Source organism: Ideonella aquatica (genome assembly GCF_018069755.1).
GTDB lineage: Bacteria > Pseudomonadota > Gammaproteobacteria > Burkholderiales > Burkholderiaceae_C > Ideonella > Ideonella aquatica.
In genome coordinates this window covers 1-112,949 of record NZ_JAGQDE010000007.1, presented here as the reverse complement: position 1 = coordinate 112,949, position 112,949 = coordinate 1, and the positions used below count along the sequence as shown (strand labels likewise).

Sequence of the window (112,949 nt, the reverse complement as noted above, 5' to 3'; positions counted from 1 at the left end):
ATGCTGTCGCTGATCACCGCGGCCATCGCCACCGCCTGGGTCGAGACCGAGGAGCGGCGCCTGGAGCGCGAATTCCTGCGCGAGGTGCGCCAGGAGATGACGGCCATGCGCCAGGAGCTGCAGGCGCTGCGCGACGACTTGGCGCGCACCCGCCCGGGTGATCCACCCGGCTGAGTGCCGGCAGCGCTCAGAGCGCCAGGCGGTGCGACTGGATGTTCAGCAGGCCGTCGAAGATCAGGGACTCCAGCAGCTCGTGCGGCATGTCCAGGTAGGGCGCCACCTTCCAGCCGGCGCCGCCGGTGATCAGCACCAGCGGCTCCTCACCCTGGCTGCGTTCGCGCAGGTGGCGGCGCATGCGCTCGATCGCGCCGGTGATGGCGTAGGTGCCACCGCTGGTCAGCGCGTCGGAGGTGTTGGCCGGGAAGGGCATGACCTCGCCGGTGGGCACGCGCAAGCCGGCGGTGCCACTTTCCAGCGCGCGCAGCATGATGCCGTGGCCGGGCAGGATCAGGCCGCCCAGGAAATGGCCATCGCGGTCGATCGCGTCCACGGTCACCGCGGTGCCGATCATCACCACCAGCGCCGGTCGCGCCGGGCCGCGCGCCAGCACATGGCCGCGCGCGCCGATCATCGCCACCCAGCGGTCGGCGCCCAGCCGGGCGGGGTGGTCATAGCCGTTGACCACGCCAGCCTCGCGCGGCGAGGACACCACCCAGCGCGGCGTCAGGTCCCACAGCTCCAGCTGCTCTTCCACCCGCCGGCGCACCGCCTCGGTGGCCACCACGCAGCCCAGCATCGAGCGCGGCGCGGCCATGTCGCGCCATTCCTTCTCGGCCAGCTCGTCGATGGTCTCCAGGAAAACCGCGCCATGGGCCAGCACCGCCGCGCCCGGCTGGGGCGACGCGTACTGCGCCCACTTCAGGCGGGTGTTGCCGATGTCGATGGCCAGGAAGCTCATGGGGCGCAGGGTACCAGCGGCTCCGCATCGCAGGATTGACTACGGGTAAACCCCGGCAGCGCCGGCCACCCGACTGTCAGCCACGGCCAAAGCGACCATGGCATCATCGACAGATTGACGTTGACGTAAACGTCAACCAACGCGACGAGCCTGCCATGACCGACCTCTCCGCTGAATTCCAAGCCCTGGCCCAGTACCGCCCCACGCACAAGGTGCGCTTCGTCACCGCCGCCAGCCTGTTCGACGGCCACGACGCCGCCATCAACATCATGCGGCGCATCCTGCAGAACATGGGCGCCGAGGTGATCCACCTGGGCCACAACCGCTCGGTCGACGAGGTGGTCACCGCGGCGCTGCAGGAGGACGTGCAGGGCATCGCGGTCAGCAGCTACCAGGGCGGCCACAACGAGTACTTCACCTACATGGTCGAGCTGCTGCGGGCCCGCGGCGGCGAGCACATCCAGGTCTTCGGCGGCGGCGGCGGCGTCATCGTCCCGGAGGAGATCCGCCAGCTGTCGGCGCACGGCGTGCGCATCTTCAGCCCGGAAGACGGCCAGCGCATGGGCCTGCAGGGCATGATTGGCGAGATGGTGATGCGCTGCGACAAGAGCCTGTCGCCGCACGCGCCCACCACGCTGGCCGCGATCCAGGGCCAGACCGAGCCGGCCTGGCGGGCGCTGGCGCAGCTGATCACTGCGCTCGACAACGGCGACGCCGATGCGGCCATGCTGGCCGCCGTGCGCGAGGCCGCCGCGGCCTCCACCGCACCGGTGGTGGGCATCACCGGCACCGGCGGAGCCGGCAAGAGCAGCCTGACCGACGAGCTGATCCGCCGCTTCCGCCTGGACCAGGACGACCGCCTGCGCATCGCCGTCATCAGCATCGACCCGTCGCGCCGCAAGAGCGGTGGCGCGCTGCTGGGCGACCGCATCCGCATGAACGCGACGGGGCCGTGGCAACAGGGTCCGCGGGTCTTCATGCGCTCGCTGGCCACGCGTGACACCGGCAGCGAGGTCAGCGCCGCGCTGCCCGACACCATTGCCGCCTGCCGGGCCGCAGGCTTCGACCTGGTGATTGTCGAGACCTCGGGCATCGGCCAGGGCGACGCCGCCATCGTGCCGCTGGTCGATGTGCCGATGTATGTGATGACGCCCGAGTTCGGCGCCGCCAGCCAGCTCGAGAAGATCGACATGCTGGACTTTGCCGAGCTGGTGGCGATCAACAAGTTCGACCGCAAGGGCGCCGCCGACGCGCTGCGCGACGTGGCCAAGCAGGTGCAGCGCAACCGCGAGGCCTTCACCGTGTCGCCCGAGCAGATGCCGGTCTTCGGCACGCAGGCCGCGCGCTTCAACGACGACGGCGTCACCGCGCTGTACCAGGCGCTGAAAGAGCGGCTGCAGGCCAAGGGCCTGGCGCTGGCCGAGGGCCGGCTGCCCCGCGTGGCCACCCGCCACAGCACCCACCAGACCCCGATCGTGCCGCCGGCCCGCGTGCGCTATCTGGCCGAGATCTCCGACACCGTGCGTGGCTACAAGACCCGCGCCCGCGCCCAGGCCCGCTTGGCGCGCGAGGTGCAGCAGCTGCAGTGCTCGGCCGACATGCTGGACGCCACCGGCGCCGACCGCGCCGCCGGCCCGGCCGCGCTGCGCGCGCTGGCCGACGAGCGCCTGCAGCGCCTGGGCGCCGACGCCCGCCAGTTGCTGGCCCAGTGGCCCGACATGGTCAAGGCCTACGCCGGCAGCGAGTACGTGGTGAAGATCCGTGACAAGGAAATCCGCACCGCGCTGACCCACACCACGCTCAGCGGCAACACCATCCGCAAGGTGGCCCTGCCCCAGTACGAAGACCACGGCGAGATCCTCAAGTGGCTGATGCTGGACAACGTGCCCGGCAGCTACCCCTACACCGCCGGCACCTTCGCCTTCAAGCGCGAGGGCGAGGACCCGACCCGCATGTTCGCCGGCGAAGGCGACGCCTTCCGCACCAACCGCCGCTTCAAGCTGGTCTCCGAGGGCATGCCGGCCAAGCGCCTGTCCACCGCCTTCGACTCGGTCACGCTCTACGGCAACGACCCCGATGCCCGGCCCGACATCTACGGCAAGGTGGGCAACTCGGGCGTCAGCATCGCCACGCTGGACGACATGAAGGTGCTGTACTCGGGCTTCGACCTGTGCAGCCCCAGCACCTCGGTGAGCATGACGATCAACGGCCCGGCGCCGTCGATCCTGGCGATGTTCATGAACACCGCCATCGACCAGCAGCTTGACAAGTTCCGCAGCGACAACGGCCGCGAGCCCACCCCCACCGAAGCCGCCAAGATCCGCGAATGGGTGCTGGCCAATGTGCGCGGCACGGTGCAGGCCGACATCCTGAAGGAAGACCAGGGCCAGAACACCTGCATCTTCTCCACCGAGTTCAGCCTGAAGGTCATGGGCGACATCGCCGAGTACTTCGTGCACCACGACGTGCGCAATTTCTACTCGGTCAGCATCAGCGGCTACCACATCGCCGAAGCGGGGGCCAACCCGATCAGCCAGCTGGCCTTCACGCTCAGCAATGGCTTCACCTTTGTCGAGGCCTACCTGGCCCGCGGCATGCACATCGACGACTTCGCGCCCAACCTGAGCTTCTTCTTCAGCAACGGCATGGACCCCGAGTACACCGTGCTGGGCCGCGTGGCGCGGCGCATCTGGGCGGTGGCGATGAAGGAGAAGTACGGCGCCAACGAGCGCAGCCAGAAGCTGAAGTACCACATCCAGACCTCAGGCCGCAGCCTGCACGCGCAGGAGATCCAGTTCAACGACATCCGCACCACGCTGCAGGCGCTGATCGCGATCTACGACAACTGCAACTCGCTGCACACCAACGCGTTTGACGAGGCGATCACCACGCCCACCGAGGACAGCGTGCGCCGCGCGATGGCGATCCAGCTGATCATCAACCGCGAGTGGGGCCTGGCCAAGAACGAGAACCCCAACCAGGGCGCCTTCATCATCGACGAGCTCACCGAACTGGTCGAGGAGGCGGTGCTGGCCGAGTTCGAGAAGATCGCCGAGCGCGGCGGCGTGCTGGGCGCGATGGAGACCGGCTACCAGCGCAGCAAGATCCAGGAAGAGAGCATGCACTACGAGATGCTCAAGCACACCGGCGAGTACCCGATCATTGGCGTCAACACCTTCCGCAACCCCAAGGGCGACCCGGTGCCCGAGCACATCGAGCTGGCGCGTTCCACCGAAGAGGAAAAGCAAAGCCAGCTGCAGCGCCTGGCCGATTTCCACGCCCGCCATGCCGACGAGGCCCCGGTGCAGCTGGCCCGCCTGAAGCAGGCGGTGATCGAGAACGGCAACGTCTTCAACGTGCTGATGGACGCGGTGCGCTGCTGCTCGCTGGGCCAGATCACCAGCGCCCTCTTCGAGGTGGGCGGCCAGTACCGGCGCAGCATGTGAGGCGCTGCGATCTCAAGGCAACTGTCAGTTGCAGGTGCGCTGGCAACCCGAAATGCAGCTCTGTGCCATTCGATAATCTCGGCTCCACGAATTGGCGCAGTTGGCTTCACATGAGCGAACATTGGAAAAACACTGCGCCCGATTCGACGCATTTTGGTCGGCTTGTCGCTGCGCTTCGGCAGCGCGATAGGCAGCAGACTGTGCACGCTCAGATCGATCCATGGCATTCAACTGATCAGAGGCCCTGACGGCATATTCGCTCGACGGAAACTTATCGACAATCAATTCATACAACTCTATCGTACCGAAACTTCGCCCGTTAATTTCGATGGACTTCCCACGCTGTGATTGACCGGCAAGCAAGTACAACTGCTGCGGGCCTTTTCTCGCCGCCGCAGCAAACGCAGAGCGCTCTGCTTCTTCAGCCTCTCGCCGTTCCGCTTCCTTCTGAAGTCTCTCTTTGCGCTCTACCGCTTCCCGCTCAAGCGCCGCCGCCCGCGCTAAAGCCTGTCGTATGTTCGCCAAGTTTTGTGGAAACGCAAATTTGGCTTCATCCATTGACATCGAGGTAGCACGCACCAACCGACCCTGCACGTCATATAGGCGACCACCATCACCCACATAGCCGCTGCCGAAATCTATGCCCCAATTGGGGCCGCGGCCACCTTGAAACGCCGAAGATGACCAGAAGTAGCGTGAATCGGTTTCCGGGAACGCAAGAAGGTCAACGCTGGGAGAGCTCGAACCATCTGCGCATCGCTCTGGAACCAGCAGACCTCCATCCCCTATATCCTGCGCCTTTATTGACCACCCCTTATCGCACTCTCGAATAGACGCCAACTGCCGAATACTTGGCACCTGCCAGTCGGCCTGCCCGCCAAAACCTCCATTTGCATTTAGTTGCTTCACCGCGGACTGCAGGTCCACATAGATGTAGCCAACAGCATTGCCCACACAAGTCTTTGTATTCCAGCGCTGACCCATACTGCAACGCATCCACACCAACCGGGTAGCTTGATCCCACACCATACTGCCATCCTTGCTTGCAAAGAACGGCCCGGCCTGTGCAGCCCAACCGGTCAATACCAAAGCCATGGCGGCCAGCACCTTCAGCATCTTCATCGCGTCCTCCCTGTGTTCAACGCTTACCTTTATCTGACCTACGGAGACCAACGCCATCGCAGTCAGCTCTCGCTCCAATTATTGCTTGGCCGCCCATTCACACCGCCTCCGCAGTAACACGCGCCCCACCCAGCAAGCACCTGCGCCACAATCCACCCCATGCCCAGCCCCGACCAACTGAAGGCCCTGATCCAGTCGCACCTGCGACGGGACGATGGTCAGTTCCTGTCGGTGGCAATGCAAGTCGCCGCGCACGAAGCCAAGGCCGGCCGAGGCAAGCTGGCGCTGGAACTGCGTGAGCTGATCGACGCCGCCAAGGCCCGGCTGGAGCCCACTGGCGCGGGCAAGCTGGTGCCCATCGCCGCCGGTCTGCACAGCGCGGCGCGCAAGGGCGAACTGGACAGCCTGCTCAGCGTCAGTCACCCCGCCGCGCGGCTGGCCGACATGGTGCTGGACGACGGGGCCAGCCAGCAACTGGCCCGCGTGGTGAAGGAGCAGCTGCAACACACCCGCCTGCAGGCCCACGGCCTGCAGCCGCGCCGCAAGCTGCTGCTGGTGGGCCCGCCGGGCACCGGCAAGACAATGACGGCCGCCGCGCTGGCTGGCGAGCTGGGCGTGCCGCTGATGCGGGTGCGGCTGGACGCGTTGATCACCAAGTTCATGGGCGAAACGGCTGCCAAGCTGCGCCTGGTGTTCGACGCCATGGCCGATGTGCGCGGCGTGTACTTCTTTGACGAGTTCGACGCCATCGGCTCGCAGCGCGCGCTGGGGCAGGACGTGGGCGAGATCCGCCGCGTGCTGAACAGCTTCCTGCAGATGATCGAGCAGGACACCTCGCACAGCCTGATCCTGGCCGCCACCAATCATGTGGAAGTGCTGGACCAGGCGCTATTCCGCCGTTTTGACGATGTGGTGAGCTACCAGCTCCCCTCCCCTACCCAGGCCGTGGCGCTGCTACGCAGCCGCCTGGGCACCTTCTGCCCCAAACCCTGGCGCACCAGCGCCTGGGTGCGGCCGGTGGAAGGTCTGAGCCATGCCGAGATCTGCCGGGCAGTTGATGAGGCGATCAAGCACGCCATCATGAACGACCAGGCGCAGGTGCTGGGCGTTGACCTGTTGGCTGCGCTGCAAGAGCGGCGCGCCATCGGGGCACGCCTGGGCCCGCGCCCGCCAACGCCTGAGCATGCCGGACCCCAACGCTGATCGACGCCCCCACCTCCTGCTGACCGGCACTGGCCAGCCCCAGGCTTTCAAGGCCAAGGGCATGCCGGTCAAAACGGCGCCCATCCCCACACAAGACCGTGCTCGACATGGGCAGGCGCTGCAACGCGATCTGGTCGGCGTTCGTCCGCTGGCCCGACAGGCGGCCGAGGCACAACGCGCGCTGGATCTGCAGTCCGGCCTGGGCTTGCAGCTGGAGTTCGTCAGCCAGCCCGACGTGGCCCTGGCCTTTGCGAGCCTGGGCAACGAACGCGGCAAGAACGCGCTGAACCACATCGAAGTGCTCAGCGTGCAGACCGAGGCCGGCGTCACCCGCGCCAACGTGTTCGTGCCCGATGGCAAGCTGGCCCACTTCGAGCAGGTGGTGGCCGACTATCTGGCCGAGCGGCGCGGCGCCAAGGGCCAGCACCTGGACCACCATGCCCTGGTGGACACGATCGCCACCATCCGCGCCAGCAGCCTGCGCGCCTTGTGGACCGATGCGCCCGAGTTGTTCCCTGCGGATCCGGACGAGGCGCTGTGGTGGGAAGTGTGGCTACCCACGCGCGGGCGCCCCGCTGCGGTGGTGGCGGACTTTCGGCGCCTGGCCACGGCGGTCGGCTGCGAGGTGGCCGAAGCCGTGGCACGCTTCCCAGAACGTTCCGTGCTGCTGATGCGCGGCACGGTGCGCCAATTGGGGCGCTCCTCCCTGACGTTGAACTGCGTGGCCGAGTTGCGCCGCGCCAAGGACACTGCGGCGTTCTTTGACGCCATGCCAGTGGACCAGCAGCGCGATTGGGTGGTTGATGCCCTTGAACACTTGAGGGCACCCGCGGCCGAGGATGAAGCTGCGCCCCGCGTGTGCGTGCTGGATTCCGGCGTCACGCACGCACATCCCCTGATCGCCCCGCTGATGGAGTCCGGCGATGCACACACCATCCACCCGGCCTGGGGTGTTGGCGACAACGCGGACCACGGCACTGGCTTGGCCACGCTGGCCAGCTACGGGGACTTGACCGAGGCCTTGGGCTCCACCGATCCGATCGAGGTGCCACACCGTCTGGAGTCGGTGAAGCTGGTGGACCAGGCGGGCGGGAACCCTGGCGACAAGCCGCACCATGCCGCACTCTTTGCCGACGCGGTGTCGCAGCCGGAAGTCGCTGCTCCACAGCGGGCGCGGGTGTTCACCTCCGCCGTGAGCGCGGAGGACGGCCGCGAACAAGGCCGCCCAACAGCCTGGTCGGCCATGGTGGACCGGTTGGCGGCCGATTACGACGGCGATGGTCAGTTCCCGCGTCTGTTCGTGCTGGCCGCGGGCAACACCGAAGACCTGAACGTCATTGCCCGATACCCTGAATCACTGACGACGAGCGGTCTGCGTGATCCTGCGCAAGCATGGAACGCATTGACGGTGGGCGCCTTCACACGCAAGGTGGACATCACCGAGCCCGACGCCAACGGTTTGGCCCCGGTGGCTCCGGAGGGTGGCTTGAGCCCTTACTCCACAACATCCGCCACCTGGGACAGCGTCTGGCCGCTGAAGCCCGATGTCGTGTGCGAGGGAGGCAACGCAGCGCGCGACGACAGAGGCGCCACGGGCGTCAACAGCCTGCATTTGCTCGCCGCCCACCACCGCCCAGTCGATCGGTTGCTGACGCCTTTCAACGCCACCAGTGCCGCGTCTGCCCTGTGTGCAGGCATGGCCGCGCGGCTGATGGCCGACTACCCCGCGTTGCGGCCCGAGACGATTCGGGCGCTGCTGGTGCATTCCGCCGACTGGACGGACGCGATGAAGGCGCAGTTCCTGCCACCGGCCGCCACCAAGCGCGATCACGTGCACCTGATCCGGCACTGCGGCTGGGGCGCACCCGATCTGGAGCGCGCCCGTTGGAGCGCAGGGCACGCACTGACCCTGGTGGTGGAAGATCAGTTGCAGCCCTACCAACGACCACCGGGGCAGAGCGTGGCCACCCGCGATATGCACCTGCATTCGTTGCCCTGGCCCAAGGAGGTGCTGGAGTCACTGCCTCCTGAAGCCCAGCTGGAGCTGCGCATCACGCTGTCCTACTTCATCGAGCCGAACCCATCGGCGCGGGGCACGACCTCGAAGTTCCACTACGCCTCGCACCAACTTCGCTTTGATGTTCGGCGACCACTGGACGCCTCCAGCGAGCAGTTCGTCGCTCGCGTGAATGCCGCAGCACAGCGCGACGACGACGATGACCCCGTGGACAGCCGCGACCCACACTGGGTGTTGGGCGAACGCTATCGGCACCGCGGCTCCTTGCACCAAGACATCTGGCGCGGCAGCGCCGCCGAACTGGCGCAACGCCATCAGATCGCCATCTATCCCTCCAAGGGCTGGTGGCGCACCCGGCCTGCGCTGGAACGCTACAACCTGCCAGCGCGTTACAGCCTGGTGGTCTCGATCCGCTCGCCGCAGGAGGATGTAGATCTCTACACGCCGGTGGCGCAGCAGATCGCCGCCGCCGCGCCTGTGGCCGTGGCTGTGCCACGCGGGTAGGCGATCCAGCTGATCATCAACCGCCGAACGGGCCAGGGCCTGGCCAAGAACGAGAACCCCAACCAGGGCGCCTTCATCATCGACGAGCTGACCGAGCTGGTGGAAGAAGCCGTGCTGGCCGAGTTCGAGAAGATCGCCGAGCGCGGCGGCGTGCTGGGCGCGATGGAGACCGGCTACCAGCGCAGCAAGATCCAGGAAGAGAGCATGCACTACGAGATGCTCAAGCACACCGGCGAGTACCCGATCATCGGCGTCAACACCTTCCGCAACCCGAAGGGCGACCCGGTGCCCGAGCACATCGAGCTGGCGCGTTCCACCGAAGAGGAAAAGCAAAGCCAGCTGCAGCGCCTGGCCGATTTCCACGCCCGCCATGCCGACGAGGCCCCGGTGCAGCTGGCCCGCCTGAAGCAGGCGGTGATCGAGAACGGCAACGTCTTCAACGTGCTGATGGACGCGGTGCGCTGCTGCAGCCTGGGCCAGATCACCAGCGCCCTGTTCGAGGTGGGCGGGCAGTACCGGCGCAGCATGTGATCGCCCCCCAACGGGGATCCCGACAGGCAGTGTTTCGTCCGGGCGACACTCGACGGACACCCACCAGAAACTGCTTGGCAACACCCCGGGCTGCCCTCCGAGAATCAGCGGCTTGAGCCAGGCACCCGGTCGTGGGCCGGACACCTGGATGCCCGTACCGCCCTCGGAGGATCCATGTTCCATCGCACCCCTATGGCGGCCAGCCTGGTCCTGGCCATGGGCAGCGGTCTGCTCGGCAGCGCCGCGCTGGCCCAATCCGCCACCGACACCCAGCGTGTCGAGGTCACCGGCTCGTCGATCAAGCGCCTGGCCTCCGAGACCGCGCTGCCGGTCACGGTGATCAGCCGCGAGCAGATCGAGCAGTCCGGCGCGGTCAACGTGGAGGACGTGCTGCGCCGCGTCGCGGCGATCTCCGGTCTGGTGTCCGACAGCACCCAGGGTGCCGGCTACGCCACCTCCAATGCCAACATGCGCAGCCTGGGCCCGAACAGCACCTTGGTGCTGCTCAACGGCCGCCGCCTGGCGGGCCACCCGTTCGGCTCGATCGGCGGCTCGGTGGCGGTGGACCTGAACAGCATTCCGTTTGCCGCGCTGGAGCGCATCGAGGTGCTGCGCGACGGCGCCTCCGCGATCTACGGCACCGACGCCGTGGCTGGTGTGATCAACTTCATCACCCGCCGCGACTACACCCAGGGCGAGATCGCGCTGCGCTACGGTGACACCGAGGCCGGTGTCGGTGGCCGCGAGACCGGCGTCTCGCTGGCCTTGGGGCTGGGCGACCTGGGCACCGACAAGTTCAACCTGCTGGTCACCGGCAACGTCAAGAAGCAGACCCGCATCAAGGCGGTGGACCAGGGGCTGTACCTGCGCCACGCCACCGAGGTGGCCGGCTCATCGCCGCCCACCTCCTACCGGGGCTTCCCGGGCTCGGTGTTCATCCAGGGTGGCGATGTCCTGATCACCCCAGGCGCCTACACCAACCCCGGCGCGAACATGGCCGCCTGCAATCCGGTGAACAGCATCCCGGACAACCTGGGTCGTGCGCCCAACGGCACCGACGACATGCTGTACTGCCGCGCGATCTACGCGGCGCTGGTCGACAACCTGCCTGACAGCACCAAGTCCGACCTCTTCACCCGCGGCACCTGGGCGCTCGACAGCAGCACCACGCTGTTCGCCGAGGCCTCGTTCGCGCGCAACCACACGATCGGCCGCGTGGCCCCCACGCCGATCAGCGGCGACGCCATGAAGGTGCTGCCCAACGGCAACTACCCGAACGTGCTGATGCCCACCAGCAGCCGCTACTTCCCGCTGGCGCTGCTGACGCGCCTGGGCTTCACCGCGGCCGACTGGGACCCCGATGGCGACGGCTTCGCCGAGATCGCCACCCGCTCGCTGGACATGGGCAACCGGGTCAACGACAACACCAATGAGCAGCTGCGCCTGGTCACCGGCGTCTCGGGCCTGTGGAACCAGTGGGACTACGACGTCGGCCTGAGCGTGGCCCAGGCCCGCGGCACGCTGAACTACAGCGGCTACCTGCTGCAGGACCCCTACCTGGCCGCGCTGCGTACCGGCAACATCAACCCCTTCGGCCCGAACGACGCCACTGGCCAGCAGTTGCTGAAGGACGCCGGCCTGACCGGCGTGGTGCGCAAGTCCAAGAGCACGGTGATTGGCCTGGATGCCAAGATGAGCCGCGAGATCGGCCGCCTGGACGGCGGCGCGATGTCGCTGGCCGTGGGCACCGATGTCCGCCAGGAAAAGGCCGACGACCGGCCCACCAATGCCGACTACTCGGCCGGCGCCCACATCGGCGGTGAGGGCTCGGTGCCGCGCACCTCGGCCAGCCGCAAGGCGTACGCGCTGTTCAGCGAGCTGGCCATGCCCTTCAGCAAGATGGTCGAGCTGACCGCCGCCGCGCGCTACGACAAGTACAGCGACTTCGGCAGCAGCTTCAACCCCGCGCTGAAGCTGCGCATCCAGCCCGACCGCCGCTGGATGGTTCGCGCCAGCGCCGGCACGGGCTTCCGCGCGCCCACGCTGTGGGACGTCAACAGCCCGACGTCCAACACCAACACCGCCGACGTGCAGGTCGATCCGAACTGCCCGGCCGGCCATGCCGGCGATCCGCGCTGCAAGACCCAGTTCAACGTGCGCCTGACCAGCGACCCCACGCTGAAGCCCGAGAGGAGCCGCCAGTTCTCGGTGGGCGTGGTGCTGGAGCCGGTGCGTGACCTCAGCCTGGCGCTGGACTACTGGGCCATCCGCAAGAGCGACCAGATCGGCGTGATCTCGGGCGACCAGCTGATGAGCGACCCGGCGCTGTACGCCAAGTACGCCGCCACCCGCATCACCCGCACCACCGACGGCTTCATCTCGTCGATCGCCACCCCGGTGGAGAACCTCGGCGGCCTGCGCACCTCGGGCGTTGACCTGGATGTGCGCGCCGGCTTCGGGCTGGGCGAGTACGGCAAGCTGGGCGTGAGCTTCGCCGGCACCTACATCAGCGTGTGGGAGCAGCAGAACGGCAAGGGCTCGGCCTACAAGAGCTATGTGGGCGTGTCCACCGGGGGCGTGCAACCCATCCCGCGCTGGCAGCACACGCTGGGCTTCGACTGGAGCCTGGGTGTGTGGGGCGCCACGCTGGAGAACACCTTCGTCAAGGGCTGGACCGAGTCCGCGGCGGTGGTGGATGCCAACCTGGGTGTGGCCCAGCCCTACAACGTCAACGACACCACGCGCTGGAACCTGGCCGTCAGCTACAAGGGCTTCAAGAACACGCGCCTGGGCCTGGGCGTGCGCAACCTGCTGGACGCCGAGCCGCCGTTCGTCGCCTCGTCGAGCTACGGCTCGCACTCGGCGGGCTTTGCCGGCTCCTTCGCCGACCCGCGCGGCCGCTTCTGGTATCTGACCGCCGCTTACCAGTTCAAGTGATCGCCCGCGGGCCCGGCCCGCGCTGACACGTCCCAGGGGCTCTCGCCCGGGAGCCCCTTGTTCTTGGCGGGGCCAATCCCGATCTGAGCCACCCCGCGGACGGTGCAGAATCGGGAGCTTCGTGGCCCGCCCTCTTACCCGGGGGCGGGCGTGTGCCGCAGGCCCGATCCGGACTGCGGCGGCTTGGCCCAGGAACGATCCCGATGCTGAACTCCCCCTTGCGCACCCTGTCGCTGCTGCTGGCCCTGGCCGTGGCCAGCCCGGCGCTCACCGCCGCCTCCCGCTCCGGCCTGGACAGCGCCGCAGCCGATCCGGCCGTGCGCCCCCAGGATGACCTGTTCCGCGCCGCCAACGGCCAGTGGCTGCGGCGCACGCTGATCCCGGCCGACAAGCCCGAGTTCGGCACCTTTGTCGAGTTGGCCGAGTCCTCCGATCGGCAGGTACGCGCGATCATCGAGGAGATGGCCGCACGGCGTGACCAGGCCCAGGGCCTGGAAGCCCAGATCGGCCACACCTACGCCGCCTTCCTGGACACCGCCGCCATCGACCGCGCCGGTCTGGCACCGGTCAAGCCGCTGCTGGCCGAGATCGACGCGATCGACAGCCCGTCCGCACTGGCCGGCTTTCTGGGCCGCCAGGTGGGTGGCTCGGTCAGCCCGATCGGGCTGGGTGTGGAGGCTGATTTCAAGAACCCGCAGATCTACCGCCTGCTGACCTGGCAGGGCGGCCTGGGCCTGCCCGAGCGCGACTACTACCTGAACCAGCGCGACGCCCGCATGGCCCAGGCCCGCGCCGCCTATCTGCGCTACCTGGGCGTGCTGGCGCGTGCCGCGGGCGAGCGCCAGCCGGTCGCCGCGGCGCAGCGTGTCTATGCGCTGGAGCGCCGCCTGGCCGAGCTGCACTGGGAAAGCGCGGAGCTGCGCGACCCCGTCAAGATGTACAACCCGGCCACGCCGGCCGAGCTGTCCACCCAGGCGCCGGGCTTTGACTGGGCGGCCTTCCTGAAGGGGGCGGGCACGCCGGCCCCGGCTTCGGTGATGCTGTCGCAGCCCAGCTTCGTCACCGGCGCCGCCAAGCTGCTGGCCGAGCAGCCGCTGGCCGACTGGAAGCTCTACGCCAAGCTGCACCTGCTGGATGACCTGGCCCCGGCGCTGCCCAAGGCGCTGCGCGACGCCCACTTCGCCTTCCACGGCCAGGCCATCAACGGCACCAAGACCCCGCGCCCGCGCTGGCAGCAGGCGGTGCGCCAGGTCAACACCGCACTGGGCGAAGGCGTGGGCCAGCTCTATGTGGCGCGCCACTTCCCGCCCGAGCACAAGGCCCGGATGCTGACGCTGGTGAACCACCTGCTGGCCGCCTACAAGGAGTCGATCGACGGCCTGTCCTGGATGTCGCCCGAGACCCGCGTGCAAGCCCAGGCCAAGCTGGCCAAGTACGCGGTGAAGATCGGCTACCCCGAGCGCTGGCGCGACTACAGCGGCCTGGAGGTGCGCCCCGGCGATGCGCTGGGCAACCTGCTGCGCGCCTCCCAGTTCGAGTGGGCACGCCAGGCCCGCAAGGTGGACCAACCGGTGGACCGCACCGAGTGGGGCATGACGCCGCAGACCGTCAACGCCTACTACAACCCGATGGCCAACGAGATCGTCTTCCCGGCCGCCATCCTGCGTCCGCCCTTCTTCGACCCCGAGGCCGACGACGCGGTCAACTACGGCGCGATCGGCGCCATCATCGGCCACGAGATCAGCCACGGCTTCGACGACAGCGGCAGCCGGTTCGATGGCGATGGTGCGCTGCGCAACTGGTGGACCGACGCCGACCGCCAGGCCTTCGACGCGCTGGGCCAGCGCCTGGTCAACCAGTTCGGCGGCTACCAGCCGCTGCCGGGCCGCTCACTCGACGGCAAGCTGACGCTGGGCGAGAACATCGCCGACCTCTCCGGCCTGCAGATCGCCTACAAGGCCTACCGCCGCTCGCTGGGCAGCCAGGCGGCGCCGGTGATCGACGGCCGCAGCAGCTCGCAGCGCTTCTTCCTCGGCTGGGCCCAGGCCTGGCGCGAGAAGAGCCGCCCCGAGCGCACGCTGCAGCTGCTGGCCATGGACCCGCACTCGCCGCCCGAATACCGGGCCAACGGCACCGTGGTCAACCATGATGGCTTCCACGACGCCTTTGCCACCCGCTCGGGCGACAAGATGTGGAAGTCGCCCGACGAGCGGATCCGGATCTGGTGATCAGCGGCTGGCCGCCGACGCGGCCGGCAGCAGCGTGACATTGGCCTGACCACCAATGCAGCCCTGCGTCTGGCCAGCCTTGCAGGGGGCCGGCGTGACGCCTGGAATGGCGCGCGGATGGGCGCCCGGGCGCAGCAGCAGCAGGCTCCACAGCGCCACCACCACCGCCACCGTCAGGGCGATGATCTTCAGGCGCTGGCGGCGGTTGGTCGGTCGGAACTTGTCGACTTGCGGGACCGGCTGGGACGGCTGTTCTGGCGGCATGCCCCGATTGTCCGCCATGCCGGGCGGCGATAGCAGCTATCGGCCAGCCATGCCGCCCGCTGCGGGTGGACCCTAGGCCCGCCCCGCGCGGGCCCTGCCCACAATCGGCGCTCCCCTCGCCTGACAGGAGTGCCGTCATGACCCGCCGTCGCCATCTGATCGCCCTGGCCTGCGCCACCGCGCTGGCCGCCCCCCTGAGCGCCCAGGCCCAGGCCGACACCGTGAAGATCGGTGTCATCCTGCCGATGACCGGCCAGAGCGCCTCCACCGGCAAGCAGATCGCCGCCGCGATCGCGCTGTTCCAGGCGCAGAACGGCAAGAAGGCCGGCGGCAAGACGGTCGAGGTGCTGATCAAGGACGACGCCGGCGTGGCCGACAACACCCGGCGCCTGGCGCAGGAGCTGGTGGTCAACGACAAGGTGGTGGCGCTGGCCGGCTTCGGCCTGACGCCGCTGGCGCTGGCCACCGCACCGATCGCCACGCAGAGCAAGACCCCGATGGTGGTGATGGCCGCCGCCACCTCGGCCATCACCGAGGCCTCGCCGTACATCACCCGCACCAGCTTCACGCTGCCGCAGGCCGCGGTGGCGATGGGCGACTGGGCGCCCAAGAACGGCATCAAGAAGGTGGTGACCCTGGTCACCGACTACGGCCCCGGCAACGATGCCGAGCGCTATTTCGCCGACCGCATCCTGCTCAACAGCGGCCAGGTGCTTGAGAAGCTGCGCACCCCGCTGCGCAGCCCCGACTTCGCGCCGGTGCTGCAGAAGGTGCGCGACGCCAAGCCCGACGCGCTGTTCGTCTTCCTGCCCTCGGGCCAGGGGGCGCAGTTCATGAAGCAGTTCGGCGAGCGCGGCCTGGACAAGGCCGGCATCAAGCTGATCGGCACCGGCGACATCACCGACGACGACCAGCTCAATGACATGGGCGACGTGGCGCTGGGCGTGGTCACCACCCAGCACTACTCGGCCGCGCACCCCAGCGCGATGAACAAGAAGTTCGTCGCCGACTTCCAGGCCATGCACAAGTTCCGCCCCAACTTCATGGCGGTCGGCGGCTGGGACGGCATGCGCCTGCTCTACAACGGCCTGAACGCCAGCAAGGGCGCCGGCAACGACGCGCTGATGGCGGCGCTCAAGGGCCAGGTCTTCGAGAGCCCGCGCGGCCAGATCCTGATCGACGCGCAAACGCGCGAGATCGTGCAGGACATCTACACCCGCCGCGTCGAGAAGAAGGACGGCCAGCTCTGGAACATCGAATTCGACGTGCAGAAGTCCGTCAAGGACCCTGGGAAGCAGAAGTAAACCCGCACCCGGGCCTGCCCGATGTTGACCCTGCTGTTCGACGGCATCGCCTACGGCATGCTGCTGTTCGTGCTGGCGCTGGGGCTGGCCGTGACGATGGGGCTGATGAACTTCATCAACCTCGCGCACGGCGCCTTCGCGATGGCCGGCGGCTACCTGCTGGCCGTGCTGATGCAACAGCACGGCTGGCCCTTCCTGGCCTGCCTGCCCGCCGCCTTCGTGGCCACCGCGCTGGCCGGCGCGCTGGCCGAGCGCACGCTCTACCGTCATCTGTACGGCCGGCCGCACCTGGACCAGGTGCTGTTCTCGATCGGCCTGACCTTCATGGCCGTGGCCGCGGTGGACTATGCGGTGGGCTCGTCGCCGGTGACGATCCAGACCCCTGAATGGCTGCGCGGACGCTTCGAGTTCGGCGAAGGCGCCTGGCAGCTGGGCATGGGCCACTACCGGCTGTTCGTGATCGCGGTCTGCCTGGTGCTGGCGCTGGCGCTGCAGGCGGTGCTCAGCCGCACGCGTTTCGGCAGCCGGCTGCGCGCCGCGGTGGATGACCCCCGCGTGGCCGCCGGCCTGGGCATTCCGGTGGACCGCGTGTTCCTGCTGACCTTCGCGGTGGGCTCGGGTCTGGCCGGCCTGGGCGGCGCTCTGGGCGCCGACCTGCTGGGCCTGGAGCCCAGCTTCCCGCTGAAGTACATGGTCTATTTCCTGATCGTCTGCGCGGTGGGCGGCACCAGCTCGATCACCGGCCCGCTGCTGGCCGCGCTGCTGCTGGGCTGCGCCGACGTGCTGGGCAAGTACTACGTGCCCAAGCTGGGCGCCTTCATCGTCTATGTGCTGATGATCGCCATCCTGCTGTGGCGTCCGCAGGGCCTGTTCACGCGGGAGAAGCGCTGATGAGCGATCTGTCCGCCCGCCTGCTGGCACCGGCCCGCTGGAAGCCCTGGGAGTTGGCGCTGTGGGCGCTGATCTGGGCCGCGCCGATCGCGCTGCCGCAGCACGCCGCGCTGATCAACGACATCGCGATCACGGCCCTCTTCGCGCTGTCGCTGGACATCGTGCTGGGCTATGCCGGCATCGTCTCGCTGGGCCATGCCGCCTTCTTCGGCGTGGGCGCCTACGGCGCGGCGCTGTTCGCCAAGCACCTGCACCCCGACCCGCTGCTGGGCCTGGCGGTGGGCGGCGCACTGGCCGCGCTGCTGGGCGCGCTGACCAGCCCGATGATCGTGCGCGGCACCGACCTGACGCGCCTGATGGTGACCATGGGCGTGGCCGGCGTGCTGTACGAGCTGGCCAACAAGTTCGACGGCCTGACCGGCGGCGCCGACGGCCTGCAGGGCGTGGTGATGGGCCCGCTGCTGGGCCAGTTCGAGTTCGACCTGGGCGCGCGCGTGGCCTCGGTCTACTCGCTGGCGGTGCTGTTCATCGTCTTCGTGCTGGTGCGGCGGGTGCTGCAATCGCCCTTCGGCGTCTCGCTCGAGGCGCTGCGCGACAACCGCCTGCGCCTGGCCAGCGCCGGCATGAGCGTGCAAGGGCGGCTGGCCGTGGCCTACACGCTGGGCGCCGCGCTGGCGGGCCTGGCGGGCGCGCTGCTGGCGCAGACCACCGGCTTTGCGTCGCTGGACGTGCTCGACTTCCACCGCAGCGCCGACATCATGCTGGCACTGGTGATCGGCGGCGCCGGCTGGCTGTGGGGCGGCCTGGCTGGCGCGATCGCCTTCAAGGTGCTGCACGATGTGCTGAGCGCCTTCACCGCCCAGTACTGGACCTTCTGGATCGGCGCCTTCCTGGTGCTGCTGATGCTGGTGGGCCGCGATCGGCTGCTGCGGCCGTGGCGCTGGTTCAGGAAGGGCGGCGCATGAACGACATCGTGCTGCAGACCCACGGGCTGGTGAAGCGCTTCGGCGGCATCACCGCCACCAACAACGTCTCGATGACGCTGCGGCGCGGCGCCCGGCACGCGCTGATCGGCCCCAACGGCGCCGGCAAGACCACGCTGATCAACCAGCTCACCGGCGTGCTGCCGCCCACCGAGGGCCGGGTGGAGCTGGGCGGGCAGGACATCACGGCGCTGGCGGCGCACCGGCGCGTGGCGCTGGGCCTGGTGCGCACCTTCCAGATCAACCAGCTGTGGCCCTCGCTGACGCCGGCGCAGAGCCTGGCGCTGGTGGTGAGCCAGCGTCTGGGCCGCTCGCGCCGCTGGTGGCGGCCGCTGGGCGCCGATGACGCGGTGCTGGCCGAGGTGGCCACGCTGCTGACGCAGTTCCACCTGGACGAGCAGGCCCACCGCGCCACCCGCGAGCTGCCCTACGGCAAACGGCGGTTGCTGGAGATCGCACTGGCGGTGGCGCTACAGCCGCGCGTGCTGCTGCTCGACGAACCCGCCGCCGGCGTGCCCGCGGCCGAGCGTGGCGAGATCCTGGCCACCGTGGCCGCGTTGCCGGCCGATGTGAGCGTGCTGCTGATCGAACACGACATGGACCTGGTGTTCAGCTTTGCCACCACGATGACGGTGCTGGTCAACGGCACCGTGCTGACCGAAGGCACGCCCGAGGCCATCGCCGCCGACCCGCAGGTGCGCGCCGTCTACCTGGGCGATTCGATGGCCGGCATCCGGCCAGGGCACTGAGCATGGCAGACCTGCTGGACGTGCAACACCTGACCTGCGGCCACGGCGAGGCCGTGGTGCTGCAGGACGTGAGCTTCACCATCGCTGAGGGCCGCTCGCTGGCGCTGCTGGGCCGCAACGGCACCGGCAAGACCACGCTGATCGACACGCTGGCCGGCGCCGCGCGCCGCCACGCCGGCACGATCACGCTGGCCGGCCAGGCGCTGCACGCCCTGCCCTCGCACCGCCGCGCCGCCGCCGGCATCGGCTGGGTGCCGCAGGAGCGCAACATCTTCAAGTCGCTCACGGTGCACGAGAACCTGACCGCGGTGATGCGCCCCGGCCCCTGGTCGCCCGAGCGCGTCTACCAGCTCTTCCCGCGCCTGGCCGAGCGGCGCCAGAACCTGGGCACCCAGCTCAGCGGCGGCGAACAGCAGATGCTGGCCTTCGCCCGCGCGCTGGTGCTCAACCCCAAGCTGCTGCTGCTGGACGAACCGCTGGAGGGCCTGGCGCCGATCATTGTGGAAGAACTGCTGCGCGCCATCCGCCGTGTCGCCCGCGACGAGGGCCTGCCGTCCATCGTGGTCGAGCAGCACCCGCAGATGGTGCTGGGCGTCACCGATGACGCGATCGTGCTGGACCGCGGCGGCATCGCCTTCCGCGCCACCAGCGAGGCCCTGCTGGCGGACCCGACGCCATTGGATGCGTGGTTGGGGGTGGGTCAACACTGACCGATTGATCCGCCGCCCACGGCAGCCATTGCCCGCGGCGGTGGTTGAGGCGAGGTGGGGGAAAGGGGTCTCTCACATGCCAGGGCCAGAGGCCCTGGCCGTCGCCAGGCACAAACAGTCCTCAGGACTGTTTGAGTCCGGGCTCCGTCCCCCGGCCTGCGGCCTCCTCCTTGACTTCGTTCGACCCCTTTCCCCCACCTCGCAGGCCACCGTTTTGAGACTGCCCGCGCGAGCAGTCCCGCAACGGCTGCCCCAGACAAGGACAGAGCGGCCAGGGACTGGCGGCGCTGTCGGGGGCGCCGAGGAGCGCAGGACTGCAGGGCATTCCCTTCTGACTGGCCCACACTGTTTGAGCAAAGCGAGCCGCAGGCGAGCGGAGCGAGTTTGTGGGCCGCCCTGCAGTCCGAACACCGCAGGGGAGTCGGCGCAGCCGACCGCCACCGTCTGCGACGACAGGCCCTGGCCGCTCGGGCCTTGGCTGCGCCACCACCTCCGCAGTCAATCAGTTCGACAAGCTGCTCCGGCCAGCCTGAAGCCGCTCAATCGACCTTGGCCGGGTAGCTCACCTCAATCACCTCCAGCGTCTCTGTGCCACCCGGCGTCGGCAGCACCACCTCATCGCCCTCGCGCGCCTTCAGCAGCGCGCGGGCAATGGGTGAGATCCAGCTGACCTCGCCGGCCAGGTGGTCGACCTCGTCGATGCCCTTGATCGTGATCGTGCGCTCCTCGCCGCGGCGGTTGGCGTAGGTGACGGTGGCGCCGAAGAAGATCTGGTCGCTGCCGTGGTGGGCGCTGGGATCGGCCACTTCGGCGATGTCCAGGCGCTTGGTCAGGAAGCGGATGCGGCGGTCGATCTCGCGCAGGCGCTTCTTGCCATAGAGGTAGTCACCGTTTTCGCTGCGGTCGCCGTTGCTGGCGGCCCAGTGGACCACTTCCACCACCTTCGGACGCTCGACGTCGATCAGGTTCAGCAGTTCGGCACGCAGCCGCGCGTAGCCCTGCGGCGTGATGTAGTTCTTGCCGCCCGCGGGCAGCGGGGGCAGGCCGGCGCCGTCCTCGTCGTCGTCGGCGTCGCTTTCCTTGGTGAAGGCCTTGCTCATCGGCCGGCAGCGTACCTGAAAGACGCTGTGCTCAGCTGCGCGCCACGCGGTGCAGCAGCTCTTTCAGCAGCGCCTGCTCGGCGGCGCTGAGCACCTTCAGCGGCTCGACCTCCATCTGGTGCGAGACCTTCAGCGCCTTGCGGATCAGCGCCTGGCCCTCGGGGGTCAGGCGGATCAGCTGGGCGCGGCGGTCGCGCTCGCTGCGCTCGCGACGCACCCAGCCGCGCTCGACCATGCGGTCCAGCGTGACGGCCAGGTTGGGCGCCGAGACATCCAGCGCCTGGCCCAGCTGCTTCTGATTGACCTCGGCGTTGGTGTGCACCAGCGTGAGGATGGAGAACTCCACCGCCTTGAGCTTGAGCGGCCCCATGTGGCGGTGGAAGTGCTTCTTCAGCGTGACCGAGGCGCGCGTGGCGGCGTAGCCCATCAGGTGCATCAGCGCCGACTGGTCGAGCGCGGCACTGCGAGCGTTGGCCCGCGGCGCGGGGCCGTCGTCGTCGGTCGCGGGGACGTCGGCGAGCGCCATGTCAGGCCAGGAAGGGCAGCGGGGCGCGGGCGGCAGCCACGCCACGCAGACGGTGGGCGAGTTCGCCCGCCAGCCAGTCGAAGTGAAAGCGTGCCAGCTGCTGCTTGCGCTGGTAGAACGCAGCGTTGCCACGGCCGGCGGCCAGGGCGGCGGCGGCCACGGCGTCGGTGCGCGCCCAGGCGGCACCCAGCAGCGCCTCGCCCACGGCGAAGAGCAGGTCGTCGGCGGCACGGAAGGGCAGTTCGGGGTCGGCGGCAGCATCGGCCTGCAGCGCCGCCACGGCCTGGGCCACGGCCTGTAGCTGTGCGCGCGCGGCGGCGGCATGGGCCGAGCCCTCGCACTGCGCGGCAGCCCAGTCCAGCAGCTCACGCAGCTTGGCGCCACCATCGGGCATCAGCTTGCGCAGCACCAGATCGATCGCCTGGATCTCGTTGGTGCCCTCGTAGATCAGCGCGATGCGGCTGTCGCGCACCAGTTGCTCGATGCCGTACTCGTGGATGTAGCCATGGCCGCCCCAGATGCCCAGCGCACGGTCGGCGCCGTAGTGGCCGTAGTCGGTCATCATGGCCTTGAGCACCGGCGTCAGCAGCGTGGCGCGGGCGCCGGCGGCGGCGCGGGCGGCCGGGTCGGCATGGGCCTGCTCATCATCCAATGCCTGGGCGGTCCAGTAGCACAGCACGCGGGCGGCCTCGGTGCGGGCCTGCAGGGTCCACAGCTGACGGCGCAGGCTGGGGTGGTGGATGATGGCGTCGGCCGCGGCGGCGGGCGCACCGGCGGGCTTGCTGGGCGAGCGCGACTGCACCCGCTCGGCCGCGTAGTTCAGCGCGTTCTGCGTGGCCGCCTCCAGGTGGCCCAGGCCCTGCATCGCCACATGCAGGCGCGCGGCGTTCATCATCAGGAACATCGCCTGCAGGCCACGGTGCGGCTCGCCCAGCAGCCAGCCGGTGGCGCCATCAAAGCTCATCACGCTCGTGGCGCTGCCCTTGAGGCCCATCTTCTTCTCGATGCTGTCGCAGCGAGCGGCGTTGCGCCTGCCATCGGGCAGGAACTTCGGGCACAGGAACAGCGAGATGCCCTTGGTGCCGGGCGGTGCATCGGGCAGGCGCGCCAGCACCAGGTGCACGATGTTGGGCGTCATGTCCTGGTCGCCGCCCGAGATGAAGATCTTGTTGCCAGTGAGGGCGTAGGAACCATCGGCCTGGGGCACGGCACGGGTGCGCAGCAGGCCCAGGTCGGAGCCGGCATGCGATTCGGTCAGGCACATGGTGCTGAGCCATTCGCCGCTGGTGACCTTGGGCAGGTAGGTGTCACGCAACCAGCCGCTGGCGTGCTGGTGCAGCACCTCATACGCGCCATGCAGCAGGCCGGGGTACATCGTCCAGGCGTGGTTGGCCGAGACCAGCATCTCGAACAGCGCCGCGTTCAGCAGCTGCGGCAGGCCCTGGCCGCCGCAGGCGGGGTCGCAGGCCAGCGCCGGCCAGCCGCCGTCGACAAAGGCCTGGTAGGCGGCCTTGTAGCCGGCGGGGGTGCGCACCTCGCCGTCCTGCCAGGTGCAGCCTTCCAGGTCGCCCGGGCCATTGGTGGGCGCCAGAATCTCGGCGGCGAAGCGACCGGCCTCCTCCAGCACCGCGGCCGACATGTCGCTGTCGAGTTCCTCGAAGCCAGCCATGGCCGGCCAGGCGGCGGGCGCGTCCAGCACCTCGTCGATGACGAAGCGCATGTCGCGCAGCGGGGGGTCGTAACGCCACATGGCGAGCTCCTTGGTGCGGTGGGCCCACGCCGGGGGCGCTCCGGCGTGCACCGGAGGCCCGACGGGGCCGTCAATCTCAATGCTTCTTGGCGGCGCCGAGGTAGGTGTCGATGACGCGCGGGTCGGTGGCCAGGTCGGCGGCCGGCCCTTCCAATGCGATCGATCCGGTCTCCAGGACGTAGCCGTAGTCGGCCACCTCCAGCGCGGCGCGGGCGTTCTGCTCGATCAGCAGGATGCTCACGCCGGTGCTGCGCAACTGGGTGATGGTCTTGAAGATCTCGCGCACCACCAGCGGCGCCAGGCCCAGGCTGGGCTCGTCGAGCATCAGCACCTTGGGCCGGCTCATCAGCGCGCGAGCCACCGCCAGCATCTGGCGCTCGCCGCCGCTGAGCGTGCCGGCCAGCTGGGCGCGACGCTCCTTCAGGCGCGGGAAGATGGTGTAGACCTCGTCGAGCGTGCTCTTCCAGCCCGCCACACCCTGACGCATCGGCTTGAAACCGCCCAGCACCAGGTTGTCCTCCACGGCCATGGTGCCGAACAGCTCGCGCTTCTCGGGCACCAGGGCCAGGCCGGCCATCACGCGCTCTTCCAGCGTCAGGTCGACCACGTCCTGCCCGTCGAACACAATGTGACCCTTGCTGGGCAGCACGCCCATCAACGCGTTCAGCGTGGTGGATTTGCCAGCGCCGTTGGGGCCGATGACGGTGACCACGCTGCCCTGCGGCAGCGCCAGGTTCAGGCCCGACAGCACCTCGGCCTTGCCGTAGCCGGCGTGCAGGCCCTGGACGGAAAGAATGTTCTGTTGTGCCATGGTCAGTGTTCCGTGCCCAGGTAGGCGGCGCGGACCTCGGGGCTGGCCTGCACCTCGGCCGGCGTGCCCGACATCAGCTTGGTGCCGAACTCCATCACGGTGATGTGGTCGACCAGGCCCATGACGAAGTCCATGTCGTGCTCGACCAGCAGGATGGTCAGGCCCTCGGCCTTGAGCTGGCGCAGCACCTCGGCCAGCGCCTGCTTCTCCTTCAGGCGCAGGCCGGCGGCGGGCTCATCCAGCAGCAGCAGCGACGGGTCGGTGCACAGCGCGCGGGCGATCTCCATCAGGCGCTGCGGGCCCAGCGCCAGGTTGCCGGCCAGCTCGTGCATCTTGTCGGCCATGCCGATGCGGGCGAGCTGCTTCTCGGCCTCAGAGAAGAGGCGGCGCTCCTCGTCACGGTCCAGGCGCAGCATCGCGCCAAAGGGGCCGGCCTTGGAGCGCAGGTAGCCGCCCAGCGCGACGTTCTCCAGCACCGTCATGTCGGGCACCATCTTGACGTGCTGGAAGGTGCGGCTCACGCCCAGGCGGGCGATCTCGCGCGAGGGCAGACCGGCGATGTTGCGGCCGCGGAAGACCACTTCGCCACGGGTCAGGCCCAGCACGCCCGTGATCAGGTTGAAGGTGGTGGACTTGCCGGCACCATTGGGGCCCAGCAGGCCCATGATGTCGCCGCCGCGCAGCGTGAAGCTGACGTCGTTGACCGCCACCAGGCCGCCGAACTCCTTGCGCACCGCCTTCACGTCCAGCAGCAGCTCGCCGCGGGTGGGGTGCTCGCGCGCGGCCAGCGCCTGGGCGTCGCCCCAGTCGCGCACGCGCTGGCGGGTGGGCACCCAGCCCTTGACGAAGGTCCACAGGCCGTCGGGGGCGTACTTCAGCACCAGGATCAGCACGATGCCGAAGACGATGGTCTCGAAGTTGCCGCTGGTGCCGATCAGCTTGGGCAGCAGCACCTGCAGCTCGTCTTCCACCAGCTTGACCACCGCGGCCCCGGTGAAGGCGCCCCAGACATGGCCCACGCCGCCCAGCACTGCCATGAACAGGAACTCAATGCCCTTGCTCATGCTGAAGGGCGTAGGGCTGACGGTGCGCTGGAAGTGCGCGAACAGCCAGCCTGCCACCGAGGCCAGCATCGCCGCCAGCACGAAGGCCAGCAGCTTGTACTGGAAGGTGGAGATGCCCATGGCTTCAGGCATCGTGGCGCCGCTTTTGAGCGAGCGGATGGCACGGCCGGTGCGCGAATCCAGCAGGCGCAGCACGCCCACCGCCGACAGCAGCGCGATCACCCAGATCAGCACATACATCGCGCGACCACCGGCCAGGTTGATGCCGAAGAACTCCAGCGGCGGGATGCCCATGATGCCGTCGTACTTGCCGAGGAACTCCATGTTGGCCATGGTGTAGTTCAGCGACAGGCCCCAGGCGATGGTGGCCAGCGGCAGGTAGTGGCCCGACATGCGCAGCGTGATGAAGCCCAGCACCACCGCCACCACCACCGCCAGGCCCAGGCCGATGAACAGGGCGATCCACGGCGACACCGCCGCGGTGGTGGACAGATAGGCCGAGGTGTAGGCGCCCACGCCCACGAAGGCCGCCTGCCCAAAGCTGGTCAGGCCGGCCACGCCGGTCAGCAGCACCAGGCCCAGCGAGACCATCGCGTAGATGCCAATGTAGTTGAGCTGCGTGATCCAGAAATCGGACACCGGCAGGGCCGGAATCAGCAGCATCGCGGCGCAAAAGGCCGGAAAGAGAAAACGCGCGTTCATGTCAGTGCTCTTCCCCATGCGGGTCGCGCAGGGAGCGCCACAGCAGGACCGGCAGGATCGACGAGAAGACGATCACCTCCTTGAAGGCGCTGGCCCAGAAGGAGCCGAAGCTCTCGAGCAGGCCCACCAGCGTGGCGCCCACCAAGGCCAGCGGGTAGCTGGACAGGCCGGCGAACACCGCGGCGACGAAACCCTTGAGGCCGATCAGGAAGCCCGAGTCGTAGAAGATGGTGGTGGTCGGCCCGATCAGCAGGCCCGACAGCGCGCCGATGAACGCGGCCATAGTGAACGACAGCCGGCCGGCGCTGGTCGAGGAGATGCCCATCAGCCGCGCGCCCAGGCGGTTCACCGCGGTGGCGCGCAGCGCCTTGCCCCACAGCGAGCGCTCGAAGAACAGCCACAGCATCACGATCAGCGCGTTCGAGACCAGGAAGATGATCAGCGTCTGGCCGCTCAGGTTCAAGGGCCCCAGGCTGAAGCGCTCGTCCCAGAACGGCGGATTGCGGAAACCCTCCGCCCCGAAGAAATACAGCCCCAACCCGACCAGCGCGAAGTGCACGCCCACCGAGACGATCAGCAGCACCAGCACCGAGGCGTCGGCCAGCGACTCATAGGCCAGTCGGTAGATCAGGCCGCCGAAGGGCGTGACCACGGCCAGCGTCAGCGCGGCCTGGGCCAGCAGCGGCAGCTGGCGCGGCGCGGCCCACCACACCAGCAGCGAGATCGCCACCGGGTAGGCCAGGCCCTTGGCCGCCTGCAGCAGCAGCTTGCCCGCCGAGCGGCCATGACGCAGACCGGTGACGATGTCGCTGAGGGCCGCGGCACCGGCCAGGATCAGCAGAAACCAGACGGTGCCCGGCACCTGGCCGTTTTGCAGCATGGCCAGCGTCAGCGCGCCGAAGGCGACGAATTCGCCCTGCGGGATGAAGATCACGCGGGTGACGGCAAACAGCAGCACGGTGGCCAGCGCCAGCAGCGCGTACACCGCGCCGTTGGTCACGCCGTCGAGCGCCAGGATGCTCGCGATCGAGAAGTCCATGGGATGGGGTCCGGGTCAGGAGCCAGGAGGGCGGGTGCGGCACGTGCCACACCCGCATGGAGGTCTTACTCGACCTTCCAGTCGCCGTTGACGACCTTGAGGATCACGCCGGTCTCGGTGGTGAAGCCCCAGTGGTTGTCCTTGGTGTAGTTCAGCACGCCGTGGGCCACCACAGTGCGGCCCATCTGCTCGACGGCGTCACGCAGCGCAGTGCGGAACTCCTTGGTGCCGGGCTTGCCCTTCTTCAGCGCCACCGGCACCACCTTTTCCAGCACGATGATCGCGTCATAGGCGTGGCCAGCGAACTGGTTGCGCTGGCCCTTGCCGTAGGCGGCCTCGTACTGGTCAACGAACTTCTGCGCCACGGCCTTGGACGGATGGTCGGCCGGCAGCTGCTCGGGGATCACGGCCGGGCCGGACACCACGTAGGCGCCTTCGACGTCCTTGCCGCCCACGCGCATCAGGTCGCGGCTGGCCGCGGCGTGGGTTTGGTAGATCTTGCCTTTGTAGCCGCGCTCCACGATGGCCTTGTGCGGCATCGCGGCGCCCGAGCCCGAGGCGACGATCAGCATGGCATCCGGATTGGCCGAGGTCAGCTTCAGGGCCTGCGCGGTGACGCTGGTGTCGCTGCGCGCGAAGCGCTCGGTGGCGACGACCTTGGGGCCGCCCAGCGCCGCCGACTGGTCCTGGAAGTCCTTCAACCAGCTCTCGCCGTAGGCGTCGGTGTAGCCCAGGAAGCCCACGGTCTTGACGCCCAGCTTCTTCATGTGGGTGACGATGGCGTAGGCCATCACCGCGCCGCCCTGCGGCAGGCGGAAGGACCAGGCGTCATTGCCGGCTGCCAGCACGCCCGGCGAGAACATGAACTGCGGCGTTTGCGATTCCAGCGCCACCGAGGCCATCGGGATCACCACCGGCGTGGCGGCCGAGCCCATGATGATGTCGGCCTTGTCTTCGGTGACAAAGCGCTTGGCGTTGTTGACGCCCTTGGTCGGGTCGGTGGCATCGTCCAGCACGATGACATTGAGCTTCTCACCCGCGATGGTCTTGGGCCACAGCTTGATCTGGTTGCCCATCGGGATGCCCAGGCCCGAGGCCGGGCCGGTCAGCGGCAGGCTGACGCCGATCGTGATGTCGGCCAGCGCGGCGGTGGCGCTGAAGGCCAGCGCGGCAGCGGCCAGGACGGTACGAGAGAAGGTCTTCATGGCAGTGTGTCTCCAGGGGGCTGGTGGTGTGGCGAGCTTGTCGCGGGATTGCGTCAGCGCGGGGCCATCCGCAGGGCGCCGTCCAGGCGAATGACTTCGCCGTTCAGGTGCGTGTTGCCGACGATATGGGCGGCCAGGGCCGCGAACTCTTCGGGTTTTCCCAAGCGCTTCGGGAAGGGGATCGACGCGGCCAGGGAGTTCTGCACCTCTTCGGGCAGCTCCTTCATCAGCGGCGTGGCGAACAGGCCCGGCGCGATCGTGCAGCAACGGATGCCGAACTGCGCCAGATCACGCGCCATCGGCAGCGTCATGCCGACCACGCCGCCCTTGCTGGCCGAGTAGGCCTGCTGGCCGACCTGGCCATCAAACGCGGCCACCGACGCGGTGTTGACCACCACGCCGCGCTCGCCATCGGCCAGTGGCTCGGCCTTGGCGAGGCGCGCCGCGGCCAGGCGGGTGACGTTGTAGGTGCCGATCAGGTTGACTTTCACCACGCGCTCGAAGTCGGCCAGCGGTGCGGGCGAGCCGTCGCGCTGGATGACCCGCTTGGCGGTGCCGATGCCGGCGATGTTCATGACGATGCGCGCCGTGCCGTGCGCGGCCTCGGCGGCGTCCAGCGCGGCGCTGACGCTGGCCTCGTCGGTGATGTCGCACTTCACGCCCAGCCCGCCGATCTCGGCGGCCACGCGCTGCGCGCCAGCCTCGTTGACGTCGAGCACGGTGACCCGGGCGCCCAGACGCGCCAGCTCACGGGCGACGGCCTCGCCGAGGCCCGATCCGCCGCCGGTGACGACGGCTGCTTGTCCTTGGATGTCCATCTCAGGCCTTCTTGGGAAGAATCAGGAAGGGGTCGCTGTCGCGGCCCTCGTAGAGCGCCTCGACCAGCGCCGCACGGGCGGCCAGCACGGCGCGTTGGTTGATCGAGCCCTTGTCGGTGATCTCGCCCTTGTCGATCTGCGGCGGCTCGGCCAGCACGTGCATGCGCGCCGGCCGGTTGGCGCTGCCAGTGCCGGCGGCCCACAGGCGGTCGGCCACGCCCTGGAAGAAGGCGCGCACCGCCGGCTGGTGCAGCACATCAGGGAAAGGCACGCCCGCATGCACGCCGGCCATCTGCCGCACTTCATCGACGCGAGGGAAGACCAGCAGACCGATCTCGTCGCGGTTCAGGCCAGTGACCACCGCGTCCTGGATGCAGGGATGGCCCTCGGCCACCACCTTGGCGCGCAGCGGACCCACGCTGACGAAGGTGCCGGTGCTGAGCTTGAAGTCCTCGGCGGTGCGACCGTCGAACAGCAGGCCCTTGTTGTGGTCAGCCGGGTCAACGAACTTGACCGCGTCGCCGGTCTTGTAGAAGCCTTCCTCGTCGAAGGCTTCGCTGGTCTGGTCAGGGGCGCGCCAGTAGCCGGGCATGACGTTGGGGCCGCGGAAGCGGATCTCGGTCTTGCCGGCGACATCGTCAGCCGCTGGCGGCACCAGCTTGACCTCGACGCCAGGCACCGGCAGGCCGATGTAGCCCGAGCGCACATCGGTGCCCACGGCAAAGGTACACGAGGGCGCGGTCTCGGTCATGCCCAGACCGGTGATGATGCGGATGCGCTCGCCGATCTCGGCCTCGGCATGGGCTTCGAGCTTGTCCCACACCGCCTGGCTCAGGCCCGCACCGGCGAACATGAAGGCCTTGACGCGGGCGAACAGGCTCTTGCGCAGCACCGCGTCGGTGTCCATCGCGGTGGCAATCTCTTCAAAGCCCTTGGGCACGTTGAAGTAGACCGTGGGCGAGATCTCGCGCAGGTTGCGCAGCGTCTCGGCCATGCCCTTGGGCGTGGGCTTGCCGCCGTCGATGTAGAGCGTGCCGCCGTTGTAGACGACGATGCCCACGTTGTGGTTGCCGCCGAAGGTGTGGTTCCAGGGCAGCCAGTCGACCAGCACCGGCGGCTCGGTGGCCAGGAAGTTCAGGCACTGGTGGATCATCTGCTGGTTGGCGCAGAGCATCCGGTGGGTGTTGATGACGCCCTTGGGCGCCTTGGTCGAGCCCGAAGTGAACAGGAACTTGGCGATGGTGTCGGGGCCGACCTGCGCGTGGGCAGCGGCAGCCGCCTCGCCCGGCGCGGTGGCCAGCAGTTGCTCGACGCTGAGCGTCTCGCGGCCCTCCACCGCGCCTTCGGTCAGCACCACATGCACATCGGCCGGCACCACCGCCTGGATGGCCTTGGCGTAGGCGGCCGACGATGCGAACACCATGCCCGGCGTCACCGTGTCCAGGATGTGGCGCAGCTTGCCGTAGTCGGTGCTGATCAGCGAGTAGGCCGACGAGATCGGCACATAGGGCACGCCCACCCACATCGCGCCAAAGGCCAGCGTGAGGTACTCGATGTCGTTGTCGCTCAGGATGGCCAGCGGCCGTTCGGCCGACAGGCCGCGCTCGATCAGCGCCTGGCCGACGGCCTGGATGTTGCACAGGAACTCGGCGTAGCTGACGCGGCGCCAGTCGCCACTCCAGGGCGCTCGCGCATCGCGCTTGGCCACCAGCGTGCGGTCCGGCGCCTCGGCGGCCCATTGTTCCAGCGCGTCGGTCAGACGGTCAGGGAACCAGCGCAGCGCCTCGGTCGAGCGCAGCAGGCGGCAGCCGTCGGCGCGCGTCTCGAGGGTGGCCTCGACGCAGCCGCCGACATCGGCGTGGCGGTAGCGGGCCGGGGCGCTCATTCCTTGACCACCTTGCCTGCACGGCCTTCCAGGAAGGCGCGCAGGCGGCTCTGGGCTTCAACGGTGTTGCTGGCGGCCGAGGCCATCAGCGACTCGGCGAACAGGCCTTCAGACGGGCTCATCTCGGCGATGCGCGGCAGGGCGTGCATCACCGCGAAGGCGGTCATCGGCGCGTTGCCGGCGATCTTGCGGGCCAGCTCCACGCCCTTGGCCAGGCCGGCGCCATCGGGCACGCGGTAGTTGACGGCGCCGTAGCGCTCGCCCTGGTCGGCGTCAAACACGCGGCCGGTGAGCATCATGTCGGTCATGCGGGCGGTGCCGATCAGGCGCGGCACGCGCACCGAGCCGCCGCCGCCGACGAAGATGCCGCGCTGGCCCTCGGGCAGGCCGAAGTAGGCCGAGTCCTCGGCCACGCGGATGTGGCAGGCCGCGGCCAGCTCCAGGCCGCCGCCGACCACCGCACCATGCAGCACCGCGATCACCGGCACCTTGCCGAACTGGAAGGCGTCAAAGCAGGCGTGCCAGCCGCGCGAGTGCAGGATGGCGGCGTGGGTGTCGCGCTCGACCAGCTCGGACAGGTCCAGCCCGGCGCAGAAGTGGTCACCCTCGCCGCTGACCACCACCGCGCGGGTCTCGGCCGGCAGGTTGACGATGGCGGTGTGCAGCTGCGCGATCAGGCCGTCGTTGATGGCGTTGCGCTTGGACGGACGGTTCAGCCGGATGTGGGTGACCGGGCCGGATTGCTCAACGCGCAGCAGGCCCAGCGAGGCCAGCAGGCCGGTGGCAGGGGTGAACTCGGTGCTCATGGCGTGTCGTGGGTCGATTTCGTTATGGCATTTAACTAAATCGCAGCTTGCTGCGGCTTGGGTGTTTTCCCGGATGAGCGGACACTCACCTGGGAAATTCCCGAGTGCTCACCTTGCTTTACGCTGATTTAGTTCTGATAATTAACCAATTCGCCGACTCCCCAAGGCCTGCCATGAAGCACGAAGAACTGATTGCGATCGACATCCACACGCACGCCGAAGTCTCGTGCTGGAACCCCTTCGACAACTACGGTGAGGAGTACGACCGCGCCGCCGACAAGTACTTCGGCTCCAACCGCCGGCCCACCATCGAGGAGACGGTGGCCTACTACCGCGAGAAGAAGATCGGCCTGGTGATGTTCACGGTGGACAGCGAGAGCCAGCTGGGCCGCCGCCGCATCCCGAATGAGGAGATCTGCGAAGCCGCGCAGAAGAACAGCGACATGATGGTGGCCTTCGCCAGCATCGACCCGCACAAGGGCAAGATGGGTGCGCGCGAAGCCCGCCGGCTGATCGAGGAGCACGGCGTCAAGGGCTTCAAGTTCCACCCCACGGTGCAGGGCTTCCTGCCCTACGACAAGATGGCCTGGCCGCTCTACGAGGTGATCGCCGAGCACAAGCTGCCGGCCATCTTCCACAGCGGCCACAGCGGCATCGGCAGCGGCATGCGCTGCGGCGGCGGCCTGCGCCTGCAGAACAGCAACCCGATGCTGCTGGAGGACGTGGCGATCGACTTCCCCGACATCCAGATCGTCATCGCCCACCCCAGCTGGCCCTGGCAGGACGAGGCGCTGAGCCTGGCGCTGCACAAGCCCAATGTCTGGATCGACCTGTCGGGCTGGAGCCCCAAGTACTTCCCGGCGCAGTTGGTGCAATACGCCAACACGCTGCTGAAAGACCGCATGCTGTTCGGCAGCGACTACCCGCTGATCACGCCCGAGCGCTGGATGGCCGACTTCAAGGAAGCCGGCTTCAAGGAGAAGGTGCAGCCGCTGATCCTCAAGGAGAACGCCAAGCGGCTGCTCGGCTTCGTTTGAGCCCTCAGGCGGCCGGCGCCTTCACCAGCGCCGCCGCCGCAGGCAGCGGACACTGCAGCAGCGCTGCCAGGTCCAGGATGCCGCTGCCGAAGGCGCCGGCGTTCCACAGCGCCGGCACGCGGGTGCTGGCGCGAGCGCAGTGGCGGAAGGCCTCGACCCGCTGCCAGGGCTGCGGGTAGGCCGCGTCCAGCGCCGCGCCATGGCGCGCCAGCCACAGCGCTGCGGCCGCTGAGCTGATCGCCGCCGCGTACGAGGTGCCGTCGCCGCCCTCGGCATAGCCCAGACGGCCACCGCGCCGCACATCGGCGCGCCGCAGGCCGGCGGCCGGGGCCGACCAGTCGGTCTCGGGGCCGTAGGCGCTGCCGGACCAAGGCCGGTCCTCGCGCGTCACCCCGCCCGCCGCGATGCTGCGCGCCAGCGAGGCCGGCGGCACCACGTCGTTGACGATGTTGCCCGCCGCGCAGCACAGGATCACCCCAGCCTCGTAGGCCTGGTCCAGCGCTGTGCGCAGCGCCGGCCGCACCGCGCTGGCAAAGCAGCCCAGGCTGCAGTTGATGACCGACACGCGCGCCGTGCGCACCAGGTGGTCCACCGCCTCGGCAAAGGTCTCCTGCGCATGGTTGATCCAGACGCTGTCGGTGATGCGCACCGGCACCAGCGGCACCCGGGGCGCCACACCGAGAAAGCCGTCTTGCGGCGCATAGCCGGCGATGGTGGTGCCCACCCGCGTGCCATGGCTGGCCGAGATGCCGCTGAGCGGGTCGATGCCGCCGCCGGGCTCGTCCACCGGCACGCCGGTGTCGACCGTGGCGATCATCGTGCGCGCCTGGGCGGTATCGATCCAGGTTCCGCCGGGCTGGCCGAAGCCGAAGGCCGGGTGCTCGACGTAGCCGGTGTCGGGGTGGCCCACGCGGATGTCGCGCCAGTTGATCGCACCGGGGCCGCCCAGCAGCGCCCAGGCCTGCGGGGCACGCAGGGCGGCCAGATGCCAGTCCAGCGCGGCAGCGGCACGGGCGCGCGAGGCGGGCCGTGGCGGCAACTGCGAGGCATCGCGCAGCGCCACCAGGCGGGCCGCGGTCTCGTCATCCAGCTCGTCGGTGCGCACCACGCCCATCACCTGCAGCAGCGGGCCCACGCCGATCGCCGGGTACTCGATGGCCAGCGCCCGCCGCAGCGGCGCACGCAGCAGCGCCTGCGTCGGCCCGGTGGGCCACAGCGCGCAGTCCAGGCCGGGCAGGTAGTGCTGCAGCCGGGCCTCGACCTCGGTCCAAGGGCGGCCGTCGGTGGTGATCAGCAGGTGGTTCATCGGGTGAGTGTCCTCAAAGCAGGGGATGCATCAGCACCACACCAGGGTTTGCACTGATAAAAAAAGCTTGCGCAAGATAATCAAGTGTTTATCATGCCAACCCATCGACACACCCTGTGCTCGATCTCACCCCGGCACCCGCAGTACCGCCGGCCGACCCACCCGACCAAGGACTGACCATGATGACCAACCGAAACGCCCTGCGTTCCCCGGCTGCCCGTGCAGCCCTGTGCGTCGGCGTGCACCGCGCCTGCCTGAACCGTCCCGCGAGCTGAGGCCGCAGACGTTTCCCGCTGAATCCCAGCGGCCCGGGCAGGTGATGAACCTCCCGGGCCGCGGTGCTTTTGGCCGTCCGTTTTTCATGCGCACCGCACGCCCTCTTGATCCACCTCTGTCCAGGAGATGTCCATGTACACACGACCGATCACCCCGAAGCGACCGCGCAATCCCTTCGTGGCCCTGGCCCAGCGGCGGCAGGCCGGCGTGCATCGCCGATCTGCCTCCGGTCTGCGCCAGCAGGCCCGACAGCAACTGCGCCAGGAACTCGCCGCGCCGCCCGACTGGCGCAGCCCGTGAATCGACCCCCGCGCAACGCCCGCTGACTCCAGGGCGTCGCGCACCGAGGAGAGCACCATCATGCATCGCCCCGCTTTCTCAACGCCCGCCCCCGGCCCCTGGGCGCCCGCACCGGCTCCGGTGCCTGCCTTGCGCCGCGTCGCGGCCCGTGTCCTGCGTCGTGCCGGCGCCTGGATGCGCCACTCGGCCCACGCGCTGGCCCGGCCGCTCCCCGGCCGGCCGCCGCTGCCGCAAACCCTGCCTCAGGTGGAGTTCCACGCCGAGGCGGGTGCGCCCGAAGGGGCGTTGTACGTCGACGGCCAGTTCGTGGGCTGTCTTGGCGTGACCCGTCTGTGATCAGGCCTGCCCCGGCCCGGCTCAAGTCGGGCCGCGGTCGGGCCGATATCCCGGACAGCGCACCGGTCCTCTGACCGGTGCGCCCCTCTTGCCATGGATGCTCCCGTCAGCCCCGCCCCCCGCCGCCTGCCCCGCGATCTGCCGGGCTGGCTGCGCTACCTGCAGCTGGCCGAGATCCCGGTGATGCAGCGCACCGCCGACGCGCTCGAGACCCTGCGCGCGATCGAGGACGACGTCGACGGCCGCATGCTGGTCGAGGTGATCGGTGCCGACCCGCTGATGTCGCTGAAGGTGCTGGCGCACATTGCCGGCCACCACCGCAGCCGCCGGCTCACCGATGTCGAGACCGTCGGCCAGGCCCTGGTGCTGCTGGGCATCACGCCCTTCTTCAGCACCTTCGGCCCGCAGCCCACGATCGAGCAGCACCTGGCCGACCAGCCCGAGGCCCTGGCGGGTCTGCACGCAGTGATCGCGCGCGCCCACCGGGCCAGCCGCTTCGCGATCGGTTTTGCGGTGCACCGCATGGACCATGACGCGCAGGTGATCGAAGAGGCCGCGCTGCTGCACGACTTCGCCGAGATGCTGCTGTGGCTGCATGCGCCGAGCTTGGCGCTGGAGATGCGCCGTCGCCAGCGCGCCGACCCCACGCTGCGCAGCAGCGCCATCCAGCGCGAGCTGATGGGCACCACGCTGGTGGAGCTGCAGCAGGCCTTGATGCGCGCCTGGCGCCTGCCCGACTTGCTGGTGCACATCACCGACGACCGCCACGAGGAAGCCTCGCAGGTGCGCAATGTGATGCTGGCCATCCGCCTGGCACGCCACACCGCGGCCGGCTGGGACAACGCCGCCATCCCCGACGACGTGCGCGATATCGCGCAGCTGCTGAACATGGGCGTTGAGCCCACCGCCGCGCTGCTGCACGACATCGATCAGGACTGAATCAGCCGCCTCGCCAGCGCCCAGCTGGCCGGGTGCTCCACCAGATCCACATGCGCCGTGGCCGGCAGGTGCAGCACCTCGGCCGCGCCCGGCAGCACCGCGGTGCTGGCCGGAAAGACGATGTTGTCGCAGTGGCCGTAGATGCAGTGGAAACGCGCTGCGCGGTCAACCGGCTCGGCCTTCGACAAGGTGGCCAGCCAGCCGCCGCCGCGCTGCATCTGGCGCCCGTTCTCGCTCATCGCCAGCCGCGCCAGCGCGGTGCCGCCGTGCGGTGTGCCGATCGTCAGCACCGCGCGCACCCGGCCGTCGGCCTGCTGCTGCCGCAGCCAGGCGCGGGTGACCAGGCCACCCATGCTGTGGGCCACGATCAGCGGCGGCACGCCGGTGCTTTGCTCCAGCCGCTGCACGGCCGCCTCCAGCAGCGGCACCGCGTCATCGATCGAGCCGAACACCGGCGCCAGGCTGGGCGCGACAAAGGCAATGCGCTCGGCCCGCAGCCGTGCCATCCACAGGTTCCATAGCGCACGGTTGCAGAAGAAGCCGTGCAGCAGCACCACGCCGGGCTGGCCGGGTGCCCCGATGTCGGGGCCGTCGGGCTCGGCCTGGGTGCGCCAGGGCTGGCGCCAGAAGAACACGCGCGGCGCGGTCAGCACCTCGCCCCACCAGGCCTGCAGCCACTGGCGCAGGGAGGCGGGCGGCGACGCATCACCACGGTTGGCCGCCCAGGCCATCAGCATCGTCAGCGCCAGCCACAGCGCGTGCGCCACCAGCACCAGCGCGGCCCAGCCAGCCACCGCCAGTGGCGGCTCGCCACGCAGCGCCGCACGCAGCGGCAGGACCAGCAGCGCCGCCAGCCAGGCCAGCGACAGCACCCGCTGGATCCAGGCCAGCATCAGGCGTCCAGCCAGCGCACTGCTCGGCCGCCCAGGGCGGGCGCCAGCGCCGTGGCCAGGCGGTTGACCAGGCCGTAGATCGACAGCTGGGGGTTGGCGCCGATGCTGGTGGGAAAGATCGAGCCGTCGTGCACCGACAGATTGGCCAGCTGCCAGTGCCGGCCATCGGGCCGCAGCACGCCGCCGCTGGCATCGCCCGACAGCGCACAGCCGCCCATCACATGGGCGCTGACCACGCGCGTCAGCAAGGGCTCCATCGGCAGGCGCTCGATCAAGGCTTTCGCATCGGCCCAGCGGCCCACCAGGCCGGCCTGCTCGTGCACCGGCAGCACCTGGCGCGCACCGGCGGCGAACTGGATCTCGGCCATCGCCAGCAGCGCGCGGCGCGCGCCGTCCATCACGAAGGCGTTGAGCGGGTAGTCCAGCTCGGGCGTGCCGTCGCTCTTCAGACGCACCTGACCGCCGGGCGACTCGGGATGGAAGCCGTCGCGCAGCAGCGCCAGCAGCGTGTGGGTGTTGGGGAACTGGCGCAGCAGCTCGGCCTGCGGCTGGCCAAAGCCGCACAGCGTGCCGGTGAAGACCAGCGGGTGCAGCGGCGGCGCCTCGAGCTTGAAGCCGATCGGCCCGTCGATCGGCTGGGTGTGCAGGAAGTGGTCGGTGTAGATCGTCTGCGGCGCGCCCTGCCAGCCCTGCACCGGCGCATCGAACACCGCCGCCGACAGCACCACCGGGTGCAGGAAGGTGCGCTGTCCCAGGCGGCCATGCGGGTCGGGTGCGCCCGAGCGCAGCAGCAGCGCGGGCGAGTTGATCGCGCCGCCGCTGAGCACCACATGGCGGGCCTCCACCCGCAGCAGGCGATCGGCCGGCCGGCCGTCGGGCTGCATCGCGGCGCATTCCACCGCACTGACGCGACTGCCGTCGTGCACCAGACGCAGGGCGCGCGTCTGCACCAGCAGGCGCGCCCCGGCGTTCAGCGCGGCCGGCAGCGTGGTCACCAGCATCGACTGCTTGGCGTTGGTGGGGCAGCCCATGCCGCAGGAGCCCAGATTCCAGCAGCCGCGCACATTGCGGCGGATGCCGCGCGCCTCGATGCCCAGCTGGGCCGCGCCGGTGCGCAGCAGCTCGTTGTTGAGATTGGGCGGCGTCAGCCAGTCGCCGATGTGCAGGCGGCGCTCGGCCTCGTCGAACCAGGGCGCCAGGGCCTCCTCGGTCAGCTCGGTCAGCCCATGGTGATCCCGCCAGAAGGCCAGCGTGTCGGGCGGGGTGCGGAAGGAACTGGTCCAGTTCACCGTGGTCGAGCCACCGACGCAGCGGCCCTGCAGGATGTTGATCGCCTTGTCGGCGGTCTTGCGGCTGGCGCTTTCCTGGTAGAGCGCGGGGTAGGCCTCGGCCTCCAGCTGGTGGAAGTCGCTGCTGCTGCGCAGCGGGCCTTCCTCGACGATCACCACGTCCAGACCGGCGCGGGTGAGGATCTCGGCGGTGACGCCGCCGCCAGCACCGCTGCCGATCACCAGCACGTCGCAGCTCAGGCGCTCGGGCAGCGGCGCGTGGGGGCCGCCAAAGACGCGCCAGCCGCGGGCCAGACCCTCGCGCACCGGGTCAGGGATGCCCTGGCGCTGCTCGGGCAGCACGGCCTGGTTGCTGATGGGCGGCAAGGGCGTCACGGTCGCTTTCACAGACGCTTTCACAAACGATAGGGGCCGGGATAGCCCAGCACGGTCCAGGTGCCGGCATCGGCGAACCAGGCGCCGTTGCTGAGGTCGCGCAGCGCCTGGTAAACCTGCCGACGCACCGCACTGCCCGACACCCGCATGGCTTGCAACGCTGCCTGCAGATCGGCCGTGGAGGCCTCAGACCAGGCGCTGCCCAGACCGGCCAGCGCCCAGCGGCCGGGTGCGGTGCCCAGCAGCGCCAGCAGGTCCGACAGCTCGGCGCGGGTGGCCGGCGGCAGGCCGGCGATCAGGGTGTCCAGGCGGTCAAGGTGGGCTTTCAGCGCCACGGCCTGCACGGCCGCGTCCTGGGGCAGTACGCCATCCAGCACGGCGCGGGCCACGCCGGCGAAGAGTGCGCGCGCCGGCTCGCTCAGGCGGCCATCGCGCCAGCCGGGCGTCCACACGGCAGCGCCGGCCCCCGCCAGCGCCAAGGCGGTGCCGGACACCAGGCCCAGGGTCAGCAGGGTGCGACGTTGCATCCGGCCAGTGTGGCACCGCCGCCCGGCGCGGCGTAGAGCACGGCCACTAACGCGGACCTGGCATCAGGGTAAGCTCTGAGCATGGCAGCGGACCAGGACAGCATCCTGCGTGAACTCGGGCGGGTCGAGGCCGAGCGCCAGGCACGCCAGCAGGATCCGGTGCTGGGGCGCCGGGTGCTGGCGCTCAAGCGCTACCAGCAGGCCCGCTTCGCCCGCACCCACGCCGACCTGCTGGCCGACGCCCGCTTCGGTCCGGCCGCGCGCTTCTTCCTGGACGACCTGTACGGCCCGCAGGACTTTGCCGACCGCGACGCCCAGTTCGCACGCATCGTGCCCGCGCTGGTGCGGATGTTTCCGCAGGAGATCGTCGAGACCGTGCAGTCGCTGGTGGCCCTGCATGCGCTGACCGAGGCCCTGGACGGCCGCATGGCGCTGGCGCTGACCAGCGACGAACCCGACCGCGCCAGCTATGTGCGGGCCTGGCAGCAGGTGGGCTCTCGCGCCGACCGCGGGCGGCAACTGGCCGAGGTGCTGGATCTGGGCGCCCAACTCGATCGCTACACCCGCCGGCCCTGGCTGCGTCAGAGCCTCAAGCTGATGCGCGGGCCGGCACGGGCTGCGGGTCTGGGCGCGCTGCAGCAGTTCCTGGAACGCGGCTTCGACACCTTTGCCGCCATGCGCGGCGCCCAGGACTTTCTGGCGCGGGTGCAGCAGCGCGAAAGCGCGCTGATGGAGCGCCTGTTCGCGCCCGACGCTGTCGCGGTGGCGACAGCCGCCCAGGCCAGTGTCGCCGAGGTGATAGGACAACTACCGTAGCCCGGCACGCCCTCGGCATCGGACCATCGCCGGCTTGACCGGCTTGCTCTTGTGACCACCTTGCCCATGACCGCCCAGAGACCCGTTCCCCAACCCTGGCTGCAGCATTACGCCGAGGGCGTCCCGGCCACCGTCGACTGCAGCGGCTATGCCTCGCTGGTGGACCTGCTGGGCGAGGCCTGGCGCAAGCACGCCCGGCGTGATGCCGCGGCCTGCATGGGCGCTCGGCTGCGCTTCGAGCAGCTCGACGAGATGTCAGCCACGCTGGCCGCCTGGCTGCAGTCGCGCGGCCTGGCCAAGGGCGACCGCGTCGCGGTGATGATGCCCAACCTGCCGCAGTACATGGTGGCGATCGGCGCCATCCTGCGTGCCGGCTGCGTGGTGGTCAACGTCAACCCGCTCTACACCGCGCGCGAACTGGAGCATCAGCTCAAGGACTCGGGCGCCAGCGCGATCATCGTGCTGGAAAACTTCGCCCACACGCTGGAGGAGGTGATCGACGCCACGCCGGTGAAGACCGTGCTGCTGTGCGCGATGGGCGACCAGCTGGGCTTCTGGAAGGGCCAGTTCATCAACTTCGCGGTGCGCCACCTGAAGAAGATGGTGCCCGAGTTCCGCCTGCCGCTGGACGCCGGCCGCACGGTCACCCGCTTCAACATGGCGCTGGCCGAGGGCAGCCGAATGAGCCTGCGGCGCGTGGACGTGGGCCCCGACGACGTGGCCTTCCTGCAGTACACCGGCGGCACCACCGGCGTCAGCAAGGGCGCCACGCTGCTGCACCGCAATGTGGTGGCCAACATCCTGCAGACCGAGGCCTGGTTCAAGCCCATGCTCGACCAGCTCGGCAACAAGCCGCTGACCGTGGTGTGCGCGCTGCCGCTGTACCACATCTTCGCGCTGACGATCTGCTACATGATGGGCGCGCGGCTGGGCATGATGAACCTGCTGATCCCCAACCCGCGCGACATCCCCGGCCTGATCGCCACGCTGTCCGAGCACAAGGTGAACATGTTCCCGGCGGTCAACACGCTGTTCAACGCGCTGGCCAATGACCCCGCCTTCGCGCGGCTGGACTTCTCGGAGCTGAAGGTGTCCAACGGCGGCGGCATGGCGGTGCAGCAGGCCACCGCCGAGAAGTGGCTGAAGATCACCGGCTGCCCGGTGGTGGAAGGCTACGGGCTGTCCGAGACCTCGCCGGTGGCCACCAGCAACCGTCTGGACCTGACCGAGTTCACCGGCACCATCGGCCTGCCGATCCCGTCCACCGACATCGCCATCCGCGATGACGACGGCCACGACGTGCCGCTGGGCCAGCCCGGCGAGATCTGCATCCGCGGCCCGCAGGTGATGGCCGGCTACTGGAACCGCCCCGACGAGACCGCCAAGGTCATGACCGACGACGGCTTCTTCAAGAGCGGCGACGTGGGCATCATGGACGAGCGCGGCTATGTGCGCATCGTCGACCGCAAGAAGGACATGGTGCTGGTCTCGGGCTTCAACGTCTACCCCACCGAGATCGAGCAGGTGGTGAACCTGCACCCGGGCGTGCTGGAATGCGCCGCGGTGGGCGTGCCCGATGCCAAGTCGGGCGAAGCGGTCAAGCTGTTCGTCGTGCGCAAGGACGCGACGCTCGACGAGGACGACGTGGCGCGCTATTGCAATGAGAACTTCACCGCCTACAAGCGGCCCAAGTACATCGAGTTCCGCGACGAGCTGCCCAAGTCCAACGTCGGCAAGGTGCTGCGCCGCGAGCTGCGCAGCCCGGGCGCCTGACACCGCCCATGGGCTCGCTGCCGGCCGAGCTGGGCGCGCAGCTACTGCAGCGCGACTGGCTGTCGGCCAACCACACCGTGTTTGCCGGCTGCGATGGCGCGCCGGCCGCCGTGGTGGACACGGGCTACAGCCGCCACGGCGCGATGTCGCAGGCACTGATCGACCACGCGCTGGCCGGCGAATCCCTGGGCCGCATCGTCAACACCCACCTGCACTCCGACCACTGCGGCGGCAACGCGCTGCTGCAGGCGCGCGATCCGGCCGTGCAGGTGTGGGTGCCGCAGGGCAGCGTAGACATCGTCCGCGCCTGGGACGAAGCCCGCCTGAGCTACCGCTACACCGGTCAGCAGTGCCCGCCCTTCCGGGTGGACGGCGCGCTGGTGCCGGGGGCCACGCTGCGCCTGGGTCCGACCATGTGGCAGATCCACGCCGCGCCGGGCCACGACCCGGACGCGGTCATGCTCTTCGAGCCCCAGACCCGCACGCTGATCGCCGGCGACGCGCTGTGGGAGGACCGCCTGGCGATCATCTTTCCCGAGCTGGAAGGCCAGGACGGCTTCGGTCCCACCGAGGCCACGCTGGCGCTGATCGAGCGCCTGGCGCCGCGCGTGGTGGTGCCCGGCCATGGCCCGGCCTTCGAGGATGTCGGCGCCGCGCTGGCCGCCAGCCGCCGCCGCCTGGAGGCCTTCCGCCGCGACCCGCAGCGCCACCTGCGCCATGCCGCGCGTGCGCTGCTGATGTTCCACATGATGGAGCACCGCCACCGCCCGCGCGCCGAGCTGCTGGACTGGCTGCCGCGCACGCCGGTGTTCGTGGCCATGGCCCGGGGCAGCGGTGCCGAGCCGCCGGCCTGGGGCCGGGAGCTGGTGGACAGCCTGCTCGATGACGGCCTGCTCGCCGACCATGATGGCGTGCTGCATTGGGCGGTGGCGCCCTCGCGCTGAGGTGTCGACGGCCGTTGGCGCGGTGACAATCAGCGCATGACGTGGCGGCGCGAGGTGTTCTTCCTGGGGGGATTCGATCCCCGCGGGCCCGCGCGCGACCACCGCACCTGCGCGCAAGCCGTGGCCGATCACCCGGTGACCTCCGCCGGTGAGCAGGTGCGCATCGGCCCGCGCCAGCGCGTCTCGCCGCTGCTGGACGCCTGGGATGTGCACTGGACGCAGCCCGACGGCGTGTCGGTACACACCCGGCACCATGTGATGCGCTGGGACGACATCGTCCGCGCCGCCTGGCCGCGCGGCTGGGGCGCGGCGTGGCGCGACCGCTGGGTGGTCTACGCCCGCGCTTTTCACCACGGCGCCTTCTGGCCGATCTGGCGCTTCGCGCGGCCGGCCTTTTGGCTGGCGATGCTGCCGCTGCTGATCGGCCTGGGCCTGGGCGCGCTGTGGGCCACGCTGGCCGGCATGGCGGTGGCGGCAGGCGCACCACGGCTGGTGTGGGCGCTGGCGCTGCCCCTGTGGCTGTGGACCTGGCGCCAGCTGGAGGTGCGGCTGGACGCCGACTGGCTGCTGCGCCTGTACGGCTTCACCTGGCGCGTGGCACGCGACCAGGTGCCCGACATCCAGCAGCGCATCGACGCGCTGGCCGACGAGCTGGTGCAGCGCGCCACCGACGGCCAGGTCCGCGAGCTGCTGGTGGTGGGCCATTCCACCGGCACGCAGCTGGCGGCGATGGTGATGGCGCGCGCCCTGCGCAAGGCGCCCTGGCTGGGCCAGCGTGGCCCGCAGGTGGCGCTGCTGACACTGGGCCACTGCACGCCAGTGCTGGCCTGGGTGCGCGACGCCGGCTGGTTCCGCGACGATCTGGCGCGCCTGGCAGATCACCCCACACTGACCTGGCACGACATCGCCGCCCCAGCCGACTGGGCCGCCTTTGCGCGTGTCGAGCCTTGGCTGACGCCCGGGCGGGCGCGGCTGGCGCGCTATTCACCGCGCTTTCATCAGACCCTGGACGCGGCCACCTACCAGCGCCTTCGTTCACATCGGCATGAGATGCATCAGCAGTACCTGCGGGCGCCGCAGCGTGCCGGCGGCTACGATCCCGTGGTCTGGATGGCCGGCCCGTTGACACTGGCCGAGCGGTCCACTGACTCCGATCGCCCATGAGCCGCTTCTGCCCCCACTACCCGCCCCCCGCCGCACAGCGCCCGTCGGCCTGGTCGATGTTCTTCGGCAAGCGCCGCTCCTGGCTGGACAGCCTGTACGCGCGCAGCTACACGATGAAGATGGGCGAGGTCCATCTGCCCGGTGTGGACCTGTACATGGTCAACGAGCCGGCCCTGGTGCGCCGCGTGATGGTGGACGAGGCCGCCGCCTTTCCCAAGCACGAGATGCTGGGCGAAGCCTTGCGCCCGCTGCTGGGCGACAGCATCTTCACCACCAACGGCGACACCTGGCGCCGGCAGCGCGAACTGATGGACCCGTCCTTCGAGGGCGCGCGCGTGCAGCGCGTGTTCTCGCGCATGCAGGACGCGGCGGATGCGATGGTGCGGCGGCTGTCGGCGCTGCCCGACGGTGCCACGCACGACGTGGAGGTGGAGATGACCCACGTCGCCGCCGACATCATCCTGCGCACCATCCTCTCGCAGCCGCTGGACGGCGGTGACGCGCTGCGCATCTTCGAGGCCTTCGGCCGCTACCAGGCGCTGGCGCCGCGGCTGATGATGCCGGCCTTCTTCGGCCTGCGCTGGCTGCGGCCGTGGTGGCAGGTGCGGCGCAGCCGGCGCGCCGCCGAGGAGATCCGCACGCTGCTGGTGGCGCTGATCCAGCCGCGCTACCAGGCCTACCAGGCCGCACTGGCGCGCGGCGAGGCCGACGATCCCGAGGCGGGCGACGATTTGCTGGCCAGCCTGCTGCGCGTGCGTGATGAGCGCACCGGCCTGGGCTTCCATTTTGACGAACTGGTGGATCAGGTCGCCATGCTGTTCCTGGCGGGGCACGAGACCTCGGCCAGCGCGCTGTCGTGGTCGCTGCATCTGCTGGCCCACGATGCCCAGGTGCAGCAGCGCCTGCACGATGAGGCCGTGCCGCACCTGGCGGCGCTGCGCCAGGACCCGAGCGTGCTGAAGGACCTGCCGCTGGCGCGCAATGTGTTTCGCGAGACGCTGCGCCTCTTTCCACCGGTGGGTTTCCTGGCGCGCCAGTCGGCCGAGCGCTGCACGATGCGCGACAAGACGGTGGGCGCTGGTGCCTCGGTGGTCGTGTCGCCGTGGTTGATTCATCGCCACCGTGCGCTGTGGGCACGGCCGGATGAGTTCGACCCCGACCGTTTCAGCGAGCAGGCCGAGGGCGATGAGCCCTCCGCGCGTGAGTCGCAGCGCCGCGCCTACCTGCCCTTTGGCATGGGTCCGCGGGTGTGCATCGGCGCCACTTTCGCGCTGCAGGAGGCCACACTGGTGTTGGCCACGCTGGCGGCGCACTTCCGCTTCGAGCCCGCGCCCGGCCATGTGCCCGAGCCGGTGGGCCGGCTGACGATTCGCGCCGACAATGGCATCGTGCTGAAGGTCTTTCCAAGGAACCCGCCCGCATGAAGGAACGCGCTGCCGGCTTTCTGGTGATGACGGCGCTGGTGCCGATGGCCTTGCTGGGCTACCTGCTGCTGTGGTGGGTAGGGATCTTTGGCCCCAGTTCGCGCGGCCGCGCGGGCGTGCGCGCGCTGGACCATTTCGTCAACGCCACACTGTTCAACGGCTATGCCTGGGAGTCGGTGTCGTCGCACGCCTGGCGCGCGCGTGAGAGGCGCTGGGCGCGGGTGATCATCTGGGTCACCGACAAGATCCAGAAAGACCACTGCCAACGCGCCAACAAGCGCGAGCAGCCGCTGGTCGACCTGATGCTGGCCAAGGGTCTGCACAAGCAGACGATCGTGTGATGGCTGCGCCTGCCGTCCGTCGCCGGCTGGTCTGCTACCTGAGCGGTTTCGATCCCCAGGGGCCGGCACACTACCACCAGCTCTATGCCCAGGAGGCCGCCCGGCAGGCAGCAGTCAGCGGCCATACGCTGCAGGTGGGGCGCAGGCAGCGAACGGGCGAGCATGTGGCCGCCTGGGAGGTGGATGCCACGATCGAAGGCTCGGCCGTTCAGACCCGCTACGAGTTTCTGCGGTGGGATGACATCGTCCGCGCGCATTGGCCGCGCAGCCGCTGGGCGCTGCTGCGTACCACGCTGTGGGCCAGCTGGCAGTGCTGGCGCGACGGCGTCATGTGGTACAGCTGGCGGCGTTCCTGGCCGGCATTCCTGGCCTTGGCGGGTCCGGGATTGGCGATGCTGATCTGGGTGCTGTTGCTGGCCGTGGTGGGCGCCGCGGGGGCGATCTGGTGGCAGATCGGTGGTCCTGTTGCTTCAGGCGTCTGGCTGCTGCTGGCGCTGCCGGCCCTGGTGGCGCTGGGGGTGGAGGCCGAACGCCGCACGCAGATGGCCTGGTTGATGCGCAGCCTGGCCTGCCTGGTGCGGCAAGGTCGGGGTCAGACGCCCGATCTGGAGGCGCGCCTGGACCTGTTCGCCCAGCACTTGGCTGCAGCGCTCCAGCGCTCCGAGCATGACGAGGTGCTGCTGGTCGGCCACTCCTCTGGAGCGATGCTGGCGGTCAGCGTCGCGGCGCGGGCATTGGCGCGCTTGCCTGTGCACTGCGGGGCGCGGCTGTCGCTGTTGACGCTGGGCAATTGCGGCGCCACGCTGAGCCAGCAGCCGGCGGCCCAGTCCTACCGTGACGAGTTGGTGGCCGTGGGCTCCTCTTCGGCGGTCCACTGGCTGGATGTCAGCGCCCCGCCCGACGGCTGCTGCTACGCGCTGGTTGACCCCTGCGAAGGTCTGTCACTGCCGCCGAGCGCGCCTGGCGCGAAGCGGCTCAATCCACGCTTCGCGCAGCTATTCACCCCGGCCAGCTACGAGCGGATCCGGCATGACAAGTACCGCTGCCACTTCCAGTACCTGATGGCCAGCGAGGTGGTGGGCGAGTACGACTTCTTCGCCATCACCGCCGGGCCCCGGTCCTTGCAGGAGCGCTTTGCCCACCGCGAGGGCGTGGCGGATTTCCGGCAGTTCGAGTGCTTTGGCGGCATCCGGCGATGAGTCGCGTCCTGGTGGCCACGCTGGGTTCGGTGGGCGACCTGCAGCCCTTCCTGGCGCTGGCGCGGGCATTGCGGCAGCGGGGGCATTCGGTGCTGTTCCTGTCCTCGGAGCCGCACCGGGCATCCGTCGAGGCGGAAGGCCTGGCGTTTGAGCCGATCCTGAGTGCGCATGACCATGAGCGCGCCGCGTCGCATCCCGATCTTTGGCATCCGATACGTGGATTTGGCGTTCTATGGCGACATTTGGCGGTGCGTTCGGTGGACTCGACGGTCGCCATCCTGGAGCGCGAGTCCGCCTCGCATCCGCACACGCCGCGCGTGCTCGCCTCCCCCTTGGTGCTGGGCGCCCGCTTGGCGGTCGATCTGCTGCCGTATCGATTGATCACCGCGCACACTGCACCTAACGGGCTTCGGCATCTTGGCGACCCGTTGTTCCTGGGCGCCTGGCGGGTTCCCGGCTGGTGGCCACGCGCCTGGCGCCGTGCCGCGTGGCAGCTGCTCGATCGCTGGAAGCTGCAGCCGATGGCTGCGCCGTTCATCAACCGTTGGCGGATGCGGCGGGGCTTCGCCGCTTTGCAGGAGCCGGTTTTCGAGCGCTGGCTCCATTCGCCCCACCAGGTGATCGGGCTCTTCCCCGAAGCATTCAGTCCTGCGGCTGACGATCTGCCGGTGCCCATGCATTGCGTGGGCTTTCCGCTGTTCCGCCCTCAAGTCCCCATACTGGAGGACCCTGGCTTGCAACTATGGCTTGGCCAGCAGGTCACGCGTCCTCGATTGGTCATCTACGCCGGCTCCAGCCACCACCACCGCGCGTCCGCTTTTCAGGCCTGTGCCGAACGGCTGGACGCCCTGGGTTGGCCCACGCTGTTGTTGTTGCCCGGTTCCGCGCCCGCGAGGTTCGGTGAGTGGGGGCTGATTCGTCCCTGGGTGGATCTGCGCCATACGCTGCCACGGGTCGGCGGCTGGCTGCACCACGGTGGCATCGGTGCCTGTGCGGAAGGTTTGATGGCGGGCGTACGCCAGTGGACTTTCCCGAGCGCCTATGACCAGTTCGAGAACAGCTGGCATGTCGCACAACGCATGGCGCTGCCGTTGGACAAGGTGCAACTCGACGAAGCGCAGCTCCATGCTGGTCGCCTGCCCGGCCTGACATCCCTGGCCGACTGGCCCGTCACCCCCCGGCTGACGAGCAGCGAAGGCGGCGACAGCTCCATCGACCAGGCGGTTCAGCTCATCCTGCAGGGCTGAGCCCCCCACAGCGTCAAAACGAAAACCCAAAAGGAAAAGGCCCGGCTGCTACTGCAACCGGGCCTTTCGGATATTAGCCTGACGATGTCCTACTTTCACACGGGGATCCGCACTATCATCGGCGCTGAGTCGTTTCACGGTCCTGTTCGGGATGGGAAGGGGTGGGACCAACTCGCTATGGTCATCAGGCTTAACTTGTTGCCTGGCGCGCGCTCTGGGAAGAGTGGTGCGGCCAAGCCAATTCAAAGAGTCATGAATCAGATGATTGCGTCTACCGACTTGAACGGTATAACTTAAATACTCAACCGATCCTTTGATGACTGCGTTTGGCAGTGTACATCAAAGTTATAGGGTCAAGCCTCACGAGCAATTAGTACTGGTTAGCTTAACGCATTACTGCGCTTCCACACCCAGCCTATCAACGTCCTGGTCTCGAACGACTCTTCAGGGGGCTCAAGGCCCCGGCAAGACTCATCTTGAGACGAGTTTCCCGCTTAGATGCTTTCAGCGGTTATCTCTTCCGCACTTAGCTACTCGGCAATGCCATTGGCATGACAACCGATACACCAGCGGTGCGTCCACTCCGGTCCTCTCGTACTAGGAGCAGGCTCTCTCAATCTTGCAGCGCCCACGGAAGATAGGGACCAAACTGTCTCACGACGTTTTAAACCCAGCTCACGTACCTCTTTAAATGGCGAACAGCCATACCCTTGGGACCGGCTACAGCCCCAGGATGAGATGAGCCGACATCGAGGTGCCAAACACCGCCGTCGATATGAACTCTTGGGCGGTATCAGCCTGTTATCCCCAGAGTACCTTTTATCCGTTGAGCGATGGCCCTTCCATACAGAACCACCGGATCACTTTGTCCTACTTTCGTACCTGCTCGACTTGTCAGTCTCGCAGTCAAGCACGCTTATGCCAATGCACTATCAGCACGATTTCCGACCGTGCCTAGCGTACCTTCGAACTCCTCCGTTACGCTTTAGGAGGAGACCGCCCCAGTCAAACTGCCCACCATACACTGTCCCCAACCCGGATAACGGGTCAAGGTTAGAACCTCAAACACACCAGGGTGGTATTTCAACGTTGGCTCCACCTGATCTAGCGACCAGGTTTCAAAGCCTCCCACCTATCCTACACAGATCTGTTCAAAGTCCAATGTAAAGCTACAGTAAAGGTTCATGGGGTCTTTCCGTCTTTCCGCGGGGAGATTGCATCATCACAAACATTTCAACTTCGCTGAGTCTCTGGAGGAGACAGTGTGGCCATCGTTACGCCATTCGTGCAGGTCGGAACTTACCCGACAAGGAATTTCGCTACCTTAGGACCGTTATAGTTACGGCCGCCGTTTACTGGGACTTCAATCAAGAGCTTGCACCCCATCATTTAATCTTCCAGCACCGGGCAGGCGTCACACCCTATACGTCGACTTTCGTCTTTGCAGAGTGCTGTGTTTTTAATAAACAGTCGCAGCCACCGATTCTCTGCGGCCTCATTGGGCTCCGTTTGTACAACTTCACCTACTAAAGGCACACCTTCTTCCGAAGTTACGGTGTCAATTTGCCGAGTTCCTTCTCCAGAGTTCTCTCAAGCGCCTTAGAATACTCATCTCGCGCACCAGTGTCGGTTTGCGGTACGGTCGTCTATAGCTGAAGCTTAGTGGCTTTTCCTGGAAGCAGGGTATCACTCACTTCGTCTGCAAGCAGACTCGTTATCACACCTCATCTAAGACCCCCGGATTTGCCTAAGGGCCACGACTACATGCTTGAACCGGGACATCCAACACCCGGCTGAGCTAACCTTCTCCGTCCCCACATCGCACTATAGATCGGTACAGGAATATTGACCTGTTTCCCATCAGCTACGCATCTCTGCCTCGCCTTAGGGGCCGACTCACCCTACGCCGATGAACGTTGCGTAGGAAACCTTGCGCTTACGGCGAGGGGGCTTTTCACCCCCTTTAACGCTACTCATGTCAGCATTCGCACTTCTGATACCTCCAGCAGACCTCACGATCCACCTTCGCAGGCTTACAGAACGCTCTCCTACCGCGCATCTTGCGATGCACCCGCAGCTTCGGTAACTGGCTTAGCCCCGTTACATCTTCCGCGCAGGACGACTCGATCAGTGAGCTATTACGCTTTCTTTAAATGGTGGCTGCTTCTAAGCCAACATCCTGACTGTTTTAGCCTTCCCACTTCGTTTCCCACTTAGCCAATTTTGGGGACCTTAGCTGGCGGTCTGGGTTGTTTCCCTCTTGTGTCCGGACGTTAGCACCCGGTGCACTGTCTCCCAAGCTGTACTCATCGGTATTCGGAGTTTGCATAGGTTTGGTAAGTCGCCATGACCCCCTAGCCTAAACAGTGCTCTACCCCCGATGGTAATACTTGAGGCACTACCTAAATAGTTTTCGGAGAGAACCAGCTATCTCCAGGTTTGTTTAGCCTTTCACCCCTATCCACAGCTCATCCGCTAGTTTTGCAACACTAGTCGGTTCGGACCTCCAGTGCGTGTTACCGCACCTTCATCCTGGCCATGGATAGATCACCTGGTTTCGGGTCTACACCCAGCGACTAGACGCCCTATTCGGACTCGATTTCTCTTCGGCTACCCTATTCGGTTAACCTCGCCACTGAATGTAAGTCGCTGACCCATTATACAAAAGGTACGCCGTCACCCCTAAGGGCTCCGACTTTTTGTATGCATGCGGTTTCAGGATCTATTTCACTCCCCTCCCGGGGTTCTTTTCGCCTTTCCCTCACGGTACTAGTTCACTATCGGTCGATTACGAGTATTTAGCCTTGGAGGATGGTCCCCCCATATTCAGACAGGATTTCACGTGTCCCGCCCTACTTGTCGTGCACCTAGTTCCACAAAACTCTTTTTCCATACGGGGCTATCACCCGCTGTGGCCGGACTTTCCAGACCGTTCTGATAAGAGTAATGCTAAAGAGCACAGGCTGTTCCGATTTCGCTCGCCACTACTTTCGGAATCTCGGTTGATGTCTATTCCTCGAGCTACTGAGATGTTTCAGTTCACCCGGTTCGCCTCGCATGACTATGTATTCATCATGCGATACCCCTAAGGGTGGGTTTCCCCATTCGGAAATCTCCGGATCAAAGCTTATTTGCCAGCTCCCCGAAGCTTATCGCAGGCTATCACGTCCTTCGTCGCCTGTAATCGCCAAGGCATCCACCACATGCACTTAGTCACTTGACCCTATAACTTTGACGTCGCTGATAAGACGTCGGGCACAAGGACCGGATCAGCTCATCAACGCTAGATGAGCTGATATGTGAGTATTCGCGTTATGCCGTTCTACAACTCGATTCTCGAGCTGAAGTCTGGTGACGCAATCATATGTTGCCGACGGCACGGTGCTGATCAGGCCTTTACCCCCAATCAAGCTTTCCGTCGACAACGCTGATTCGACTCTTTGAATTGTTAAAGAACAACAGCCATCTTTCGACAGCAAACCAAAAACCCCAACAGAGCTTTTGGTTTGCATCGAACAGCGCGAGTGACGTTGGTGGAGGATGACGGGATCGAACCGACGACCCCCTGCTTGCAAAGCAGGTGCTCTCCCAGCTGAGCTAATCCCCCAACACCCTCATCAGGCATCGTTGGTGGGTCTGGTTGGATTCGAACCAACGACCCCCGCCTTATCAAGACGGTGCTCTAACCGACTGAGCTACAGACCCACGCATCCCTAAAGTGCACAAGCCTGGCGCTCAGCGTTGCTCCCGGCTTGCTAGACATACCCTACCAAGGCCATCTCAACGCTCACCAGGCTCACGCTCACTCACTGTTGTGTTTCACAGCCGATAAGTGTGGGTGCAAGAATTTGAGTGCATTTTCCAGAAAGGAGGTGATCCAGCCGCACCTTCCGATACGGCTACCTTGTTACGACTTCACCCCAGTCACGAACCCTGCCGTGGTAATCGCCCTCCTTGCGGTTAGGCTAACTACTTCTGGCAGAACCCGCTCCCATGGTGTGACGGGCGGTGTGTACAAGACCCGGGAACGTATTCACCGCGACATGCTGATCCGCGATTACTAGCGATTCCGACTTCACGCAGTCGAGTTGCAGACTGCGATCCGGACTACGACCGGTTTTCTGGGATTGGCTCCCCCTCGCGGGTTGGCAGCCCTCTGTACCGGCCATTGTATGACGTGTGTAGCCCTACCCATAAGGGCCATGAGGACCTGACGTCATCCCCACCTTCCTCCGGTTTGTCACCGGCAGTCTCATTAGAGTGCCCTTTCGTAGCAACTAATGACAAGGGTTGCGCTCGTTGCGGGACTTAACCCAACATCTCACGACACGAGCTGACGACGGCCATGCAGCACCTGTGTGCAGGTTCTCTTTCGAGCACTCCCAAATCTCTTCAGGATTCCTGCCATGTCAAGGGTAGGTAAGGTTTTTCGCGTTGCATCGAATTAAACCACATCATCCACCGCTTGTGCGGGTCCCCGTCAATTCCTTTGAGTTTCAACCTTGCGGCCGTACTCCCCAGGCGGTCAACTTCACGCGTTAGCTACGTTACTGAGAAGGAACCTTCCCAACAACCAGTTGACATCGTTTAGGGCGTGGACTACCAGGGTATCTAATCCTGTTTGCTCCCCACGCTTTCGTGCATGAGCGTCAGTGCAGGCCCAGGGGATTGCCTTCGCCATCGGTGTTCCTCCGCATATCTACGCATTTCACTGCTACACGCGGAATTCCATCCCCCTCTGCCGCACTCAAGCCTTGCAGTCACAAAGGCAGTTCCCAGGTTGAGCCCGGGGATTTCACCTCTGTCTTACAAAACCGCCTGCGCACGCTTTACGCCCAGTAATTCCGATTAACGCTTGCACCCTACGTATTACCGCGGCTGCTGGCACGTAGTTAGCCGGTGCTTATTCTTCAGGTACCGTCATCCTCCCGAGGTATTAACCCAGAAGATTTCTTCCCTGACAAAAGCGGTTTACAACCCGAAGGCCTTCTTCCCGCACGCGGCATGGCTGGATCAGACTTGCGTCCATTGTCCAAAATTCCCCACTGCTGCCTCCCGTAGGAGTCTGGGCCGTGTCTCAGTCCCAGTGTGGCTGGTCGTCCTCTCAGACCAGCTACAGATCGTCGGCTTGGTAGGCCTTTACCCCACCAACTACCTAATCTGACATCGGCCGCTCCAATAGCGAGAGGTCTTGCGATCCCCCCCTTTCACCCGTAGGTCGTATGCGGTATTAATCCGGCTTTCGCCGGGCTATCCCCCACTACTGGGCACGTTCCGATGCATTACTCACCCGTTCGCCACTCGTCGCCAGGTTGCCCCGCGTTACCGTTCGACTTGCATGTGTAAGGCATGCCGCCAGCGTTCAATCTGAGCCAGGATCAAACTCTATAGTTCGATCTTGAATTCGCTCAAAGAATTGAAGTGAACTTCACTTCCATGAGCGTTTAAAGGTCTTTCAACCTCGAGCCTTTCGACTCTTGGCACTCGCCTTCAAACACCCACGCTTATCGGCTGTTAACTGTTAAAGAGCAGTGATCTTTCGATCAATCCAGCTTATCGCTGAAAGATGAGATCATAGCACAGAACTCATCTTTCAGAGATAAAAACGCCCGGGTAATCCCGGGCGTTTTCCTCGGATATTAGCCTGACGATGTCCTACTTTCACACGGGGATCCGCACTATCATCGGCGCTGAGTCGTTTCACGGTCCTGTTCGGGATGGGAAGGGGTGGGACCAACTCGCTATGGTCATCAGGCTTAACTTGTTGCCTGGCGCGCGCTCTGGGAAGAGTGGTGCGGCCAAGCCAATTCAAAGAGTCATGAATCAGATGATTGCGTCTACCGACTTGAACGGTATAACTTAAATACTCAACCGATCCTTTGATGACTGCGTTTGGCAGTGTACATCAAAGTTATAGGGTCAAGCCTCACGAGCAATTAGTACTGGTTAGCTTAACGCATTACTGCGCTTCCACACCCAGCCTATCAACGTCCTGGTCTCGAACGACTCTTCAGGGGGCTCAAGGCCCCGGCAAGACTCATCTTGAGACGAGTTTCCCGCTTAGATGCTTTCAGCGGTTATCTCTTCCGCACTTAGCTACTCGGCAATGCCATTGGCATGACAACCGATACACCAGCGGTGCGTCCACTCCGGTCCTCTCGTACTAGGAGCAGGCTCTCTCAATCTTGCAGCGCCCACGGAAGATAGGGACCAAACTGTCTCACGACGTTTTAAACCCAGCTCACGTACCTCTTTAAATGGCGAACAGCCATACCCTTGGGACCGGCTACAGCCCCAGGATGAGATGAGCCGACATCGAGGTGCCAAACACCGCCGTCGATATGAACTCTTGGGCGGTATCAGCCTGTTATCCCCAGAGTACCTTTTATCCGTTGAGCGATGGCCCTTCCATACAGAACCACCGGATCACTTTGTCCTACTTTCGTACCTGCTCGACTTGTCAGTCTCGCAGTCAAGCACGCTTATGCCAATGCACTATCAGCACGATTTCCGACCGTGCCTAGCGTACCTTCGAACTCCTCCGTTACGCTTTAGGAGGAGACCGCCCCAGTCAAACTGCCCACCATACACTGTCCCCAACCCGGATAACGGGTCAAGGTTAGAACCTCAAACACACCAGGGTGGTATTTCAACGTTGGCTCCACCTGATCTAGCGACCAGGTTTCAAAGCCTCCCACCTATCCTACACAGATCTGTTCAAAGTCCAATGTAAAGCTACAGTAAAGGTTCATGGGGTCTTTCCGTCTTTCCGCGGGGAGATTGCATCATCACAAACATTTCAACTTCGCTGAGTCTCTGGAGGAGACAGTGTGGCCATCGTTACGCCATTCGTGCAGGTCGGAACTTACCCGACAAGGAATTTCGCTACCTTAGGACCGTTATAGTTACGGCCGCCGTTTACTGGGACTTCAATCAAGAGCTTGCACCCCATCATTTAATCTTCCAGCACCGGGCAGGCGTCACACCCTATACGTCGACTTTCGTCTTTGCAGAGTGCTGTGTTTTTAATAAACAGTCGCAGCCACCGATTCTCTGCGGCCTCATTGGGCTCCGTTTGTACAACTTCACCTACTAAAGGCACACCTTCTTCCGAAGTTACGGTGTCAATTTGCCGAGTTCCTTCTCCAGAGTTCTCTCAAGCGCCTTAGAATACTCATCTCGCGCACCAGTGTCGGTTTGCGGTACGGTCGTCTATAGCTGAAGCTTAGTGGCTTTTCCTGGAAGCAGGGTATCACTCACTTCGTCTGCAAGCAGACTCGTTATCACACCTCATCTAAGACCCCCGGATTTGCCTAAGGGCCACGACTACATGCTTGAACCGGGACATCCAACACCCGGCTGAGCTAACCTTCTCCGTCCCCACATCGCACTATAGATCGGTACAGGAATATTGACCTGTTTCCCATCAGCTACGCATCTCTGCCTCGCCTTAGGGGCCGACTCACCCTACGCCGATGAACGTTGCGTAGGAAACCTTGCGCTTACGGCGAGGGGGCTTTTCACCCCCTTTAACGCTACTCATGTCAGCATTCGCACTTCTGATACCTCCAGCAGACCTCACGATCCACCTTCGCAGGCTTACAGAACGCTCTCCTACCGCGCATCTTGCGATGCACCCGCAGCTTCGGTAACTGGCTTAGCCCCGTTACATCTTCCGCGCAGGACGACTCGATCAGTGAGCTATTACGCTTTCTTTAAATGGTGGCTGCTTCTAAGCCAACATCCTGACTGTTTTAGCCTTCCCACTTCGTTTCCCACTTAGCCAATTTTGGGGACCTTAGCTGGCGGTCTGGGTTGTTTCCCTCTTGTGTCCGGACGTTAGCACCCGGTGCACTGTCTCCCAAGCTGTACTCATCGGTATTCGGAGTTTGCATAGGTTTGGTAAGTCGCCATGACCCCCTAGCCTAAACAGTGCTCTACCCCCGATGGTAATACTTGAGGCACTACCTAAATAGTTTTCGGAGAGAACCAGCTATCTCCAGGTTTGTTTAGCCTTTCACCCCTATCCACAGCTCATCCGCTAGTTTTGCAACACTAGTCGGTTCGGACCTCCAGTGCGTGTTACCGCACCTTCATCCTGGCCATGGATAGATCACCTGGTTTCGGGTCTACACCCAGCGACTAGACGCCCTATTCGGACTCGATTTCTCTTCGGCTACCCTATTCGGTTAACCTCGCCACTGAATGTAAGTCGCTGACCCATTATACAAAAGGTACGCCGTCACCCCTAAGGGCTCCGACTTTTTGTATGCATGCGGTTTCAGGATCTATTTCACTCCCCTCCCGGGGTTCTTTTCGCCTTTCCCTCACGGTACTAGTTCACTATCGGTCGATTACGAGTATTTAGCCTTGGAGGATGGTCCCCCCATATTCAGACAGGATTTCACGTGTCCCGCCCTACTTGTCGTGCACCTAGTTCCACAAAACTCTTTTTCCATACGGGGCTATCACCCGCTGTGGCCGGACTTTCCAGACCGTTCTGATAAGAGTAATGCTAAAGAGCACAGGCTGTTCCGATTTCGCTCGCCACTACTTTCGGAATCTCGGTTGATGTCTATTCCTCGAGCTACTGAGATGTTTCAGTTCACCCGGTTCGCCTCGCATGACTATGTATTCATCATGCGATACCCCTAAGGGTGGGTTTCCCCATTCGGAAATCTCCGGATCAAAGCTTATTTGCCAGCTCCCCGAAGCTTATCGCAGGCTATCACGTCCTTCGTCGCCTGTAATCGCCAAGGCATCCACCACATGCACTTAGTCACTTGACCCTATAACTTTGACGTCGCTGATAAGACGTCGGGCACAAGGACCGGATCAGCTCATCAACGCTAGATGAGCTGATATGTGAGTATTCGCGTTATGCCGTTCTACAACTCGATTCTCGAGCTGAAGTCTGGTGACGCAATCATATGTTGCCGACGGCACGGTGCTGATCAGGCCTTTACCCCCAATCAAGCTTTCCGTCGACAACGCTGATTCGACTCTTTGAATTGTTAAAGAACAACAGCCATCTTTCGACAGCAAACCAAAAACCCCAACAGAGCTTTTGGTTTGCATCGAACAGCGCGAGTGACGTTGGTGGAGGATGACGGGATCGAACCGACGACCCCCTGCTTGCAAAGCAGGTGCTCTCCCAGCTGAGCTAATCCCCCAACACCCTCATCAGGCATCGTTGGTGGGTCTGGTTGGATTCGAACCAACGACCCCCGCCTTATCAAGACGGTGCTCTAACCGACTGAGCTACAGACCCACGCATCCCTAAAGTGCACAAGCCTGGCGCTCAGCGTTGCTCCCGGCTTGCTAGACATACCCTACCAAGGCCATCTCAACGCTCACCAGGCTCACGCTCACTCACTGTTGTGTTTCACAGCCGATAAGTGTGGGTGCAAGAATTTGAGTGCATTTTCCAGAAAGGAGGTGATCCAGCCGCACCTTCCGATACGGCTACCTTGTTACGACTTCACCCCAGTCACGAACCCTGCCGTGGTAATCGCCCTCCTTGCGGTTAGGCTAACTACTTCTGGCAGAACCCGCTCCCATGGTGTGACGGGCGGTGTGTACAAGACCCGGGAACGTATTCACCGCGACATGCTGATCCGCGATTACTAGCGATTCCGACTTCACGCAGTCGAGTTGCAGACTGCGATCCGGACTACGACCGGTTTTCTGGGATTGGCTCCCCCTCGCGGGTTGGCAGCCCTCTGTACCGGCCATTGTATGACGTGTGTAGCCCTACCCATAAGGGCCATGAGGACCTGACGTCATCCCCACCTTCCTCCGGTTTGTCACCGGCAGTCTCATTAGAGTGCCCTTTCGTAGCAACTAATGACAAGGGTTGCGCTCGTTGCGGGACTTAACCCAACATCTCACGACACGAGCTGACGACGGCCATGCAGCACCTGTGTGCAGGTTCTCTTTCGAGCACTCCCAAATCTCTTCAGGATTCCTGCCATGTCAAGGGTAGGTAAGGTTTTTCGCGTTGCATCGAATTAAACCACATCATCCACCGCTTGTGCGGGTCCCCGTCAATTCCTTTGAGTTTCAACCTTGCGGCCGTACTCCCCAGGCGGTCAACTTCACGCGTTAGCTACGTTACTGAGAAGGAACCTTCCCAACAACCAGTTGACATCGTTTAGGGCGTGGACTACCAGGGTATCTAATCCTGTTTGCTCCCCACGCTTTCGTGCATGAGCGTCAGTGCAGGCCCAGGGGATTGCCTTCGCCATCGGTGTTCCTCCGCATATCTACGCATTTCACTGCTACACGCGGAATTCCATCCCCCTCTGCCGCACTCAAGCCTTGCAGTCACAAAGGCAGTTCCCAGGTTGAGCCCGGGGATTTCACCTCTGTCTTACAAAACCGCCTGCGCACGCTTTACGCCCAGTAATTCCGATTAACGCTTGCACCCTACGTATTACCGCGGCTGCTGGCACGTAGTTAGCCGGTGCTTATTCTTCAGGTACCGTCATCCTCCCGAGGTATTAACCCAGAAGATTTCTTCCCTGACAAAAGCGGTTTACAACCCGAAGGCCTTCTTCCCGCACGCGGCATGGCTGGATCAGACTTGCGTCCATTGTCCAAAATTCCCCACTGCTGCCTCCCGTAGGAGTCTGGGCCGTGTCTCAGTCCCAGTGTGGCTGGTCGTCCTCTCAGACCAGCTACAGATCGTCGGCTTGGTAGGCCTTTACCCCACCAACTACCTAATCTGACATCGGCCGCTCCAATAGCGAGAGGTCTTGCGATCCCCCCCTTTCACCCGTAGGTCGTATGCGGTATTAATCCGGCTTTCGCCGGGCTATCCCCCACTACTGGGCACGTTCCGATGCATTACTCACCCGTTCGCCACTCGTCGCCAGGTTGCCCCGCGTTACCGTTCGACTTGCATGTGTAAGGCATGCCGCCAGCGTTCAATCTGAGCCAGGATCAAACTCTATAGTTCGATCTTGAATTCGCTCAAAGAATTGAAGTGAACTTCACTTCCATGAGCGTTTAAAGGTCTTTCAACCTCGAGCCTTTCGACTCTTGGCACTCGCCTTCAAACACCCACGCTTATCGGCTGTTAACTGTTAAAGAGCTTTGCCTTGCGGCGTTTGCAGATCAGTGATCAGCAAAGAAGCGAGATTCTGTCATGAAGAAATAACCTTGTCAAGTGCTTGGTCTTTCTTCCCGACTGCCTGCTGTTGTTGCTCACCGGTTGGTTTGCATCGCTAGCTTGGGCCTCGCCGTCCGCTGCGCAACTCGTTAAGTGCTGTGCAGCGAAGCCCTCGACTGTAGCACAGCTTTTTCGGGCTGCGCAAGCCTTGTTGTGCACGACCGGAAAATTTCGCGTTCGGTGACGGGCGCTTCAGCGGGCGGTGGACATCACCAGCCACTGCGCACAGGCCTCTTGCGGCGCTTCGTGCTCCAGCACCTGGGGCAGACGGGTCTGCAAGGAGCGGACGTCCGCCCGCAGGATGCGCTGCTTGATCGAGGCGATCTGGGCGGGGTGCATTGAGAAGCTGGTCAGCCCCATGGCGAGCAGCAGCTCGGTGAAGGCAGGGTCACCCGCCATCTCGCCGCAGACCGACACCGCCTTGCCGTGCGCGCGGGCTTGCGCAATGGTGCTGGCGATCAACTGCAGCACAGCCGGGTGCCACGGGTCGAAGAGGTGTGACACCGCCTCGTCCGCACGGTCGATGGCCAGGGTGTACTGGATCAGGTCGTTGGTGCCGATCGAGACGAAGTCGAAGTGGCGCAGCAGTGACGGCAGGATCAGCGCAGCAGCCGGCACCTCGATCATCGCGCCCAGCTCCACCTGAGAGTAGGGCTGACCCTGGGCATCGAGCTGCTGGCAGGCGATCGCCAGCGCTTCGCGCACGCGCTGCGCCTCCTGGGGGTGCGCAACCATGGGGATCAGCAGTCGCACCTTGCCGTGCGCACTGGCGCGCAGGATGGCGCGCAGCTGGGCGCCGAACATCTCGGGCTCGGCCAGGCTCCAGCGGATCGCCCGCAGGCCCAGGGCCGGGTTGGTCTGGTGCTCGGTCGAGTGGGCCGACATCCGATCGAGTGGCTTGTCGGCGCCGATGTCGATCGTGCGGATCGTCACCGGCAGGCCATTCATCGCCTCCACCACGGCGCGGTAGGCGCGGTACTGTTCTTCCTCGTCAGGCAGGTGGCCGCCACGGTTCATGAACAGGAATTCGCTGCGAAACAGGCCCACGCCCACCGCGCCAGCGGCGATCGCGGCGGGCGCATCGGCCGGCAGCTCGATGTTGGCGAGCAACTCGATGTTCACCCCGTCCAGCGTGACCGAGGGCTTGTGGCGCAGCCGGTCCAGCCGGGCGCGCTCCAGCTCGCCCTGGCGCTGGCGGAAGCGGTATTCCTCCAGCACGATGGGCGATGGGTCGACGATCAGCACACCCTCGTCGCCGTCGATGATGACCCAGTCGTCCTGGCGCACCAGGCGGCTGCCCTCGCGCGTGCCCACCACCGCGGGAATGTCCATGCTGCGCGCCACGATGGCGGTGTGCGAGGTGCGTCCGCCGACATCGGTGACAAAGCCGGTGAAGACGCTGCGCTTGAACTGGATCATGTCGGCCGGCGCGATGTCGTTGGCCACCAGCACCAGCGGATCCTCGCCGCCGAAATCGCGCGTGCCCAGGCTGCCCGCCGGGGCGTCGTCGTCCTCGCGGGCCGAGCGCGACATGGCCTTGAGCATGCGCTCGACCACCTGCTCCAGGTCGGCCTTGCGCTCGCGCAGGTAGTCGTCCTCCATCTCGTCGAACTGCCGAGCCAGCACCTCCAGCTGCGCCGACATCGCCCACTCGGCGTTGTAGTGGCGCTCGGAAATCCATTGCTTGGTGGCGTCGGTCAGCATCTCGTCGTGCAACAGCATCAGGTGCACGTCGAGCAACGCCACCAGTTCGGCATGGGCCTCCTCGGGCACCTCCTGCTTGAGCGCGATCAACTCGGCAGCCACCTCGTCACGGGCACGGCGCAGGCGGGCGACTTCAGCCTCGACCTGCGAAGCGTCAATGAAGTAGTGCGCCACGTCGACCCGGCTCGACGCCACCAGCACCGCCCTGCCGATGGCCACACCGCGCGACACGGGCAGGCCGAAGATCTGGATGCTCATGCCGCAGGACTGTAGCAGCGCCGGTGCCGCGCACAGCCCGGGTTTCACCACCTGTCACCGCTTCGTCAAGAGACCGTCAACACCGCGACACCCGCGGCCGACACGATGCCGGGCAACCACGGAGAAGCCGATGAAGGAACTGCCCTCGCCCACGCAGCCGCTGATGCAATTGCTGGAGTCACCGCTGCGCCGCCGTCCGCAGGTCGCGCCGCCGCCGGTGCGCCGCGCCGAAGCAGCCCCGGTGCTGGAGGTGGTCTGGGCTCGCCATCAGGACGAGGTCCGCGCAGCGCAGCGCCTGCGCTGGCGCGTCTTCGTCGACGAGATGGGCGCCAGCCTGCCGCCGACACCCCTGCTGGGCGCCAACCACGACATCGACCGCTTCGACGCGCATTGCGAACACCTGCTGGTGCGTCTGCCCGGCCAGGCGGGACGGCCGTCCGAGGTGATCGGCACCTACCGGGTGCTCACACCCGCCGCAGCACAGCGGGCCGGCGGCCTGTACAGCGACAGCGAGTTCGACCTGGCCCCGTTGGCGGCCTGGCGCCCGCGCATGGTGGAGCTGGGCCGCGCCTGCGTCCACCCCGAGCACCGCACCGGCGCCGTGATCATGGCGCTGTGGGCCGAGCTGGCCGCCTTCATGGCGCGCAATCACCTGGAGGCAATGATCGGCTGCGCCAGCGTCACGATGAACGATGGCGGACACCACGCCGCCAGCCTCTGGACGCGCCTGCAGGCGAGCCACCTGGCCGAGCCCGCGTTCCGCCTGAGCCCGCGCCTGCCCCTGCCCGTGGAGCAGTTGGACACCACGCTGGAGGCCGAACCCCCGGCCTTGCTCAAAGGCTACCTGCGTTGCGGCGCGCGCATCCTGGGTGCGCCGGCCTGGGATCCCGACTTCAACACCGCCGACCTGCCGGTGATGCTGCGCCTGGCCGACCTGCCCGAGCGCTACCGCCGTCACTTCCTGGGCGCCTGACCCCCGCGCTCAGCGCTCAGCTGCCCTCGCCGAACTTGTCGTTGACCAGGGCCTGGATCGCGTCCAGCGCCTGCTGTTCGTCGGGGCCGCTGGTCTCCAGCTCCACCTCGGACCCCTGGCCCGCCGCCAGCATCATGACGCCCATGATGCTCTTGGCGTTCACGCGGCGGCCGTTGCGGGTCATGAAGACGTCGCACTGGAAACCGCCCGCCAGCTTGGTGAGCTTGGCCGAGGCCCGCGCATGCAGGCCGAGCTTATTGCTGATGGTGAGCGTGACTTGCTGCATAGGCGGGTGAGAGGTCTTGTGACTGGGTCTGGGGCCGGTGCGAGGACACCGGCATCACGCCCTGGCCGCCACCAGACAGGGCGCGCGACACCAGCGTGTCCAGCGCCTCGTTGCGGTAGGCCATGGCGCGCCAGAGCATCGGCACGTTGACGCCGGCCACCACGCGCTGCGTGACGCCGTCGGCCAGGCGGGCCGCGGTGTTGCAGGGTGTGGCGCCGAAGACATCGGTGAGGATCAGCGTCACCTGGCCCGGCGGCAGCAGCGGGCGCAGCGCCGCCTCGACCTCGGTGTCCGACCAGCCGGCCGGAACGTCCAGCGCCGTCAGTTGGTCCAGGTGCTCGGCAAAGATGTGCGCAGCCACCGAGCGCAAGGCCGAGGCAAGCGGGGCATGGGCCAGAAGCAGCAGCTGAGGCATGGGCAGGGTGACCGGTGGGTGAGCCATTCTAGGGGGCGGCCGAGCCCCCAAGGGCAGGGATGGACGGCAGACCGCGCGCGGGAGACCATGGCCAGCTACAGAGCCCCTGGCCGCTGCGGGTATCCCGCACGGCCGGCCGCCGGCTCTCCCCACCCAATTTGTGTCACCATCCGGCCTGCCCGCAGGCTGGACAACGCCCCCTGTCCGGAGCGGCCCATGAACGCCCCTGATCGACTGCCCTACCCCATGTCCGCCGACCGACCGCCCAAGGAAGCCGCCCGGCCATCCGACGATCCTTACTGGCGCGAACTGATCAGCCAGATTGGCAGCGACATCGGCCAGTCCCTGACCAGCGCCCTGGAGCGGGTGACCGCCCTGGCCACCACCGGCAAGATCGACCGCGCCGGCCTGAAGGCGCTGCGCGACGAGATCGACCGCGCCCGCCGCGCCGGCATGATCGGCCAGCAGATGGCACGCTACGCGTCGGGTCGCATTCGCCAGGTGCCTGAACAGCTCAGCCTGACCACGCTGATGCGCGAGATCCTGGTCCAGCGCGGTCGCGAGGCTTCGGCGCGCAACCTGCAGATCCGCCAGTCGCTGCGGCCGGTGGACGTGATCGCCGACGCCACGCTGCTGCACGCCCTGGCCCAGGCGGTGATGGACTGGGCGCTTGAGCTCAGCCGCAGCACGCTGGAGTTGCGCGTCGAGCTGAAGTCGTGGCCGGCGCATGCGCTGCTGGTCTGCCGCTTCGACCACATCACCGACCAGGCCCTGCCCGAAGAGGTGGTGGCCAGCACCGACCACGTCGCCTCGCTCGACACCATGAGCTGGCGCCTGGTGCAGCAGATCGCCCGCACGCTGCAGCTGGGTGTCGACCGCGTCGACGGCCCGCGCGACTGCGTGCTGACCATCGATTTCCCGCGCACCGTCAGCGAACAGCTCGACGGCGTCAGCGCGGTGGAGATCGACCCCGGCTTTGCCGCCTCCGACAACTCCAAGCCGCTGGCGGGCAGCCATGTGCTGGTGGTGGCCTCGCGCCGCGACCTGCGCAACGATGTGCGCGAAGCCACGCGCCACATGGGCCTGCTGGTGGACTTCGTCAACTCGGTGGACGAGGCCGAGGAGTTCGTGCGCGACGCGCTGCCGCACGCCATCGTCTACGAATCGGCCCTGGCCGGCGACCGCTTCCAGCGGCTGTGCGAAGGCATCCTGGGCGAGGTGCCCAACTTCGTCTTCATCGAAATCGCCGAAGAAGGCGACGGCTTCCAGCTCAGCAGCGACAACGAGCAGCGCCGCGCCAGCGTCGGTCGCAACGCGGTGCTGGAATCGCTGCCGTCGGCGCTGCTGTTCGAGCTCTCGCGCACCGCCTGAGGCAGCGCGCGGCAGCGACCCGGGCGGGCGGTGTCAGCCGCCGAAGACCTTGCGCAGGATGTCGCTGCCCGTGCCCACCGGGTCCTGACGGATCTTGCGCTCTTCCTCGCCAATGATCAGGTACAGGCCGTCCAGCGCCTTGCGCGTGACATAACTCTGCAGGTTGGCGTCTTCCTTCTTGACCAGGCCCAGGCCCGAGGCCTTGCCGGCCACCGCGTTGTACTTGTCGGCCAAAGACACCTGCTCGGTGGCCTTGGTCACAATCGGCAGGAACTTGGTGGTCAAGGGCTGGCGCGTCTTGCCTGCGAAGTAATCGGTCACCGACGTATCACCGCCCCGGACGATCTTCACGGCGTCCTGCACAGTGATGCCACGCGCGGCCGCCACCAGCATCTCCTTGGCCTCGGGCACGGCCAGCTCGGCGGCGCGGTTCATCGCTGCCACCAGCGCATCCACCTTGGCCTGCTGGCCGGTGAACTTGGCGATCTTGGCGGCGTCTGCCAGCATGCCGGGCAGCGGGATGTGGACCTTGGGGTTCTTCATGAAGCCGCCGTCCTGGCCCAGCAAGCCCACGGCCGCCAGCGCACCGCGCTCCAGCGCAGTCTTCACGCCCATCGAGGCATCGGCCTGGCTGAGCAACCCGGCGCGGGCCAGGGGCGCCACGCCCAGGCCCAGGATGGCTGCCGCGGCCGCCGTAAACTCTCGTCGCTGCATTGCGAGGTCCTCCATGAATCGACGCCACCATCTTGCGCTGTCCGCCCGCTGGCTGGCAACCGCTGCGGTCGCCCCGTGGGCGCTGGCCGCCTGCGCTGGCCGTGAAACGGCGCCGGACTTCGCGTTCACGTTGCTGGGTGGCCGCACCCAGCAGTTCGCCCAGGCGCGCCAGGGCAAGGTCATGCTGGTCAACTTCTGGGCCACCAGCTGCACCACCTGCGTCAAGGAGATGCCGCAGATGGCCGAGACCTTCACCAGGTTCAAGGACCAGGGCTACGACATGCTGGCCGTGGCAATGAACTACGACAACCCCGAGTTCGTGGCCAACTTCGCCAGCAGCCGCCAGCTGCCCTTTGGCGTGACCCATGACCACGACGGCGCGATCGCCAAGGCCTTTGGCGATGTGCGCCTGACCCCCACCAGCTTCCTGGTCGACAAGTCGGGCGCGGTGGTCAAGAAGTACGTGGGTGAGCCCGATTTCGCCGACTTCCAGCGCCTGATCGGCGAGCTGCTGAAGGCCTGATCAGGCCCCCACGCCGGCCTGCGCCGCCTGCTGGTCGGCGTGGTAGCTCGAGCGCACCAGCGCGCCCACGGCGGCGTGGCTGAAGCCCATCGCCTTGGCTTCGGCCTCGAACATCTTGAAGGTATCCGGGTGCACATAGCGCGTCACCGGCAGGTGGTGCCCCGAGGGCGCCAGGTACTGGCCGATCGTCAGCATGTCGATGTCATGGGCGCGCATGTCGCGCATCACCTCGAGGATTTCCTCGTCGGTCTCGCCCAGACCGACCATCAGGCCGCTCTTGGTGGGGATGTGCGGGAACAGGGCCTTGAACTTTTTCAGCAGGTTCAGGCTGAAGGCGTAGTCGCTGCCGGGGCGGGCCTGCTTGTACAGGCGCGGCACCGTCTCCAGGTTGTGGTTCATCACATCGGGCGGCGCGGCCTTCAGGATCTCCAGCGCGCGCTCATCGCGGCCACGGAAATCGGGCACCAGCACCTCGATGCGGGTGGCCGGCGACTGCTCGCGCACCTGGCGGATGCACTCCACGTAGTGGCCGGCGCCGCCGTCGCGCAGGTCGTCGCGGTCGACGCTGGTGATCACCACGTACTTCAGCTTCAGAGCGGCAATGGTCTTGGCCAGGTTCAGCGGCTCGTCCGCGTCCAGCGGATCGGGGCGGCCATGGCCCACATCGCAGAAGGGGCAGCGGCGGGTGCACTTGTCACCCATGATCATGAACGTGGCCGTGCCGTGGCCGAAGCACTCGCCGATGTTGGGGCAGGAGGCCTCTTCACAGACCGTGTGCAGCTTGTGCTCGCGCAGGATCTGCTTGATCTCGTAGAAGCGGGTGGTCGGCGAGCCGGCCTTGACGCGGATCCAGTCGGGCTTCTTCAGCACCTCGGCCTGCACCACCTTGATCGGAATGCGCGCGGTCTTGGCCTGGGCCTTCTGCTTGGCGGTGGCGTCGTAGTCGGCGCCGGTCTTGGCTTCGTGGGTGGTCTTGTCGGTGGCCATGGCAAACGGCAGGCGCGTGAGGAGGAAGAAAGGATCAGCGGCTCAGGTGGGCCGCAAGGCGCTCGGCCAGCAGGGCGGCGACATCGCGCGGCTCGGCGCGCACGCCCAGTGTAGCGAGGTCGACCGTGCGCAAGCCCGCGTAACCGCAGGGGTTGATGCGCTCGAAGGGCTGCAGGTCCATCGCCACGTTCAGCGACACGCCGTGGTAGGTGCAGTGCCCGGCCACCTTGATGCCCAGCGCAGCGATCTTGCCCAGGCCGGCGAACGGATCCTGGCTGGGGCCAGGCAGTGCACCGGCGCTGAACGGGTCGGCCAGGCGCACATAAATGCCCGGCGCGCCGCCCACCCGAAAACCCACCACGCCCAGCGCCTCCAGCGTCTGGATCACCGCGGCCTCCAGGCGGAAGACGTATTCCTTGACGTAGATGCCCAGGCGTTTCAGATCGACCAGCGGGTAGATCACCACCTGACCAGGGCCGTGGTAGGTCACCTGGCCGCCGCGGTTGGTCTGCACCACCGGAATGTCGCCGGGCATCAGCAGGTGCTCGGGCTTGCCGGCCACGCCTTGGGTGAAGACGGGCGGGTGCTCGACCAGCCACAGCTCATCCGGCGTGTCGGGCTGGCGCGCCTCGGTGAAGGCGCGCATCGCGTCGAAGGTCTGCGCGTAGGGCACCAGGCCCCAGTCGCGGTACTGCATCGGGGGCATCGCGGACAGGGGCAAGGCGGCGTCGCTGGACATGGCCCGATTGTCCCCGACGCCCGCCGGCCGCGCCGCGCGCCGGGTCATCGCTTTCGCGCTATGGTCGCGCCATGCGCCCGCTGATCCTTGCCGTCACTCTGTGCCTGTTGGCCGCGCCGCCCGTGCTGGCCCGGCCCGGCGAGACCGCGCTGCAGCAAGCCCTGAAGGTCTACGCCCAGGGCGACTGGGCGGCTGCCCAGGCCCGCTTCACCGCGCTGGCGCGCGCCGGCGTGCCCGCCGCGATGCACGACCTGGCGGTGATGCACCTGCGCGGCGAGGCCCGTCCCGCCAGCCCCCGCGAGGCCGAGCGCTGGCTGCTGGCCGCCGCCGGCAAGGGCTTCGTCACCTCGATGGCCGCGCTGGGCGAGCTCTATGAATCCGGTCGCCTGGGCGCGCGCGACCTGCCCAAGGCGCTGCAGGCCTGGGAGGCCGCCGGCGAGGCCGGCAGCGTGGACGCCCAGGTCGCCGCCGGCACCGCGCACTGGATGGGCCGCGGCACACCGGTGGATGCGGCCGAGGCGGCCCGCTGGTACCGCCGCGCCGCCGCCGCCGGCGATATGGGCGCGCAGTACATCCTGGCCACGATGTACGAGAAGGGCGACGGCGTGGAGCAGGACCCGCGGCTGGCGCGCTACTGGTACGAGGCCGCTGCCCGCCAGGGCGACGAGGCCGCACCCTGGAAGCTCAAGGCGATCGACGCTGCGGCGTCAGCGGCTACAGCACCACCTTGACCATCGGGTGCGTGCTCAGCGTGCGGTAGAGCTCGTCGAGCTGCTCGCGGCTGGTGGCGGTCACGGTGATCGTCAGGCCCAGGTAGTTGCCGCCCTTGCTGGGGCGGTGCTCGATGGTGGCGGGGTCGAAGCCGGGGTCGAAGCTTTTCGCCACCACGGTGACGGCCTCGACGAAGCCCTCGACATGGGCGCCCATCACCTTGATCGGAAAGGCGCTGGGGTACTCGATCAGCGATGGCTCGGGCGGGATGTCGGCCACACAGGCCTCCTTCAGATCGATTGCTCGCACTTGGCGCGCTGGTAGGCCTCAAACAGGCGCGCATAGACCGGACCGGGCTTGCCGCGCAGCGCGCCGTGGCCCACTGGCTCGCCGTCGATGCGGGTCACGGCCAGCACCTCCTTGCCGGTGGAGCTCAGCAGCACCTCGTCGGCGGCGCGCAGGTCGGCCTCGCTGAGCGGGCGCAGGTTGAAGGCGATGCCCTCCTCCTCGCACAGCTCGCGCAGCAGCGCCACGCGGATGCCCTCCAGCACATGGCCGTCCATCGGCGGGCCCAGCAGCGCGCCCTCGTGCACGATCCAGGCGTTGCTGGACGCGCCTTCGGTCAGCCAGGGGCCGCCGGGTTCGCCGTCGCGCAACAGCAGGGTCTCGGCGGCGCCGGCGTCGGCCGAGACCTGGCGCGCCATCACATTGCCCAGCAGGGAAATGCTCTTGATGTCGCCACGCGCCCAGCGCAGGTCGCGCGCGGTGACGCAGGCCACGCCGTGGTGGCGCTGCTCGGCCGGGACCGGGCGCATCGGCTGGCTGAAGAGGAAGACCGTGGGCGTCAGGCCGGGCAGCATCACGTGCTCGCGCATGGCCACGCCGCGCGTGACCTGCAGGTAGACGATCTGGTCCTCGGCGGCATGGGCGTCGATCAGGCGGCGGATGCGCGCCAGCCAGCCGTCGCGGTCCAGCGGCGCGGGGATGCGCAGCTTGTCCAGGTTGCGCGCCAGGCGCGCCATGTGCTGGTCGAAGCGGAAGATCCGCCGGCCATAGACCGGCATCGCCTCATAGACGCCGTCGCCGAACAGGAAGCCGCGGTCCATCACCGACACCTTGGCCTCGGCCAGCGGCTGCAGCGTGCCGTCCAGGTCGCACAGAAGGTCGGGCAGGGGCGCGGTCATGGGGTACTCCTCTCGGGCCGGTCCGTCAGGTTACTTGATCCACAGCCGCAGCGCATCCCAGGCGCGGCCCAGCAAGCCGGCCTGCGGCACGTCATCCTGCACCAGCAGCGGCACCGCCGCCACCGGCGTGCCGCCCACCGTGCTGACCTTGAGCGTGGCCACGCGCTGGCCCTTGGCCAGCGGGGCCACCAGCGGGTCGATGCGCTCGACCGCGGTGCGCAGGTGCTCGGCCTCGCCCTTGGGCACGGCCACCACCAGCGCGCCGTCCACGCCCAGGTCGGCGGTGTTGCGGGTGCCCTTCCAGACCGGCACCGTCTGCACCGGCTTGCCGGCCTCAAACAGGCGCACCGCATCAAAGGCGGTGTAGCCCCAGTTGAGCAGCTTCTGGCTCTCATTGGCGCGTGCCTGCATCGAATCGGCCCCCATCACCACCGACAGCAGGCGCCGCTTGCCGCCGGGGAAGTCGCGCTGGGCGGTGGCGATCAGGCAGTAGCCGGCGGCCTCGGTGAAGCCGGTCTTCATGCCGTCCACCGACGGGTCGCGCGCCAGCAGCAGGTTGCGGTTGGGCTGGCGGATGTTGTTGAAGCTGTAGTCCTTCATCGCATAGTAGGCCGCGTGCCGCTCGGGGAAGTCGCGGATCACATGCTGGGCGATCTCGGCCAGTTCACGCGCGGTGCTGCGGTGGCCGGCCTCGGTCAGGCCGGTGACGTTCTTGAACGCAGTGTTCTTCAGGCCCCAGGCCTCGGCCTGGCGGTTCATCTGGGCGACGAAGTTCTCCACCGTGCCGGAGACGCCTTCGGCCAGCGCCACCGCCGCGTCGTTGCCCGACTGCACGATCATGCCCTTGAGCAGTTCGTCCACGGTGGGCGTCATCTTGGGGTCGATGAACATCAGCGAGCCGCCGCCCTTGCGCTCGGCCCAGGCACGCTCGCTGACCGGCAGGCGCTGCTCCAGCGCGATCTTGCGGTCCTTCAGCGCCTGGAACACCACATAGGCGGTCATCAGCTTGGTCAGCGAGGCGGGCTCGGCCGGCGCGTCGGCGTTGCGCTCGGCCAGCACCTGGCGCGCCGTCATGTCGAGCAGCAGGTAGCCGCGCGCCGCCACCTCGGGCGGCTGCGGGCCTTGGGCGCGCGCCGTGGGGGTGGCCACGAGCAGGGTCAACAGGATCAGGGACAGCAAGCGTTTCATGGGGATCAGACGGGAGCGGGGAGCGCGACCAGCCGGCCGCGTCAAAGGAGCGGAAACGGCACCGCTTAGCGGTGCCAGGCGTCGGTGACGATGGTCTTGAGCAGCGCGAGCTGGCCGTGAAAGAAGTGGCCGACGCCCGGCACCACCACCACCGGCATCGACTGGGGCCGTGCCCAGTCGAGGGTGGCCGCCAGCGGCACCACCTCGTCGGACTCGCCGTGGATCACCAGGGTTCCCGGCGCCACCGGTGCCACCTGGAAATTTTGTGTGGCCGGGCCCACCAGCACCAGGCGCTCGACCGGCTGGCTGTCGGCCAGGCGCGCGGCGGCCTGCGAGGCCACATAGGCGCCGAACGAGAAACCGGCCAGCGCCAGCGGCAGCGCCGCCTCGCGCTGCTGGGCGATCACGGCCAGCGCGTCGTCGATCTCGCCGCGGCCGTCGTCCCAGGCGCCTTCAGAGCTGCCCACGCCGCGGAAATTGAAGCGAACCGCGCGGTAGCCCAGTTGCACGAAGGCGCGCGCCAGCGTCTGCGCCACCTTGTTGTCCATCGTGCCGCCATGCTGCGGGTGCGGGTGGCAGATCACCGCCACGCCACGCGGCGCCGCCGCCGGGTCGTCGATCGCCAGCGCGATCGCGCCGGCCGGGCCGGCCATCAGCAGCCGGCGGGTGTGGGCATTCATCAGCGGCCCACCGTGGGCGGCAGTTGCAGGCGCTCGACCGGGCGGCCGTTTTTCAGGTGCGACTCGACGATCTCGTCGATGTCGGCGCTGTCGACGAAGGTGTACCAGACCGCCTCGGGGTAGACCACCGCCACCGGGCCACCGGCACAGCGGTCCAGGCAACCCGCCTTGTTCACCCGCACCCCGCCCGGCCCGGCCAGGCCGGCCGCCTTGACCGCCTGCTTGCAGTGGTCAAAGGCCGCCTGCGCGCCGTGGTTGGCGCAGCAGTCCTGCCCCGGCTCGCGCTGGTTCAGGCAAAAGAACACATGGTGCTTGTAATAGCTCATGGCGGGATTGTAGGCAGTGGCCTGCTCAGTCCTGGGCGGCCAGGCGGTGCAGCAGCCAACCCAGCGCCAGGTAGGGCCAGAACCAGCCGATCCACTGCGCCAGGCCGTGGAAGCGGATGAAGCGTCCCTGCTCCCAGGCCTGCAGGCTGTCGGCAAAGTAGGGGTCGGCCGGCACCTGGGCGACCAGTACCACCAGGCCGACCAGCACCACCACGCCCAGGCCAGCGGCCAGGCGTGCGCCCAGCGGCGCCAGCAGCAGCAACAGCACGCCCACCGCCACCATCGCCGGGAACACCTCGGGACCCAGCCAGCCCAGCGCATGCGCGGGGCCGAAATTCAGCGCCGCCGACAGCGTGGTCGTGGCCAGGCCCAGCGCCACGGCCCCGGTGCACAGCACCAGGCGGCGCCAGCCCGGACCGGTGACGGCACAGGCGATCAGGCAGGGCGCCAGCAGGCCCAGCACCATGCCCAGGCCCGAGACCACCGCCACTGGCCGCTCGATCGGCGCCGGCACATCACTGATCCACTCCAGCGCCTCCTGCGCCCAGTCGACGTCGATCAAGAGGCCCACCAGCCCATCCTGGATGCGCTCCCAGCCCAGGCCCAGTCCCATCGGGAACGGCGCCGGGAACAGCAGCCCCAGCGGCCAGGCCAGCAGCAGGCCCAGCGGTGCATCGCCGCCGATGAACCAGCGCTGACGCCAGCTCTGCCAGTGGCCCGGCCAACCCGTGGCCATCACCAGCACCGCCAGCAGCGCGCCCACCAAGCCGCCCGCGCTGTTGAGCCCCAGGTCCAGCAAGGACGGGTAGCGCCCCGGAATCAGGTGCTGCGCCGTCTCCATGGCGTACGACAGCGCGGCACACACCAGCGCAGCGCGCCACACCGCCGCCAGCGGCGAGCGGCCCCGGGGGCGCTGGGCCACCACCAGCAGCGCGCCCAGCGGCGCATAGCCCAGCAGATTGGCCCAGATATCGAACACCGGGTGCCAGCGCGGCCACGGCAAGGCCAGCAGATCCACCAGCCCGGCACCCTGCGGCCATTGCCAGCCGCTGAAGGGATAGAGGCTGGCGTAGACGATCAGTCCGGCGAAAGCCAGAGCCAGCGCCGCAGCGGAGTTGCCACCGGAATGTCGGGCCACGCCGGAATCCTGCGGGTCAGGGCTTGACCACCACCAGCACGACGATGGCGATGAACAGCAGCACCGTCACCTCGTTGAACACGCGGTACCAGCGGTCGCTGCGGCGATTGGCCAGAGATTCAAAGTCCTTCAGCAGGCGGCGGCACATTTCCTGGTAGCCCAGCACACCCACCACCAGCAGCAGCTTCAGGTGCATCCAGCCGCTGCCCGGGCCGCGGCCGATGCCATAGCCCAGCCACAGCACCGTGCCCAGCACGATCGCCGGAATCATCAGGACCATCATGAAGCGCTGCAGCTTGCGCGCCATCAGCAGCAGCCGCTCGCGCTCGGCGTGGCTGTCGTGCGGCACCATGGCCAGGTTGACGAAGATCCGCGGCAGGTAGAACAGTCCGGCGAACCAGCTGGCCACGAAGACGATGTGAAAGGCCTTGACCCAGAGGTAGCTCATGCGGCGCATTATCGGGCGGCACATAAGAAAGAGCCCCGGCCGTGGGCCGGGGCTTGAAAGCCTTGACGCTGTCATCACGTGAAGGCACCTGCTCAGGGAGGAAAAGCAGGGAGCATGACCCTCGCGAGCCACGCTCAAAGCGAACTTTAACACCACGCGTCGCGTCTGTACCATAGGGGCTCCACGAACCTCCGCGGGCTGTTGCATCTTCGGCATCCCCGCGCACTTGCTGCCGTCCCATGAGCCTGCCCAGTTTTCCGGCCGCCCGTCCGCGCCGCCTGCGCCGTGATGCCTTCAGCCGTGCCATGGTGCGTGAGCACCTGCTAACCCCGGCCGACCTGATCCTGCCGGTCTTCGTTCTCGATGGCGATAACCAGGTGCAGGACGTGGCCAGCATGCCCGGCGTGCAGCGCCTGAGTGTCGACCGCCTGTTCGCCCAGGCCGAGCAGTGCCTGCAGCTGGGCGTGCCAGTGATGGCCTTGTTCCCGGTGATCGACCCGGCCCTGAAGGACCCGAACGGCCGCGAGGCCACCAACCCCGAAGGCCTGGTGCCGCGTGCGGTGCGGGCGCTGAAGTCGCGCTTTCCCGAGCTGGGCGTGCTGACCGACGTGGCGCTGGACCCCTTCACCAGCCACGGCCAGGACGGCCTGCTGGATGACACCGGCTACATCCTCAACGACGAGACCGTGGCCGTGCTGTGCGAGCAGGCCCTGGTGCAGGCCGAGGCCGGCGTGGACATCGTCGCGCCCAGCGACATGATGGACGGCCGCATCGGCGCCATCCGCGACGCGCTGGAGGCCCGCGGCCGCATCCACACCCGCATCATGGCGTACAGCGCCAAGTACGCCAGCGCCTTCTACGGCCCCTTCCGCGACGCCGTGGGCTCGGCCGCCAACCTGGGCAAGAGCGACAAGAAGACCTACCAGATGGACCCGGCCAACAGCAACGAGGCGCTGCGCGAGGTGGCGCTGGACATCGCCGAGGGCGCCGACATGGTGATGGTCAAGCCCGGCCTGCCCTACCTGGACATCGTGCGCCGCGTGAAGGACGAGTTCCGCATGCCCACCTTTGCCTACCAGGTGAGTGGCGAGTACGCGATGATCAAGGCTGCCGCGCAGAACGGCTGGCTGGACCACGACAAGGTCATGATGGAAGCGCTGCTGGCCTTCAAGCGCGCCGGTGCCGACGGCGTGCTGAGCTATTTCGCCCTGGACGCCGCGCGCCTGCTCAAGCAGGGCTGATGCGCATCTTCCACATCGCCGCCGACCGCCTGCAGGAGCTGCCGGCGCTGCCGCAGACGCTGCCCGCCGAGGGCTTTCTGTGGATCGGTACCGGCCGCCGCCAGTTCGAGGTCCACCTGGCGGAGCTCCAGGGCGCGCTGCAGCGCTGGGTGGGCGCGCCGCTGGTGGATCTGCATGTCAGCGACCTGCTCAACACCCAGCTGCCCTCGCAGTTCGGCGACACCTCCTGGTACGACCTGATGGTGGTGCGCCGGCTGGCCGCCGGCAGTGGCAGCCAGAGCCTGTTCCTGGGCGCCGAGCACGGCACACTGGCCTCGTCCTACCAGGCGCTGGATGCGATCGACACCAACCCGGTCGGCTTCGCCATCTTCGACCGCGTGCTGCTGAGCGTGCACCCCACCGACTGCCAGGTGCGCGAGCACTTCGCCTCGCGCCTGGCCCAGCATGCGCAGGAAAGCGATCTGCGCGGCGGCGCCCGGCTGCCCACCAGCCCGGCCGAGCTGATGCTGCGCATGGTCAACCACGTGGTCGACAACTACCTGGACCTGCGCCGCCTGCTGACGCGGCATTTCGCCACCCTGCAGACCGAGCTGCTGGCGCGGCGCCAGCGCAGCGTGGACTGGTCGCTGATCGTGCGCTCGCGCGATGCGTTGCACATGCTCGAAGACATCTGCGAGGACCAGCGCAGCGCCGTGCAGGAATGGATCGACGCGCTCGACGAATGGCCCGCTGCCACCGACGCCACCACCCGCCGCGAGCGCGACCTGCTGCGGGTGCGCTCGCGCGATGTGCTGGAGCACATCGAGCGGGTGCTCACCCATGTGCGACGGCTGGAGCAATCCGCCGAGGCCGGCCTGCAGATGCACTTCGCCCTGGTCGGCCAGCGCACCAACGACATCATGCGTACGCTGACCGTGATCACCGCGCTGTTCCTGCCGATGAACCTGATCACCGGCTTCTTCGGCATGAATTTCGACGGCCTGCCGCTGATCCATACCCAGACCGGCGTGTGGATCGCCGCCGGTATGATGGGCGTGATCGCGCTGGTGCTGGGCGTGTTCTTCTGGCAGCGTCGGCTGCTGGGCAGCAGCCGCGGATAAGGGCCTCACAGAGCCTGCTTTCTTTCGCAGACAGGGAGACGATGCACATGAGACCGCTTTCCTGGGTGGGCGCCCTGCTGGCGCTGCCGCTGCACGCCATGGCCGCCGCCGGCTACAGCGCGCTCGATATCACGCCACCAGGCATGTCCGCCTGCAGCCCAGGGGCGGTCAATGCCCAGGGTCAGGTCGCCGGCCACGCCCGGCTCGACAGCCTCGGTGTGCAGCGCGGCTTCGTCACCGGCCCTGGCGGTGTCGGCGCACGGCTGATCGGCACGCTGGGCGGCAGCCACAGCTATGTCAGCGGCCTCAATGATCGTGGCCAGGCTGTGGGCCAGGCTTCGGTGGCGGGAGACGCCTTCCAGCAGGCGATCCTGGTCGAGGACGGAGCCACCAAGCCCACGCCGATCGGCCAGGCGGCCGCTTCGGGCTACGCCTCGGCCGTCAGCCCCAAGGGCCGGGTGGTGGGCGGCGCGCAGGATCCAAGCGACCGTCTCTACCATGCCTTCATCACCCGCGGTGGTCGACTGACGCCGCGCCAGCTGGACGCCGGTCTGACACCCACCGCGGTGCTGTCCGACGGCACGATGGCGGTCACGGTCGACCAGGGGACGGCGATGCGCGCGGCCATCACCGGGCCCGATGCCAGCGGCCTGACGCTGCTGGGCACGCTGGGCGGCAACAACACATTTGCCCTGGGCATGAACCGCTCGCGGGTGGTGGTGGGCTTCGCGTCGAACGCCGGCGAGTCGCGTACCCAGGCCTTCGTCACCGACCCGGGCGGCGCCAACCTGCGCGCACTGGGCCTGCCGGGCGTCTACTCACTGGCCCAGTCCATCAACGCCCAGGGCAAGGTGGTGGGCTTCTACACCATCGACTGGACGGATGGCATGCATGCCTACGTGGCCAAGGTCGACGGCACCTGGAAGGCGCTGGACAGTCTGGTCACTTTGCCGAGCGGCGTCACGCTGCAGCAGGCCTGGAGCATCAACGACGCCGGGCAGATTTCGGCGAAGGGGACAGACGGTCGCTGCTATCTGCTGACGCCGCTGCCCTGAGGCGGTACGGATCGCGCAGGCCCAACCCCAGCATCAGCTCGGTCTCGCGCGCTTCCATCGCCTCGGCCTCGACTTCGTCGCCCTCATGGTCGTAGCCCTGGGCGTGCAGCGTGCCGTGCACCAGCAGGTGGGCGTAGTGCTCGGCCAGCGGGATGCGCTGGGCCTTGGCCTCGGCCTCGACCACCGGCGCGCACAGCACCAGGTCGGCCTGCACCACCGGCTCGTGGGCGTAGTCGAAGGTCAGCACGTTGGTGGCGTAGTCCTTGCCGCGGTAGTCGCGGTTCAGCGCCCGGCCCTCGTCTTCATCGACGATACGCACGGTGATCTCGCCGGGCGCCTCCAGCGCGTGGCGGATGCAGCGCAGCACGGTGTGGCGTGGCAGTTGGGCGCGGTGGCGCGGGTCGGCGAACTGCAGCGACAGGCTCAAAGGGTGCAGGGCCATCAGGACTCCGGGGCGTTGGCCGCGCGCGCGCGGCGGCGCTGCTGGGCATCGTAGGCGTCGACGATGCGCGCCACCAGCGGGTGGCGCACCACGTCGGCCGAGGTGAAGCGGGTGGTGGCGATGCCCTGCACCTTGCGCAGCACCTGCTCGGCGTCGACCAGGCCACTGGTCGTGCCGCGCGGCAAATCGATCTGGCTGACGTCGCCGGTGATCACCGCCTTGGCGCCGAAGCCGATGCGGGTCAGGAACATCTTCATCTGCTCGGGCGTGGTGTTCTGCGCCTCATCCAGGATGACGAAGCTGTGGTTGAGCGTGCGCCCGCGCATGAAGGCCAGCGGCGCAATCTCCAGCGTGCCTTTCTCGAAGGCCTTGGTCACGCGGTCAAAACCCATCAGGTCGTAGAGCGCGTCATACAGCGGGCGCAGGTACGGGTCGACTTTCTGCGCCAGGTCGCCCGGCAAAAAGCCCAGGCGCTCGCCGGCCTCCACCGCCGGGCGGGTCAGCACGATGCGCTGCACCGCGCTGCGCTCCAGCGCATCGACCGCGCAGGCCACGGCCAGGAAGGTCTTGCCGGTGCCGGCCGGGCCGATGCCGAAGGTGATGTCGTGGCCCAGGATCTGGCGCAGGTACTGCACTTGGTTGGGCGTGCGACCGGTGAGGTCGGCACGGCGCGTGTGCAGCACGATATCGCCCTCGGCGTCGCTGCCGGCCAGGCGGGCGCGGCTGCCGCGGCGCAAGTCGTCCAGCGCCAGCTGCAGCAGGTCGGCGGGGATGGCCTTGCGGGCGCGCTCGTACAGGCTTTGCAGCAACTCCAGCACGCGCTCGGCCTCGCGCGCGCTGCCCTCGATGCGAAACGCCCCCTGGCGGCGCTGGATGGTCACCGGCAGCACCGCCTCGATCGCCCGCAGGTGCTCATCCAGCGGTCCGCACAGGTGGCCCAGGCGGACGTTGTCGAGCGGGGTGAAGGTGTGGCGCAGCGTCATCGCCCAGGATTGTCCACCACCGTATGATGCGGCGCCATGATCGGTCGCCTCACGGGAATCGTCGCGGAGAAAACCCCGCCGCGCGTGCTCATCGACGTCGGCGGCGTCGGCTACGAGGTCGATGTGCCGATGAGCACCTTTTACAACCTGCCCGGCCTGGGTGAACGCGCCACGCTGCTGACCCATTTCGTGGTGCGCGAGGACGCGCAACTGCTCTACGGCTTTCTCAGCGCCGAGGAGCGCGCCACCTTTCGCGAGCTGCTGAAGATCTCGGGCATCGGCCCGCGCACCGCGCTGGCCATCCTGTCGGGCCTGAGTGTGGCCGACCTGGCTGCGGCGGTGTCGCGCCAGGAGGGTGGCCGGCTGCAGAAGGTGCCCGGCATCGGCAAGAAGACCGCCGAGCGGCTGCTGCTCGAACTGAAGGGCAAGCTGGGTCCGGACCTGGGCCTGCCGGCGGGCTCGGTGGTGGTGAACGACAGCCAGGCCGACATCGTCCAGGCGCTGATGGCGCTGGGCTATGGCGAGAAGGACGCCGCGGCGGCGCTGAAGAAGCTGCCGCCGGACGTGGGTGTCAGCGAGGGCATCAAGCTGGCGCTCAAGGCCCTGGGCTGACGCGCTGACTCAGTGCTGGTGCATAGCCGCCGGGTTGGCGGCGCCCAGCGGCCGCACCGGCGCCTTCAGCTCCAGCGTCTCGCGCTTGCCGTCCTTGCCCTCGACGACCAGGGACAGCGGCACGCTGTCGCCGTCCTTCAGCGGCTGCTTGAGCTCCATCAGCATCACGTGATAGCCGCCCGGCTTGAGCTCGACCGTCTGGCCGGCCGGCAACTCCAGGCCCTTGGGCAGCGCGGCCATCTTCATCACGTTGCCGTCCATCTTCATCTCGTGGATCTCGACCACGCCGGCCACCGATGAGGCCGCCGACACCAGCCGGCCGCCCTGCGCGGATTTGATCTGCATGAAGGCGCCGGTGGCCTTTTGTGCCGGCACGGTGCCGCGCACCCAGGCCTCGCTGACCGCGGTCTGGGCCAGGGCCGAGCCCACGGACAGGCTGGCAAGAAAGGCCACGGCGGCCAGGTGTTTCAACGTCATCGGGGGTCCTCTGAGGGGGGTGGAAGAAAGGGGGACTCAGGCCTCGGCCAGCTGCAAGGGCCGCAGCGCGCCGTCGCTGCGGGTCATGCCGGCAGGCCAGACCTGCTCGCGCAGACGGGCTGCGCTGAAGCGCGCGCCCTGGCGCTGGCGGCCGTCGAGCAGGTGCGAGCGCTTGAGGTTGGCGAAGATGCGCGAGACGGTCTCGGGCGCGGTGTCAATGATCGCGGCGACGTCCTTGATCGTCGGCAGCGCCCGCTGGCTGGCCACGGCCTCGTCCCAGCCGGGTTCGGCGCCGGACAGCAGCAGCAGCAGGTGGCGCAGGCGTTCCTGGGCGGTGCCGGTGCGCAGCGCGATCAGGTCGCCGGTGCGCGAGAGCTGGCCCAGCAGCGCCTCGGCCAGCAAGAGCCGGCGCTCGGCGTCCCCGCCGACGGCGCGCTGCACCGCCACGCTGGGCACGATCGCGCGCGCCGAGTGGGCATAGCCGCTGGCCGCCAGTTGTTCAGCGCCCACCAGGTCGCCTGGCAACACCAGTTGCACAAAGCGCTGGCCCTCGCGGTCCATCTGGTCCAGGCGCAGTGCGCCGGACTGCAGTTGCCAGACCGGGCCGCTGTGGCCGGCCTCGAACAGTGTCTCGCCGGTGGCCAGGCCCAGCGGGGCCGGCACGCTCTCAGCGTGGGAAACATGGTTCATGGGAATCCTCTCCGGCGCGGCCGCGCCGCGCATACCGATGTCGACTGCGGGCCCGGCATCACGCCGCGGCCCGCGCTGAGGCATCAGGCGAGCAGAGGAGGTGCGCGCGAACGCGCGTGGCGCCAGGCAGCCTGCCGCGACGGCAGCGCCACCTGGGGGGCCACCAGGGCCGTGAAGGAAGGCAGGGCCAGGCTGGCGCTGGCGGCCGTCGGCACGATGGGCAGGGCCGCCACGGCGCACAGGCCACAGGCCTCGCCCACATGACCCAGGCCCACACCGGTCGCCGCCTCGGTGCCACCGGCGGCGCTGCAGACCGCGGCGTAGGCGATCGGGTCGACCGCCGCCAGGCTGCGTGACACGGTGGGCGCCGCAAACAACCCGAACAGCGCCATCCACGCCAGCAGCGCAGCGTGGGCCAGACGATGTCGCAGATGGTGCAGCATGTGTGGCTGATTCTAGGGTGATCTGCGGCGCCCGGAGCAGATCCAGCGCAAGCCCCCCCACGACCGGCGAATGGGTCGATAATGACTGTATGTCCATCCAGACCGACGATTTCGGCGCCGACCTGCCGCGCGCGCCCCGGGTGCTGACCGCGGCCGCCGCCACCCCGCAGGAAGAGGCGCTGGAGCGGGCGCTGCGGCCCAAGCTGCTGGACGAGTACGTGGGCCAGGCCAAGGCGCGCGAGCAGCTCGAGATCTTCATCGGCGCCGCCAAGAAGCGCCGCGAGGCACTCGACCATGTGCTGCTGTTCGGCCCGCCCGGCCTGGGCAAGACCACGCTGAGCCACATCATCGCCACCGAACTGGGCGTCAACCTGCGCCAGACCAGCGGCCCGGTGCTGGAAAAGCCCAAGGACCTGGCCGCGCTGCTGACCAACCTGGAAAAGGACGACGTTCTCTTCATCGACGAGATCCACCGCTTGAGCCCGGTGGTCGAGGAAATCCTCTACCCGGCGCTGGAGGACTACCAGATCGACATCATGATCGGCGAGGGCCCGGCGGCGCGCTCGATCAAGCTGGACCTGCAGCCCTTCACGCTGGTGGGCGCCACCACCCGCGCCGGCATGCTGACCAACCCGCTGCGCGACCGCTTCGGCATCGTGGCCCGGCTCGAGTTCTACACCGCCGACGAACTGGCGCGCATCGTCACCCGCTCCTCCGGCCTGATGAACGCGCCGATCGACGCCGACGGCGCCATGGAGATCGCCCGCCGCAGCCGCGGCACGCCGCGCATCGCCAACCGCCTGCTGCGCCGCGTGCGCGACTACGCCGACGTCAAGGGCGACGGCCGCATCACCCGCGCCATGGCCGACGCCGCGCTGAAGATGCTCGATGTCGACCCGCAAGGCTTCGACCTGATGGACCGCAAGCTGCTGGAGGCGGTGATCCACCGCTTCGACGGCGGCCCGGTGGGCCTGGACAACGTGGCCGCGGCCATCGGCGAGGAAGCCGGCACGATCGAGGACGTGATCGAGCCCTACCTGATCCAGCAGGGCTTTCTGCAGCGCACGCCGCGCGGCCGCGTGGCCACGCTGATGGCCTGGCGCCACCTGGGCCTGGCGCCGCCGCAGCGCGCGGGCGACCTGTTCGAGCGCTGAGTCACACGGGCGGAGACAGCAAGCGTCCCACGCCCCAGGTCGACGCCACGATCGCCACCGCGCCGCTCCACAGCGCCACCGGCGCCAGAGTGTGGGCGATCCACAGCCACTGCGCGGTGGCCAGCAACACCATACCGAACAGCGCCACCGCCGCCACCTGCCGCAGGCGCGAGACCGGCGGATCGTAGGCGGCTCGTGCCAGCACGAACGGCGGTGAGGCCGGCGCGTTTGCCGGCTTCCAGTCGGGCGGCGCCAGCCACACCGCCAGGTGCTCACGCCAACCCCGCGCATGGCGCATCAGCGCCCAGCGCTCACGGTAGACCACCAGATTGGCCCGCAGCGGGTCCCAGCTGGCCAGCGGCGTGCGCGTGCCATAGACGATGGGCTCGTCGTCGTCCTCGTCGATGAAGGTGCCGAACAGCCGGTCCCAGACCATCAGGATGCCGCCATAGTTGTGGTCCAGGTAGCGGTCGTTCACGGCATGGTGCACCCGGTGGTTGCTGGGCGAGCAGAACCAGCGGTCAAACCAGCCCAGGCGGCCGATCTGGCGGGTGTGCACCCAGAACTGGTAGAGCAGGTCGATCAGCCCCACCGTGGCAAAGACCAGCGGCGGCACGCCCAGCACGGCCAAAGGCAGGTAGAAAACCCAGCCCAGCAGCCAGCCGCTGCCGGTCTGGCGCAGCGCGGTGCTGAGGTTGTACTCCTCGCTCTGGTGGTGAACGGCATGGGCCGCCCAGAAAATGGCCACGCGGTGGCCGGCGCGGTGCAGCCAGTAGTAGCAGAAATCCAGACCCACCAGCGCCAGCAGCCAGACCCACCACGCCTGCGCCGGCAGGTGCCACAGCGCCGCGTGCTGCCAGACCCAGGCGTAAATGCCAAAGCGCAGCAGCAGTGGCACGACCTGGTTGATCACGCCCAGCGACAGGCTGGCCAGCGCGTCGTTGAGGCGGTAGGTGTCGAAGCCGCGCCGGCGTCCCCACCACCACTCCAGGCCGATCAGCGCCAGGAACACCGGCACCGCCAGCACGATCACCTGGGCCGCCTGCATCGCCGCTCAGGCCGCGTGGCCCACCCGGTCGTTGGACTCGTCGCGGGCGTCGTCGTCCAGGTGCTGCACATCAGCCCAGCCCACCAGCGTGAAGCCCTCGCCGGTGTAGAGCAGGCGGTTGATGCCGGTGTTGGGCAGCTCCCAGGTGCGCGGTGCATTCAGCGCGATGCGCGAGGCCGCACGGTACAGGCAGTCCAGCACGCCGCCATGCGCCACCATCAGCACCGTCTGCCCCGGGTGGGCGCTGGCCAGGCGGGTGGCGCAGGCCACCACACGGTCGAAGAAGCCCTGCAGCGTCTCGCCCTGCTCGGGGCCGAAGCCGGCCTCGCGGCGGCGCCAGCGCTCGCTCTGCTCGGGCCAGCGCTCAGCCACCTCGGCGTAGGTGTGGCCCTGCCAGATGCCGAAGTTCCGCTCGCGCAGGCCGGTGTCGGTGCTCACCGGGCGGCCCAGCAGCTCGCCGGTGGCCTGGGCGGTGGCCAGCGCGCGCGACAGGTCGCTGGCGTAGATCACGTCAGGCGGGTCGTGTCGCAGTGCGCGCGCAGCGCGGCGGGCCTGCTCGCGGCCGCGCTCGTTGAGCGGCACATCGAGCTGGCCCTGCAGCCGGGTGTCAACGTTCCAGGCCGTCTCGCCGTGGCGCACCGCGATCACACGTGTCGGTTCGGGATAGGGCATCAGGCGCCCCAGACGATGGGTTCGTCGGCCGCCTGGGCGCGGCGGATCATCTCGACCAGCGGCCAGGCACGCTGGCGCAAGGAGATCGCCTCGGGCCGCGCCGCCGGGTCCTGATCATCCACGGCGGCGGCGCGCGCCGCCTCGTCGGCCTCGATGGCGGTCTGCAGCGCGACCACCGCGGCCGGCATGTCCTGCGGCTCGAGGATGCCGGGGCCGCCAGGCGGTTTGCCGATCAGGCCCAGCACCCGGTCGCCATTGGGGCCAAGCATGATGACGTCACCGGCTGCCTTGCTCTTGAACTTGTAGATCACGCACGCTCCCCGGGCCCGCTGGGCCCTCCGCGTGCATTGTGCCTGGGGGCGTCAGGCGGCCGCGGCGCCGGCGCGCGCGCACCAGTTGGGCACGCGCTGCGCATCCAGCGCCGCGCCATGCAGGAAACCCTGCCAGGACTGGCCGCCCGCCTGCGCCAGCGCCAGGCGCTGGCCCTCGGTCTCGATGCCCACCGCCTGGCAGTCCAGGCCCAGCGCGCGCACCAGGGCGGTGGTGCCCCGCAGCCAGGCGGCGCCCTGGGCGTGGCGCATGGCGTCGTGCAGCACGCTGCGGTCGAGCTTGACCGCTGTCAGCGGCAGGCGCTGCAGCAGCGTGGCCGAGCTTTCGCCGCGACCAAATCCGTCCAGCACCACGCCCAGGCCCAGCGCACGCAGCGTCCGCAGCGTGATCACGGTGGCCTCGGGATCGGTGCTCAGCGCATCCTCGCTGAGCTCCAGCGACAGCGCCTGCGCCGGCACGCCGGCATGGGTCAGCAGGGCCTCGATGCGCCGCGCCAGACCGGGCCGCAGCAGCGAGGCCGAACTCAGGTTGACCGACACCGGCAGCATCAGCCCGCCGGCACGCCAGCGGGCCAGTTGGTGCACGGCCTGGGACAGTACCCATTCATCCAGCGTGGCCATCAGGCTGGCGCGGGCGGCCAGCGGCAGGAACTGCGCGGGCAGCAGCTCGCGGTGGGCCAGCGGGTCCTTCCAGCGCACCAGGGCCTCCAGGCCGCAGGGCCGTCCCTGGGCCATGTCGATGCGGGGCTGGTACTGCAGCCGGAACTGCGGCTGCGCCAGACCGTCGCGCAGCGCCGCCTCCAGCCGCTGCTGGCGCTGGGTGCGCGATTCGCCGCTGCTCTGGTGGGTGCGGCAGGACTCGCCCAGCGCCTGGGCGCGCGCCAACGCGTTTTCGGCATGGGCCAGCAGCTCGTCGGCCGAGTTGCCGGCTTGCGGATAGGCGGCCACGCCCACCACCGGCGGGCTGAACGCGCCCTGGGCCTCGGCGGCGGCCAGGGTCTGCCAGCGGCGCGCCACGGCCTCGGCCTTGGCCTCGCTGGCGTTCTCAAGCAGCACGCCGAAGCGCGCCGCGCCCAGCCGCGCCAGCATGGCCGGCGCCTGCAGGCCAGCGCGCAGCAGGCGCACCACCGCGGCCCAGCGGTCCTCGCTGGGCAGCGCGGCGTCCGGGGCGCCCCACAGCGCCTGGGTGTCCACGTCCACGCACAGCACCACCAGGCTGGCGCCGCTGTCGCGGGCCTGCGCCAGCGCATCATCCACGCGGGCAACAAAGGTGGCGCGGTGCGGCAGCTGGCTGCCGGCATCGGGCGCGCCGTCACCGTCGCGGCGCGGCGCCCCAGGGCGCAACCGGTTCAGCTCGCGGAACGAGAACACGCGACCGATCGGCCGGCCCTGGCTCCATTGCGGCTGGGTGTGGCATTCGAGCAGGCTGCCGTCGACCAGGCGCACGGTGTCGTTGGCCGAGGTCAGGCAGTGCTCGCGCAGCGCCGCCAGGCGCGCTCGCCAGGCCTGGGGCTGGGTGGTCTGCAGCGCCATCCAGGCGTGCACACGCTCGTCATCACGCTGCTCCAGGGCCTGCGGCGGCAGCGACCAGAGCTGGGCGAAGCGGCGGTTGAAGGCCTGGATGCCGCCGCTGAGGTCGGTGACCAGGATGCCATCCGCCGTGGCCTCCAGCGTGGCGCGCAGCTCGGCCAGCGCGCGCTCGCGCTCGCGCTGCGCGGCGTGCTCGCGGCTCAGGTCCTGCAGCTGCACCAGCCACAGGCCGGGGCCCTCGCCCGGCAGGCGGCTGATGCGCCGGCGCATGCGCGCCTCGCCGCCGCCCGGGCGGGGCAGGTCGATCTCGGAATCCAGCGTCGTGGCCTGGCCGGCCTGCGCCTCGCCCCAGAAGGCCAGGTCCTCCAGGCTGGGCAGCAGGCCCTGGGCGTCCTGGCCGGGCAGCGCCTGCTGCGGCCGACCGAGGAAGGCGGCCGCCGCCTCATTGGCCTGCAGGACCGTCAGGTGATCGGCCTCGACCAGCCAGGCCGGCGTGTCCAGGGCCGCCAGGATGGCCGCCTGCCCCTGGGCCTGCCCGGCCCACCAGGCCAGGCCGGCATCCGGGCCGCTCACCGCCGCCTCCATGGCTGTTGGCTGCCACCGGTCATGACTGCTCCAGGGCCGGCGTCTCGACGTCGAAGAAGTAGGCCACGCGCTTGCGCGGCGCCAGGTATTCCAGCGCGCGGCCGGGCAGCTGGTCGCTGCGCAGGCTGCGCCGGATGCCCAGGTCGGGCACCTGCTCCAGGTCCAGGTGCAGCGCCTGCTCGCTGGGCACGCCGGGATCCATCACCAGCACGCGCGGCTTGAGCGGGCGCGCCGAGTTGACCGACATCACCATCGCCAGCCGGTCATCCGACAGCTGCACCACCGAGCCCGGCGGGTAGATGCCCATCAGGCGGATGAAGGCGTTGAGCATCACCGCATCGAACTTGCCGCGGGCATGCGCAAACATGCGCGAGAGCGCCTCGTGCGGCGTCAGCGACTGGGCCACCGAGGCGGCGTTGCACAGGTTGTCGTAGTGGTTGACCATCGACACCACGCGCGCCGCGGTGCTGATCTTGTCCAGGCCCACCCCGCTGGGGTAGCCCGAGGCGTCGGCCAGCTCATGGTGCTGGGCGATCACCAGCAGCACCTGCGGCGTCAGGCCCATGCGGCGGCCCTGCGCCACGCCCAGCGCCACGTGCTCGCGGTAGTGCTGCTGCTCGGTGGCGCTGAAGTTGTCGTGGCCCAGGCGCAGCCGGTCGGGCAGGCTCAGCTTGCCCACGTCGTGCAACAGCGCGCCGCTGCCCAGGGCCATCATCTCCTCGGCGTCGAAGCCCAGGGCCTTGCCCAGCAGCATCGAGATCACCGTCACGTTCATCACATGGGCCGACAGGCGGTCGCCCTGCTGCTCGCCCAGCACGCGCACGCACAGCTCGCCATCGACCAGCATCTTGTCCATCAGCGCCTGGCTCAGCTGCTGGGTCGCCGCGCGGGCATGCTCGGGCTCGCCGGTGACCCAGTCGTTGATGCGGCGCAGGTCGCGGCAGGCCTCGCTGAACTGGCGCTCGCACTGGCGCATCGCGTCGAGCTGCGCCTCCAGGCGGGCGGCGCGCTCGCGCCGGGCCAGCTCGGCCGGGTCGGGGGCCGGGGCTTCCTCGGCGGCGGCGGTGTGGGCCGGCAGCTCCAGGCTGACCGGCGCCGGGTCGCTGCGCTCGGGGCTCCAGCGCAGCTGCTTCAGTCCCAGGCCCTGGATGGTCTGGATCTGCTCGGCCGAGGCGATCTTGAAGCTGGAGAGCGGAAAGGGATGCGACATCCAGCCCACGTCCAGGTGAACGAACATCCCCACGCGCAGCTGGCTGACATCGACGGTCTCGGTCATCTCACATCCTCGAATCGCACGCCGCCGCCCACTGGCCGCGGCCTTGGGAGGGACTTCGGCGCTGCGGTGGCCGAACTTGAGGCGACGCAGCCCATGCCCGGATGGAGGGGACAGCCTTTCCGGATCCCCTCAAGTTGCGCCCGCAGCGGCCGAGGGGGCGAAAAAAAGCGGCCCGAAGGCCGCCTGGCGTGGGGTGCCCGGAGGGTCAGGCCGCGGCGCGCCTGGCCAGGATCTCGAAGGCCGGCAGGGTCTTGCCTTCCAGCACCTCCAGGAAGGCGCCGCCGCCGGTGGAGATGTAGCCCACGTCCTGCTCGATGCCGTACTTGGCAATCGCGGCCAGCGTGTCGCCGCCGCCGGCGATGCTGAAGGCGTCCGATTCGGCAATCGCACGGGCGATGGCCTCGGTGCCCTGGGCGAAGGCGTCGAACTCGAACACGCCCACCGGGCCGTTCCAGACGATGGTGCCTGCGGCCTTCAGCTGCGCCGCCAGCTTGGCCGCGGTTTTCGGGCCGATGTCCAGGATCAGGTCGTCATCCGCCACCTCGGTGGCGGCCTTCACCGTGGCCGGCGCGTCGGCCGCGAAGGCCTTGGCGGTGACCACGTCCTCAGGAATGGGCACCTCGGCGCCGCGCGCCTTCATCGCGGCAATCACCGCGGTGGCCTCGCCCAGCAGGTCCGGCTCGGCCAGGCTCTTGCCGATCTTCATCCCGGCAGCCAGCATGAAGGTGTTGGCGATGCCGCCGCCGACGATCAGGCCGTCGACGTTCTTGGCCAGGCTCTGCAGGATGGTCAGCTTGGTGCTGACCTTTGAGCCGGCGACGATGGCCACCAGCGGGCGCTTCGGGTTGGCCAGGGCCTTGCTGATCGCGTCAATTTCAGCCGCCAGCAGCGGGCCGGCGCAGGCGATCTTGGCGAACTGGGCGATGCCGTAGGTGCTGGCCTCGGCGCGGTGGGCGGTGCCGAAAGCGTCGTGGACGAAGATGTCGCACAGGGCGGCCATTTTCTTCGCCAGGTCTTCGTTGTTCTTCTTCTCGCCCTTGTTGACGCGGCAGTTCTCCAGCAGCACCACCTCGCCGGGCTGCACGGCCACGCCGTCGACCCAGTTGGCGACCAGCTTGACCTCGCGGCCCAGCAGCTCGCCCAGGCGCTTGGCGACCGGGGCCAGCGAGTCCTCGGGCTTGAACTCACCCTCGGTGGGGCGGCCCAGGTGGCTGGTCACCATCACCGCAGCGCCGCCTTGCAGCGCCAGCTGGATGCAGGGCACCGAGGCACGCACGCGGGTGTCTTCGGTGATGTTGCCGGCATCGTCCTGCGGGACGTTCAGGTCGGCGCGGATGAAGACGCGCTGGCCCTGGGCACGGCCCTGGGCGACGAGGTCGGCGAAGCGGATCACGTTCATGGTCTTGGCTCTCTTCGGGGGTTCAACAGATCGAATTATCGGGATTCACCAGCCCAGGCCCAGGCGCAGCGTCAACATCACGGTCGTGCCGCAGACGATGGTGCCCAGGATGCCGCGGCGCCACCAGAACCACGCCGCACCGGCGGCGGCGGCGTACAGGCGGGCGTCCTGCCAGGTGTGGATCAACTGGCCCTGGGTGAGCACGATCTCGGGCGCCACCACGGCGCACAGCGCGGCCAGTGGGGCGTAGCGCAGCGCTTCGCGCAGCCACGCCGGCATGGGCAGTTCACGCTCGGGGATCAGGAAGAAGCTGCGCGTCAGCACGGTGATCACGGCCAGGCCCAGGATGGCGAGTGCGGTTTCCCAGCCCGTCATGCGGCCCCCGGCCGCTGCGCGGGCTTCCAGTGGTCGAGCACAATGCCCACGGCCACCGCTGCGGCGATCGCCACCACGATGTTCAGGCGCAGTGGCAGCGCATAGGCGGCCACCGCGGCGCAGGCGGCCACCGCCGCCGCGATCCAGGTGGCGCGGTCGGTCAGCAGCGAGCCGGTCAGGCCCAGCAGCGCCAGCGTGCCGGCAAAGCCCAGGCCCCATTCGGTGGGCACCTGGTCGGCCAGCACGATGCCCAGGATGGACATGGCCTGCCAGGCGCACCAGTTCACCGCCACACCGCCCCAGTAATAGGCCAGCTGACCCGGCGCGGGCACCGGCTCGGGGTAGCGGCGCATGAAGCAGACGTAGTTCAGATCGCCGCTGACATAGCCCATCAGCAGGCGCTGTCGGCGCGGCAGGTGGGCAAAGTAGGGGCGCCAGCCGGCGCTGAAGATCACGAAGCGCAGGTTGACGCAGGCGGCGGTGGCCCAAACCACCCAGATCGGCGCACCGGCGGCGATCAGCGGCAGCGCGCTGAGCTGCGCGCTGCCGGCGAACACGGTCAGCGTCATCAGCAGGCTCAGCGGCACGCCCAGGCCGCTCTTGACCATGGCCACACCGGTGACCAGTCCCCAGGCGCCAATGCCCAGCGCAATGCCGGCCATCTCGCGCGCGCCGGCGTGGAAATCAGGATCGCGCCGCAGGCGGCGCCAGGAATCGAGCATCCCGCCATTGTCCTATGGCGGCGATGGCGGGGTGGACGTCAGTGCTTGCCGTGCGCGGCCGGGGCGGCGTCGTGGCCGTCCTTGGCGTCCTGGCCCGCCTTGGGCTCGGCGTCTGCCTCGGCCACGGCCGCCTCGCCATCGGCGGGCGGGGGCTTCTTCTTGGGCTCGGGCTTGATCTGCGGCAGCACGGGCTCGAGCTTGTTCTCGCGCATGTAGTCGTCCATGTCGCGCCAGCCGGCGTAGACCGCGGCCTTGTCGGCCTTCTTGTTCAGCGTGTAGCAGTCCTCGATCGCGCGGGCTGCATGGCGGCAGGCGCCGCCGATGGCCTTGCCCTCGGCCGAGCGCTTCTCGGCCACCACGGTGGCCGATTCGATGCCCAATTGGTCGCACCCCGCCAGCAGCAGGGTGCCGGCAAGGACGGACAGGGTCAGGATCGGGCGCATGAAGAAGGGTCCGCAAAGGAGGCTGTGACCGGGTTATCGGCCCGCCCCTGCCCGGACTTGAGTCAGCGCGCGCCGCGCGCCAGCACCATCAGCCGCTCGACCCGCTCCTCGGTGGACGGGTGGGTGGAAAACAGGCCCTTGAGACCACCGCCCGACAGCGGGTTCATGATCATCATCTGGGCGGTTTCCGGGTGGGCCTCGGCGGCCTCCAGCGGGATGCCGCGGGCGATGCGGTGGATCTTCTGCAGCGCCGAGGCCAGCGCGGCCGGGTCGCCGGAGATCTCGGCGCCGCCGCGGTCGGCCTCAAACTCGCGGGCGCGGCTGATCGCCATCTGGATCAGGCTGGCGGCCAGCGGCGCCAGCAGCATCACCAGGATCGAGACGATCGGGTTGACTGGCCGGCCTTCCGAGTCGCGGCCACCGAACATCATGCCGAAATTGGCCAGCATGCCGATCGCGCCAGCCATGGTGGCGCTGATCGTGCTGATCAGGATGTCACGGTGCTTGACGTGGGCCAGCTCGTGGGCCATGACGCCGCGCAGCTCGCGCTCGGAGAGCACGCGCAGGATGCCGGTGGTGGCGGCCACCGCGGCATGGCTGGGGTTGCGGCCGGTGGCAAAGGCGTTGGGCGCGTCCTCATTGATGAGGTAGACCTTGGGCATCGGCAGCTCGGCCTTGGCGGCCAGCTCGGCCACCATGCGGTAGAACTGCGGCGCGGTCTGCTCGGTCACCTCCTGCGCGTTGTACATGCGCAGGACCATCTTGTCCGAGAACCAGTAGCTGAAGACGTTCATGCCCAGCGCCACGACGAGCGCGATCATCATGCCGGTCTGGCCGCCCAGCAATTGGCCGATGGTCATGAACAGGGCGGTGATGGCCGCCATCAGCACGGCGGTCTTCAGCAGATTGAACATGGTGGGTGCCTGGGGCTCCGTGGTTGACTGGTCCGCCTCAGATGCGGGCAGACCCTGGAAAGTTCAAGCCAGGCGCTGGCCGGCCAGGCCGGGGCGGGCCTGCACGAAGGCACCCGCCGGGGCGCGCTTGCCGCCGGGGCGTTGCAGCTGCAGCAGGTCCAACGCGCCATCGCCGCAGGCCACCTGCAGTTGCTGGGCGTCGGCCTGCAGCACGCTGCCGGGCTCGGCGCCGGGGGTACCGGGCGCCAGCCGGGCCTGCCAGCACTTCACCAACTCGCCCTGGCAGGTGAAGCTGGCACCGGGGAAGGGGTCGAAGGCGCGGATACGGCGCTCGATCACCGCCGCCGGCAGCGACCAGTCGATCGCGCCCTCGGCCTTCTCGATCTTGTGGGCGTAGCAGACGCCTTCGGCCGGCTGCGGCGTGGCCGACAAGGCCTGGCCGGCAGCGGCGCGGCGCAGGTCGTCGACGATCATCTCGCCGCCCAGCGCGGCCAGGCGGTCGTGCAGCGTGGCGGTGCTGTCGTCGGGGCCGATGGCCAGCGCGCGGCGGCTGATCATGCCGCCGGTGTCCAGGCCCTCGTCCATCTGCATGATGGTGATGCCGGTGGCGTCGTCGCCGGCCTCGATCGCGCGGTGGATGGGCGCCGCACCGCGCCAGCGCGGCAGCAGCGAAGCGTGGATGTTCAGGCAGCCCAGGCGCGGCATGGCCAGCACCCAGGCCGGCAGGATCAGGCCGTAGGCCGCCACCACCAGCACGTCCAGCGCCGCGGCCTGCAGTGCGGTCTGGCCCTGGCGGGCCTCGTCCGGGAACTTGCCGTCCAGGCGCAGGCTGCGCGGCTGCGCCACCGGCAGGCCCCGCTCCAGCGCCAGCGCCTTGACCGGCGACGGCAGCAGCTTCAGCCCGCGGCCGGCCGGGCGGTCGGGCTGGGTGAGCACCAGCGGCACCGTGAAACCGGCCGTCAGCAGCGCCTGCAGCGCCACCGCGGCGAATTCGGGCGTGCCGGCAAAGCCGACGCGCAGGGCCGGTGCGGCGCCCATCAGCGCTGGCGCGCCTGTTCGTCGCGCGTTTTCTTGAGCATCTTGGTCTTGATGCGGTCGCGCTTGAGCAGGCTCAAATACTCGACGAAGACCTTGCCCATCAGGTGGTCCATCTCGTGCTGCACACACACCGCGGCCAGGCCATCGGCCTCGAATTCGTGCGGCTGGCCGTCGCGGCCCAGCGCGCGCACCCGCACGCGGGCATGGCGGCGCACCTCGTCGTAGATGGTGGGCACCGACAGGCAGCCCTCCTCGCCCACGCGCAGCTCGTCGCTGGCCCAGGTGAGCTCGGGGTTGATCAGCACCAGGGGCTGGTCGCGCTGCTCAGAGGTGTCCATCACGATCACCCGGCGGTGCACATCCACCTGGGTGGCGGCCAGACCCACGCCCTCGGCGGCGTACATGGTCTCGAGCATGTCGTCGACCAGTTGGCGCACGGTGGCGTCCACCTCGGCCACGGGCTGGGCCACGGTGTGCAGTCGGGGATCGGGGTAGCGCAGGATGCTCAGCAGGGCCATGGAAGCAGGGGCGAGGGGCTCGGTTGGGCGCCGGGCTGTCGACAAGACACAACAGCCGCTGCGCGGGCGGGGCGAATCTGGGCGACGGCCGTCACCGCATTTCATTGCGGCATCAAGGCTTTAGGGGCAGAATTTGCGACGCTTTCTGAGCTTTTCGTCAGCTTTTCGCGGGTCTGACCCGGCCACCGTGGCCGCCAGGCCCCGATTGTTGCATTGCCACTGATTTCCGGCTCATCGCCCGGGAGACTCGAACCATGAGCCGTTCCTTGCCACGCCTTCTTCCCCTGCTGTGTGCCCTCGGCCTGTGTGGGACCCTGGTCAGCGGCCCGGCGTCGGCCGTCAACTACCCCGTCACGGACGGCCAGCGCAGCACCGCCCAGAAGGTGGCGCAGGCCGGCGTGCCCTTGTCGGAATTGGCGCCCAACGCCCCTGACAGCCACACCGTCAAGCGCGGTGACACGCTGTGGGGCATCTCCAAGATCTTCCTCAAGAGCCCGTGGCGCTGGCCCGAGCTGTGGGGCATGAACCTGGAGCAGATCCGCAACCCGCACCTGATCTACCCCGGCCAGGTGCTGTGGCTGGACAAGAGCAGCGGCCGCGCCGTGCTGCGCGTGGGTCGGCCGGTCGAATCCGCCGGTGACGGCAAGCTGTCGCCGCGCGTGCGCCCCGAGGCACTGCAGGACTCGGCCATCGGTTCGGTGCCGATGAGCGTGATCGGCCCCTTCCTGACCGAGTCGGTCGTGCTGGAGGCCAACAACCTGATCGAGGCGCCTCGCATCGTCGCCACCCAGGAGGGCCGGGTGCTGCTGTCGCGCGGCGAAACCGCCTATGTGCGCGGCGACGTCTCCCAGGCGCGCACCTGGCAGCTCTACCGCGAGCCCAAGCCGCTGACCGACCCGCTGACCGGCGAGGTGCTGGGTTTTGAGGCCCGGCACGTGGGCGTGGTCGAGCAGGTCCGCGCCGGTGAGGTGCGCGCCTCGGCCGATGGCAAGACCACCGAACTCGTGCCCGCCACCTTCACCGTGGCGTCGCTGCGCGAAGAGGCCACGGTGGGCGACCGCCTGGCGCCCCAGCCGCCGCGCGACTTTGAAGCCTACGCGCCGCACGCCCCGGCGGGCACCTTCGCGGCCCGCATCGTCAGCGTCCACGGCGATGGCCTGAACGCCGGCCAGAACCAGATCGTCTCGATCAACCGCGGCGCCAAGGACGGCATGGAGCGCGGCCATGTGCTGGCGCTGTGGCGCGCCGGCCAGACCGCGGTGGACACCACCACCGAGGACCGCGCGGTGATGCGCCTGCCCGACACCCGCGTCGGCGAGCTCTTCGTCTTCCGTGTCTTCGACCGCGTCTCCTACGCGCTGGTGCTGCAGTCCAACACCGCCGTGACCCGCGGCGATCTGGTCACCCAGCCCTGAGCGGCCCCCCGCTGCCGCGGGCATGGTCGATCCGGACGATCTGCGCGCCTGGCTGCGGCTGAGCCACGCCAACGGCGTGGGTCGCAGCGCGATGCGCCGGCTGCTGGCCAGCTGTGGCTCGCCGCAGGCGGTGCTCGACGCCCCTGAAGCGCTGTGGCAGGACCAGGTGGGCCCGGCCGCGGTCCTGGGGCTGCAGAACCGCCAGGACAGCGACATCGCCGCCGACGCCGCCTGGGACGCCAGCGCGCGCTGGCTCGACGGCGGTGCCCAGCGCCAGGTGCTGGCCTGGGGCGACTCCGACTACCCGCCCTTGCTGCTCGACAGCCCCGATCCGCCGCCGCTGCTGTGGCTGGACGGTCCGGCCTGGCGGCTGGCGGTGCCGTCGGTGGCCATCGTCGGCAGCCGACAGGCCACGCCGGCCGGGCTGGCGCATGCGCGTGAGTTTGCCGCCGAGCTGAGCCGGCGCAGCCTGTGCGTGGTCTCGGGCCTGGCCTCGGGCATCGACGGCGCGGCCCACCAGGGCGCGCTGGACGGTCCGGGCGGCACGGTGGCGGTCACCGGCTGCGGCCTGGACATCGTCTACCCCACGCGCCACCGCACGCTGGCGGCGCGCATCCCCGACAACGGCGCGCTGCTCAGCGAGCACCCGCCGGGCACGCCGCCGCTGGCCGCGCACTTTCCGCTGCGCAACCGCATCATCGCCGGGCTGAGCCTGGGCACCCTGGTGGTGGAGGCGGCACTGAAGTCCGGCTCGCTGATCACCGCCCGGCTGGCACTGGAGGCCAACCGCGAGGTCTTTGCCCTGCCCGGACCGATCCACGCCCGACAGTCGCAGGGCTGCCTGCAGCTGATCCGCCAGGGCGCGGCGCTGGTCACCTGCGTCGACGACGTGCTCGAAGCGCTGCCGGCGGGCATCGGCTCAGCCACACCGCCGGCCGCCGAGGTCGAGCGCGCCGATGCCGCCGATCCCGGCGACCGCGCCGTGCTCGGCGCGCTGGGCGACGAGACCCTGGGCCTGGACGCGCTGCAGGCGCGCTGCGGCTGGCCGGCGGCGGCGCTCAGCGCACGGCTGCTGGCGCTGGAGCTGGCGGGCCGCGTGGCGCGGCTGCCGGGCGGGCGCTTCCAGCGCATCGGCCGCGCCTGAACCAGCGCCGGCCAACGGCCGGAAGAGCACCCCCTCGCGGCCCTGTTTCACCCGCCTGGGCGGCCCGGCCCAGCGGCTATGATCCCCGCATGTTCGATGTGCTGGTCTACCTCTACGAAAACTACTGGCGGCCCGAGGCCTGCCCGGAACCCGACCAGCTCAGGCGCAAGCTCTCGGCCGTGGGCTTCGAGTCCGACGAGATCCGCGACGCCCTGCAGTGGCTGGACGGCCTGGACGACTCCGGCGCACCGCTGCTGGCGGCGCCGGCGCGGCTGAGCCAGCGCGTCTACCTGCCGCGCGAGGAAGACCAGCTGGGCCCCGAGGGCCTGGGTTTCCTGCGCTTCCTGGAATCGGCCGGCGTGCTCACGCCCGAGCTGCGCGAGCAGACCATCGACCGCGCCATGGCCGCAGGCGACGGCCCGCTGCCGCTGGACGAGCTGAAGATCATCCTGCTGATGCTGTTCTGGTCGCGCGGCGAGGAGCCGGATGCGCTGGTGCTGGACGAACTGTTCGACGTGCCCGAGGACCGGGTCATCCACTGAGCTGGCGCCGCAGGGGCGGCCGTGCCGTCCAGGCGCTCAGGCGGGCGCCAGCAGCCGGCCCGGGTCGGCCTCGATGCGGCGCAGCGCCTCGCGCGTGGCGGTGGCCGTGAGCGACTCCTCTTGCACCGGCAGCAGCAGGCCGGCCTGCAGAAAGGCCGCCAGGCGCGCCTTCTGGAACAGCAGGCAGCGCCCCTCGCCGGCCGAGAACAGCGACAGCTGGCGATGCATGCCCTGCCAGACCAGGCGCACCGTCTCCTGACGGCCACGGAACTCGAGCCGGAAGGCGTCGCCCACGGCCAGCTGCATCGCCCACTGGATCATGGCCGGGCCGGGCATCGAGCCGCCGTCGCCCACCACCTCCAGGCCGTCGCTGCCGTGGTTGGACTCGTCGAGGATCCAGCTGTCGTCGATCTCGAAATCGTCGTCGGGCAGCAGCTCCTCGATGGTCTCCAGGCGCTGCTTGAGGTGCTCGAACTGCTCGTCGGAGATGGTGGCCGCGCGTGCGCCAAAGGCCGCGGTCAGCGCCAGGTTCAGCGCCTTGATCGATTCTTCCTGCTTCTGCGAGGACATGCCCACCGCATTCATGCCCTGGCGCAGCGTGGCCAGCAGCGGCGGCAGGCGGCGGATGACCTGGGCCCGCTCCTCGCGCGTGGTCTTGGCGGTGGCGGTCCAGATCAGCTCGGTGGCCGCCTCGCGCACCTGGATCAGCGCGTCGCTCTGCGGACCATGGCGGATCGCGGTGGTGGCCAGCACATCGGCCCAGACGTGGAACAGGAAATCACGCACGCCATCATGGATGGGCATGTTGGCGATCAGCTTGCGCAGCTCGATCGTGTACTGGATGGCCAGCGTCTCGCGCTGCTCGACCTGCTGCGCCAGCGAGATGCCCATGCGGGTGGTCGCGTCGTGGTCGGCGTAGTAGGCCTCGAGGAATTTCTCGAACTCGTTGAGCACCGTCTGGAAGACGCGCCGGCCGGTGTCGGGGAAGGCCTCGACGACCTGCACGATGCGCTTGATCTCGGCTTCCAGGGCCGGGCCCACGGCTTCGGTGCTGCCCGCCCCTTCAAAGCCCATCACGCAGGCGCCCATGCGGTCGATCAGGCGGCGCGCGGGGTGCTCCTCGGAGGAGAAGAAGTCGGGTTCGGCGATCGCCACGCGCAGCACCGGCATCTGTAGCCGGGCGAACCAGACGCGGATCGTGGCGGGGATGCGGTCGTCGGTCAGGATGCTCTGGAACAGCAGCGCCACCAGCTCGATCGTGGCGCGCTCGGCCGGCGTGCCGGCAGCGGCCTTGAGCTCGCGGCTGCGCTCCTGCAGGTCGCGCAGGACCAGGGCCGGGCTGGGTGCGCCGCCGCCACCCGGCGCCTGCGCGGCGTCGCTCTCGGCAACCACCTGCTGCTGGGCGCGCGCCATGGCCGCCGACAGCTGCGCCGAGGCCGGCTGGGCCTGCACCGTATCCAGAAAGCCGGGCAGGTGGCGCTCGACGATCTGGCCGAACTGCTCAAGCACCACGTCGGTGGGCATGCGGTGCCCCGCCACCGGGCGGGTCATCATGCGGGTTTCCTCGTCCATGCGGCGGCGGTAGCCCGTGCTGCCGGGGCCGCTGCGGGTGTCGCCATCGCCACTGCCGACATAGACGCCGCCGCCCATCACCGTGCCGCCACCGCTGCCACCGCCTGTGGCCACACCGGTGCCAGCCGATGCCGCGCCAGCGGCCGCCTCGCCGCCCGCTGCAGGAAACAGGCGTCGCCACGTGCTGGGCGCCGCCCCGGCGGATGCGAGCGCGGCGGCCGATCCCGACCGGGTCGACAGCGGCGCATCGGCCATCGGTGCGGGCGGGGGTGCTTCGTCCAGCGGATCCAGGCCGCCAGGCGCGGTCGGCGTGCCGTCCGAGCGCCGGATGAAGGGTCGCAGGTCGATCTCGGGCATCACACCGTTCTCGACCAGCCAGCGGTTGGCCTCGTGGTAGGCCTCCTGGGCGCGCTGGGCCAGCCGCTTGTGCAGCACCGACTCCAGCTGCTGCCAGGCGTCCAGGCTGAGCTCGGTGGCCAGCCAGGAGCGCACCAGGCAGCGCGCCATCACCTGCGGACGCAGCACATCATCGTCAGGAAAATCCGCCTGGCCGGTGGTGCTGACGAAGCGGGCGCGCAGATCGGCCACTTCCCAGGTGCACTGGTCCATGACCGCCAGCGTCAGCCGCGACACCGCGATCTCGCGCCGCACGGTGGCGTCGTCGACCAGCGACAAGTCCTTTTGGCCCTGCAGCGAGCTGAGCAGCGCGCCCGAGGCCGAGTCGACCGCGGCCGTGGGTTCGAGCATGCGCTGCAAGTGGTCTTTCAGGCGCGCCGGCCAGCCCAGGCCGTTGCGGCGCAGCTCCTGCACGATGTCGAAACGCAGCTGCGCCACCGCGCGCTCGGCGGGCTGGTCAACCAGTTGGTGCGCGCCCTCGGTGACGGCGGTCACCAGGGACGACGCATCCTGGGTGAGGGCTTCAACAAACCGCTGCCGCGCCTGGTCAACCAGAGGCGTGAACGCGGCACTCGCAGGGCTCATGGGACGGGTCGGCACAAAGACCCGTTGACTCTACTACACCACCGCACCCGCGTTGGGGTCGTTCGGGTCGCCATCCTTGCCGGATGCCACAGCTTTCAGCAAGTCTTCACGCTTGACGCCCAGCCACATGGCAATTGCGGCGGCCACAAAGACCGACGAGTAGATGCCAAACAGGATGCCGATGGTCAGCGCCACCGCAAAGTAGTGCAGCGTCGGGCCGCCGAACAGCAGCATCGACAGCACCATCATCTGCGTGCTGCCGTGGGTGATGATGGTGCGGCTCATCGTGGACGTGATCGCGTGGTCGATCACCTGCACCGTCGTCATCTTGCGGTACTTGCGGAAGGCCTCGCGGATCCGGTCGAAGATCACCACCGACTCGTTGACCGAGTAGCCCAGCACCGCCAGCACCGCCGCCAGCACCGACAGCGAGAACTCCCACTGGAAGAAGGCGAAGAAGCCCAGGATGATGATCACGTCATGCAGGTTGGCCAGGATGGCCGCCACCGCGAACTTCCACTCGAAGCGGAAGGCCAGGTAGATCATGATGCCGATCACCACGAAGGCCAGCGCCATCGCGCCGTCCTGCGCCAGCTCGTCACCCACCGAGGCGCCCACCGCCTCGACGCGCGAAAGCTTCACGGGCTCGTGGCCAGCCACGTCACAGGCCTGCCGGCTGACCTGCTCGCCCTTGTCGGTGGTGTACTGGCGGTCCAGCACCTTGCCCTGTTCAGCCGCGCACAGCGCCCCAAAGACCTTGGCCGAGACCTCGGTCTGCTTGACGTCACCGCGCACCGGCACGCGGATCATGACGTCGTGCGAGGTACCGAAGTTCTGCACCTGGACCTCGCCCAGCTTGAGCGTCTCGACCGCCTCGCGCACCTTGGCGAGGTCGGCCGTCTGCTCATAGGCCACCTCCAGCACGGTGCCGCCGGTGAACTCCACCGACAGGTGCAGGCCGCGCGTGGCCAGGAAGAACACCGCTGCGACGAAGGTCAGCGCCGAGATGGCGTTGAACACCAGCGCGTGGCGCATGAACGGGATGTCCTTGCGGATACGGAAGAATTCCATGCTGTGTCTCCGGCCCGCTCAGGCCTTGTCCTGTTCCGCCGCGACGGCCGGCACGGTGGCGCCATCCGGGCGCCAGACCTGGCCGATCGACACCGACTTGAGCTTCTTTTGCCGGCCATACCACAGGTTGACCAGGCCGCGCGAGAACATCACCGCCGAGAACATCGAGGTGATGATGCCCAGGCAGTGCACGATGGCGAAGCCGCGCACCGGGCCCGAACCGAAGGCCAGCAGCGCCAGACCGGCGATCAGCGTGGTGATGTTCGAGTCCAGGATGGTGGCCCAGGCGCGCTCGTAGCCGGCGTGGATCGCCGCCTGCGGCGACGCCCCGGCGCGCAGCTCCTCGCGCACGCGCTCGTTGATCAGCACGTTGGAATCGATCGCCATGCCCAGCGCCAGCGCGATGGCGGCGATGCCCGGCAGCGACAGCGTGGCCTGGATCATCGACAGCAGGGCCAGCAGCATCAGCAGGTTGAAGGCCAGCGCCAGCGAGCTGAACACGCCGAACAGCAGGTAGTACAGGCACATGAAGATGGCGATGGCGATGAAGCCACCCACCACGCTCTTGAAGCCCATCTCGATGTTCTCCTGGCCCAGGCTCGGGCCAATGGTGCGCTCCTCGATGATCTCCATCGGCGCCGCCAGCGAGCCGGCGCGCAGCAGCAGCGCGGTGTCGTTGGCTTCCTGCGTCGTCATGCGGCCGGAGATCTGCACGCGGCCGCCGCCGATCTCGGAGCGGATCACCGGCGCGGTGACCACCTCGCCCTTGCCCTTCTCGAACAGCAGGATGGCCATGCGCTTGCCCACGCTCTCGCGGGTGACATCCTTGAAGATGCGCGCGCCCTTGGCGTCCAGTGTCAGGTGCACGGCCGGCTGCTGCTGGTCGTCGAAGCCGGCTTGGGCATCGGTGAGGTTCTCGCCGGTCAGCACCACCTGGCGCTTGACGATCAGCGGGCCGCCGCCGCGCTCGGCATAGCGCTCGGTGCCGAAGGGCACCGGCGCCGCGCCGGTGGCCGCCGCGGCGGCCTCGGGTGAGTCGTCGACCATACGCACTTCCAGCGTGGCCGTGCGGCCGATGATGTCCTTGGCGCGGGCCGTGTCCTGCACGCCCGGCAACTGCACGACCACACGGTCCAGGCCCTGCTGCTGGATCACCGGCTCGGAGGTGCCCAGCTCATTGACGCGGTTGTGCAGCGTGGTGATGTTCTGCTTGATCGCCGCTTCCTGGACCTTGCGGATCGACGGCTCCTTGAGCGAACCGCTCAGCACCGGGTCGCCATTGGCGGCGGCGCTGTCGGTCCACTGCACGTCGGGCAGGTTGTTCTCCAGCAGCGTGCGCGCCTGGGTGCGGGTGGCGGCATCGCGGAAGGCCACCAGCACGCTGTTGCCCTCTCGCGAGATGCCGGCGTGGCGGATGTTCTTGTCGCGCAGCATGGTGCGCGCATCGCTGGCGATCGAGTCGGCCTTCTTGGTCAGGGCCGCGCGCATGTCGACCTGCATCAGGAAATGCACGCCACCGCGCAGGTCCAGGCCCAGGTACATCGGCAGCGCGTGCAGGCTGGTCAGCCACTGCGGCGAGCGCGACACCAGGTTCAGCGCCACGATGTACGAGGGATCGTTGGCATCGGGGTTGAGCGCCTTGGTCAGCGCGTCCTTGGCCTTGATCTGGATATCGGTGCTGGCGAAGCGCGCCTTGACCGAGTTGCCCTCGAACTGCACGAAGTCGGGCTGGATCGCCGCTGCGGCCAGCACCTCGCTGACGCGGGCCTGCAGCGAGGCATCCACCTTGAGGGTGACCTTGCCGCTGGACACCTGCACCGCCGGCGCCTCGCCGAAGAAGTTGGGCAGCGTGTAGATCAGGCCCACCACCAGCGCCAGGGCCAGCAGCGCGTATTTCCACCAGGGATAGCGATTCATGCGCGGATGTCGCGGGCCAGCCGGCCCGCGCCTCGTGAGGGAGGAAAGACGGGTCGGCTTACTTCAGCGAACCCTTGGGCAGCACCTGCACGATCGAGGGGCGCTGGACCTGGATCTCGACGCCATTGGCCACCTCGACATGCAGCACGCTGTCGCCCAGGCGGGTGACCTTGCCCAGGATGCCGCCCGAGACCACGACCTCGTCGCCCTTGGCCAGCGCGTCGATCATGGCCTTGTGCTCCTTCTGGCGCTTCATCTGGGGCCGGATCATGATGAAGTACAGCACCACGAACATCAGCACCAGCGGCAGGAACTGCATCAGGCTGGAGGCACCGCCCGCGGCGGGCGCGGCGGCTTGGGCATAGGCATTGGAGATGAACACGAAGGAATCCTCGGATGACGGGGCCCGCCGGAATGGCAGGGCGCAACAGCGCAGCGCGCCGGGGCCCGGCGCGCGCAGTGGGCTCGGATTGTAGGTGCGGGCGGAAAGTTCACCGGCAAGCCCCGGGTCAACCCGCGGTCAGCCCCTGCCGCTTCGCCGATTCAGGGGCGCTCGGCGCGCACCTGCAGGCGCCAGCCTGCGGCGGCGTCTGAGGTGGTCGACCAGCACCGCTCGCCATTGAGCGCCGCTGCGCAGGCCCCGGTCGGCGCCCACTCGGCCACCGTGACCCAGCGGCCGGGCGGCAGGCTCAGCGTGCCGCGGGCCTCATGGCCGCCGTTCGCGTCCGGCCGCGGCCAGCTCACCGACCAGGCCAGGTTCAGCTCGGCGCTGCGGCGCGACGGCAGGGCCTGCAGCGACAGCGACTGCAGCTCAGGGCTGCGCCGCTCAGCGGCATAGAGCACCGGGCCCTGCGGGGTCCAGCCGGCGGCCGTGTCGGTGTCGAGGTGCCAGCGGTCCTGGCGCCAGCTGGCGCTGGCACCAGGGCGCAGGCGCAGCGCAGGCCAGTCCGTCGGCGGCGCGGCCGCGGCGGTGGCAGGCTTGGTCGTCCAGTGGCGGTCGGTGGCAGCGGCCGCGGTGGGCATGGCCTGCCAGCGCAGCATCACCAGCCAGTCGTCACTCGGGCGCGGCGCGGCGCCGGCCGCCTGGGCGGCCAGGGTTGCCGCCAGCAGGGCCACCCTCATGCGGGCTCCCGGACCGGATCCTGGGCCGCGGCGGCGGCCTGGCCGCTGGTGCAGCCGCGGCCAGCCACCTTGGCGCGGTACATCGCCTGGTCGGCACGCTCGATCGCCTCCTCGAGTTCGGCCAGCGCCTGGCAGCGCGCCACGCCGGCCGAGAAGCCGATGCGCACGCTGACCGGCAGTCCCTCGTGGGCCGAGCCGGCGAGCGTGCTGCGCAGCTGTTCCAGCAGCATGCGCAGCAGGGTCTCGTCGGCGTGCGGCATCACGAACAGGAACTCCTCGCCGCCCCAGCGCGCCACCAGGCCGGCCTCGCCAAACAGTTGCTGGGCGCGCTGGCCAAAGGCCTGCAGCACCCGGTCGCCCACCGCATGGCCGTGTTCGTCATTGATCTGCTTGAAGCGGTCCAGATCGGCCAGGGCCAGGGTCATTGGCTGGCGGCTGCGGGCCAGGGCCTGCAGCTGCTCCATCATCGCGCGGCGGTTGAGCAGGCCGGTGAGGGCGTCGCGCGTGGCCAACAGCTGGATGCGTGCCAGCGCATCGCGCAACTCGCTTTTCTGCGCCCGCAGGCGCTCGCGCATGCGCGCCAGGCGCCGCGCCAGCACGCCGATCGAGGCCAGCGTCACCGCGGTGAACAGCCACATCGACAGGTCCAGCGCCACGTCGGGCCAGGCCGACTGCGCCGGCAGCCGCAACGCCACCACGCCGCCCACGCCGACAATGCCCAGCGCTGACAAGGTGCGCACCCGCCGGTCATCCAGCGCGAAGACGCCAAAGCTCAGTGTCAGCGGCATCAGCAGCAGCAACGCCGGCCGCAGCGGTCCGGCCAGCCAATAGGCCCAGACCACGCAGCCCATCGCGAAAGTCATCTGCGGCAGACTCAGCGAAGGCTCGCTGCTCAGCCGCTCGCTCCAGCCGCTGCGCACCAGCCCGTAGAAGATGGCACAACCAGCCCAGGTGATCACCGCGTAGGCGACCAGCGGCGCCAGCGGCGCGCCGCTGACCCGGTGCTCCACCAGCAGCAGGCACTGCATCAGCAGCAGCGCCGGCATGCCCAGCAAGGTTTGCTGCACACGCATGCGGCGGCGACCCGGCGGACCGAGCAGCCGGAGGCCAGCAGTGTGAAGAGACCCGTGCATGGTCGGGCCTATCGGCACGCGGGCGCAGGACTTTAGAGATGCCCCAGCGGCAGCGCTGCGCCCGCCTTGACCTCGCCCAACGAAAAGCTGGTGTGCAGGTCCTTGATGTTGGGCAGCTTGAACAGGGTTTCCATCGTCCAGCGCGAGTAGGCGTCCAGATCGGGCACCAGCACCTGCAACTCAAAGGTGCCGGCGCCGCTGATGTAGTGGCAGGCGATGACTTCGGGCAGGCCGCGGATGGCCGCCTCCAGCGCCCGGGTGCTCTCGGCGTTGTCGCGTTCGGTGTCCACCCGCACAAAGGCCAGCACGCCCAGGCCGATCTTGCGGCGGTCGATCTCGGCGCGGTAGCCGGTGATCACACCCAGCTCCTCCAGCCGGCGCACCCGGCGCCAGGTGGGCGCGGCCGACAGGCCGATCGCGGCGGCCAGGTCGGCATTGGACTGCCGGGCGTCGCGCTGCAGCGCGGCCAGGATGGCCACGTCGTAGCGGTCCAGCGCCGGGGGCGCGGCGCTCCGGGTTTGCCCTGAATATCCAGCGTCTGGCAATTTTCAATCTCGTTTCTCTTTCGCAGAGCAAGATTGTTTCTCCAGATCACCCCACTTGGCAATCGAAAGAAAGCACTTCTCGGCCGCTCGCTCCTACACTCGTTCCACGCCATCCCCCCCGGTGGGCCCGGTCCCGGCCACAAGCCGGCGCCGCCCGTCCACGCCCCCTCAGGAGCCGCCACCAATGAACGCCCCGCTGCCCGCTGCCGTGCTGAAGTCACTGGAAGCCGTCACGCTCGATGACAAGTACACCCTGCCCAGCGGCCGGGCCTTCATGAGCGGCGTGCAGGCGCTGGTGCGCCTGCCGCTGCTGCAGCGCGCCCGCGACGCCGCCGCCGGCCTGAACACCGCCGGCTTCATCAGCGGCTACCGCGGCTCGCCGCTGGGCACCTACGACCAGTCGCTGCAGGCGGCGAAGAAGCACCTGGCGGCCCAGCACATCGTCTTCCAGCCCGGCGTCAACGAGGAGCTGGGCGCCACCGCCGTGTGGGGCACGCAGCAACTGGACCTGTTCCCCGAGCAGAAGAAGCACGACGGCGTGTTCGGCATCTGGTACGGCAAGGGCCCGGGCGTGGACCGCTGCCTGGATGTCTTCAAGCACGCCAACATGGCCGGCACCGCGAAGCACGGCGGCGTGATCGCGATTGCCGGTGACGACCACGTCGCCAAGAGCTCCACCGCCGCCCACCAGAGCGACCACGTCTTCAAGGCCTGCGGCCTGCCCACCTTCTTCCCGTCCAGCGTGCAGGACATCCTGGACATGGGCCTGCACGCCTTCGCGATGAGCCGCTTCGCCGGCGTGTGGACCGGCATGAAGACGATCCAGGACATCGTCGAGTCCAGCAGCAGCGTCGATGTCTCGGCCGACCGCGTGAAAATCATCCTGCCCGAGGACTTCATCATGCCGCCGGGTGGCGTGCACATCCGCTGGCCCGACCCGCCGCTGGAGCAGGAAGCCCGGCTGATGGACACCAAGTGGTACGCCGCGCTGGCCTATGTGCGCGCCAACCGCCTGAACCACAACGTGGTGGCCACGCCGAATGACCGCTTCGGCATCATTGCCAGCGGCAAGGCCTGGAACGACACCCGCCAGGCGCTGGCCGACCTGGGCCTGAGCGATGACGTCTGCCGCGCCATCGGCCTGCGCCTGCACAAGGTCAACGTGGTCTGGCCGCTGGAGGCCACCATCACCCGCGACTTCGCGCTGGGCCTGCAGGAGATCCTGGTGGTCGAGGAAAAGCGCCAGGTCATCGAATACCAGCTCAAGGAAGAGCTCTACAACTGGCGCACCGATGTGCGCCCCAACGTGCTGGGCAAGTTCGACGAGGACGACAGCGCCGACCACAGCGGCGGCGAATGGAGCCGCCCCAACCCCAGCGAGAACTGGCTGCTGCGCGCCAAGGCCGACCTGACGCCGGCCATCATCGCCAAGGCCATCGCCAAGCGCCTGACCAAGCTGGGTGTGCCCGACGACGTGCGCGCCCGCATGGACGCCCGTATCCGCGTGATCGAGGCCAAGGAGCGCGAACTGGCCACGCTGACGGTCAACACCGGCGAGCGCACGCCCTGGTTCTGCTCGGGCTGCCCGCACAACACCAGCACCCGCGTGCCCGAGGGCTCGCGCGCGGTGGCCGGCATCGGCTGCCACTACATGGTCAACTGGATGCCCGGCCGCGCCACCAGCACCTTCACCCAGATGGGCGGCGAGGGCGTGCCCTGGGTGGGCCAGGCAGCCTTCAGCAAGGAACAGCACATCTTCGCCAACCTGGGCGATGGCACCTACTTCCACTCGGGTCTGCTGGCGATCCGCCAGAGCATCGCCGCTGGCGTCAACATCACCTACAAGATCCTCTACAACGACGCCGTGGCCATGACCGGCGGCCAGCGCGTGGGCGAGCGGCCCGAGGGCCACAGCGTGCTGCAGATCATGCAAAGCCTGACCGCCGAAGGCGTGGCCAGGCTGGTGATCGTCACCGATGAGCCCGAGAAATACCAGGGCGCGGCGCTGAGCCCCGGCGTCACCGTGCACCACCGCGATGAGTTGGATGCCATCCAGCGCCAGTTCCGCGAACTGAAAGGCACCACCGCCATCATCTACGACCAGACCTGCGCCACCGAGAAGCGCCGCCGCCGCAAGCGCGGCCTGATGGCCGATCCGGCCAAGCGGGTGGTGATCAACGAACTGGTCTGCGAAGGCTGCGGCGACTGCTCCACGCAGAGCAACTGTGTCTCGGTCGAGCCGCTGGAGACCGAGTTCGGCCGCAAGCGCCAGATCAACCAGAACACCTGCAACAAGGACTTCTCCTGCGTCAAGGGCTTCTGCCCCAGCTTCGTCACCGTCGAAGGTGGCACGCTGAAGAAGCCCAAGGCCGGCGGCAAGGACCTGGCGATGCCGGCGGTGCCCGATCCGCTGGTGCCCGCGGCGCCCGAGGCCTGGGGCATCGTCGTGGCCGGCATCGGCGGCACTGGCGTCATCACCATCGGCCAGCTGCTGGGCATGGCGGCGCACCTGGAAGGCAAGGGCATCGTCACCCAGGACGCCGCCGGTCTGGCGCAGAAGGGCGGCGCCACCTGGAGCCATGTGCAGATCGCCGACGACCCGGCCAACATCCTGGCCACCAAGGTCGACACCGCCAAGGCCGACCTGGTGATCGGCTGCGAGGCCATCGTCACCGCCGCCAAGCCCACGCTGACCGCGATGCAGCCCGGCCGCACCTTCGTGGCCATGAACAGCCACCGCACGCCCACCGCCGCCTTCATCGGCAACGCCGACTGGCAGTTCCCGGCCGACGGCTGCGAGGACGCGGTGCGCTCGGCCGTGGGCGACACGCATTTCGCCGCCTTTGACGCCGAGGAGGTCTCGGTCAAGCTGCTGGGCGACTCGATCTACACCAACCCGCTGATGCTGGGCTACGCCTGGCAGCAGGGCCGCGTGCCGCTGAGCCATGCGTCGCTGATGCGGGCGATCGAGTTGAACGGCACCCAGATCGAGAAAAACAAGGCCGCGTTCGAGTGGGGCCGCCGCTGCGCCCACGACCTGGCCGCGGTGAAGGCGCTGTTCGCCGCCGAGCAGGTGATCCAGATCGTCAAGCGGCCCTCGCTGGACGAGCTGCTGCAGCGCCGCGTCGAGTTCCTCACCGGCTACCAGGACAGCGCCTACGCCGAGCGCTACCGCGCCTTCGTCGAGCAGGTGCGCCAGCGCGAAGCCGCCTTGAACCACGGCACCCGCCTGACCGAGGCCGTGGCCCGCTACCTGTTCAAGCTGATGGCCTACAAGGACGAGTACGAGGTGGCCCGCCTGCACACCGCGCCCGAGTTCACCGCCAAGGTGGCGGCGATGTTCGACGGCGAGGTGAAGCTGGTGCACCACCTGGCGCCGCCGATGTTTGCCAAGACCAATGAGCGCGGCGAGCTGGTCAAGAGCGCCTACGGCCCCTGGGTGCGCAGCGCCATGGGTCTGCTGGTCAAGTTCAAGGGCCTGCGCGGCACCGCCCTGGACCCCTTCGGCCGCCACCCCGAGCGGCGCGAGGAACGCGCGCTGATCGACGAGTACCGCGCCTGCATCGAGGAACTGCTGAGCAGTCTGAGCCCCGACAAGCTGCCGCTGGCGGTACAGATCGCCAGCCTGCCCGAGGAGATCCGCGGCTACGGCCACGTGAAGGCACGGCATCTGGCCGCCGTCCGGCCGAGGTGGGCGCAGCTGATGGCGCAGTGGCGCGGCGCCTGAGCGGTCTGCGCTGAGCTGACAATCGGGCGATGTTCGACATCGCCATTGTCGGCGCCGGCATCGCTGGCGCCTCGCTCGCCTGGACCCTGGCCCATGACGGCGGACCACCGCTGCGCATCGCGCTGCTCGAAGCCGAGGACCAGCCCGGCCGGCACAGCACCGGCCGCTCGGCCGCGATGTTCATGGAGAGCTACGGCCCGCCGCAGGCGCGCGCGCTGACCCGCGCCAGCCGGGCCTTCTACGCATCGCCACCCGCCGGCTTCTGCAGCGTGCCGCTGTTGTCGCCGCGCGGCGCGCTGTACCTGGCCGGGCCGGGTCAGCAGGCGCTGATGGACGAGACGCGCGCCGCGCTGCAGGCCACCGGCACCGTCATTGAGACGCTGGACGCCGCCGCCGTGCTGGCGCGTGTGCCGGTGCTGCGCCCGGACCAGGTGATCGGCGGGCTGCTGGAGGCCGACGCGATGGACATCGACGTCGCCGCGTTGCACCAGGGGTTCCTGGCCGGCGCGCGCCGCGCGGGCGTGGCGCTGCACTGCGGCTTCGCGCTGCAGTCCGCCGAGCGGGTGGACGAAGGCTGGCGGCTGCAGCCAGCGCGCGGTGAGCCGCTGCTGGCCGCCCGGGTGGTCAACGCCGCGGGCGCCTGGGCCGACCCGGTGGCCGCGCTGCTGGGCGCCGCGCCGCAGTGCATCCAGCCCTGCCGCCGCGCCGCCTTCACCTTCGACGCGCCACCCGGCGTGGACACGCGCGGCTGGCCGGTGCTGGCCGCGCTGGACGACCGCGGCTACTTCAAGCCCGATGCCGGCGTGCTGCTGGGCTCGCCGGCCAATGCCGACCCGGTGGCGGCGCACGACGTGCAGCCCGAGGAACTGGACATCGCGCTGGGCATTGCCTGGATCGAGGAGGTCTCGACACTGACGATCCGCCGGCCGCGCCACACCTGGGCCGGCCTGCGCAGCTTCGCGCCCGATGGCGAGCTGGTGATTGGCGCCGACCCCGCCGTGCCCAGCCTGTTCTGGCTGGCCGGCCAGGGCGGCTACGGCATCCAGAGCGCCGCGGGCGCCGCCGCACTGGCGGCCAGTCTGCTGCGTGGCGATCGCGCATCCGAGGGGCTGACAGCCTGTGGCGTGCGCGCTGAGGCGATGGCGCCAAGGCACGCCGTGCGACCCCTAGTTTGAAGCGATGGCGACCGAGCCCATGGACTATTCTGGGCCGGTCAGTCCGCCGGACGGCGGACCTGGCGCGACCACATCACCCCTCACTGGAAGCCTACGACTCATGTCGATCTCACGCATCGTTTGCCTGGCCGCGTTGGCTGGCGCCGCTTTCCTGAGCACCGCCGCCGCGGCCTCTGACGCCGGGCTGGGCGCCAGCGCCGAACCGAGGCTGCAGCTGATTGCTCAGCCATCCCAGGTGTCGCCCGAGGTGGCGTCGATCGTCGGCACGTGGTCGATGACCTACGACTGGTTCTGTGACGGCGCCGACGGTACCGTGACGTGGACCATCAACGCAGATGGCACCTTCGTGTCCAGCGGCGGCGCCACGGGCACCTGGGTCCAGGTGGACAAAAAGGTGACCTTCAACTACTCCACGGGCACGGTCTACAAGGGCAAGGTCAAGGCCGACATCACGATGCACGGCAAACAGCGGGACACCCACGGCAACACCGGTTGCTTCTCCGCAGTGCGCCTGTAGCCTGCCCCGGGGTGCGCTTCGGCCGCCCCGTTGTCGATGGACGCAGGTAAGCTCGCTGCATGAGCCTTCACCTGCGTGCCGCCGCCTTGGCGCTGATTCTCTGTTCGGCACTGTCCGGTGCCTGCGCCTTTGACCTGCAGTCGCACCGCGGCGGACGCGGCCTGTGGCCCGAGAACACGCTGGCCGCCTTTGAGCGCTCGATCCGCCTGGGTGTCACCACGCTGGAGATGGACGCCGCGGTCACCGCCGACGGCGTGGTGGTGATCCACCACGACCGAGCGCTGAACAAGGCCATCGTGCGTGACGCCGAGGGCCGCTTCCTCACCCGTGACGACCTGCTGATCCACCGCCTGAGCCTGGCCGAGGTGAAGCGCCACGATGTGGGCCGCCACGACAGCAGCACCAAGTACGGCCGCGACTTCCCCGACCAGCAGGCGATCGACGGCCAGCGTATCCCCACGCTGGCCGAGGTGTTCGAGTTGGTCCGGCGGCTGGGCGCGAAGGACATCCACTTCGACATCGAGACCAAGCTCGACCCGCGCTACCCCGAGGACACGCTGGCGCCCGAGCCTTTCGTCGATGCGCTGCTGTCGGTGATCCGCGCGCACGGCATGACCCCGCGGGTGATGGTGCAGAGCTTCGACTGGCGCACGCTGCAGCTGCTGCACAAGAAGCAGCCGGGCCTGCGCACGATGTATCTGACGATGGACTTCCCCGACTACTCCACGGTGCGCGACGGCACCTGGACCGCCGGCCACCTGGTGAAGGACCATGGCGGCTCGGTGCCGCGCGCCATCCGTGCCTCGGCTGGCGACGCGCCCGGCGTAATCTGGGGGGTGAACCACCGCAACCTCACGCCCGCGCTGCTGAAGGAGGCGCGCGGCCTGGGTCTGGTCGTCATCCCCTGGACGATCAACGACCAGGCCCGCATGGCCGAGCTGATCGACTGGGGCGTCGACGGCATCATCACTGACTACCCCGACCGCCTGCGCGCGGTCATGACCGACAAGGGCCTGCCGCTGCCCGCAGGCGTGAAATGAACACCTCCTCCAACGACGATCTGGCCGAGCGCTTCCGGGCGCTGGGCGTGCGCGACATCGAATGCCTGTTCCCCGATGTCTCGGGCTACCCGCGCGGCAAGCTGATGCCCGCCGCCGCCTTTGCGCGCGGCCAGGAGCTGCGCATCGCCCAGGCCATCCCGATGCAGTGCGTGACCGGCGAGTACTCCTACGACCCGATCTTCCCCGACGCCGACCCCGACGTGCGCCTGGTGCCCGACCTGGCCACGCTGCGCCCGGTGCCCTGGGCCAGCACGCCGCGCTGGATGGCGATCCACGACTGCATCGAGCTGGACGGCCGGCCCTGCGCCTTCGCGCCGCGCCAGGTGCTGCAGTCGGTGCTGGCGCGCTACGCCGAGCGCGGTCTGACGCCGGTGGTGGCGCCCGAGATCGAGTTCTACCTGACCGCGCCCAACACCGACCCCGCGAAGCCGCTGACCGCCCCGATGGGCCGCAGCGGCCGCGCCGAGGTGGGCCAGTCGGCGTTCAGCCTGAACCTGCTGAACGAACTGGCGCCATTCTGGGACGCCTTCCATGCGGCCATCGACACGCTGGGCATCCGCGGCGACACCTGGATCCACGAGGTGGGCTGCAGCCAGTACGAGATCAACCTGCTGCACGGCGACGCGCTGGCGGTGGCCGATCAGGCCTTCCTGTTCAAGCTGGCGGCCAAGGAGGTGGCGCTGCAGCATGGCCTGAACGCGGTCTTCATGGCCAAGCCGATCAGCGGCGAGGCCGGCAGCAGCATGCACCTGCACCAGAGCGTGGTGGATGCCCAGGGCCGCAACATCTTCACCGACGCGGCAGGCGCCGACACCCCCGCGCTGGGCCACTTCATCGCCGGCCTGCAGGCCTACGGGCCGGACCTGATGCTGGTCTACGCGCCCTTCGTCAACTCGTTCCGGCGCTATGTCAGCGGCAGCCAGGCGCCGACCACGCTGGCCTGGGGCCGCGACAACCGCACCGTGGGCCTGCGCGTGCCGACCTCGTCGCCGGCGGCGCGGCGGGTGGAGAACCGCATCGCCGGCGCCGATGCCAACCCCTATCTGGCGATCGCCGCGTCGCTGGCGGCCGGGCTGGCCGGGCTGGACGAACAGCTCACACCCACCGAGCCGGTCCAGGGCAACGGCTACGACGAATCGCACGGCCTGCCGCGCACCTTCCTGGCCGCGCACGAGCGCATGGCCCACAGCCCGCACGCCGCGCGGCTGATGGGCGCCGACTTCGTGCGCGCCTACCTGGCGGTCAAGGCGCTGGAGCACGACAGCTACCTGAACCACATCAGCGAATGGGAGCGGCGCTTTCTGGCGCCCCAGGCATGACGAGCACACGCACCGCCCTGATCACCGGCTGCTCCAGCGGCATTGGCGCCGCGCTGGCGGCCGAACTGCTGCGCCGCGGCTGGCGCGTGATCGCCACCGCGCGCCAGCCCGAGCGGCTGCAGGCGCTGGTGGATGCCGGCGCACGCGCCATGGCGCTGGATGTGGACGACGCCGCCTCGATCGCCGCGCTGGCCGCCACGCTGCAGGCCGAGGGCCTGCCGCTGCACCTGCTGGTCAACAACGCCGGCTACGGCCAGTTCGGCGCGCTGATGGACCTGTCACCGCAGGCGCTGCGGCAGCAGCTCGACACCAATGTGGTGGCCCCGGTGGCGGTGACGCAGGCCCTGCTGCCGCGGCTGCGCGCCGCCGCGCCGCAGGCCTGCGTGGCGCACATCGGCAGTGTCTCCGGCGTCACCGCCACGCCCTTTGCCGGCGCCTACTGCGCCAGCAAGGCCGCGCTGCATGCGCTGGCCGACGCGATGCGCATGGAGCTGGCGCCCTTCGGCATCCGGGTGGTGACAGTGCAGCCGGGCGGCATCGTCTCGGGCTTTGGCGACGCCGGTGGCGCGCGGGTGCAACTGCCCGAGGGCTCGCTGTACGCGCCCATCGCCAAGGCGGTGCTGCGCCGCGCCCAGGCCTCGCAAAAGGGCGCGACGCCGGTGGATGACTTTGTGCGCGGCCTGGCCGCCCACCTGATGCAGACCGCGCCCGGCCCGCTCTACCGCGCCGGCGCCAACAGCGCCCGGCTGGTGTGGCTCAAGCGCCTGCTGCCCACCGCCACGCTGGACGCCAAGCTGTCGGCGCTGTTCGGGCTGGACCGGCTGCGGAGCTGAGACTGCGGCTCAAGGTGACAACAGCAAGCAGGCCTCGGCGCCTGCGGGCTACACGACCCGTCTGGCGATCTGGCCGCCCGCGCCGCAAGCGGGCCTGGTCGGGCCGATGAACTCCACTACAACGGCGTGCGCCTGCTGATGGATCCGCAGCGATCCTGCAGCCTGGCCCAGTGCCTGCAGTTGCACTACGCTGCCACCTTCGTGCGAGGCCAACCAGACATCCTCAGGGCTGTCGCGGCGGCTTGAAGTCTCGCACGTCGCACCGGCCGGGCTCAATCGCTGCCTCCCTTGGCAAGAACCGTTGAGCACCGCCACAATCAGTTGTGACTCGGCTCCGGTCTTGTCCAGAACTTTATACTGTATAAAAATACAGCCAACAGGAGGAAAGTCATGGGCATCAGCGACGTCCCGGTAGCTCAGGGCTACCTTATAAAACGGCGCTGTTCGGCGTTCGCAGGATGTTGCGCCCTATGACAACACGTTAGCCACCGCAAAATTCCCGACTAGGACGCTACTTTGCCCTTCTTCGATATTTTCTTTGATGCACTCGGCGTTCTTATTGAAGTGCTAAAGCGCAACCCGCAAGTCCGACGAGTTGTCGTCGCGCTATCAATTGCGGGGCTCGGGTTGGCTGGCTCGCTGGCACTTTCAGCGGAATTTCTGAAATGGCCGCTTCCTCCTGAGCAATTGGCACCGACTCTCGGTGGGGTTGCCGGCGTGTCTTTCTTCATGCTCTTTGTCGGACTAGCCGCCTACGTCGGACTCAAGGTCAAGGGAGGAGGGGTACTCAGGCTCGAACTCCAGTCACTCCACGAAGAGCGAAAGCGAATAACAGATAGGCTTGCGGAAAAGCCGAAGCCAGACATTTTGGACACCATCCAACTAAGTCTGAATCAACTCAATGAGTACTACACCATCAATAAGAGCCAAGCAAGAAATAGCTTCACCTTCAGCGTATTTGCAATCGTAGTTGGCTTGGCAACAGTTGTTGGCGGAATATGGCTCTTCTATTTGGGCGAGTCGCCTCGGATGGATCTTGCCGCCATTACTTCTATTGCAGGCGTGCTTAGTCAATTCATCGGGGCCGCCTATTTTTACCTGTACCGGAACAGTTTAGAGCAGCTCAATTTCTTCTTTGCTCAGCTAGTCGGACCTGCGAATTTCAAGTCGCCGCCTCGGCACAGACCCGTCGCCCACGCGGTGTTGATGGCGGTGGTGACCTCACGGTGATTGCCAGGGCAGATGCGCCCCACGGCCCGACGGATGCCAGCA

General features: G+C 68.1%; 96 protein-coding genes, 4 tRNA genes, 6 rRNA genes and 1 pseudogene (1 of these 107 running past the window's edge). 43 read left to right on the top strand and 64 right to left on the bottom strand.

Features of this window, described 5'->3' with window-relative positions:
* Positions 1–174, top strand: the 3' end of a protein-coding gene (locus KAK06_RS24125) for a potassium channel family protein (protein ID WP_247652768.1). The gene continues 651 nt to the left of window position 1, outside the view; only the last 174 of its 825 coding nucleotides appear in the window; its start codon lies off the left edge, out of view; its stop codon occupies positions 172–174.
* A gap of 13 nt (positions 175–187) precedes the next feature.
* Here the strand turns inward: KAK06_RS24125 and KAK06_RS10100 are convergent, their stop codons facing one another.
* Complete coding sequence (locus KAK06_RS10100) at positions 188–958, bottom strand: type III pantothenate kinase (RefSeq protein ID WP_210801878.1); 771 nt, start codon at positions 956–958, stop codon at positions 188–190.
* A gap of 155 nt (positions 959–1,113) precedes the next feature.
* Between KAK06_RS10100 and icmF the strand changes: the two genes are divergently transcribed.
* Positions 1,114–4,404: a fused isobutyryl-CoA mutase/GTPase IcmF gene (gene icmF / locus KAK06_RS10095; protein ID WP_210801876.1), complete on the top strand. Its 3,291-nt coding sequence runs from the start codon at positions 1,114–1,116 to the stop codon at positions 4,402–4,404.
* 24 nt (positions 4,405–4,428) lie between these two features.
* Here icmF and KAK06_RS10090 read toward each other — a convergent pair whose 3' ends face one another.
* Complete coding sequence (locus tag KAK06_RS10090; RefSeq protein ID WP_210801875.1) at positions 4,429–5,526, bottom strand: Lcl C-terminal domain-containing protein; 1,098 nt, start codon at positions 5,524–5,526, stop codon at positions 4,429–4,431.
* Positions 5,527–5,685: 159 nt separating this feature from the next.
* Between KAK06_RS10090 and KAK06_RS10085 the strand changes: the two genes are divergently transcribed.
* From KAK06_RS10085 to KAK06_RS10065, 5 genes and pseudogenes are all read left to right on the top strand, one after another.
* Positions 5,686–6,729, top strand: coding sequence for an AAA family ATPase (locus tag KAK06_RS10085; protein ID WP_210801873.1), 1,044 nt, complete (start codon positions 5,686–5,688; stop codon positions 6,727–6,729).
* Positions 6,710–9,250 (top strand): S8 family peptidase, encoded by a 2,541-nt coding sequence (locus KAK06_RS10080; RefSeq protein WP_210801871.1) that lies wholly within the window; start codon positions 6,710–6,712, stop codon positions 9,248–9,250. The genes KAK06_RS10085 and KAK06_RS10080 overlap by 20 nt, the downstream gene beginning before the upstream one ends.
* Positions 9,251–9,781 (top strand): annotated as a pseudogene (locus KAK06_RS10075) (methylmalonyl-CoA mutase family protein); the annotation flags it as partial.
* Between the two features lie 174 nt (positions 9,782–9,955).
* Positions 9,956–12,718 carry a TonB-dependent receptor plug domain-containing protein gene (locus KAK06_RS10070; RefSeq protein WP_210801869.1) on the top strand — a complete coding sequence of 921 codons (2,763 nt, stop codon included), beginning with the start codon at positions 9,956–9,958 and terminating at the stop codon, positions 12,716–12,718.
* 203 nt (positions 12,719–12,921) lie between these two features.
* Positions 12,922–14,946 (top strand): M13 family metallopeptidase, encoded by a 2,025-nt coding sequence (locus KAK06_RS10065; RefSeq protein WP_210801867.1) that lies wholly within the window; start codon positions 12,922–12,924, stop codon positions 14,944–14,946.
* On the opposite strand, the gene KAK06_RS10060 is transcribed toward KAK06_RS10065, so the two are convergent.
* Positions 14,947–15,210 carry a hypothetical protein gene (locus tag KAK06_RS10060; protein ID WP_210801865.1) on the bottom strand — a complete coding sequence of 88 codons (264 nt, stop codon included), beginning with the start codon at positions 15,208–15,210 and terminating at the stop codon, positions 14,947–14,949.
* A 137-nt stretch (positions 15,211–15,347) separates the two neighbouring features.
* Here KAK06_RS10060 and KAK06_RS10055 point away from each other — a divergent pair, with 137 nt between their 5' ends.
* The 5 genes from KAK06_RS10055 to KAK06_RS10035 are packed head-to-tail and all read left to right on the top strand — an operon-like array spanning position 15,348 to position 19,847.
* On the top strand, positions 15,348–16,514 hold the full coding sequence (locus KAK06_RS10055; protein WP_210801863.1) for an ABC transporter substrate-binding protein: 1,167 nt from the start codon (positions 15,348–15,350) through the stop codon (positions 16,512–16,514).
* Positions 16,515–16,535: 21 nt separating this feature from the next.
* Complete coding sequence (locus tag KAK06_RS10050) at positions 16,536–17,405, top strand: branched-chain amino acid ABC transporter permease (RefSeq protein ID WP_210801861.1); 870 nt, start codon at positions 16,536–16,538, stop codon at positions 17,403–17,405.
* Positions 17,405–18,370 carry a branched-chain amino acid ABC transporter permease gene (locus KAK06_RS10045; protein WP_210801859.1) on the top strand — a complete coding sequence of 322 codons (966 nt, stop codon included), beginning with the start codon at positions 17,405–17,407 and terminating at the stop codon, positions 18,368–18,370. Before KAK06_RS10050 ends, KAK06_RS10045 begins: the two co-directional genes overlap by 1 nt.
* Complete coding sequence (locus tag KAK06_RS10040; RefSeq protein ID WP_210801858.1) at positions 18,367–19,137, top strand: ABC transporter ATP-binding protein; 771 nt, start codon at positions 18,367–18,369, stop codon at positions 19,135–19,137. Before KAK06_RS10045 ends, KAK06_RS10040 begins: the two co-directional genes overlap by 4 nt.
* 2 nt (positions 19,138–19,139) lie before the next feature.
* Positions 19,140–19,847, top strand: a complete 708-nt coding sequence (locus KAK06_RS10035) for an ABC transporter ATP-binding protein (protein WP_210801856.1) — start codon at positions 19,140–19,142, stop codon at positions 19,845–19,847.
* Between the two features lie 539 nt (positions 19,848–20,386).
* Here KAK06_RS10035 and greB read toward each other — a convergent pair.
* From greB to KAK06_RS09985, 10 genes are all read right to left on the bottom strand, one after another.
* The gene (gene greB, locus KAK06_RS10030; protein WP_210801854.1) at positions 20,387–20,947 is read right to left on the bottom strand and encodes a transcription elongation factor GreB; all 561 of its coding nucleotides are present in this window, start codon (positions 20,945–20,947) and stop codon (positions 20,387–20,389) included.
* 31 nt (positions 20,948–20,978) lie between these two features.
* Positions 20,979–21,473 carry a MarR family winged helix-turn-helix transcriptional regulator gene (locus KAK06_RS10025; RefSeq protein ID WP_210801852.1) on the bottom strand — a complete coding sequence of 165 codons (495 nt, stop codon included), beginning with the start codon at positions 21,471–21,473 and terminating at the stop codon, positions 20,979–20,981.
* A gap of 1 nt (position 21,474) precedes the next feature.
* Entirely contained in the window at positions 21,475–23,223 is a 1,749-nt protein-coding gene (locus KAK06_RS10020) for an acyl-CoA dehydrogenase family protein (protein ID WP_210801850.1), read from the bottom strand.
* 76 nt (positions 23,224–23,299) lie between these two features.
* The gene (locus tag KAK06_RS10015) at positions 23,300–24,034 is read right to left on the bottom strand and encodes an ABC transporter ATP-binding protein (protein WP_210801849.1); all 735 of its coding nucleotides are present in this window, start codon (positions 24,032–24,034) and stop codon (positions 23,300–23,302) included.
* Positions 24,035–24,036: 2 nt separating this feature from the next.
* Positions 24,037–25,800, bottom strand: a complete 1,764-nt coding sequence (locus tag KAK06_RS10010) for a branched-chain amino acid ABC transporter ATP-binding protein/permease (RefSeq protein ID WP_210801847.1) — start codon at positions 25,798–25,800, stop codon at positions 24,037–24,039.
* Position 25,801: 1 nt separating this feature from the next.
* Positions 25,802–26,839, bottom strand: a complete 1,038-nt coding sequence (locus KAK06_RS10005) for a branched-chain amino acid ABC transporter permease (RefSeq protein ID WP_210801845.1) — start codon at positions 26,837–26,839, stop codon at positions 25,802–25,804.
* Positions 26,840–26,904: 65 nt separating this feature from the next.
* On the bottom strand, positions 26,905–28,044 hold the full coding sequence (locus KAK06_RS10000; protein ID WP_210801843.1) for an ABC transporter substrate-binding protein: 1,140 nt from the start codon (positions 28,042–28,044) through the stop codon (positions 26,905–26,907).
* A 53-nt stretch (positions 28,045–28,097) separates the two neighbouring features.
* Positions 28,098–28,862: an SDR family NAD(P)-dependent oxidoreductase gene (locus tag KAK06_RS09995; RefSeq protein WP_210801841.1), complete on the bottom strand. Its 765-nt coding sequence runs from the start codon at positions 28,860–28,862 to the stop codon at positions 28,098–28,100.
* Between the two features lies 1 nt (position 28,863).
* Positions 28,864–30,747 (bottom strand): feruloyl-CoA synthase, encoded by a 1,884-nt coding sequence (locus KAK06_RS09990; protein ID WP_210801839.1) that lies wholly within the window; start codon positions 30,745–30,747, stop codon positions 28,864–28,866.
* Positions 30,744–31,553 (bottom strand): crotonase/enoyl-CoA hydratase family protein, encoded by an 810-nt coding sequence (locus KAK06_RS09985; protein ID WP_210801837.1) that lies wholly within the window; start codon positions 31,551–31,553, stop codon positions 30,744–30,746. Before KAK06_RS09985 ends, KAK06_RS09990 begins: the two co-directional genes overlap by 4 nt.
* Before the next feature lie 173 nt (positions 31,554–31,726).
* Between KAK06_RS09985 and KAK06_RS09980 the strand changes: the two genes are divergently transcribed.
* Entirely contained in the window at positions 31,727–32,590 is an 864-nt protein-coding gene (locus tag KAK06_RS09980; RefSeq protein WP_210801836.1) for an amidohydrolase family protein, read from the top strand.
* A gap of 4 nt (positions 32,591–32,594) precedes the next feature.
* Here KAK06_RS09980 and KAK06_RS09975 read toward each other — a convergent pair whose 3' ends face one another.
* Positions 32,595–33,896, bottom strand: coding sequence for a S8/S53 family peptidase (locus KAK06_RS09975; RefSeq protein WP_210801834.1), 1,302 nt, complete (start codon positions 33,894–33,896; stop codon positions 32,595–32,597).
* Between the two features lie 408 nt (positions 33,897–34,304).
* On the opposite strand from KAK06_RS09975, the gene KAK06_RS09970 reads away from it, so the two are divergent.
* The 3 genes from KAK06_RS09970 to KAK06_RS09960 all read left to right on the top strand — a co-directional run bounded on the left by KAK06_RS09970 (position 34,305) and on the right by KAK06_RS09960 (position 35,747).
* A complete protein-coding gene (locus KAK06_RS09970) occupies positions 34,305–34,472 on the top strand; it encodes a hypothetical protein (protein WP_210801832.1) in 168 nt (55 codons plus the stop codon).
* Between the two features lie 60 nt (positions 34,473–34,532).
* Positions 34,533–34,808: a hypothetical protein gene (locus KAK06_RS09965; protein ID WP_210801830.1), complete on the top strand. Its 276-nt coding sequence runs from the start codon at positions 34,533–34,535 to the stop codon at positions 34,806–34,808.
* 93 nt (positions 34,809–34,901) lie between these two features.
* Positions 34,902–35,747, top strand: coding sequence for an HDOD domain-containing protein (locus tag KAK06_RS09960; RefSeq protein WP_210801828.1), 846 nt, complete (start codon positions 34,902–34,904; stop codon positions 35,745–35,747).
* Here the strand turns inward: KAK06_RS09960 and KAK06_RS09955 are convergent.
* The 3 genes from KAK06_RS09955 to KAK06_RS09945 all read right to left on the bottom strand — a co-directional run bounded on the left by KAK06_RS09955 (position 35,738) and on the right by KAK06_RS09945 (position 38,831).
* Positions 35,738–36,640, bottom strand: coding sequence for an alpha/beta fold hydrolase (locus KAK06_RS09955; protein ID WP_210801826.1), 903 nt, complete (start codon positions 36,638–36,640; stop codon positions 35,738–35,740). The genes KAK06_RS09960 and KAK06_RS09955 overlap by 10 nt on opposite strands.
* Positions 36,640–38,247 (bottom strand): GMC family oxidoreductase, encoded by a 1,608-nt coding sequence (locus KAK06_RS09950; protein WP_210802032.1) that lies wholly within the window; start codon positions 38,245–38,247, stop codon positions 36,640–36,642. The genes KAK06_RS09955 and KAK06_RS09950 overlap by 1 nt, the downstream gene beginning before the upstream one ends.
* A 77-nt stretch (positions 38,248–38,324) precedes the next feature.
* Positions 38,325–38,831 (bottom strand): hypothetical protein, encoded by a 507-nt coding sequence (locus KAK06_RS09945; protein WP_210801820.1) that lies wholly within the window; start codon positions 38,829–38,831, stop codon positions 38,325–38,327.
* 81 nt (positions 38,832–38,912) lie between these two features.
* On the opposite strand from KAK06_RS09945, the gene KAK06_RS09940 reads away from it, so the two are divergent.
* The 8 genes from KAK06_RS09940 to KAK06_RS09905 all read left to right on the top strand — a co-directional run bounded on the left by KAK06_RS09940 (position 38,913) and on the right by KAK06_RS09905 (position 47,739).
* Positions 38,913–39,647: a DUF8198 family protein gene (locus KAK06_RS09940; protein WP_210801818.1), complete on the top strand. Its 735-nt coding sequence runs from the start codon at positions 38,913–38,915 to the stop codon at positions 39,645–39,647.
* 66 nt (positions 39,648–39,713) lie between these two features.
* The gene (locus KAK06_RS09935) at positions 39,714–41,420 is read left to right on the top strand and encodes a long-chain-fatty-acid--CoA ligase (protein ID WP_210801816.1); all 1,707 of its coding nucleotides are present in this window, start codon (positions 39,714–39,716) and stop codon (positions 41,418–41,420) included.
* 8 nt (positions 41,421–41,428) lie between these two features.
* Complete coding sequence (locus KAK06_RS09930; RefSeq protein ID WP_210801814.1) at positions 41,429–42,364, top strand: MBL fold metallo-hydrolase; 936 nt, start codon at positions 41,429–41,431, stop codon at positions 42,362–42,364.
* Positions 42,365–42,400: 36 nt separating this feature from the next.
* A complete protein-coding gene (locus KAK06_RS09925; protein ID WP_210801813.1) occupies positions 42,401–43,528 on the top strand; it encodes a hypothetical protein in 1,128 nt (375 codons plus the stop codon).
* Entirely contained in the window at positions 43,525–44,952 is a 1,428-nt protein-coding gene (locus KAK06_RS09920) for a cytochrome P450 (protein ID WP_210801811.1), read from the top strand. Before KAK06_RS09925 ends, KAK06_RS09920 begins: the two co-directional genes overlap by 4 nt.
* A complete protein-coding gene (locus tag KAK06_RS09915; RefSeq protein WP_210801809.1) occupies positions 44,949–45,293 on the top strand; it encodes a hypothetical protein in 345 nt (114 codons plus the stop codon). The genes KAK06_RS09920 and KAK06_RS09915 overlap by 4 nt, the downstream gene beginning before the upstream one ends.
* On the top strand, positions 45,293–46,492 hold the full coding sequence (locus tag KAK06_RS09910; protein ID WP_210801807.1) for an alpha/beta fold hydrolase: 1,200 nt from the start codon (positions 45,293–45,295) through the stop codon (positions 46,490–46,492). The genes KAK06_RS09915 and KAK06_RS09910 overlap by 1 nt, the downstream gene beginning before the upstream one ends.
* Positions 46,489–47,739 (top strand): glycosyltransferase, encoded by a 1,251-nt coding sequence (locus tag KAK06_RS09905; RefSeq protein ID WP_210801805.1) that lies wholly within the window; start codon positions 46,489–46,491, stop codon positions 47,737–47,739. Before KAK06_RS09910 ends, KAK06_RS09905 begins: the two co-directional genes overlap by 4 nt.
* A 76-nt stretch (positions 47,740–47,815) precedes the next feature.
* Here the strand turns inward: KAK06_RS09905 and rrf (KAK06_RS09900) are convergent.
* The 11 genes from rrf (KAK06_RS09900) to ptsP all read right to left on the bottom strand — a co-directional run bounded on the left by rrf (KAK06_RS09900) (position 47,816) and on the right by ptsP (position 60,874).
* Positions 47,816–47,928 (bottom strand): 5S ribosomal RNA (gene rrf / locus KAK06_RS09900).
* Positions 47,929–48,088: 160 nt separating this feature from the next.
* Positions 48,089–50,962 (bottom strand): 23S ribosomal RNA (locus tag KAK06_RS09895).
* Between the two features lie 308 nt (positions 50,963–51,270).
* A tRNA-Ala gene (locus KAK06_RS09890) sits at positions 51,271–51,346 on the bottom strand.
* 21 nt (positions 51,347–51,367) lie between these two features.
* Positions 51,368–51,444, bottom strand: a tRNA-Ile gene (locus KAK06_RS09885).
* Between the two features lie 160 nt (positions 51,445–51,604).
* A 16S ribosomal RNA gene (locus KAK06_RS09880) occupies positions 51,605–53,133 on the bottom strand.
* A gap of 248 nt (positions 53,134–53,381) precedes the next feature.
* Positions 53,382–53,494, bottom strand: a 5S ribosomal RNA gene (rrf, locus tag KAK06_RS09875).
* 160 nt (positions 53,495–53,654) lie between these two features.
* Positions 53,655–56,528, bottom strand: a 23S ribosomal RNA gene (locus KAK06_RS09870).
* A 308-nt stretch (positions 56,529–56,836) separates the two neighbouring features.
* Positions 56,837–56,912 (bottom strand) — tRNA-Ala (locus KAK06_RS09865).
* A 21-nt stretch (positions 56,913–56,933) separates the two neighbouring features.
* Positions 56,934–57,010: transfer RNA gene (locus KAK06_RS09860), tRNA-Ile, on the bottom strand.
* Between the two features lie 160 nt (positions 57,011–57,170).
* A 16S ribosomal RNA gene (locus tag KAK06_RS09855) occupies positions 57,171–58,699 on the bottom strand.
* The 16S, 23S and 5S rRNA genes sit together here with 4 tRNA genes alongside, the layout of an rRNA operon.
* 405 nt (positions 58,700–59,104) lie before the next feature.
* Positions 59,105–60,874, bottom strand: coding sequence for a phosphoenolpyruvate--protein phosphotransferase (ptsP, locus tag KAK06_RS09850; RefSeq protein ID WP_210801803.1), 1,770 nt, complete (start codon positions 60,872–60,874; stop codon positions 59,105–59,107).
* Positions 60,875–61,004: 130 nt separating this feature from the next.
* Between ptsP and KAK06_RS09845 the strand changes: the two genes are divergently transcribed.
* Positions 61,005–61,847, top strand: coding sequence for a GNAT family N-acetyltransferase (locus KAK06_RS09845; protein WP_210801801.1), 843 nt, complete (start codon positions 61,005–61,007; stop codon positions 61,845–61,847).
* A 16-nt stretch (positions 61,848–61,863) separates the two neighbouring features.
* Here the strand turns inward: KAK06_RS09845 and KAK06_RS09840 are convergent, their stop codons facing one another.
* Complete coding sequence (locus tag KAK06_RS09840; protein WP_210801799.1) at positions 61,864–62,133, bottom strand: HPr family phosphocarrier protein; 270 nt, start codon at positions 62,131–62,133, stop codon at positions 61,864–61,866.
* On the bottom strand, positions 62,102–62,548 hold the full coding sequence (locus tag KAK06_RS09835; protein ID WP_210801797.1) for a PTS sugar transporter subunit IIA: 447 nt from the start codon (positions 62,546–62,548) through the stop codon (positions 62,102–62,104). The genes KAK06_RS09840 and KAK06_RS09835 overlap by 32 nt, the downstream gene beginning before the upstream one ends.
* Before the next feature lie 216 nt (positions 62,549–62,764).
* Between KAK06_RS09835 and KAK06_RS09830 the strand changes: the two genes are divergently transcribed.
* The gene (locus tag KAK06_RS09830) at positions 62,765–63,919 is read left to right on the top strand and encodes a hypothetical protein (protein ID WP_210801796.1); all 1,155 of its coding nucleotides are present in this window, start codon (positions 62,765–62,767) and stop codon (positions 63,917–63,919) included.
* A 33-nt stretch (positions 63,920–63,952) separates the two neighbouring features.
* Here the strand turns inward: KAK06_RS09830 and KAK06_RS09825 are convergent, their stop codons facing one another.
* Positions 63,953–64,633 (bottom strand): DUF4197 domain-containing protein, encoded by a 681-nt coding sequence (locus KAK06_RS09825; RefSeq protein WP_210801795.1) that lies wholly within the window; start codon positions 64,631–64,633, stop codon positions 63,953–63,955.
* A gap of 13 nt (positions 64,634–64,646) precedes the next feature.
* Here KAK06_RS09825 and KAK06_RS09820 point away from each other — a divergent pair, with 13 nt between their 5' ends.
* On the top strand, positions 64,647–65,156 hold the full coding sequence (locus KAK06_RS09820; protein WP_247652767.1) for a peroxiredoxin family protein: 510 nt from the start codon (positions 64,647–64,649) through the stop codon (positions 65,154–65,156).
* Here the strand turns inward: KAK06_RS09820 and lipA are convergent, their stop codons facing one another.
* Both lipA and lipB read right to left on the bottom strand, forming a co-directional pair.
* Positions 65,157–66,143: a lipoyl synthase gene (gene lipA / locus KAK06_RS09815; RefSeq protein WP_210801792.1), complete on the bottom strand. Its 987-nt coding sequence runs from the start codon at positions 66,141–66,143 to the stop codon at positions 65,157–65,159.
* A gap of 34 nt (positions 66,144–66,177) precedes the next feature.
* Positions 66,178–66,882, bottom strand: a complete 705-nt coding sequence (gene lipB, locus KAK06_RS09810) for a lipoyl(octanoyl) transferase LipB (protein ID WP_375140884.1) — start codon at positions 66,880–66,882, stop codon at positions 66,178–66,180.
* Between the two features lie 71 nt (positions 66,883–66,953).
* On the opposite strand from lipB, the gene KAK06_RS09805 reads away from it, so the two are divergent.
* On the top strand, positions 66,954–67,613 hold the full coding sequence (locus tag KAK06_RS09805) for a tetratricopeptide repeat protein (RefSeq protein WP_210801791.1): 660 nt from the start codon (positions 66,954–66,956) through the stop codon (positions 67,611–67,613).
* On the opposite strand, the gene KAK06_RS09800 is transcribed toward KAK06_RS09805, so the two are convergent.
* The 7 genes from KAK06_RS09800 to KAK06_RS09770 form a co-directional block, all read right to left on the bottom strand.
* On the bottom strand, positions 67,597–67,872 hold the full coding sequence (locus tag KAK06_RS09800) for a DUF493 family protein (RefSeq protein WP_210801789.1): 276 nt from the start codon (positions 67,870–67,872) through the stop codon (positions 67,597–67,599). The two genes, KAK06_RS09805 and KAK06_RS09800, sit on opposite strands and share 17 nt — an antisense overlap.
* 11 nt (positions 67,873–67,883) lie before the next feature.
* Positions 67,884–68,777 (bottom strand): D-amino acid aminotransferase, encoded by an 894-nt coding sequence (locus tag KAK06_RS09795; protein ID WP_210801788.1) that lies wholly within the window; start codon positions 68,775–68,777, stop codon positions 67,884–67,886.
* Positions 68,778–68,807: 30 nt separating this feature from the next.
* Positions 68,808–69,965, bottom strand: a complete 1,158-nt coding sequence (locus KAK06_RS09790; protein WP_210801786.1) for a D-alanyl-D-alanine carboxypeptidase family protein — start codon at positions 69,963–69,965, stop codon at positions 68,808–68,810.
* A 65-nt stretch (positions 69,966–70,030) separates the two neighbouring features.
* Positions 70,031–70,645 (bottom strand): alpha/beta hydrolase, encoded by a 615-nt coding sequence (locus tag KAK06_RS09785; RefSeq protein ID WP_210801784.1) that lies wholly within the window; start codon positions 70,643–70,645, stop codon positions 70,031–70,033.
* Positions 70,645–70,971, bottom strand: a complete 327-nt coding sequence (locus KAK06_RS09780; protein WP_210801783.1) for a (2Fe-2S) ferredoxin domain-containing protein — start codon at positions 70,969–70,971, stop codon at positions 70,645–70,647. The genes KAK06_RS09785 and KAK06_RS09780 overlap by 1 nt, the downstream gene beginning before the upstream one ends.
* Before the next feature lie 25 nt (positions 70,972–70,996).
* Entirely contained in the window at positions 70,997–72,109 is a 1,113-nt protein-coding gene (locus KAK06_RS09775; protein ID WP_210801781.1) for a VanZ family protein, read from the bottom strand.
* Between the two features lie 16 nt (positions 72,110–72,125).
* Positions 72,126–72,557, bottom strand: a complete 432-nt coding sequence (locus tag KAK06_RS09770; RefSeq protein ID WP_210801780.1) for a CopD family protein — start codon at positions 72,555–72,557, stop codon at positions 72,126–72,128.
* Positions 72,558–72,796: 239 nt separating this feature from the next.
* Between KAK06_RS09770 and hemB the strand changes: the two genes are divergently transcribed.
* The 3 genes from hemB to KAK06_RS09755 are packed head-to-tail and all read left to right on the top strand — an operon-like array spanning position 72,797 to position 75,953.
* Positions 72,797–73,798: a porphobilinogen synthase gene (hemB, locus tag KAK06_RS09765; protein ID WP_210801778.1), complete on the top strand. Its 1,002-nt coding sequence runs from the start codon at positions 72,797–72,799 to the stop codon at positions 73,796–73,798.
* Positions 73,798–74,898 carry a magnesium transporter CorA family protein gene (locus KAK06_RS09760; RefSeq protein ID WP_210801776.1) on the top strand — a complete coding sequence of 367 codons (1,101 nt, stop codon included), beginning with the start codon at positions 73,798–73,800 and terminating at the stop codon, positions 74,896–74,898. The genes hemB and KAK06_RS09760 overlap by 1 nt, the downstream gene beginning before the upstream one ends.
* Before the next feature lie 47 nt (positions 74,899–74,945).
* A complete protein-coding gene (locus tag KAK06_RS09755) occupies positions 74,946–75,953 on the top strand; it encodes a hypothetical protein (RefSeq protein ID WP_210801775.1) in 1,008 nt (335 codons plus the stop codon).
* On the opposite strand, the gene ybeY is transcribed toward KAK06_RS09755, so the two are convergent.
* Positions 75,883–76,395, bottom strand: coding sequence for an rRNA maturation RNase YbeY (ybeY, locus tag KAK06_RS09750; RefSeq protein WP_210801773.1), 513 nt, complete (start codon positions 76,393–76,395; stop codon positions 75,883–75,885). The two genes, KAK06_RS09755 and ybeY, sit on opposite strands and share 71 nt — an antisense overlap.
* On the bottom strand, positions 76,395–77,378 hold the full coding sequence (locus KAK06_RS09745; protein WP_210801767.1) for a PhoH family protein: 984 nt from the start codon (positions 77,376–77,378) through the stop codon (positions 76,395–76,397). Before KAK06_RS09745 ends, ybeY begins: the two co-directional genes overlap by 1 nt.
* Before the next feature lie 36 nt (positions 77,379–77,414).
* On the opposite strand from KAK06_RS09745, the gene ruvA reads away from it, so the two are divergent.
* Positions 77,415–77,990: a Holliday junction branch migration protein RuvA gene (gene ruvA, locus KAK06_RS09740; RefSeq protein ID WP_210801765.1), complete on the top strand. Its 576-nt coding sequence runs from the start codon at positions 77,415–77,417 to the stop codon at positions 77,988–77,990.
* A 9-nt stretch (positions 77,991–77,999) separates the two neighbouring features.
* Here the strand turns inward: ruvA and KAK06_RS09735 are convergent, their stop codons facing one another.
* The 3 genes from KAK06_RS09735 to KAK06_RS09725 all read right to left on the bottom strand — a co-directional run bounded on the left by KAK06_RS09735 (position 78,000) and on the right by KAK06_RS09725 (position 79,600).
* A complete protein-coding gene (locus KAK06_RS09735; protein ID WP_210801763.1) occupies positions 78,000–78,467 on the bottom strand; it encodes a copper chaperone PCu(A)C in 468 nt (155 codons plus the stop codon).
* A 36-nt stretch (positions 78,468–78,503) separates the two neighbouring features.
* A complete protein-coding gene (locus tag KAK06_RS09730) occupies positions 78,504–79,157 on the bottom strand; it encodes a helix-turn-helix domain-containing protein (RefSeq protein WP_210801762.1) in 654 nt (217 codons plus the stop codon).
* A gap of 83 nt (positions 79,158–79,240) precedes the next feature.
* Positions 79,241–79,600, bottom strand: a complete 360-nt coding sequence (locus KAK06_RS09725; RefSeq protein ID WP_210801761.1) for a DUF2946 family protein — start codon at positions 79,598–79,600, stop codon at positions 79,241–79,243.
* Between the two features lie 89 nt (positions 79,601–79,689).
* On the opposite strand from KAK06_RS09725, the gene ruvB reads away from it, so the two are divergent.
* Complete coding sequence (gene ruvB, locus KAK06_RS09720; RefSeq protein ID WP_210801759.1) at positions 79,690–80,754, top strand: Holliday junction branch migration DNA helicase RuvB; 1,065 nt, start codon at positions 79,690–79,692, stop codon at positions 80,752–80,754.
* A gap of 1 nt (position 80,755) precedes the next feature.
* Here the strand turns inward: ruvB and KAK06_RS09715 are convergent, their stop codons facing one another.
* The 12 genes from KAK06_RS09715 to def all read right to left on the bottom strand — a co-directional run bounded on the left by KAK06_RS09715 (position 80,756) and on the right by def (position 91,603).
* Positions 80,756–81,802: a sterol desaturase family protein gene (locus tag KAK06_RS09715; protein ID WP_210801757.1), complete on the bottom strand. Its 1,047-nt coding sequence runs from the start codon at positions 81,800–81,802 to the stop codon at positions 80,756–80,758.
* A gap of 6 nt (positions 81,803–81,808) precedes the next feature.
* On the bottom strand, positions 81,809–82,474 hold the full coding sequence (locus KAK06_RS09710; protein WP_210801755.1) for a histidine phosphatase family protein: 666 nt from the start codon (positions 82,472–82,474) through the stop codon (positions 81,809–81,811).
* Complete coding sequence (locus KAK06_RS09705; RefSeq protein ID WP_210801754.1) at positions 82,474–82,785, bottom strand: DUF1840 domain-containing protein; 312 nt, start codon at positions 82,783–82,785, stop codon at positions 82,474–82,476. The genes KAK06_RS09710 and KAK06_RS09705 overlap by 1 nt, the downstream gene beginning before the upstream one ends.
* 51 nt (positions 82,786–82,836) lie before the next feature.
* Complete coding sequence (locus KAK06_RS09700) at positions 82,837–84,906, bottom strand: EAL domain-containing protein (protein WP_210801753.1); 2,070 nt, start codon at positions 84,904–84,906, stop codon at positions 82,837–82,839.
* Positions 84,907–84,937: 31 nt separating this feature from the next.
* The gene (locus KAK06_RS09695) at positions 84,938–86,194 is read right to left on the bottom strand and encodes a cyclic di-GMP phosphodiesterase (protein WP_210801751.1); all 1,257 of its coding nucleotides are present in this window, start codon (positions 86,192–86,194) and stop codon (positions 84,938–84,940) included.
* Positions 86,195–86,399: 205 nt separating this feature from the next.
* Positions 86,400–87,593, bottom strand: coding sequence for a phosphoglycerate kinase (locus KAK06_RS09690; protein WP_210801750.1), 1,194 nt, complete (start codon positions 87,591–87,593; stop codon positions 86,400–86,402).
* Positions 87,594–87,638: 45 nt separating this feature from the next.
* A complete protein-coding gene (locus tag KAK06_RS09685; protein ID WP_210801748.1) occupies positions 87,639–87,968 on the bottom strand; it encodes a branched-chain amino acid transport AzlD family protein in 330 nt (109 codons plus the stop codon).
* Positions 87,965–88,690 (bottom strand): AzlC family ABC transporter permease, encoded by a 726-nt coding sequence (locus KAK06_RS09680; protein WP_210801747.1) that lies wholly within the window; start codon positions 88,688–88,690, stop codon positions 87,965–87,967. The genes KAK06_RS09685 and KAK06_RS09680 overlap by 4 nt, the downstream gene beginning before the upstream one ends.
* A 38-nt stretch (positions 88,691–88,728) precedes the next feature.
* Positions 88,729–89,133, bottom strand: coding sequence for a hypothetical protein (locus tag KAK06_RS09675; protein ID WP_210801745.1), 405 nt, complete (start codon positions 89,131–89,133; stop codon positions 88,729–88,731).
* A gap of 62 nt (positions 89,134–89,195) precedes the next feature.
* On the bottom strand, positions 89,196–90,047 hold the full coding sequence (htpX, locus tag KAK06_RS09670; RefSeq protein WP_210801744.1) for a zinc metalloprotease HtpX: 852 nt from the start codon (positions 90,045–90,047) through the stop codon (positions 89,196–89,198).
* Between the two features lie 63 nt (positions 90,048–90,110).
* Positions 90,111–91,067 (bottom strand): methionyl-tRNA formyltransferase, encoded by a 957-nt coding sequence (fmt, locus tag KAK06_RS09665; protein ID WP_210802030.1) that lies wholly within the window; start codon positions 91,065–91,067, stop codon positions 90,111–90,113.
* Positions 91,068–91,084: 17 nt separating this feature from the next.
* Positions 91,085–91,603 carry a peptide deformylase gene (gene def, locus KAK06_RS09660; RefSeq protein ID WP_210801743.1) on the bottom strand — a complete coding sequence of 173 codons (519 nt, stop codon included), beginning with the start codon at positions 91,601–91,603 and terminating at the stop codon, positions 91,085–91,087.
* Between the two features lie 254 nt (positions 91,604–91,857).
* Between def and KAK06_RS09655 the strand changes: the two genes are divergently transcribed.
* The 3 genes from KAK06_RS09655 to KAK06_RS09645 all read left to right on the top strand — a co-directional run bounded on the left by KAK06_RS09655 (position 91,858) and on the right by KAK06_RS09645 (position 94,704).
* Entirely contained in the window at positions 91,858–93,018 is a 1,161-nt protein-coding gene (locus tag KAK06_RS09655; RefSeq protein WP_210801742.1) for a LysM peptidoglycan-binding domain-containing protein, read from the top strand.
* Between the two features lie 22 nt (positions 93,019–93,040).
* On the top strand, positions 93,041–94,162 hold the full coding sequence (gene dprA, locus KAK06_RS09650; protein ID WP_210801740.1) for a DNA-processing protein DprA: 1,122 nt from the start codon (positions 93,041–93,043) through the stop codon (positions 94,160–94,162).
* Between the two features lie 89 nt (positions 94,163–94,251).
* On the top strand, positions 94,252–94,704 hold the full coding sequence (locus tag KAK06_RS09645; protein ID WP_210801738.1) for a Smg family protein: 453 nt from the start codon (positions 94,252–94,254) through the stop codon (positions 94,702–94,704).
* 36 nt (positions 94,705–94,740) lie between these two features.
* Here KAK06_RS09645 and KAK06_RS09640 read toward each other — a convergent pair whose 3' ends face one another.
* The 7 genes from KAK06_RS09640 to KAK06_RS09610 form a co-directional block, all read right to left on the bottom strand.
* Entirely contained in the window at positions 94,741–97,257 is a 2,517-nt protein-coding gene (locus KAK06_RS09640) for a DUF1631 family protein (RefSeq protein WP_210801737.1), read from the bottom strand.
* Positions 97,258–97,290: 33 nt separating this feature from the next.
* On the bottom strand, positions 97,291–98,328 hold the full coding sequence (gene secF / locus KAK06_RS09635) for a protein translocase subunit SecF (RefSeq protein WP_210801736.1): 1,038 nt from the start codon (positions 98,326–98,328) through the stop codon (positions 97,291–97,293).
* Positions 98,329–98,346: 18 nt separating this feature from the next.
* The gene (gene secD / locus KAK06_RS09630) at positions 98,347–100,245 is read right to left on the bottom strand and encodes a protein translocase subunit SecD (RefSeq protein WP_210801735.1); all 1,899 of its coding nucleotides are present in this window, start codon (positions 100,243–100,245) and stop codon (positions 98,347–98,349) included.
* Between the two features lie 58 nt (positions 100,246–100,303).
* Entirely contained in the window at positions 100,304–100,627 is a 324-nt protein-coding gene (gene yajC, locus KAK06_RS09625; RefSeq protein WP_210801734.1) for a preprotein translocase subunit YajC, read from the bottom strand.
* 161 nt (positions 100,628–100,788) lie between these two features.
* Positions 100,789–101,367, bottom strand: coding sequence for a hypothetical protein (locus tag KAK06_RS09620; protein ID WP_210801733.1), 579 nt, complete (start codon positions 101,365–101,367; stop codon positions 100,789–100,791).
* Entirely contained in the window at positions 101,364–102,440 is a 1,077-nt protein-coding gene (locus tag KAK06_RS09615; protein WP_247652765.1) for a GGDEF domain-containing protein, read from the bottom strand. The genes KAK06_RS09620 and KAK06_RS09615 overlap by 4 nt, the downstream gene beginning before the upstream one ends.
* 92 nt (positions 102,441–102,532) lie before the next feature.
* Positions 102,533–103,045, bottom strand: a complete 513-nt coding sequence (locus tag KAK06_RS09610) for an Lrp/AsnC family transcriptional regulator (protein WP_210801731.1) — start codon at positions 103,043–103,045, stop codon at positions 102,533–102,535.
* Between the two features lie 184 nt (positions 103,046–103,229).
* Here KAK06_RS09610 and KAK06_RS09605 point away from each other — a divergent pair, with 184 nt between their 5' ends.
* The 7 genes from KAK06_RS09605 to KAK06_RS09575 all read left to right on the top strand — a co-directional run bounded on the left by KAK06_RS09605 (position 103,230) and on the right by KAK06_RS09575 (position 112,907).
* Positions 103,230–106,772: an indolepyruvate ferredoxin oxidoreductase family protein gene (locus KAK06_RS09605; protein WP_210801730.1), complete on the top strand. Its 3,543-nt coding sequence runs from the start codon at positions 103,230–103,232 to the stop codon at positions 106,770–106,772.
* A 29-nt stretch (positions 106,773–106,801) separates the two neighbouring features.
* On the top strand, positions 106,802–107,947 hold the full coding sequence (locus tag KAK06_RS09600) for an NAD(P)/FAD-dependent oxidoreductase (RefSeq protein WP_210801729.1): 1,146 nt from the start codon (positions 106,802–106,804) through the stop codon (positions 107,945–107,947).
* A 100-nt stretch (positions 107,948–108,047) separates the two neighbouring features.
* Positions 108,048–108,464 carry a hypothetical protein gene (locus tag KAK06_RS09595; protein WP_210801728.1) on the top strand — a complete coding sequence of 139 codons (417 nt, stop codon included), beginning with the start codon at positions 108,048–108,050 and terminating at the stop codon, positions 108,462–108,464.
* Between the two features lie 59 nt (positions 108,465–108,523).
* On the top strand, positions 108,524–109,504 hold the full coding sequence (locus KAK06_RS09590; protein WP_210801727.1) for a glycerophosphodiester phosphodiesterase: 981 nt from the start codon (positions 108,524–108,526) through the stop codon (positions 109,502–109,504).
* Positions 109,501–110,844: a glutamine synthetase family protein gene (locus KAK06_RS09585; protein ID WP_210801726.1), complete on the top strand. Its 1,344-nt coding sequence runs from the start codon at positions 109,501–109,503 to the stop codon at positions 110,842–110,844. The genes KAK06_RS09590 and KAK06_RS09585 overlap by 4 nt, the downstream gene beginning before the upstream one ends.
* Positions 110,841–111,677 carry an SDR family NAD(P)-dependent oxidoreductase gene (locus KAK06_RS09580; RefSeq protein ID WP_210801725.1) on the top strand — a complete coding sequence of 279 codons (837 nt, stop codon included), beginning with the start codon at positions 110,841–110,843 and terminating at the stop codon, positions 111,675–111,677. The genes KAK06_RS09585 and KAK06_RS09580 overlap by 4 nt, the downstream gene beginning before the upstream one ends.
* Positions 111,678–112,193: 516 nt before the next feature.
* Positions 112,194–112,907 carry a TRADD-N-associated membrane domain-containing protein gene (locus KAK06_RS09575; RefSeq protein ID WP_210801724.1) on the top strand — a complete coding sequence of 238 codons (714 nt, stop codon included), beginning with the start codon at positions 112,194–112,196 and terminating at the stop codon, positions 112,905–112,907.
* Positions 112,908–112,949: the final 42 nt, after the last annotated feature.

Excerpts from the sequence above, each read along its gene's own strand:
- KAK06_RS10100 (WP_210801878.1), bottom strand. The coding sequence starts at position 958 with ATGAGCTTCCTGGCCATCGACATCGGCAACACCCGCCTGAAGTGGGCG.
- icmF (WP_210801876.1), top strand. The coding sequence starts at position 1,114 with ATGACCGACCTCTCCGCTGAATTCCAAGCCCTGGCCCAGTACCGCCCC.
- KAK06_RS10090 (WP_210801875.1), bottom strand. The coding sequence starts at position 5,526 with ATGAAGATGCTGAAGGTGCTGGCCGCCATGGCTTTGGTATTGACCGGT.
- KAK06_RS10085 (WP_210801873.1), top strand. The coding sequence starts at position 5,686 with ATGCCCAGCCCCGACCAACTGAAGGCCCTGATCCAGTCGCACCTGCGA.
- KAK06_RS10080 (WP_210801871.1), top strand. The coding sequence starts at position 6,710 with ATGCCGGACCCCAACGCTGATCGACGCCCCCACCTCCTGCTGACCGGC.
- KAK06_RS10070 (WP_210801869.1), top strand. The coding sequence starts at position 9,956 with ATGTTCCATCGCACCCCTATGGCGGCCAGCCTGGTCCTGGCCATGGGC.
- KAK06_RS10065 (WP_210801867.1), top strand. The coding sequence starts at position 12,922 with ATGCTGAACTCCCCCTTGCGCACCCTGTCGCTGCTGCTGGCCCTGGCC.
- KAK06_RS10060 (WP_210801865.1), bottom strand. The coding sequence starts at position 15,210 with ATGCCGCCAGAACAGCCGTCCCAGCCGGTCCCGCAAGTCGACAAGTTC.
- KAK06_RS10055 (WP_210801863.1), top strand. The coding sequence starts at position 15,348 with ATGACCCGCCGTCGCCATCTGATCGCCCTGGCCTGCGCCACCGCGCTG.
- KAK06_RS10050 (WP_210801861.1), top strand. The coding sequence starts at position 16,536 with ATGTTGACCCTGCTGTTCGACGGCATCGCCTACGGCATGCTGCTGTTC.
- KAK06_RS10045 (WP_210801859.1), top strand. The coding sequence starts at position 17,405 with ATGAGCGATCTGTCCGCCCGCCTGCTGGCACCGGCCCGCTGGAAGCCC.
- KAK06_RS10040 (WP_210801858.1), top strand. The coding sequence starts at position 18,367 with ATGAACGACATCGTGCTGCAGACCCACGGGCTGGTGAAGCGCTTCGGC.
- KAK06_RS10035 (WP_210801856.1), top strand. The coding sequence starts at position 19,140 with ATGGCAGACCTGCTGGACGTGCAACACCTGACCTGCGGCCACGGCGAG.
- greB (WP_210801854.1), bottom strand. The coding sequence starts at position 20,947 with ATGAGCAAGGCCTTCACCAAGGAAAGCGACGCCGACGACGACGAGGAC.
- KAK06_RS10025 (WP_210801852.1), bottom strand. The coding sequence starts at position 21,473 with ATGGCGCTCGCCGACGTCCCCGCGACCGACGACGACGGCCCCGCGCCG.
- KAK06_RS10020 (WP_210801850.1), bottom strand. The coding sequence starts at position 23,223 with ATGTGGCGTTACGACCCCCCGCTGCGCGACATGCGCTTCGTCATCGAC.
- KAK06_RS10015 (WP_210801849.1), bottom strand. The coding sequence starts at position 24,034 with ATGGCACAACAGAACATTCTTTCCGTCCAGGGCCTGCACGCCGGCTAC.
- KAK06_RS10010 (WP_210801847.1), bottom strand. The coding sequence starts at position 25,800 with ATGAACGCGCGTTTTCTCTTTCCGGCCTTTTGCGCCGCGATGCTGCTG.
- KAK06_RS10005 (WP_210801845.1), bottom strand. The coding sequence starts at position 26,839 with ATGGACTTCTCGATCGCGAGCATCCTGGCGCTCGACGGCGTGACCAAC.
- KAK06_RS10000 (WP_210801843.1), bottom strand. The coding sequence starts at position 28,044 with ATGAAGACCTTCTCTCGTACCGTCCTGGCCGCTGCCGCGCTGGCCTTC.
- KAK06_RS09995 (WP_210801841.1), bottom strand. The coding sequence starts at position 28,862 with ATGGACATCCAAGGACAAGCAGCCGTCGTCACCGGCGGCGGATCGGGC.
- KAK06_RS09990 (WP_210801839.1), bottom strand. The coding sequence starts at position 30,747 with ATGAGCGCCCCGGCCCGCTACCGCCACGCCGATGTCGGCGGCTGCGTC.
- KAK06_RS09985 (WP_210801837.1), bottom strand. The coding sequence starts at position 31,553 with ATGAGCACCGAGTTCACCCCTGCCACCGGCCTGCTGGCCTCGCTGGGC.
- KAK06_RS09980 (WP_210801836.1), top strand. The coding sequence starts at position 31,727 with ATGAAGCACGAAGAACTGATTGCGATCGACATCCACACGCACGCCGAA.
- KAK06_RS09975 (WP_210801834.1), bottom strand. The coding sequence starts at position 33,896 with ATGAACCACCTGCTGATCACCACCGACGGCCGCCCTTGGACCGAGGTC.
- KAK06_RS09970 (WP_210801832.1), top strand. The coding sequence starts at position 34,305 with ATGTACACACGACCGATCACCCCGAAGCGACCGCGCAATCCCTTCGTG.
- KAK06_RS09965 (WP_210801830.1), top strand. The coding sequence starts at position 34,533 with ATGCATCGCCCCGCTTTCTCAACGCCCGCCCCCGGCCCCTGGGCGCCC.
- KAK06_RS09960 (WP_210801828.1), top strand. The coding sequence starts at position 34,902 with ATGGATGCTCCCGTCAGCCCCGCCCCCCGCCGCCTGCCCCGCGATCTG.
- KAK06_RS09955 (WP_210801826.1), bottom strand. The coding sequence starts at position 36,640 with ATGCTGGCCTGGATCCAGCGGGTGCTGTCGCTGGCCTGGCTGGCGGCG.
- KAK06_RS09945 (WP_210801820.1), bottom strand. The coding sequence starts at position 38,831 with ATGCAACGTCGCACCCTGCTGACCCTGGGCCTGGTGTCCGGCACCGCC.
- KAK06_RS09940 (WP_210801818.1), top strand. The coding sequence starts at position 38,913 with ATGGCAGCGGACCAGGACAGCATCCTGCGTGAACTCGGGCGGGTCGAG.
- KAK06_RS09935 (WP_210801816.1), top strand. The coding sequence starts at position 39,714 with ATGACCGCCCAGAGACCCGTTCCCCAACCCTGGCTGCAGCATTACGCC.
- KAK06_RS09930 (WP_210801814.1), top strand. The coding sequence starts at position 41,429 with ATGGGCTCGCTGCCGGCCGAGCTGGGCGCGCAGCTACTGCAGCGCGAC.
- KAK06_RS09925 (WP_210801813.1), top strand. The coding sequence starts at position 42,401 with ATGACGTGGCGGCGCGAGGTGTTCTTCCTGGGGGGATTCGATCCCCGC.
- KAK06_RS09920 (WP_210801811.1), top strand. The coding sequence starts at position 43,525 with ATGAGCCGCTTCTGCCCCCACTACCCGCCCCCCGCCGCACAGCGCCCG.
- KAK06_RS09915 (WP_210801809.1), top strand. The coding sequence starts at position 44,949 with ATGAAGGAACGCGCTGCCGGCTTTCTGGTGATGACGGCGCTGGTGCCG.
- KAK06_RS09910 (WP_210801807.1), top strand. The coding sequence starts at position 45,293 with ATGGCTGCGCCTGCCGTCCGTCGCCGGCTGGTCTGCTACCTGAGCGGT.
- KAK06_RS09905 (WP_210801805.1), top strand. The coding sequence starts at position 46,489 with ATGAGTCGCGTCCTGGTGGCCACGCTGGGTTCGGTGGGCGACCTGCAG.
- ptsP (WP_210801803.1), bottom strand. The coding sequence starts at position 60,874 with ATGAGCATCCAGATCTTCGGCCTGCCCGTGTCGCGCGGTGTGGCCATC.
- KAK06_RS09845 (WP_210801801.1), top strand. The coding sequence starts at position 61,005 with ATGAAGGAACTGCCCTCGCCCACGCAGCCGCTGATGCAATTGCTGGAG.
- KAK06_RS09840 (WP_210801799.1), bottom strand. The coding sequence starts at position 62,133 with ATGCAGCAAGTCACGCTCACCATCAGCAATAAGCTCGGCCTGCATGCG.
- KAK06_RS09835 (WP_210801797.1), bottom strand. The coding sequence starts at position 62,548 with ATGCCTCAGCTGCTGCTTCTGGCCCATGCCCCGCTTGCCTCGGCCTTG.
- KAK06_RS09830 (WP_210801796.1), top strand. The coding sequence starts at position 62,765 with ATGAACGCCCCTGATCGACTGCCCTACCCCATGTCCGCCGACCGACCG.
- KAK06_RS09825 (WP_210801795.1), bottom strand. The coding sequence starts at position 64,633 with ATGCAGCGACGAGAGTTTACGGCGGCCGCGGCAGCCATCCTGGGCCTG.
- KAK06_RS09820 (WP_247652767.1), top strand. The coding sequence starts at position 64,647 with ATGAATCGACGCCACCATCTTGCGCTGTCCGCCCGCTGGCTGGCAACC.
- lipA (WP_210801792.1), bottom strand. The coding sequence starts at position 66,143 with ATGGCCACCGACAAGACCACCCACGAAGCCAAGACCGGCGCCGACTAC.
- lipB (WP_375140884.1), bottom strand. The coding sequence starts at position 66,882 with ATGTCCAGCGACGCCGCCTTGCCCCTGTCCGCGATGCCCCCGATGCAG.
- KAK06_RS09805 (WP_210801791.1), top strand. The coding sequence starts at position 66,954 with ATGCGCCCGCTGATCCTTGCCGTCACTCTGTGCCTGTTGGCCGCGCCG.
- KAK06_RS09795 (WP_210801788.1), bottom strand. The coding sequence starts at position 68,777 with ATGACCGCGCCCCTGCCCGACCTTCTGTGCGACCTGGACGGCACGCTG.
- KAK06_RS09790 (WP_210801786.1), bottom strand. The coding sequence starts at position 69,965 with ATGAAACGCTTGCTGTCCCTGATCCTGTTGACCCTGCTCGTGGCCACC.
- KAK06_RS09785 (WP_210801784.1), bottom strand. The coding sequence starts at position 70,645 with ATGAATGCCCACACCCGCCGGCTGCTGATGGCCGGCCCGGCCGGCGCG.
- KAK06_RS09780 (WP_210801783.1), bottom strand. The coding sequence starts at position 70,971 with ATGAGCTATTACAAGCACCATGTGTTCTTTTGCCTGAACCAGCGCGAG.
- KAK06_RS09770 (WP_210801780.1), bottom strand. The coding sequence starts at position 72,557 with ATGAGCTACCTCTGGGTCAAGGCCTTTCACATCGTCTTCGTGGCCAGC.
- hemB (WP_210801778.1), top strand. The coding sequence starts at position 72,797 with ATGAGCCTGCCCAGTTTTCCGGCCGCCCGTCCGCGCCGCCTGCGCCGT.
- KAK06_RS09760 (WP_210801776.1), top strand. The coding sequence starts at position 73,798 with ATGCGCATCTTCCACATCGCCGCCGACCGCCTGCAGGAGCTGCCGGCG.
- KAK06_RS09755 (WP_210801775.1), top strand. The coding sequence starts at position 74,946 with ATGAGACCGCTTTCCTGGGTGGGCGCCCTGCTGGCGCTGCCGCTGCAC.
- ybeY (WP_210801773.1), bottom strand. The coding sequence starts at position 76,395 with ATGGCCCTGCACCCTTTGAGCCTGTCGCTGCAGTTCGCCGACCCGCGC.
- KAK06_RS09745 (WP_210801767.1), bottom strand. The coding sequence starts at position 77,378 with ATGACGCTGCGCCACACCTTCACCCCGCTCGACAACGTCCGCCTGGGC.
- ruvA (WP_210801765.1), top strand. The coding sequence starts at position 77,415 with ATGATCGGTCGCCTCACGGGAATCGTCGCGGAGAAAACCCCGCCGCGC.
- KAK06_RS09735 (WP_210801763.1), bottom strand. The coding sequence starts at position 78,467 with ATGACGTTGAAACACCTGGCCGCCGTGGCCTTTCTTGCCAGCCTGTCC.
- KAK06_RS09730 (WP_210801762.1), bottom strand. The coding sequence starts at position 79,157 with ATGAACCATGTTTCCCACGCTGAGAGCGTGCCGGCCCCGCTGGGCCTG.
- KAK06_RS09725 (WP_210801761.1), bottom strand. The coding sequence starts at position 79,600 with ATGCTGCACCATCTGCGACATCGTCTGGCCCACGCTGCGCTGCTGGCG.
- ruvB (WP_210801759.1), top strand. The coding sequence starts at position 79,690 with ATGTCCATCCAGACCGACGATTTCGGCGCCGACCTGCCGCGCGCGCCC.
- KAK06_RS09715 (WP_210801757.1), bottom strand. The coding sequence starts at position 81,802 with ATGCAGGCGGCCCAGGTGATCGTGCTGGCGGTGCCGGTGTTCCTGGCG.
- KAK06_RS09710 (WP_210801755.1), bottom strand. The coding sequence starts at position 82,474 with ATGCCCTATCCCGAACCGACACGTGTGATCGCGGTGCGCCACGGCGAG.
- KAK06_RS09695 (WP_210801751.1), bottom strand. The coding sequence starts at position 86,194 with ATGACCGAGACCGTCGATGTCAGCCAGCTGCGCGTGGGGATGTTCGTT.
- KAK06_RS09690 (WP_210801750.1), bottom strand. The coding sequence starts at position 87,593 with ATGAACGTGATCCGCTTCGCCGACCTCGTCGCCCAGGGCCGTGCCCAG.
- KAK06_RS09685 (WP_210801748.1), bottom strand. The coding sequence starts at position 87,968 with ATGACGGGCTGGGAAACCGCACTCGCCATCCTGGGCCTGGCCGTGATC.
- KAK06_RS09680 (WP_210801747.1), bottom strand. The coding sequence starts at position 88,690 with ATGCTCGATTCCTGGCGCCGCCTGCGGCGCGATCCTGATTTCCACGCC.
- KAK06_RS09675 (WP_210801745.1), bottom strand. The coding sequence starts at position 89,133 with ATGCGCCCGATCCTGACCCTGTCCGTCCTTGCCGGCACCCTGCTGCTG.
- htpX (WP_210801744.1), bottom strand. The coding sequence starts at position 90,047 with ATGTTCAATCTGCTGAAGACCGCCGTGCTGATGGCGGCCATCACCGCC.
- def (WP_210801743.1), bottom strand. The coding sequence starts at position 91,603 with ATGGCCCTGCTGAGCATCCTGCGCTACCCCGATCCCCGACTGCACACC.
- KAK06_RS09655 (WP_210801742.1), top strand. The coding sequence starts at position 91,858 with ATGAGCCGTTCCTTGCCACGCCTTCTTCCCCTGCTGTGTGCCCTCGGC.
- dprA (WP_210801740.1), top strand. The coding sequence starts at position 93,041 with ATGGTCGATCCGGACGATCTGCGCGCCTGGCTGCGGCTGAGCCACGCC.
- KAK06_RS09645 (WP_210801738.1), top strand. The coding sequence starts at position 94,252 with ATGTTCGATGTGCTGGTCTACCTCTACGAAAACTACTGGCGGCCCGAG.
- KAK06_RS09640 (WP_210801737.1), bottom strand. The coding sequence starts at position 97,257 with ATGAGCCCTGCGAGTGCCGCGTTCACGCCTCTGGTTGACCAGGCGCGG.
- secF (WP_210801736.1), bottom strand. The coding sequence starts at position 98,328 with ATGGAATTCTTCCGTATCCGCAAGGACATCCCGTTCATGCGCCACGCG.
- secD (WP_210801735.1), bottom strand. The coding sequence starts at position 100,245 with ATGAATCGCTATCCCTGGTGGAAATACGCGCTGCTGGCCCTGGCGCTG.
- KAK06_RS09620 (WP_210801733.1), bottom strand. The coding sequence starts at position 101,367 with ATGAGGGTGGCCCTGCTGGCGGCAACCCTGGCCGCCCAGGCGGCCGGC.
- KAK06_RS09615 (WP_247652765.1), bottom strand. The coding sequence starts at position 102,440 with ATGCGTGTGCAGCAAACCTTGCTGGGCATGCCGGCGCTGCTGCTGATG.
- KAK06_RS09605 (WP_210801730.1), top strand. The coding sequence starts at position 103,230 with ATGAACGCCCCGCTGCCCGCTGCCGTGCTGAAGTCACTGGAAGCCGTC.
- KAK06_RS09600 (WP_210801729.1), top strand. The coding sequence starts at position 106,802 with ATGTTCGACATCGCCATTGTCGGCGCCGGCATCGCTGGCGCCTCGCTC.
- KAK06_RS09595 (WP_210801728.1), top strand. The coding sequence starts at position 108,048 with ATGTCGATCTCACGCATCGTTTGCCTGGCCGCGTTGGCTGGCGCCGCT.
- KAK06_RS09590 (WP_210801727.1), top strand. The coding sequence starts at position 108,524 with ATGAGCCTTCACCTGCGTGCCGCCGCCTTGGCGCTGATTCTCTGTTCG.
- KAK06_RS09585 (WP_210801726.1), top strand. The coding sequence starts at position 109,501 with ATGAACACCTCCTCCAACGACGATCTGGCCGAGCGCTTCCGGGCGCTG.
- KAK06_RS09580 (WP_210801725.1), top strand. The coding sequence starts at position 110,841 with ATGACGAGCACACGCACCGCCCTGATCACCGGCTGCTCCAGCGGCATT.